General features: G+C 54.9%; 114 protein-coding genes, 1 tRNA gene, 1 other RNA gene and 1 pseudogene (1 of these 117 running past the window's edge). 57 read left to right on the top strand and 60 right to left on the bottom strand.

Going from position 1 to position 114,956, the window contains the following annotated elements:
• The 12 genes from ACW8F6_RS08125 to ACW8F6_RS08070 form a co-directional block, all read right to left on the bottom strand.
• A protein-coding gene (locus tag ACW8F6_RS08125; protein ID WP_491575352.1) for a type 1 glutamine amidotransferase domain-containing protein crosses the window boundary here: on the bottom strand, positions 1–348 show its start. Its footprint begins 705 nt before the window's first position; 348 of the gene's 1,053 nt are visible here — the first part of the coding sequence; its start codon is at positions 346–348; the stop codon falls past the left edge of the window.
• A gap of 106 nt (positions 349–454) precedes the next feature.
• Positions 455–1,753, bottom strand: a complete 1,299-nt coding sequence (locus tag ACW8F6_RS08120; protein WP_491575351.1) for a sensor histidine kinase — start codon at positions 1,751–1,753, stop codon at positions 455–457.
• The gene (locus tag ACW8F6_RS08115; RefSeq protein ID WP_491575350.1) at positions 1,746–2,435 is read right to left on the bottom strand and encodes a response regulator transcription factor; all 690 of its coding nucleotides are present in this window, start codon (positions 2,433–2,435) and stop codon (positions 1,746–1,748) included. Before ACW8F6_RS08115 ends, ACW8F6_RS08120 begins: the two co-directional genes overlap by 8 nt.
• Before the next feature lie 127 nt (positions 2,436–2,562).
• A complete protein-coding gene (locus tag ACW8F6_RS08110) occupies positions 2,563–2,817 on the bottom strand; it encodes a superinfection immunity protein (protein WP_491575349.1) in 255 nt (84 codons plus the stop codon).
• 34 nt (positions 2,818–2,851) lie between these two features.
• The gene (locus ACW8F6_RS08105; RefSeq protein WP_491575348.1) at positions 2,852–3,265 is read right to left on the bottom strand and encodes a helix-turn-helix domain-containing protein; all 414 of its coding nucleotides are present in this window, start codon (positions 3,263–3,265) and stop codon (positions 2,852–2,854) included.
• Between the two features lie 216 nt (positions 3,266–3,481).
• Positions 3,482–3,703 carry an RNA-binding S4 domain-containing protein gene (locus ACW8F6_RS08100; protein ID WP_491575347.1) on the bottom strand — a complete coding sequence of 74 codons (222 nt, stop codon included), beginning with the start codon at positions 3,701–3,703 and terminating at the stop codon, positions 3,482–3,484.
• A 44-nt stretch (positions 3,704–3,747) separates the two neighbouring features.
• On the bottom strand, positions 3,748–4,248 hold the full coding sequence (locus ACW8F6_RS08095) for a GNAT family N-acetyltransferase (RefSeq protein ID WP_491575346.1): 501 nt from the start codon (positions 4,246–4,248) through the stop codon (positions 3,748–3,750).
• Positions 4,245–4,772, bottom strand: coding sequence for a PliI family lysozyme inhibitor of I-type lysozyme (locus ACW8F6_RS08090; RefSeq protein WP_491575345.1), 528 nt, complete (start codon positions 4,770–4,772; stop codon positions 4,245–4,247). Before ACW8F6_RS08090 ends, ACW8F6_RS08095 begins: the two co-directional genes overlap by 4 nt.
• 14 nt (positions 4,773–4,786) lie before the next feature.
• Positions 4,787–6,034, bottom strand: a complete 1,248-nt coding sequence (locus ACW8F6_RS08085) for a UbiH/UbiF/VisC/COQ6 family ubiquinone biosynthesis hydroxylase (protein ID WP_491575344.1) — start codon at positions 6,032–6,034, stop codon at positions 4,787–4,789.
• Between the two features lie 4 nt (positions 6,035–6,038).
• On the bottom strand, positions 6,039–7,259 hold the full coding sequence (gene ubiH, locus ACW8F6_RS08080; protein ID WP_491575343.1) for a 2-octaprenyl-6-methoxyphenyl hydroxylase: 1,221 nt from the start codon (positions 7,257–7,259) through the stop codon (positions 6,039–6,041).
• Positions 7,260–7,266: 7 nt separating this feature from the next.
• Positions 7,267–8,616 (bottom strand): Xaa-Pro aminopeptidase, encoded by a 1,350-nt coding sequence (gene pepP, locus ACW8F6_RS08075; protein ID WP_491575342.1) that lies wholly within the window; start codon positions 8,614–8,616, stop codon positions 7,267–7,269.
• Between the two features lie 6 nt (positions 8,617–8,622).
• On the bottom strand, positions 8,623–9,183 hold the full coding sequence (locus ACW8F6_RS08070) for a UPF0149 family protein (RefSeq protein WP_491575341.1): 561 nt from the start codon (positions 9,181–9,183) through the stop codon (positions 8,623–8,625).
• A 228-nt stretch (positions 9,184–9,411) separates the two neighbouring features.
• Here ACW8F6_RS08070 and ACW8F6_RS08065 point away from each other — a divergent pair, with 228 nt between their 5' ends.
• The 5 genes from ACW8F6_RS08065 (at position 9,412) to ACW8F6_RS08045 (ending at position 12,449) form a co-directional block, all read left to right on the top strand.
• Complete coding sequence (locus ACW8F6_RS08065; RefSeq protein ID WP_491575340.1) at positions 9,412–9,621, top strand: TIGR02449 family protein; 210 nt, start codon at positions 9,412–9,414, stop codon at positions 9,619–9,621.
• A gap of 3 nt (positions 9,622–9,624) precedes the next feature.
• Complete coding sequence (locus ACW8F6_RS08060) at positions 9,625–9,921, top strand: cell division protein ZapA (protein ID WP_491575339.1); 297 nt, start codon at positions 9,625–9,627, stop codon at positions 9,919–9,921.
• Positions 9,922–9,959: 38 nt separating this feature from the next.
• A non-coding RNA gene (gene ssrS / locus ACW8F6_RS08055) (6S RNA) lies at positions 9,960–10,138 on the top strand.
• Between the two features lie 19 nt (positions 10,139–10,157).
• Positions 10,158–10,748: a 5-formyltetrahydrofolate cyclo-ligase gene (locus tag ACW8F6_RS08050; RefSeq protein ID WP_491575338.1), complete on the top strand. Its 591-nt coding sequence runs from the start codon at positions 10,158–10,160 to the stop codon at positions 10,746–10,748.
• A 57-nt stretch (positions 10,749–10,805) separates the two neighbouring features.
• Complete coding sequence (locus tag ACW8F6_RS08045; RefSeq protein WP_491575337.1) at positions 10,806–12,449, top strand: methyl-accepting chemotaxis protein; 1,644 nt, start codon at positions 10,806–10,808, stop codon at positions 12,447–12,449.
• 153 nt (positions 12,450–12,602) lie between these two features.
• Here the strand turns inward: ACW8F6_RS08045 and ACW8F6_RS08040 are convergent, their stop codons facing one another.
• Together ACW8F6_RS08040 and ilvA are read right to left on the bottom strand one after the other, a co-directional pair.
• Positions 12,603–12,740, bottom strand: coding sequence for a hypothetical protein (locus ACW8F6_RS08040; protein WP_491575336.1), 138 nt, complete (start codon positions 12,738–12,740; stop codon positions 12,603–12,605).
• A gap of 215 nt (positions 12,741–12,955) precedes the next feature.
• Positions 12,956–14,482: a threonine ammonia-lyase, biosynthetic gene (gene ilvA / locus ACW8F6_RS08035; RefSeq protein WP_491575335.1), complete on the bottom strand. Its 1,527-nt coding sequence runs from the start codon at positions 14,480–14,482 to the stop codon at positions 12,956–12,958.
• Between the two features lie 149 nt (positions 14,483–14,631).
• Here ilvA and rpiA point away from each other — a divergent pair, with 149 nt between their 5' ends.
• The 3 genes from rpiA to ACW8F6_RS08020 all read left to right on the top strand — a co-directional run bounded on the left by rpiA (position 14,632) and on the right by ACW8F6_RS08020 (position 16,846).
• Positions 14,632–15,321 carry a ribose-5-phosphate isomerase RpiA gene (gene rpiA, locus ACW8F6_RS08030; protein WP_491575334.1) on the top strand — a complete coding sequence of 230 codons (690 nt, stop codon included), beginning with the start codon at positions 14,632–14,634 and terminating at the stop codon, positions 15,319–15,321.
• Positions 15,321–16,361: an AraC family transcriptional regulator gene (locus tag ACW8F6_RS08025; protein ID WP_491575333.1), complete on the top strand. Its 1,041-nt coding sequence runs from the start codon at positions 15,321–15,323 to the stop codon at positions 16,359–16,361. Before rpiA ends, ACW8F6_RS08025 begins: the two co-directional genes overlap by 1 nt.
• A 68-nt stretch (positions 16,362–16,429) precedes the next feature.
• Complete coding sequence (locus ACW8F6_RS08020; protein ID WP_491575332.1) at positions 16,430–16,846, top strand: hypothetical protein; 417 nt, start codon at positions 16,430–16,432, stop codon at positions 16,844–16,846.
• 57 nt (positions 16,847–16,903) lie between these two features.
• On the opposite strand, the gene ACW8F6_RS08015 is transcribed toward ACW8F6_RS08020, so the two are convergent.
• From ACW8F6_RS08015 to hppD, 5 genes are all read right to left on the bottom strand, one after another.
• Positions 16,904–18,685: an ABCB family ABC transporter ATP-binding protein/permease gene (locus ACW8F6_RS08015; protein ID WP_491575331.1), complete on the bottom strand. Its 1,782-nt coding sequence runs from the start codon at positions 18,683–18,685 to the stop codon at positions 16,904–16,906.
• Between the two features lie 82 nt (positions 18,686–18,767).
• Entirely contained in the window at positions 18,768–19,160 is a 393-nt protein-coding gene (locus ACW8F6_RS08010; protein WP_491575330.1) for a hypothetical protein, read from the bottom strand.
• 20 nt (positions 19,161–19,180) lie between these two features.
• Entirely contained in the window at positions 19,181–20,365 is a 1,185-nt protein-coding gene (locus ACW8F6_RS08005) for a dipeptidase (protein ID WP_491575329.1), read from the bottom strand.
• Positions 20,366–20,419: 54 nt separating this feature from the next.
• Complete coding sequence (locus tag ACW8F6_RS08000) at positions 20,420–21,001, bottom strand: NADPH-dependent FMN reductase (protein WP_491575328.1); 582 nt, start codon at positions 20,999–21,001, stop codon at positions 20,420–20,422.
• Positions 21,002–21,124: 123 nt separating this feature from the next.
• Positions 21,125–22,207, bottom strand: a complete 1,083-nt coding sequence (hppD, locus tag ACW8F6_RS07995; RefSeq protein WP_491575327.1) for a 4-hydroxyphenylpyruvate dioxygenase — start codon at positions 22,205–22,207, stop codon at positions 21,125–21,127.
• 370 nt (positions 22,208–22,577) lie between these two features.
• Here hppD and ACW8F6_RS07990 point away from each other — a divergent pair, with 370 nt between their 5' ends.
• Positions 22,578–22,907, top strand: coding sequence for a hypothetical protein (locus ACW8F6_RS07990; protein WP_491575326.1), 330 nt, complete (start codon positions 22,578–22,580; stop codon positions 22,905–22,907).
• A gap of 43 nt (positions 22,908–22,950) precedes the next feature.
• On the opposite strand, the gene ACW8F6_RS07985 is transcribed toward ACW8F6_RS07990, so the two are convergent.
• From ACW8F6_RS07985 to ACW8F6_RS07970, 4 genes are all read right to left on the bottom strand, one after another.
• Positions 22,951–24,453 carry a type VI secretion system contractile sheath domain-containing protein gene (locus tag ACW8F6_RS07985; protein WP_491575325.1) on the bottom strand — a complete coding sequence of 501 codons (1,503 nt, stop codon included), beginning with the start codon at positions 24,451–24,453 and terminating at the stop codon, positions 22,951–22,953.
• A 217-nt stretch (positions 24,454–24,670) separates the two neighbouring features.
• On the bottom strand, positions 24,671–27,085 hold the full coding sequence (locus tag ACW8F6_RS07980; protein WP_491575324.1) for an ABC transporter permease: 2,415 nt from the start codon (positions 27,083–27,085) through the stop codon (positions 24,671–24,673).
• A gap of 22 nt (positions 27,086–27,107) precedes the next feature.
• Positions 27,108–27,821 carry an ABC transporter ATP-binding protein gene (locus ACW8F6_RS07975; RefSeq protein WP_491575364.1) on the bottom strand — a complete coding sequence of 238 codons (714 nt, stop codon included), beginning with the start codon at positions 27,819–27,821 and terminating at the stop codon, positions 27,108–27,110.
• 103 nt (positions 27,822–27,924) lie between these two features.
• Positions 27,925–28,749, bottom strand: coding sequence for a DUF2306 domain-containing protein (locus ACW8F6_RS07970; RefSeq protein WP_491575323.1), 825 nt, complete (start codon positions 28,747–28,749; stop codon positions 27,925–27,927).
• Positions 28,750–28,979: 230 nt separating this feature from the next.
• Between ACW8F6_RS07970 and ACW8F6_RS07965 the strand changes: the two genes are divergently transcribed.
• Together ACW8F6_RS07965 and ACW8F6_RS07960 are read left to right on the top strand one after the other, a co-directional pair.
• Complete coding sequence (locus ACW8F6_RS07965; RefSeq protein WP_491575322.1) at positions 28,980–30,359, top strand: sigma-54-dependent transcriptional regulator; 1,380 nt, start codon at positions 28,980–28,982, stop codon at positions 30,357–30,359.
• Positions 30,349–31,701 carry a sensor histidine kinase gene (locus tag ACW8F6_RS07960; RefSeq protein WP_491575321.1) on the top strand — a complete coding sequence of 451 codons (1,353 nt, stop codon included), beginning with the start codon at positions 30,349–30,351 and terminating at the stop codon, positions 31,699–31,701. Before ACW8F6_RS07965 ends, ACW8F6_RS07960 begins: the two co-directional genes overlap by 11 nt.
• A 48-nt stretch (positions 31,702–31,749) precedes the next feature.
• On the opposite strand, the gene ACW8F6_RS07955 is transcribed toward ACW8F6_RS07960, so the two are convergent.
• On the bottom strand, positions 31,750–32,397 hold the full coding sequence (locus tag ACW8F6_RS07955; RefSeq protein WP_491575320.1) for a flagellar brake protein: 648 nt from the start codon (positions 32,395–32,397) through the stop codon (positions 31,750–31,752).
• Between the two features lie 132 nt (positions 32,398–32,529).
• On the opposite strand from ACW8F6_RS07955, the gene ACW8F6_RS07950 reads away from it, so the two are divergent.
• The 3 genes from ACW8F6_RS07950 (at position 32,530) to murQ (ending at position 34,816) form a co-directional block, all read left to right on the top strand.
• Complete coding sequence (locus ACW8F6_RS07950; RefSeq protein WP_491575319.1) at positions 32,530–33,321, top strand: substrate-binding periplasmic protein; 792 nt, start codon at positions 32,530–32,532, stop codon at positions 33,319–33,321.
• Between the two features lie 101 nt (positions 33,322–33,422).
• Positions 33,423–33,860 carry a nucleoside deaminase gene (locus ACW8F6_RS07945; protein ID WP_491575318.1) on the top strand — a complete coding sequence of 146 codons (438 nt, stop codon included), beginning with the start codon at positions 33,423–33,425 and terminating at the stop codon, positions 33,858–33,860.
• 41 nt (positions 33,861–33,901) lie between these two features.
• Positions 33,902–34,816, top strand: a complete 915-nt coding sequence (murQ, locus tag ACW8F6_RS07940) for an N-acetylmuramic acid 6-phosphate etherase (RefSeq protein ID WP_491575317.1) — start codon at positions 33,902–33,904, stop codon at positions 34,814–34,816.
• A gap of 10 nt (positions 34,817–34,826) precedes the next feature.
• On the opposite strand, the gene ACW8F6_RS07935 is transcribed toward murQ, so the two are convergent.
• The 4 genes from ACW8F6_RS07935 to ACW8F6_RS07920 all read right to left on the bottom strand — a co-directional run bounded on the left by ACW8F6_RS07935 (position 34,827) and on the right by ACW8F6_RS07920 (position 39,339).
• Complete coding sequence (locus ACW8F6_RS07935) at positions 34,827–36,221, bottom strand: Na+/H+ antiporter NhaC family protein (RefSeq protein ID WP_491575316.1); 1,395 nt, start codon at positions 36,219–36,221, stop codon at positions 34,827–34,829.
• Positions 36,222–36,304: 83 nt separating this feature from the next.
• Entirely contained in the window at positions 36,305–37,330 is a 1,026-nt protein-coding gene (locus ACW8F6_RS07930) for a S66 peptidase family protein (protein ID WP_491575315.1), read from the bottom strand.
• 120 nt (positions 37,331–37,450) lie between these two features.
• Positions 37,451–38,440: a helix-turn-helix domain-containing protein gene (locus ACW8F6_RS07925; RefSeq protein WP_491575363.1), complete on the bottom strand. Its 990-nt coding sequence runs from the start codon at positions 38,438–38,440 to the stop codon at positions 37,451–37,453.
• Entirely contained in the window at positions 38,440–39,339 is a 900-nt protein-coding gene (locus tag ACW8F6_RS07920) for a GGDEF domain-containing protein (RefSeq protein WP_491575314.1), read from the bottom strand. The genes ACW8F6_RS07925 and ACW8F6_RS07920 overlap by 1 nt, the downstream gene beginning before the upstream one ends.
• 177 nt (positions 39,340–39,516) lie before the next feature.
• Between ACW8F6_RS07920 and ACW8F6_RS07915 the strand changes: the two genes are divergently transcribed.
• The 4 genes and pseudogenes from ACW8F6_RS07915 to egtD all read left to right on the top strand — a co-directional run bounded on the left by ACW8F6_RS07915 (position 39,517) and on the right by egtD (position 46,559).
• Entirely contained in the window at positions 39,517–42,081 is a 2,565-nt protein-coding gene (locus tag ACW8F6_RS07915; protein ID WP_491575313.1) for a TonB-dependent receptor, read from the top strand.
• Between the two features lie 30 nt (positions 42,082–42,111).
• Positions 42,112–43,965, top strand: a pseudogene (locus ACW8F6_RS07910) (phytase).
• A 372-nt stretch (positions 43,966–44,337) separates the two neighbouring features.
• The gene (gene egtB / locus ACW8F6_RS07905) at positions 44,338–45,570 is read left to right on the top strand and encodes an ergothioneine biosynthesis protein EgtB (protein ID WP_491575312.1); all 1,233 of its coding nucleotides are present in this window, start codon (positions 44,338–44,340) and stop codon (positions 45,568–45,570) included.
• On the top strand, positions 45,570–46,559 hold the full coding sequence (gene egtD, locus ACW8F6_RS07900) for an L-histidine N(alpha)-methyltransferase (protein WP_491575311.1): 990 nt from the start codon (positions 45,570–45,572) through the stop codon (positions 46,557–46,559). The genes egtB and egtD overlap by 1 nt, the downstream gene beginning before the upstream one ends.
• On the opposite strand, the gene ACW8F6_RS07895 is transcribed toward egtD, so the two are convergent.
• The 3 genes from ACW8F6_RS07895 to ACW8F6_RS07885 all read right to left on the bottom strand — a co-directional run bounded on the left by ACW8F6_RS07895 (position 46,547) and on the right by ACW8F6_RS07885 (position 48,435).
• Positions 46,547–46,969, bottom strand: a complete 423-nt coding sequence (locus tag ACW8F6_RS07895) for a Rossmann-fold NAD(P)-binding domain-containing protein (RefSeq protein WP_491575310.1) — start codon at positions 46,967–46,969, stop codon at positions 46,547–46,549. The genes egtD and ACW8F6_RS07895 overlap by 13 nt on opposite strands.
• A 79-nt stretch (positions 46,970–47,048) precedes the next feature.
• Positions 47,049–47,525: an EndoU domain-containing protein gene (locus ACW8F6_RS07890; protein ID WP_491575309.1), complete on the bottom strand. Its 477-nt coding sequence runs from the start codon at positions 47,523–47,525 to the stop codon at positions 47,049–47,051.
• 325 nt (positions 47,526–47,850) lie between these two features.
• Positions 47,851–48,435: an acyl-homoserine-lactone synthase gene (locus tag ACW8F6_RS07885; protein WP_491575308.1), complete on the bottom strand. Its 585-nt coding sequence runs from the start codon at positions 48,433–48,435 to the stop codon at positions 47,851–47,853.
• A gap of 428 nt (positions 48,436–48,863) precedes the next feature.
• Here ACW8F6_RS07885 and ACW8F6_RS07880 point away from each other — a divergent pair, with 428 nt between their 5' ends.
• Positions 48,864–49,829, top strand: coding sequence for a hypothetical protein (locus ACW8F6_RS07880; protein WP_491575307.1), 966 nt, complete (start codon positions 48,864–48,866; stop codon positions 49,827–49,829).
• Here ACW8F6_RS07880 and ACW8F6_RS07875 read toward each other — a convergent pair.
• From ACW8F6_RS07875 to ACW8F6_RS07800, 16 genes are all read right to left on the bottom strand, one after another.
• A complete protein-coding gene (locus ACW8F6_RS07875) occupies positions 49,809–50,543 on the bottom strand; it encodes a helix-turn-helix transcriptional regulator (protein WP_491575306.1) in 735 nt (244 codons plus the stop codon). The genes ACW8F6_RS07880 and ACW8F6_RS07875 overlap by 21 nt on opposite strands.
• Positions 50,544–50,734: 191 nt before the next feature.
• Positions 50,735–52,159, bottom strand: coding sequence for a molybdopterin-synthase adenylyltransferase MoeB (moeB, locus tag ACW8F6_RS07870; protein ID WP_491575305.1), 1,425 nt, complete (start codon positions 52,157–52,159; stop codon positions 50,735–50,737).
• 1 nt (position 52,160) lies between these two features.
• Entirely contained in the window at positions 52,161–52,592 is a 432-nt protein-coding gene (locus tag ACW8F6_RS07865) for a M67 family metallopeptidase (RefSeq protein ID WP_491575304.1), read from the bottom strand.
• A complete protein-coding gene (locus ACW8F6_RS07860) occupies positions 52,585–53,277 on the bottom strand; it encodes an ABC transporter ATP-binding protein (RefSeq protein ID WP_491575303.1) in 693 nt (230 codons plus the stop codon). The genes ACW8F6_RS07865 and ACW8F6_RS07860 overlap by 8 nt, the downstream gene beginning before the upstream one ends.
• Positions 53,278–53,307: 30 nt before the next feature.
• Positions 53,308–54,345: an efflux RND transporter periplasmic adaptor subunit gene (locus ACW8F6_RS07855; RefSeq protein WP_491575302.1), complete on the bottom strand. Its 1,038-nt coding sequence runs from the start codon at positions 54,343–54,345 to the stop codon at positions 53,308–53,310.
• 51 nt (positions 54,346–54,396) lie between these two features.
• On the bottom strand, positions 54,397–55,566 hold the full coding sequence (locus ACW8F6_RS07850) for an ABC transporter permease (RefSeq protein ID WP_491575301.1): 1,170 nt from the start codon (positions 55,564–55,566) through the stop codon (positions 54,397–54,399).
• 1 nt (position 55,567) lies between these two features.
• Positions 55,568–56,728: an ABC transporter permease gene (locus tag ACW8F6_RS07845; RefSeq protein ID WP_491575300.1), complete on the bottom strand. Its 1,161-nt coding sequence runs from the start codon at positions 56,726–56,728 to the stop codon at positions 55,568–55,570.
• Positions 56,725–57,687: a thiopeptide-type bacteriocin biosynthesis protein gene (locus ACW8F6_RS07840; protein WP_491575299.1), complete on the bottom strand. Its 963-nt coding sequence runs from the start codon at positions 57,685–57,687 to the stop codon at positions 56,725–56,727. The genes ACW8F6_RS07845 and ACW8F6_RS07840 overlap by 4 nt, the downstream gene beginning before the upstream one ends.
• Positions 57,684–59,174 (bottom strand): nitroreductase family protein, encoded by a 1,491-nt coding sequence (locus ACW8F6_RS07835; protein WP_491575298.1) that lies wholly within the window; start codon positions 59,172–59,174, stop codon positions 57,684–57,686. Before ACW8F6_RS07835 ends, ACW8F6_RS07840 begins: the two co-directional genes overlap by 4 nt.
• Before the next feature lie 8 nt (positions 59,175–59,182).
• Positions 59,183–61,162 (bottom strand): TOMM precursor leader peptide-binding protein, encoded by a 1,980-nt coding sequence (locus ACW8F6_RS07830; RefSeq protein WP_491575297.1) that lies wholly within the window; start codon positions 61,160–61,162, stop codon positions 59,183–59,185.
• Positions 61,162–63,030 carry a hypothetical protein gene (locus ACW8F6_RS07825; protein ID WP_491575296.1) on the bottom strand — a complete coding sequence of 623 codons (1,869 nt, stop codon included), beginning with the start codon at positions 63,028–63,030 and terminating at the stop codon, positions 61,162–61,164. Before ACW8F6_RS07825 ends, ACW8F6_RS07830 begins: the two co-directional genes overlap by 1 nt.
• Positions 63,027–64,163, bottom strand: coding sequence for a lantibiotic dehydratase C-terminal domain-containing protein (locus ACW8F6_RS07820; RefSeq protein ID WP_491575295.1), 1,137 nt, complete (start codon positions 64,161–64,163; stop codon positions 63,027–63,029). The genes ACW8F6_RS07825 and ACW8F6_RS07820 overlap by 4 nt, the downstream gene beginning before the upstream one ends.
• Positions 64,160–66,877 (bottom strand): lantibiotic dehydratase, encoded by a 2,718-nt coding sequence (locus tag ACW8F6_RS07815; protein WP_491575294.1) that lies wholly within the window; start codon positions 66,875–66,877, stop codon positions 64,160–64,162. The genes ACW8F6_RS07820 and ACW8F6_RS07815 overlap by 4 nt, the downstream gene beginning before the upstream one ends.
• A 16-nt stretch (positions 66,878–66,893) precedes the next feature.
• On the bottom strand, positions 66,894–67,643 hold the full coding sequence (locus tag ACW8F6_RS07810; RefSeq protein WP_491575293.1) for an ABC transporter permease: 750 nt from the start codon (positions 67,641–67,643) through the stop codon (positions 66,894–66,896).
• Positions 67,643–68,440 carry an ABC transporter ATP-binding protein gene (locus ACW8F6_RS07805; protein ID WP_491575292.1) on the bottom strand — a complete coding sequence of 266 codons (798 nt, stop codon included), beginning with the start codon at positions 68,438–68,440 and terminating at the stop codon, positions 67,643–67,645. The genes ACW8F6_RS07810 and ACW8F6_RS07805 overlap by 1 nt, the downstream gene beginning before the upstream one ends.
• A 68-nt stretch (positions 68,441–68,508) precedes the next feature.
• Positions 68,509–68,706 (bottom strand): thiazolylpeptide-type bacteriocin, encoded by a 198-nt coding sequence (locus ACW8F6_RS07800; protein ID WP_491575291.1) that lies wholly within the window; start codon positions 68,704–68,706, stop codon positions 68,509–68,511.
• A 663-nt stretch (positions 68,707–69,369) separates the two neighbouring features.
• On the opposite strand from ACW8F6_RS07800, the gene ACW8F6_RS07795 reads away from it, so the two are divergent.
• The 7 genes from ACW8F6_RS07795 to ACW8F6_RS07765 all read left to right on the top strand — a co-directional run bounded on the left by ACW8F6_RS07795 (position 69,370) and on the right by ACW8F6_RS07765 (position 77,966).
• Positions 69,370–69,828 carry a DUF2141 domain-containing protein gene (locus ACW8F6_RS07795; protein WP_491575290.1) on the top strand — a complete coding sequence of 153 codons (459 nt, stop codon included), beginning with the start codon at positions 69,370–69,372 and terminating at the stop codon, positions 69,826–69,828.
• Positions 69,829–69,854: 26 nt separating this feature from the next.
• Positions 69,855–71,165: a YcaO-like family protein gene (locus ACW8F6_RS07790; protein WP_491575289.1), complete on the top strand. Its 1,311-nt coding sequence runs from the start codon at positions 69,855–69,857 to the stop codon at positions 71,163–71,165.
• Complete coding sequence (locus tag ACW8F6_RS07785; protein ID WP_491575288.1) at positions 71,162–72,526, top strand: TfuA-like protein; 1,365 nt, start codon at positions 71,162–71,164, stop codon at positions 72,524–72,526. Before ACW8F6_RS07790 ends, ACW8F6_RS07785 begins: the two co-directional genes overlap by 4 nt.
• Before the next feature lie 397 nt (positions 72,527–72,923).
• Positions 72,924–75,020: a TonB-dependent receptor gene (locus ACW8F6_RS07780; protein WP_491575287.1), complete on the top strand. Its 2,097-nt coding sequence runs from the start codon at positions 72,924–72,926 to the stop codon at positions 75,018–75,020.
• A 12-nt stretch (positions 75,021–75,032) separates the two neighbouring features.
• Positions 75,033–76,268 (top strand): PepSY-associated TM helix domain-containing protein, encoded by a 1,236-nt coding sequence (locus ACW8F6_RS07775; RefSeq protein WP_491575286.1) that lies wholly within the window; start codon positions 75,033–75,035, stop codon positions 76,266–76,268.
• Positions 76,269–76,529: 261 nt separating this feature from the next.
• A complete protein-coding gene (locus ACW8F6_RS07770; protein WP_491575285.1) occupies positions 76,530–77,015 on the top strand; it encodes a hypothetical protein in 486 nt (161 codons plus the stop codon).
• Positions 77,016–77,132: 117 nt separating this feature from the next.
• Positions 77,133–77,966 (top strand): hypothetical protein, encoded by an 834-nt coding sequence (locus tag ACW8F6_RS07765; RefSeq protein ID WP_491575284.1) that lies wholly within the window; start codon positions 77,133–77,135, stop codon positions 77,964–77,966.
• Positions 77,967–78,205: 239 nt separating this feature from the next.
• On the opposite strand, the gene ACW8F6_RS07760 is transcribed toward ACW8F6_RS07765, so the two are convergent.
• Both ACW8F6_RS07760 and ACW8F6_RS07755 read right to left on the bottom strand, forming a co-directional pair.
• The gene (locus ACW8F6_RS07760; protein WP_491575283.1) at positions 78,206–78,472 is read right to left on the bottom strand and encodes a hypothetical protein; all 267 of its coding nucleotides are present in this window, start codon (positions 78,470–78,472) and stop codon (positions 78,206–78,208) included.
• A 181-nt stretch (positions 78,473–78,653) separates the two neighbouring features.
• A complete protein-coding gene (locus ACW8F6_RS07755; protein WP_491575282.1) occupies positions 78,654–79,769 on the bottom strand; it encodes a site-2 protease family protein in 1,116 nt (371 codons plus the stop codon).
• A gap of 154 nt (positions 79,770–79,923) precedes the next feature.
• Here ACW8F6_RS07755 and ACW8F6_RS07750 point away from each other — a divergent pair, with 154 nt between their 5' ends.
• From ACW8F6_RS07750 to ACW8F6_RS07685, 14 genes are all read left to right on the top strand, one after another.
• Positions 79,924–82,017, top strand: a complete 2,094-nt coding sequence (locus tag ACW8F6_RS07750; protein ID WP_491575281.1) for a TonB-dependent receptor — start codon at positions 79,924–79,926, stop codon at positions 82,015–82,017.
• A gap of 506 nt (positions 82,018–82,523) precedes the next feature.
• Positions 82,524–83,993, top strand: coding sequence for a metallophosphoesterase (locus ACW8F6_RS07745; RefSeq protein WP_491575280.1), 1,470 nt, complete (start codon positions 82,524–82,526; stop codon positions 83,991–83,993).
• Between the two features lies 1 nt (position 83,994).
• Entirely contained in the window at positions 83,995–84,285 is a 291-nt protein-coding gene (locus ACW8F6_RS07740) for a hypothetical protein (RefSeq protein ID WP_491575279.1), read from the top strand.
• Between the two features lie 57 nt (positions 84,286–84,342).
• The gene (locus tag ACW8F6_RS07735) at positions 84,343–84,846 is read left to right on the top strand and encodes a hypothetical protein (protein ID WP_491575278.1); all 504 of its coding nucleotides are present in this window, start codon (positions 84,343–84,345) and stop codon (positions 84,844–84,846) included.
• Positions 84,847–84,967: 121 nt separating this feature from the next.
• On the top strand, positions 84,968–85,315 hold the full coding sequence (locus tag ACW8F6_RS07730) for a hypothetical protein (RefSeq protein ID WP_491575277.1): 348 nt from the start codon (positions 84,968–84,970) through the stop codon (positions 85,313–85,315).
• Positions 85,316–85,386: 71 nt separating this feature from the next.
• Positions 85,387–85,953 carry a CBS domain-containing protein gene (locus tag ACW8F6_RS07725; protein WP_491575276.1) on the top strand — a complete coding sequence of 189 codons (567 nt, stop codon included), beginning with the start codon at positions 85,387–85,389 and terminating at the stop codon, positions 85,951–85,953.
• A 420-nt stretch (positions 85,954–86,373) separates the two neighbouring features.
• Complete coding sequence (locus ACW8F6_RS07720) at positions 86,374–86,946, top strand: hypothetical protein (RefSeq protein WP_491575275.1); 573 nt, start codon at positions 86,374–86,376, stop codon at positions 86,944–86,946.
• A 41-nt stretch (positions 86,947–86,987) separates the two neighbouring features.
• Entirely contained in the window at positions 86,988–87,461 is a 474-nt protein-coding gene (locus ACW8F6_RS07715) for a hypothetical protein (RefSeq protein ID WP_491575274.1), read from the top strand.
• Between the two features lie 3 nt (positions 87,462–87,464).
• Positions 87,465–87,887, top strand: a complete 423-nt coding sequence (locus tag ACW8F6_RS07710) for a hypothetical protein (protein ID WP_491575273.1) — start codon at positions 87,465–87,467, stop codon at positions 87,885–87,887.
• 569 nt (positions 87,888–88,456) lie between these two features.
• Positions 88,457–88,906, top strand: a complete 450-nt coding sequence (locus tag ACW8F6_RS07705) for a GNAT family N-acetyltransferase (RefSeq protein ID WP_491575272.1) — start codon at positions 88,457–88,459, stop codon at positions 88,904–88,906.
• Between the two features lie 673 nt (positions 88,907–89,579).
• Positions 89,580–89,867 (top strand): hypothetical protein, encoded by a 288-nt coding sequence (locus ACW8F6_RS07700; RefSeq protein WP_491575271.1) that lies wholly within the window; start codon positions 89,580–89,582, stop codon positions 89,865–89,867.
• Between the two features lie 65 nt (positions 89,868–89,932).
• Positions 89,933–90,484 (top strand): hypothetical protein, encoded by a 552-nt coding sequence (locus ACW8F6_RS07695; protein WP_491575270.1) that lies wholly within the window; start codon positions 89,933–89,935, stop codon positions 90,482–90,484.
• A gap of 1,556 nt (positions 90,485–92,040) precedes the next feature.
• On the top strand, positions 92,041–92,535 hold the full coding sequence (locus ACW8F6_RS07690; protein WP_491575269.1) for a hypothetical protein: 495 nt from the start codon (positions 92,041–92,043) through the stop codon (positions 92,533–92,535).
• Positions 92,536–93,290: 755 nt separating this feature from the next.
• Positions 93,291–93,899 (top strand): hypothetical protein, encoded by a 609-nt coding sequence (locus ACW8F6_RS07685; protein WP_491575268.1) that lies wholly within the window; start codon positions 93,291–93,293, stop codon positions 93,897–93,899.
• Positions 93,900–94,104: 205 nt separating this feature from the next.
• On the opposite strand, the gene ACW8F6_RS07680 is transcribed toward ACW8F6_RS07685, so the two are convergent.
• Together ACW8F6_RS07680 and ACW8F6_RS07675 are read right to left on the bottom strand one after the other, a co-directional pair.
• Positions 94,105–94,722: a hypothetical protein gene (locus tag ACW8F6_RS07680; protein ID WP_491575267.1), complete on the bottom strand. Its 618-nt coding sequence runs from the start codon at positions 94,720–94,722 to the stop codon at positions 94,105–94,107.
• Positions 94,712–95,236: an RNA polymerase sigma factor gene (locus ACW8F6_RS07675; RefSeq protein ID WP_491575266.1), complete on the bottom strand. Its 525-nt coding sequence runs from the start codon at positions 95,234–95,236 to the stop codon at positions 94,712–94,714. Before ACW8F6_RS07675 ends, ACW8F6_RS07680 begins: the two co-directional genes overlap by 11 nt.
• 192 nt (positions 95,237–95,428) lie before the next feature.
• On the opposite strand from ACW8F6_RS07675, the gene ACW8F6_RS07670 reads away from it, so the two are divergent.
• The 3 genes from ACW8F6_RS07670 to ACW8F6_RS07660 all read left to right on the top strand — a co-directional run bounded on the left by ACW8F6_RS07670 (position 95,429) and on the right by ACW8F6_RS07660 (position 98,751).
• The gene (locus tag ACW8F6_RS07670) at positions 95,429–96,874 is read left to right on the top strand and encodes an amidohydrolase family protein (RefSeq protein ID WP_491575265.1); all 1,446 of its coding nucleotides are present in this window, start codon (positions 95,429–95,431) and stop codon (positions 96,872–96,874) included.
• A gap of 57 nt (positions 96,875–96,931) precedes the next feature.
• The gene (locus ACW8F6_RS07665) at positions 96,932–97,198 is read left to right on the top strand and encodes a superinfection immunity protein (protein WP_491575264.1); all 267 of its coding nucleotides are present in this window, start codon (positions 96,932–96,934) and stop codon (positions 97,196–97,198) included.
• A gap of 329 nt (positions 97,199–97,527) precedes the next feature.
• Positions 97,528–98,751 carry a tyrosine-type recombinase/integrase gene (locus tag ACW8F6_RS07660; RefSeq protein ID WP_491575263.1) on the top strand — a complete coding sequence of 408 codons (1,224 nt, stop codon included), beginning with the start codon at positions 97,528–97,530 and terminating at the stop codon, positions 98,749–98,751.
• Between the two features lie 77 nt (positions 98,752–98,828).
• On the opposite strand, the gene ACW8F6_RS07655 is transcribed toward ACW8F6_RS07660, so the two are convergent.
• Together ACW8F6_RS07655 and ACW8F6_RS07650 are read right to left on the bottom strand one after the other, a co-directional pair.
• Positions 98,829–100,040 (bottom strand): helix-turn-helix domain-containing protein, encoded by a 1,212-nt coding sequence (locus ACW8F6_RS07655; RefSeq protein ID WP_491575262.1) that lies wholly within the window; start codon positions 100,038–100,040, stop codon positions 98,829–98,831.
• A gap of 4 nt (positions 100,041–100,044) precedes the next feature.
• Positions 100,045–100,710, bottom strand: coding sequence for a hypothetical protein (locus ACW8F6_RS07650; RefSeq protein ID WP_127973763.1), 666 nt, complete (start codon positions 100,708–100,710; stop codon positions 100,045–100,047).
• Between the two features lie 497 nt (positions 100,711–101,207).
• Between ACW8F6_RS07650 and ACW8F6_RS07645 the strand changes: the two genes are divergently transcribed.
• The 10 genes from ACW8F6_RS07645 to ACW8F6_RS07600 all read left to right on the top strand — a co-directional run bounded on the left by ACW8F6_RS07645 (position 101,208) and on the right by ACW8F6_RS07600 (position 106,786).
• Entirely contained in the window at positions 101,208–102,089 is an 882-nt protein-coding gene (locus ACW8F6_RS07645; RefSeq protein WP_491575261.1) for an Abi family protein, read from the top strand.
• A gap of 41 nt (positions 102,090–102,130) precedes the next feature.
• Positions 102,131–102,313, top strand: a complete 183-nt coding sequence (locus tag ACW8F6_RS07640) for a hypothetical protein (RefSeq protein WP_491575260.1) — start codon at positions 102,131–102,133, stop codon at positions 102,311–102,313.
• Positions 102,314–102,476: 163 nt separating this feature from the next.
• Complete coding sequence (locus tag ACW8F6_RS07635; protein ID WP_491575259.1) at positions 102,477–102,722, top strand: helix-turn-helix transcriptional regulator; 246 nt, start codon at positions 102,477–102,479, stop codon at positions 102,720–102,722.
• Between the two features lie 7 nt (positions 102,723–102,729).
• Positions 102,730–103,626: a helicase RepA family protein gene (locus tag ACW8F6_RS07630; RefSeq protein WP_491575258.1), complete on the top strand. Its 897-nt coding sequence runs from the start codon at positions 102,730–102,732 to the stop codon at positions 103,624–103,626.
• Positions 103,627–103,891: 265 nt separating this feature from the next.
• Positions 103,892–104,395, top strand: a complete 504-nt coding sequence (locus tag ACW8F6_RS07625) for a hypothetical protein (protein WP_491575257.1) — start codon at positions 103,892–103,894, stop codon at positions 104,393–104,395.
• A 531-nt stretch (positions 104,396–104,926) separates the two neighbouring features.
• Complete coding sequence (locus ACW8F6_RS07620; protein WP_491575256.1) at positions 104,927–105,535, top strand: DNA-binding protein; 609 nt, start codon at positions 104,927–104,929, stop codon at positions 105,533–105,535.
• A 71-nt stretch (positions 105,536–105,606) separates the two neighbouring features.
• On the top strand, positions 105,607–105,882 hold the full coding sequence (locus ACW8F6_RS07615) for a hypothetical protein (protein WP_491575255.1): 276 nt from the start codon (positions 105,607–105,609) through the stop codon (positions 105,880–105,882).
• Between the two features lie 3 nt (positions 105,883–105,885).
• Complete coding sequence (locus ACW8F6_RS07610) at positions 105,886–106,170, top strand: hypothetical protein (protein ID WP_491575254.1); 285 nt, start codon at positions 105,886–105,888, stop codon at positions 106,168–106,170.
• Complete coding sequence (locus ACW8F6_RS07605) at positions 106,167–106,394, top strand: hypothetical protein (protein WP_491575253.1); 228 nt, start codon at positions 106,167–106,169, stop codon at positions 106,392–106,394. The genes ACW8F6_RS07610 and ACW8F6_RS07605 overlap by 4 nt, the downstream gene beginning before the upstream one ends.
• A gap of 2 nt (positions 106,395–106,396) precedes the next feature.
• Positions 106,397–106,786, top strand: coding sequence for a hypothetical protein (locus ACW8F6_RS07600; RefSeq protein ID WP_491575252.1), 390 nt, complete (start codon positions 106,397–106,399; stop codon positions 106,784–106,786).
• Here the strand turns inward: ACW8F6_RS07600 and ACW8F6_RS07595 are convergent, their stop codons facing one another.
• Together ACW8F6_RS07595 and ACW8F6_RS07590 are read right to left on the bottom strand one after the other, a co-directional pair.
• A complete protein-coding gene (locus ACW8F6_RS07595) occupies positions 106,787–109,108 on the bottom strand; it encodes a DotA/TraY family protein (protein ID WP_491575251.1) in 2,322 nt (773 codons plus the stop codon). It abuts the gene before it with no gap.
• On the bottom strand, positions 109,053–109,409 hold the full coding sequence (locus ACW8F6_RS07590) for a hypothetical protein (RefSeq protein WP_491575250.1): 357 nt from the start codon (positions 109,407–109,409) through the stop codon (positions 109,053–109,055). Before ACW8F6_RS07590 ends, ACW8F6_RS07595 begins: the two co-directional genes overlap by 56 nt.
• A 216-nt stretch (positions 109,410–109,625) precedes the next feature.
• On the opposite strand from ACW8F6_RS07590, the gene ACW8F6_RS07585 reads away from it, so the two are divergent.
• From ACW8F6_RS07585 to ACW8F6_RS07575, 3 genes are read left to right on the top strand one after another with little or no spacing between them, the layout of a single operon-like run.
• The gene (locus ACW8F6_RS07585; protein ID WP_491575249.1) at positions 109,626–111,146 is read left to right on the top strand and encodes a MobA/MobL family protein; all 1,521 of its coding nucleotides are present in this window, start codon (positions 109,626–109,628) and stop codon (positions 111,144–111,146) included.
• An 18-nt stretch (positions 111,147–111,164) separates the two neighbouring features.
• The gene (locus tag ACW8F6_RS07580) at positions 111,165–111,461 is read left to right on the top strand and encodes a hypothetical protein (RefSeq protein ID WP_491575248.1); all 297 of its coding nucleotides are present in this window, start codon (positions 111,165–111,167) and stop codon (positions 111,459–111,461) included.
• A complete protein-coding gene (locus ACW8F6_RS07575) occupies positions 111,461–111,682 on the top strand; it encodes a hypothetical protein (protein ID WP_491575247.1) in 222 nt (73 codons plus the stop codon). Before ACW8F6_RS07580 ends, ACW8F6_RS07575 begins: the two co-directional genes overlap by 1 nt.
• A gap of 220 nt (positions 111,683–111,902) precedes the next feature.
• Here ACW8F6_RS07575 and ACW8F6_RS07570 read toward each other — a convergent pair whose 3' ends face one another.
• The 5 genes from ACW8F6_RS07570 to ACW8F6_RS07550 form a co-directional block, all read right to left on the bottom strand.
• A complete protein-coding gene (locus ACW8F6_RS07570; RefSeq protein ID WP_491575246.1) occupies positions 111,903–112,451 on the bottom strand; it encodes a YkgJ family cysteine cluster protein in 549 nt (182 codons plus the stop codon).
• A gap of 14 nt (positions 112,452–112,465) precedes the next feature.
• Complete coding sequence (locus ACW8F6_RS07565; RefSeq protein ID WP_491575245.1) at positions 112,466–112,876, bottom strand: type II toxin-antitoxin system YafO family toxin; 411 nt, start codon at positions 112,874–112,876, stop codon at positions 112,466–112,468.
• Positions 112,877–112,879: 3 nt separating this feature from the next.
• A complete protein-coding gene (locus ACW8F6_RS07560) occupies positions 112,880–113,062 on the bottom strand; it encodes a hypothetical protein (protein ID WP_491575244.1) in 183 nt (60 codons plus the stop codon).
• Entirely contained in the window at positions 113,053–113,367 is a 315-nt protein-coding gene (locus tag ACW8F6_RS07555) for a hypothetical protein (RefSeq protein ID WP_491575243.1), read from the bottom strand. The genes ACW8F6_RS07560 and ACW8F6_RS07555 overlap by 10 nt, the downstream gene beginning before the upstream one ends.
• Positions 113,368–113,655: 288 nt before the next feature.
• Positions 113,656–113,732, bottom strand: a tRNA-Ile gene (locus ACW8F6_RS07550).
• 199 nt (positions 113,733–113,931) lie between these two features.
• Here ACW8F6_RS07550 and ACW8F6_RS07545 point away from each other — a divergent pair.
• On the top strand, positions 113,932–114,956 hold a 1,025-nt coding region (locus ACW8F6_RS07545; RefSeq protein WP_491575242.1), incomplete at its 3' end, for an alpha/beta hydrolase.

Here is a 114,956-nt window from a genome sequence, read left to right as displayed (position 1 = left end):
GCCCATGTCGTCATCGTCGAGCACCATAGGCGCGTAGCCACCCTGCGGGCTGGCCACATCAACCTGATAACCATTGGCAGTAAATACGTAATAAGCGCGCGACAACTCTGTTAGCTCGTAGCCTGTGGTTTTATCGGTACCTGGGTAGTGATCCTGACTGGTAACCACAATCAGAATATTGCCGCGGGTTGGCGCGAGCGCATTGACTACATAGGCGAGCGATTCGGGCTGGGTATCGGGCAGTTGTTTTACGTCGACCTGACCGCTGAACAAACTGAAGAACCAATAGATGGCAACAAATACAGTGGCGCACAGCGCACCGATTGCCAGTAATAATTTTTTCCACATTGCATCGCACTCCGTGACAGGGTTAAAGGAACCTAATTAACCACTGCAGTGTCGCTTTGCACCCGTGAAGCGAAGGTGAAAATTCCGGAGAAATAAACGTGGCGGACTAGCGGATGTCGATCCGCACCGCAAATTGATTGTCGGTGTCCTCGTGGTGTAACTGCCAGCCCAAGGCCTGCGCCAAACGCGCAGATAAACTCAGGCCCTGCTGCATGCCGCTGCCGCGCCCCGTAGCCATTGCCACTGTCGCTGTCGCTTCTGTCGCTGCCGAGCAGGCGTTACTAAAACGGATGCCGGTGTCGGTCAACGCGATGCAAAGCCGCTGATCACTGCCGTGCAGGTGCGCGTTTTGAATCAGGTTTTTAAATAACAACAGCACCGGCCGAGCGTGCGCATTCACCTTCACGGCGCCGGCGTTTTCGGTGCACACCAGTTCAATGCACAGCGACGGCGCATACTCGGTCGCGTCCACCATGGCCTGCTCTACCAATGCCAGTAGTGCAATGGATTGCGTGGGCAGTGGTTCCTGGCGCGCCAACGCCAGCAACATATCCAAAAGGTGCACCGCCTCACCCACGGCGACTTGCATGCGCACCCAAGCCAGATTGGCGACCGGCTCGCCAGTTTCGCTACCTAAGCTTGACGCCGCCGTGGGCCTCTCATATTCACTGCCAAAGGGCGCCGCCTGTGCCTGCAGCGCCAATTGATTTTGCAGCACCGTTAAGGGTGTGCGCAGTTCGTGGCTGATATCGCGCGTAAACGCCTGCTCGCGCGCTAGCGCCGCCCGATAGGCCCTGTTAATGTCGGCTAACTGCTTGGCCAATTGGTGCAACTCATTGTTGGCCAGGTTGGGCGCCACGCAATTGCCGCGCACACTTGGCAATGGCTGGGCTTGGTAGTCCCGTAAAATGTCGCGCAGCGGTTGGGTCGCGCGCCGGGCCGACAAGTAGGCAAACCAGAGTGCAAGCGCTAGAGCCAACATCCAACAAAGACCCAATACCGCAAACCACACCCCCGAGAGTCGCGACACCACCAACAGCGCGCCGACTTCCGCCACCAGCCAGCCACGCCCATTGTCCAACCGGCGCACGTGGTAGTGACTGGTATCGGCAGTGTGCACCTCTGAAATATTGGGATTCAGACTGAGCTGTGCGACCACCGCGCCGGGCGCCTGCTCGATGCGTGTAATCCATTGCACGCCCGGTGCTACGGCCACCACCTGCCCATCGCCCGGCACAGGCGCGCGCGCCATGGCGGCGGCTTGCTGGGTTAGCATGGCATCGATAATGCCGTCCTCAACGATGTAGGCCAGCAGTAATGACAGTGCCGCAAAGAGCAGGCAGACGGCCGTGATAATAGCGGCAAACGAAAGAAAAATGGTGCGGTGCAGGGGCCGGTCAGCCATCGCTAACAGCCTCCAAACGATAGCCGACTTGGGTAACGGTGGTCAGCATGGGTGTGACAAAGGGTTTGTCCAACGCCTGGCGCAAAGCGTAGATGTGGCTGCGCAAGGCATCGCTGGCCGGCGGCTCATCGCCCCACAAAGCGTGGGTCAGAGTTGATCGCGTTACGGCTGCCGGGTGCGCCTTGGCCAGCTCCAGTAAAATGTTAAAGCCCAACTGGGTCAACTCCAGTAGCCGGCCCGCGCGGTATGCGCGGCGCTCGTGCACCTTCAAGAGTAAATCGCCAATTGCTATCTCGCCCTGCTGGTGCAGCGTGTGACGTCGACACAGCGCTTCACATCGCAGCGTTAGTTCGGGCAGCAGGAAGGGTTTGGTGAGGTAGTCATCCGCACCGGCGTGAAAACCCGCCGTCTTGTCATGTAGGCTGTCGCGCGCGGTGAGCATTAACACCGGCAGCGCCTTGGCCGATTGCGCCTTGAGCGCGCTGCAAACGGTCACGCCGTCGCAATCGGGCAGGCCCAAATCCAGCACCACCACATCGTAGTGATTGCGCGCAGCCAGTTGCAGCGCCAGCGCACCGGTGTCGGCAAAATCACAGTGCCAGCCGAGCGATTCCACATATTCGGCCAGCTGTTGGCGCAAGGTGGCATTGTCTTCCACAAATAACACCACAGGCTTGGGCATGACTGATCACTCCGGTTCAGACGACACAGGCGCGCAACGGCGCGCGCCGACCTAATCACACTAGTGCTAAGGCCGTGAAATGGCCGTGAAATTTACCGGCCATTGCACAGGCATCAGCAGAGCAGCCTTAAGGTTCAGCCTGTTCCATCGGCGAGCGGTAGCGCGCCACGACCTTCCCCGTTGTCGCCCAAGCCAGCAGCGCGCCCCAGGCGATAAAGGATAACCCTGCCGGGATACAGGCCAGCGCAATCCACTTTGCCTGCTTGCGATTAAACACCAGCGCTAACAAGGCCGGTAGAAACCACAGGGCCAAAAGCCCGACAACCACTGCAATGGCTGAGTGGCCATCAAAATTTGCCACCACTTGACTGAAATATTCCATGGATATTGCCTCGCGTAATAGTTAATGGGGCGCGCTACCAGTAGGCGCGCTCGTCGATATAGGCCATTAATTTGGCATCCAGATAGGCGCCAAAAAACGCCATGCCAACCACCAGCGCAGGCTTGTCCAATAGCAGCGCCACCACGCCCCCCGCCAGCATCAGGTACTCCAACACCAACATGTGGCTGCGCCGCCGAACGCCGAATAAGAATAAACGAATAAACCAGGGCTCAGCGCGCCAGCTGGCAGATGCTTTGTCGATCACAATAATTTCCTCCGTCAGAGTGTCGATACTCACTTCAAACACGGCGGCGAGACTCTTCAAGGTTTCCATGCTGGCATTGTTGCCGGCCTCCACCCGCTGCACGGTGCGCATGCTAAGACCGGCCATTTGGGCCAGCTGCTCTTGCGACCAATTGCGGCTTTCTCTGAGTTTTTTAACGATCATGAATGTCTTGCCTCCGTGGACAGCACTGTGGAGAATTTCGGCGCATGTCGGTGACGCCAGTTGGGCGACACAGCAACGACACCAACATAAGCTATTGAAATTATTGATGTTTTTATTTTTAGAAAATTTGGGCGTCGAGCCCCTAAAACACCGACGCGGCAGCGTAATTCACCGCAGAGCTGACCCGCAGGACCGCGTCAGCCGGGGAAGCAGCGCTTAATCCGCCTGCTGCAACACCATCTTTAAGGTCTCACCTTCGAACTCGATCACATCGCCACCTACTATCTGCCGGCGCTTGCGCAATTCCTGTTCGCCATTGACGGTGACCAGGCCCGCGGCCACGGCGTTTTTGGCTTCCGCGCCACTGGCGCACAGGCCTTCAAATTTTAGGATTTTGTAAAGCTCTACCGGCTCGCGGGTAATGATGACGTCTTGCATAGGATTCCAGACAGGTCTGATGAAAGTTCGATTGTGCTCGGCGGTTAGTCGAGCGGTTTTTGCATGAAGGTGGCCTTGCCCATGGCGGGGTCCAGCTCGTAGCCGGCAAAGCCCAATCGCTCATAGAGCGCCATGGCGCCGGTGTTGCCGGTCAGCACTTCGAGTGTCAGTTTGCAGCAGTTGCGCGCTCGCGCATGCTCGGCCAGCGCACCAATGAGCTGCTCGCCAATGCCTTGGCCGCGCGCAGCCGGCAGCACGGCCAAATCGTGAATGTTAATCAAGGGGCGCGCCGCAAAGGTGGACACGGTTTCGAAGCCGTTGATCAACCCCACAGGGGCGCCGTCCAGATAGGCAATAAAACTGATGGCATTGGGCGTTTGCGCGAGCAGCGGCAATAGCGATCTGCGTACATGGTTCGCCAGCGGTTCGCCACCGCCCATAGGGTCCTGCGCGTACTGGTCGAGCAACATGAGCAGGTCTTGGCCCTGCTGTGCATTGCCGTAATCAACGCGCGCGATGGTCAGCGCAGAGGGTGCCTGCGTCATGATTGCCCCACTGTCTTTTTATCCGCGCCAGCCGATTCGGGTTCAAGTGCATTCAACCCGCGGATTTGCGCCTTGATGGCTTCAATAATATCGACACCGGGCAAAAGGCTGTCGACACTGGCAATCACACTGAGATCGCCATCCAGGTAGTGCCACGCATGGGCCGTGACATAGCTGCCCGTGCCGGCGCTTTCGAACACCGCCACCAATTCTTCCAACTGATCGCCGTCCACATCGGCCAGCGACACCGAGTGTAGGAATCCGTCGCGAGCAAAGATTTCACCGCTCAAAAACACATCGCGCGCGCCGCCACCGTCGCCGTGCTGGTAGATGCGCACACTGTAACTGCCCATGCTTTTAGGCTCGGCCGCACCTTCGGCCACCACCGCATAAAGCGGTTGCGCCAGGCTGCTTTCACCCCAAACCGTGGTTAACTCGGTGGACTCGCCGCAATTGATATCCGCGCTAAATTTGCAGCCAGCCAAAACCGCGACGGCCGCCAGCAGCAGCCACCGGTAGCTCACACGTAACGCCATCTTCACTGTGACTTCACTCCCATCGCTTGATTAATTAGCAGGCGCTTTAACAGTGGCTGTTTATCCACCTGTCGCAGCCCCTCGTTGCGCAACCACCGCAGCCAATGGCTGTCGGCGCCAAATAAGTGTTTAAAGCCTTCCATGCCCGCCATGGTCAACAGGTTGTCGGCCTTGCGCGCGCGCTGGTAGCGGCGCAGTGTGGCCATACAACCCAGCGGTAAGCCGCGCGCCAACGCCCGTTCAATTTCAGCCACCAATGCGCCCACGTCTTTCAGGCCGATATTGACGCCCTGGCCGGCAAGCGGGTGGATGGCGTGCGCAGCATCGCCCACCAAGGCCAGCCCCGGCCGACAATAATGCAGCGCGTGGCGCTGCCAGAGCGGAAAGCTAAAACGCGGATCGACCGCGGTAATTTCACCCAGGCACGCTTCAGAGGCGCGAGTCAGGGCCGCGCAAAATTGGGCGTCGTCGAGCGCCATTAACTCTCGGGCCTTGTCGGTGTCGGCGGACCACACGATGGAGCACTGGTGACCCGGCTCTGCGCCGGTAGTTAGCGGCAACAGAGCCAAGGGCCCAGTGGCCATAAACCGCTGCCGCGCCACCTGATTGTGCGGCCGCTCGGTGGTGATGGTGGTGACAATACCCTGCTGCCCGTAGTCCCATTCCCGCACATCGATAGCTGCCAAATCGCGAATGCTGGAGCGCGCGCCATCGGCGGCAATCATTAACTGCGTGCGACAGCGCTCGCCATTGGCCAAGTGCAACTGTACCGAGCCAAACAGATCGTCGACGCCGCACTCGGGCAGCTGTAATTGGCTCACGCGCTGGCCAAAACGCAATTGCACATTGGGCTGGTAACTTAACGCCTGCTGGAGTTCGCTCACCAGCAAGGAATTTTCCACAATAAAACCCAATTGCGCGCGATCCACCAAAGCCGCATCAAAATGAATACGCCCGGTGCCCTCGCCATCCCACACGTCCATGTGCGTATAGGGGCTCACGCGGGCGGCGTTGAGTCGCTCCCACACCCCTACCGACTGCAACAGCGTTACGGAGTTTTCGGTGAGGGCCACCACGCGTGGGTCTACCTGGTCGGGCTGAAACTGTGTGGCGGCCGGGCTAGCTTCCAGCACCTGTATCGATACAGCCGGCAGCCGACGCGCCAAAGATAATCCCAGCAGGGCGCCCACCAGACCCGCCCCCACGATGGTGATATCGGATTGGTGCTGCTGATTACTTGTGCTATTCATGTCGTTATTTTGCTCCGCGCGCCCACAGGCCGCGCCCCATGGATTGCTCCGCCAACAGCTGCTTGATTGAAGGCAGCGCCTGCAGCGCCATCAATCCCAACTGGCGCGGCAGAAAACGCAGCCAATGACTGCTGCTGAACCAGCCCACCAATTGATGACTGTATTGCACCGTCAACCACTGATCGCGCGCGCGCGCGTCGGCGTAACGCTGCAATGAGGCCAACTGACCCAGCCGCTCGATGCCGTGCGCCTGCACGTCCGCCGCCAGTGTATCCACCAAAGCCGCAAGGTCGCGCACCGATAAATTAAACCCTTGCCCGGCCACTGGGTGCAAAAAGTGCGCGGCGTTACCCAACAACACCAGGTGCGCGCGCACCTGCTCGCAGGCTTCGTGCAACACCAACGGGTAGCTGTCGCGTTTACCCACGGCCAAAAAATTACCCAGCCGATCGCCAAAATGTGCCTGCGCCGCGCGGCAAAAATCCGCGTCGTTCAATTGTGCGCACTCGGCCTGTGATTTGGGCAGCGTCCACACCATGGCCAGTTGATGGGGGTCGGCCAAGGGTAGCAGCGCCATGGGCCCATCCTCGGTAAACCGCTCGAAGGCGCGCCCGCCGTGCGGCAGTGATACCTGCACATTGGCGATGGCGGCGCATTGCTGATAATCCGTTTGGCGCACGGCAATACCCAATTGTTTTTTTAAGGTGTCGTTGGCGCCGTCGGTCATGATTAGCAACCGCGTCGTGAAACTGCCGGTGTTAGTATCAATGCGATAGCCGCCCGCTTGCGCGTGCAATCGCTGCACAGATTCCGGCGCTCTAAGCTCGATTGCCGCATTTTGTGTCAATCGTTGCATCAGTGCCTGACCCAGTGCTTGATTGGGTACCACGCGCCCAAGGCATTCGAGTTGATGCTCTTCGGCGCGAATATGTGTGTGCCCCCAGTGGCCGCGATCGCTTACCTGCACCTCGGCAATGGTGCCACTCACCTGGGCCAGCTCGTCTTCCAAGTGCAAGCTGCGCAACAGATCCCAACTACCGGCGGCCACCGCCGTGGCGCGCTGATCAAAGCTCGGTTGAAGCGCGCGGGCCTGGGCAATGTCGAAACGCTCGAGCAGGCGGATGCGCAGTTGCGGCAGGCGCTGCGCCAACAGCAGCGCCGCCGTAGCCCCAACCATGCCGGCGCCAATGAGGGTTACATCTGTATCGAAATGGGGTTCGGTCATCGTCTATTCACAGTAGTTGTCGCTGTGGGCCACTGGCGCGCGCTTCGGCCATGAACTGTTCGATATCGGCGCAGGTTTTCGGCACGCCATCGCTCAATACGCGGGCGCCCGTGCGAGTAATTACCACATCGTCTTCGATGCGCACCGCCATGCCGCGCCACTTTTTAGGCACGCGCTCATCGTCGGGCCGAATGTACAAACCGGGCTCAACAGTCAGTGCCATTCCGGGTTCTAACACCCGCCATTGATCGCCAATACGGTAGTCGCCCACGTCGTGTACATCCATACCCAGCCAATGGCCGATGCGGTGCATGTAATAGGTTTTATAGGCGCCACTCTCGATTAACGTCGACACCTTGCCCTGCAAAATACCGAGCGCCACCAAGCCTTCCACCATAATTTGCACGGATATCTCGTGCGCTTGGTTCCAGTGGGCGCCCGGCTTCAATGCATCGATGGCAGCCATTTGCACCGCCAGCACCAGTTCGTACAACTGCTTTTGTGCCGGGCTAAAGGCGCCGCTCACGGGGAAGGTGCGGGTGATGTCGGCAGCGTAGCCGGCCCATTCGCAGCCCGCATCGATTAACACTAAGTCGCCCGCGCGCAGCGGTGCGCTGTTATCCACGTAGTGCAAAATACAGGCGTTGTGGCCACCGCCCACAATACTGGGGTAGGCCAGTTGACGCGCGCCCTGGCGGGTAAACTCGTACAGCAGCTCGGCCTCCAGCTGATATTCCATCATACCGGGCCGGCACTGCGCCATGGCCCGCCGGTGCCCCGCTGCGGAAATGTCGCATGCTTTTTGCAGCGCGCGTATTTCGGCGGCGCTCTTGTACAGGCGCATATCGTGCAACAGGTGATCTAAATCCAAAAACTCGCCCGTGGCGGAAGCTCCCGCCGATACGTTATCGCGAATGCGCTGCACCCAATTGACCACGCGCCTGTCGAACACCGGGTCTTTACCCATGGCGTAATAAACGCGATCGCGGCCCTCGATCAGACCGGGCAGAATGTCGTCGATGTCGTCGACAGGAAAGGCATCGTCTGCGCCGTGAAGGGCAATGACACCCTCCGGCCCCGCGCGCACGCCGTCCCAGATTTCTTTGGCGGGATTGCGCTCGCGACAAAATAAAACAAACTCGCCGTGAGCGCGGCCGGGCAACAATACCAACACCGCTTCCGGCTCAGCAAAGCCTGTCAGGTAGAAAAAATTGCTGTCGGGTCGAAAGGGAAAATCGGTATCGCGCGAGCGCACCTTAACGCTGGCCGTAGGGACAATGGCAATGCTGTTGGGCTCCATCATCCCCATCAGGTTATTTCGCCTGCGGGCAAACTCCGCTTTGCCAATCGCCGTCATTGATGGTCAGTGCAGCTTGGCTTTATGGGTAAATTCGAGGTACAGCGTCAGCACGGCCATGCGCAAATACTCGACAACTTCCATATAGTTGGCCTCGGCTTCTTGCTCGGGCGTTTCCTCATCCGCTTCCACCTGGGCCAGGGCAGCGATGTCGCGCAGCGCTTCGGCGGCCTCGGCAGAAAATTTTGCGTCGCCCTTTAACCCGGCGGTACCAAAGCCGTGCAAAAAGCTGCTACACCAGCCCGCCAGCGACTGAACGCGCATGTCGAGGCCAATGGCGTCATCCGGCAACAACAGCGCCAAACTGAAACCCTCGCCATTCAACTCGTCAATGGTGGCGCTTAGCAGGTCGTCCAGCGCCTGGGCCAGCAAGGGGTCTAACGCTTCAACATCCATCAACTGCTTAGCTAGCGCATGCCAATCGGCCTGCGTTAAGGTGGCCCCGGCGCTCAAACGGCCACACACCACGCCCTGCAAATCGGTGGGACTGGCAAGCGACTTTGCCTGCAACAGCAGGTCGGCAAAGTCATCAAATTGAGGCAGGGCGGAAGCGGAAGAATCGGTCATTGGGCCATCCTGTAAAAATAAGGCGCCATGCTACCATGTTTGCGCCGAAAACCGTGTCCTGAGCGCGCAAGATGCCGTGGCATTAACCATCACAAAGAATTAAAAAGTTCTTTAATTCCGGCAACCTAGAACACATTTACTAGAATTAACTTCAACAAAGATTGACCCTTCACCTAGGCATGCATATAGTTACCGCTACTGACACTGCCCCAACTGTATGAGTTACCCATGGCCGAATCACAGTTAGCCCAACTCGACGCCAAGCTCAACCAGCTCATCGAGCTGTGCCAGCGCCTGGATCGGGAAAACGCGGCCTTAAAAGCCCGTGAGGCCACTTGGCAGCAGGAAAAGTTGCGTCTGGTGGAGAAAAACGAGCTGGCCCGCTCGCGGGTTGAAGCCATGATTAAACGTCTGAAAAGCTTGGAGTCCGAGGGCTAAGCCATGAGCAAACCCGCCAGCAATGCCGTGATCGTTCGCATTCTTGACCGAGAATACCAAGTGGCCTGCCCCCCAGAGGAGCGCAACGCCCTGCAAGATGCCGCCAAGCAACTGGACCAGCGCATGCGCGACATTCGCGCATCGGGGCACGTCATTGGCCTGGAGCGCATCGCCGTCATGGCCGCGCTCAACTTGAGCCACGAACTGTTGCAGGCCAACAAACAATCCGAGGCCGCCAGCCTGCCAGATATTTCGCCGCTGCTCAGCCGCCTGGATAAAACCCTGGCACAATTTGAATAAGCCCTGTTTTATCGACCCCGCTTTGCGTTAAACTGTGCACCTCCCTGAGGTGTTCGTTTGTCCGGTAAGTCCTCGAGCCGATAAATTGATACCCGGCGGCGTCTCGCTGGTGTTGGTGTGCATGTCCGCGCGACGGAAAGCCTGATTCATCACAGATTCCGCCACCTTGAACCATCGGGTTCAAGGCCAAGCCGGCTACGGCATTCTCGGGGTCCTACCGCAAACGTGTACCCGTCATGGCCAACACAGACGAACGCCAACAGCTCCGCTCACAGATGCGCGCTCGCCGGCGGGCATTAAGTGCCGCCGCACAAACTCGCGCCGGCATCGCATTGGCCACCCACCTCAGCCAACACCTTTGGTTCCGACAGGCGCACCATATCGCATTTTATTTACCCAATGACGGCGAGATAGATACCCGTCCCCTGCTGCAACTCAGCTGGGCACTGGGCAAACAATGCTACCTGCCGGTAGTCACGGACCGCCGGCAATTGCATTTCCGCCAGGTACGCGAACACACGCGCTTGGTTAACAATCGCTACGGGATTGCCGAACCTCCTCAGGGCGCACCCTACCGCCCGCACTGGCTACTGAATTTAATTCTCCTGCCCTTGGTGGCCTTTGACCCCACTGGCAACCGGCTCGGTATGGGCGGCGGCTACTACGACCGCACCTTTGCCAGTCACCCCCACCGCCCACGCCCTAGCGGGCGCCGCTTGGGTCTCGCGCACAGCTGCCAACGCGTGTCAGCACTGACCCGCGCGCATTGGGACATCCCGCTGCACGCTATCGCCACAGAATCTAAGTTGCTGCCTGTATCCCGCTAATCCTTGCCTATACTTTTTTGGCGACGCCTTTATCTGCTGGCACTGTGGGGAAATTGTATGGCTTGGTTTCACAACCTGTCGTTTCGCTGGAAAATCAGCATCCCGGTGGGGATCATGCTGTTGCTGCTGTTGTTAGCGGGGCTCAACGGTTTGCTGATTCAAACCAAACTGGCCGATAACAGCCGCGCACTCGGCGAAGTGTATCTCAGGGCCATGGATCTACTGTTGCAGGCCGATCGCGATATGTACCAGGCGCAATCCGCCGAGCGCGGGTTAATTTTCCTGGACGCCAGTCACAGCGGATACAGCGCCCTGCGCGATGCGGTCGACGAAAATCAGACGCAGGCGTTAGAGCGCGCCTTGAAAGCTGCCAGCCTGTCCAGTGCCGTGGCCGACATTGCCCCGCCACAGCGTATGCGCCAACTGCACACGCGCTGGGTGGACGGCGTGGCCGCGACACTTAAACAACGCGCGCTCACCGATGCCAACGACACGCAATTGGTTGCACAGAGCTTCGGCGCCAACCAAGCTAATTTCACCGCCCTGCGCGATCTACTGGATCAAGCGGGCGAGGCGCACCAACGCGCGGCCGAGGAATTTATTCGCACCACAGAGGCAGACAATAGCGCCGCGGCACTGCGCGCCAACCTGCTGCTAGTGGGCGGCGGGGCGCTGGGGTTGGTTATTTTGTTATTTTTGCCGCCGCTGTTTACCAGGCCACTCGTGCAAATAAATGCCACCATGGCCAACATTGCCGAGGGCGAAGGCGACCTCACCAGCCGGACGCGCCTGAATACGGAAGATGAGCTGGGCAGCCTGTCGCGCAGCTTTAACCGGTTTATGGACAAGCTGCAAAATACCATTGGCACCGCCAAAACCGATGCGCAGTTGGTATTGGACTCAGCTACAGATATGAATGCGCTGGGCGAGGCCAATCTGGAAGCCATGTCGAATCAAAACCGCGCCATTCGCGCCGTGGTGGCCTCCGTTGCCGAGCTGTCGGCCACCGTGGCCGAAATCGCCGAAAATACCAACATCACCGCCGACCAGGCGCGCAAAGCCAATCAACTGACCCAGCAGGGCAGCGCCAAAGTCAGCAATACCATGGAGCAAATCGCCGAGCTCGCCAAAGAGGTGGACGCCACCTCCGAACTGATCGGCAATGTGCAGCAGCAGGCCAGCGAGGCCAATTCCGTATTGGACGTGATTCGCGGCATTGCCGAACAAACCAACCTATTGGCGTTGAACGCCGCCATCGAGGCCGCGCGCGCCGGCGAACAGGGCCGCGGCTTTGCCGTGGTGGCCGATGAGGTGCGCACGCTGGCGAGCAAAACACAGGACTCCACTCAGCACATCCAAAGCATGCTCAGCGCGCTGCAACAGGGGGTCGGAAGCGCAGTCAGCGCCATGCAGGGCGCCAGTCACAAGGCGCTGGAAACGGTGGACTCAGCCAATGCCGCCAACGACGCCCTGGCGGCCATCGCCGACGCCGTCGGCCAAATCACCCAGATGTCGATTCAAATTGCCACTTCTGCCGAAGAGCAAAGCGCGGTGATCAACGAGGTGAACAGCAATCTGGGCAATATTGATCAACAATCTAAAGACACCACAGGCCGCATTGGCCGGGCCGCGGAAGCCAGCCGGGAACTGGATTCGCTCGCCAAAAGTTTGCAAAAACTGATGGCCGGCTTTCAGTGCTAGACAGCCAAACTCAGGCCGCCAAAGTCAGGCCGCCAAAAACAGCAAAGGTGCACCCTAAGGCACACCTTTGTTGATACAACCTATTACCGCAATCTAAGCGATTACTGCTATTGATCGCCATACCACACCAGCCTGCGCTGGGGAGGCCTATCCTTAGCGAGTTGCCACACCTTGCATCAGCGCGGTGGGCACCTCAGGTTCCTGCTCAAACCAACTGCTATTAGTGAGACCGGTTACCAACACCCCAAGGGCAAAAACCAATGCAGTGATGGTCAGAACGTCAACTTTCATGACATCACCTTTCTTGTTTTTTGTTTACTGCGTTTTAAGACAAATGACTGATAATCAGTCACGGACGACTTTATACCGCAAACTAATAAAAACCCCAAGACCTTAACGCCAGATCTTTGAGATTTTATCTTACGCCCGTACAAACTCAGGCAAAAGTAGCAAAGCACGAAAGTGTGACATGGCTCACGAAGTAAGTAAGCACTCACACAAAATCGCTAAAAGCCGTTAGACCCCAAGAAAAAGGTATAAGCCGGGTTTTGCGTTTCATCCCAGTAGGGATAGCCCAACTCATCCAAAAAGCCCTTCATGGCTTCAAAGTCCGAGGGGGGGATCTCCATACCTACCAACACACGCCCATAGGCGGCGCCGTGATTGCGGTAGTGAAACAGGGTGATATTCCAGCGCCCTGCCACCTTGGTCAGGAAGTTGTAGAGGGCCCCCGGGCGCTCTGGGAACTCGAAGCGCAATACGCGCTCGTGCTCTACCTGAGGCGCCTTGCCCCCCACCATGTGGCGGATGTGCAGCTTGGCCATCTCGTTGTCGGTCATGTCCGCCACGGGATAACCCTGGGTGCGCAACTCCTCCACCAGGTCTGCACGATCTTTGGGGTCAGTGGTGACGGCTACGCCCACGAAAATCCGCGCCGCACTCTTGTCGCCGTAACGGTAGTTAAACTCGGTGATATTGCGCTTGCCGATGGCCTTGCAAAACTGCTTGTAGGCACCGGGTCGCTCGGGAATGGTCACGGCCAAAATGGCCTCGCGCTTTTCGCCAATTTCTGTGCGTTCGGATATGTAGCGCAACCGATCAAAGTTAGTGTTGGCACCGCTCACCACCGCCACCAGCGTTTGCCCCTGCACGCCTTGCTCGGCCACGTACTTTTTCATGCCCGCCAGCGCCAGCGCACCGGCGGGCTCGGCAATAGAGCGGGTGTCTTCAAAAATATCCTTAATGCCCGCGCAGATTTCGTCGGTGCTCACGGTCAGGCAGGCATCCACGGTTTTGCGCAGCACGCGGAAGGTTTCCTTGCCAATTTGCGCCACTGCCACACCGTCGGCAAACAGCCCCACCTGCGGCAGTACCACGCGCTTGCCCTTTTCCATGGCCGCTTTCAGACAGGCGGCGTCGTCGGGTTCAACGGCAATGATTTTTATATCGGGGCGCACGTATTTGATGTAGGCGGCCACGCCCGCACACAAACCGCCGCCGCCCACCGGCAAAAAGATGGCATCGATGGGACCGGTACACTGCCGCAGTATTTCGAGTCCTATGGTGCCCTGGCCTGCGATCACATCGGGATCATCGTAGGGCGGCACATAGGTCATGCCCTTTTCCTGCACCAGTTTCTGGGCAAACGCCGACGCCTCGTCAAAAGCATCGCCGTGCAGCACAACCTTGGCTCCGCGGGCGCGCACTGCGTCGACTTTAATGGCCGGCGTCGTGCGCGGCATAACGATGGTGGCCTTGACCCCCAGCTTCTGCGCACCCAACGCCAAGCCCTGGGCGTGATTACCGGCTGACGCCGCAACTACCCCCGCCTCGCGCTCGGCCTGCGACAGTTGCATCAGCTTGTTGTAGGCACCGCGAATCTTAAAGCTGAATACCGGCTGCAGGTCTTCGCGTTTAAACAGTACCCGATTGCCCAGGCGCGTACTCATAGCGCGCGCTTCATCCAGTGGCGTTTCAACGGCCACATCGTAGATACGCGCATTCAAAATGCGTTTGATATAAGTTTCGGGCATGGTGACTGCAGATTCTCGGAAATTTTTGATCGCTTTAAGGAAAACCGCGCAATAAATACGGGCGCAATCGCGCATGGTAAACAATTTCTTCCGCGCCATCACCCCCTTAACAACGGTATAATCGCCGCTTCATCATTGGGGAGCCCGTTATGAACCAGGATCAGCTCAAACAAGCTGTGGCCCGTGCGGCCGTTGACTACATCCGACCTAAACTCGAATCCAACAGCATCGTGGGCGTAGGCACTGGCTCTACCGCCAATTATTTCATCGACTACCTGGCCGAACTGAAAGGCCAGTTTGACGGCGCTGTGGCCAGCTCAGAGGCAACGGCCGAGCGCCTGCGCGGCCACGGTATCCCGGTGTACGACCTCAATGCGGTGGATTACATGGGTGTCTACGTGGACGGCGCCGATGAAACCAATGCCCAACTGCACCTGATTAAAGGCGGTGGCGCCGCGCTGACGCGGGAAAAAATCGTCGCGGCCGTAGCCGATGAGTTTGTGTGCATCGCCGACGGTTCGAAATGGGTTGATACCCTGGGCCAGTTTCCCCTGCCCGTGGAAGTCATCCCCATGGCCCGCTCGCACGTGGCGCGCGAGCTGGTGAAGTTGGGCGGCGACCCGGTCTACCGACAGGGTGTCACCACCGACAATGGCAATATCATCCTAGACGTGCACAACCTGGAAATTACCGATCCCGTGAGCATGGAGATGGCCATCAATCAAATTGTGGGCGTGGTCACCAACGGACTGTTTGCCAGTCGACCAGCCGATGTACTACTGCTGGGCCGCGCTGGTGCCGTCGACATACTTCATCGCCCTACGCCCCTGGGCGACTAGTGTCGCTCCACAGCCATACAGTGGCGGCCAGCTACGTGCGCGCACTGCTGGCGGGCGCGCAAGCGCAAGGCCACGATGTGGCACCCTGGTTGAGCACCGTGGGCCTGTCAATGGCCCAATTAGCGCGCTCGGACTGGCGCTTGCCCGTCAGCGATTACGTGGGGCTGTTACACGCCGTCTGGGCAGCCACACGGGACGAGTCCGGTGGCTACTGCACGCGGCCACTGCGACCCGGCAGCTTTGCCATGATGTGCCACGCCACCATTCACGCACCCAACCTACGGCGGGCGCTGCTGCGCGCGTTAAAATTTTTTCAGCTGCTCTCCGACGACCTCCAATTTACGCTAACTGAAAACGAGCGCGAGGCCTGCATCACCTTGCAGCACGCGGGGCGACCCGGGCTGGACGGGCAGTTTTTCATCGAGTCGATATCGCTTATGCTTATCCGCTGGTCCAGCTGGATGATCGACAAAAAGCTGCTTGTGTCACACTTAGATTTTTGCGCTGCGCCGCCCGATGACGCGGCAGAACGCAGTCACATATTCGGCTGCCGGCCCCAGTTTCAACAAGCCAGCAATCGCATCCGCTTTTCCACGCGCTTTTTGAATGAGCGCGTGCGGCAATCGCCACACACCTTAACGGAGTTCCTGGCCCAGGCACCGGCCAGCCTGCTCAGCCACTACCAGCGCGATACCAGCGTTTCGGCACAGGTACGCCACCTGCTGCAGGCGGCAGCAGACAACGATCACGCGGGCCTAGAAAACTGTGGTCTTGAACAGATTGCCGAGCAATTACACCTAACTAGCCAAACCTTACGCCGGCGTCTGAAGGAGGAAGGCAACAGTTTTCAGGAAATCAAAGACGCGGTGCGCTGCGCGCTGGCCACCCACTACCTGGTGCGCGACGATTTGCCGGTGCAAGACATTGCCGAGAGAATGGGATTTTCCGAGGCCAGCGTCTTTTTCAAGGCCTTTAAACGCTGGACCGGGCTCACACCCGGCGCCTACCGCGAGCGCGAAATTGCCAAACAGCTCCCCTAACAGCGGAGAACTTTTGCTAAACTCCATGGCCCATACCAATTGATACCCAGGTTCCAACGAGGAATATTATGAAAACGATCGCGCGCCTTGCCGCCCTTGTACTGCTGCTCAATACGGTTGCCTGTGGCTACTTTCTCTACCCCGAACGCGTGGGTCAGAAAGCCGGCAAGATTGACCCCACCGTGGTGATTCTGGATGCTGCGGGCCTGCTGTTTGGCATCTTGCCCGGGGTGGTTGCCTTTGCAGTAGACCTGTCCACTGGTGCGATTTACCTGCCCGCAGGTGGTACTTCTGCCGTCGAAAAACACACCAAAAAAATGAGCCAACTGGATTTAGAGGCCGTGGATGAGCGCGAACACGCCATCGATCGAGAAGCCGTTGCCGAGCAACTGAGCCTGTTAATAGGCCAGCGTGTAGCGGCCGACCAGCTCGCCTTCTACCGCAGCGACACTAGCCCAGTCTCGCTGGCCCTGGCGAGCCGATAGTCGACCAACCCACAAGGTCACTAGCTCCAATTTCACGCGCGGCATGTCCGCGCGTTTTTATTGCTGCGCCGAGCGCTGTTGCGCCTCCCACAGCCGCGCATAGTAGCCGCCCTGGGCTAACAATTGGGCGTGACTGCCCTGCTCGACCAAGCGCCCCTGATCCAAAACTAAAATCACATCGGCCTGTACCACGGTCGACAGCCGATGGGCAATCACCAATGCCGTGTGCTGCCGCGATACCTCGTCGATGGCTTGCAATATGGACTGCTCGGCGTGGCTGTCCAATGACGAGGTGGCCTCGTCAAAAATTAAAATTGGCGGTCGCTTCAAAATTGTCCGCGCAATTGCCACCCGCTGCTTTTCGCCACCGGACAATTTTAAGCCCCGCTCGCCCACCTGGGTATGCCAACCCTCAGGCAGTTGCGCAATAAACTGCGACAGGTGCGCTAGGCGCACGGCCTCTTGCACCTCGGTCTCGGTGGCGTCAATTCGGCCGTAGCGGATGTTGTCGTAAATTGAGCCGTTAAACAGCACCGCATCTTGCGGCACTACGCCAATGGCGGCCCGCAACGACGATTGCGTAACCTCGCTGATGTCCTGACCATCGATACAAATACGCCCGGCCGTACAGGTATAAAAACGAAACAGTAATTTGAATAATGTGGACTTGCCCGCGCCACTGGCGCCGACGATGGCCACTCGCTGTCGGGGGGCGATCGCAAAGCTCAGATCTTCAATGATAGGGCGCTCGGGTACGTAGGCAAAACTAACCCCTTCAAAGCGAATTGCGCCTTCAGTCACCTGCAATGCTGGTGCATTTGGCTTGTCCATCACCTTAGGCGTCAGCGCCAGTAAATTAAACATCCGCTCGATCCCCGCGAAGGCGCCTTTCATTTCGCGATAGATAAAACCCAAAAAATTCAGCGGCATAAAAATTTGCATCATGAAGGCGTTAACCAGCACAAAGTCGCCAATAGTCATGACATTGGCCTGAACTTGCTGCGCTGCCAGCACCATCATCGCCGTCATGGCACAGGCCACAATGAGCGACTGACCACCGTTGAGTGCGAACAGGCTCAATCGATTTTTACGGCGCGCTTTTTCCCAGGCGGCCAGTTCCCGGTCATAGCAACTGGCCTCGTACCCTTCATTGCCAAAATATTTGACGGTTTCGAAATTTAGCAAGCTGTCTACCGCGCGCGAACTGCTGGCAGACTCGGCCTGATTGGCTTGCCGTACAAATCCCGTGCGCCACTCGGTGGCCCAAACGGAGTAGCCCACATAGGCAACAACCGCCACCAGGGTTATCAGTGCAAAGCCCACGTCGTAATTGATGAGCAACAACACCACGACCATGCCCACCTCTAACAACGTGGGAATGATATTGAACACCATGAAGCGCAACAAAAAACTGATGCCACTGTTGCCGCGCTCAATGTCGCGCGACAAACCCCCGGTGCGGCGATCTAAATGAAATGCCAAATCTAACTGATGCAGGTGCTGAAACACCTTAAGCCCGATTCGGCGCATGGCGCCCTCGGTAACGCGGCCAAAAATTGTGTCGCGCAGCTCGGAAAAAATCACCGTAGCAAACCGCACCAGGCCGTAGGCCAGCAGCAAGCCAAGAGGTAACGCCACCAGCACCCCCTGCGCAGCAGACAGGGTATCTACCAAGTCTTTCAGGACGAAGGGCAAGCCCACACTGGCCACCTTGGCAGCGATCAGACAGCCTAACGCCAGCACCACGCGCACCCGATGCTCCAGTAAATAGGGCAACAATTGTTTCAATGTGGCCCAACTAATCTGGCCCTCGGCTTCGTCAAAACGGCGCGATCTCATACCCAGCGGCTCCCTATGTGAATGTTGCGCTCGCTATCGGCAAAGGCCAAACGCGCTCGGCGCAAGCGCATTATCCTGCCTGCTAACGTGCAAGGCGCAGGCTCAACAAGGTCACCAGGGCCCAGATCCAGTTGAACAGCAACACCAACACCGGTGTCATCTCGCCCAACTGGATGCCCGCCACACCCTTGCCCAAAAAATAGGGGAACACCACAAACAACTGAAACGCCGTCGGAAATAAACTGAGTAGTGCCGCCTTGGTCATAGGGCGACTATTGGACAGCGGCAGGGCAAACAAGAAACCCCACAAACCGCCCCAAACAATGCGCGGGTACAACCAAGCGGCTGTCAAAGTCGGTGCGATGGCCACCCCCATACTCTGGCTTACGCCAAAGTGACCGAATGCCCAAACCGCCACACTGTTAGCCAGCGCACCCAAGCCACCGGCGGCAAAACACAGCATCAACGTTTTCACAAAGCTTCTCCTTTAGAGACCTATTGTTTGGCCGCGTAAGCCTCTACCGCTTCCATCACGCGCAGCACATTGCCGCCCATAATCTTGGCGATATCGCGCTCTTTGTAACCGCGCGTCAGCAGTTCGGCTATGAGGTTGGGGTAACTGGCGGCGTCCTTCAAACCCACTGGCAGCGAGTCGCCCACGCCATCGTAGTCCGAGCCCAGCCCCACGTGCTCAACCCCAACCAGCTTAACCGCGCGATCTATGTGATCGGCAACGTCGGCCACCGTGGCATAGGGATAGGGAAAGCATTTTTTATATTCGCTTTTGAAATGCGCCTTGGCGGCATCGGTGAGATTGGCGCCCTGTAAGGCCACAAACGCCTGCTCGGCGGCGTCCTCGGCATCGCTCCAGGCCACAGCCTCTTTGGTCAGAAAATAGCTGCCAAAATTTATCATGATCACGCCGCCTTTTTTGGCCATGGCCTTGAGCATTTTATCGCTGACATTGCGCTCGAGTCCGGGCGTGAAGTGGCGCAGTGACGAGTGCGAGGCAATTACCGGCACGGCAGATAATTCAACCGCCTGAAAAAAAGCCGCATCCGATACGTGCGATACATCCACCATAATGCCCAGGCGATTCATTTCTTTGACCAGCTCGACACCAAAGGGGCTCAAGCCCTGCCAGACTTTGGTCTTGTCGTAGGAGGAGTCGGAAATGTGATTGGCCTTGGCGTGGGTCAAAGTAATGTAGCGCACACCGCGATCGTAGAAATGCTGAATGTTCGCAAGATCGCCTTCGATGGCAGCGCCGTTTTCAATACCCAGGGGCAGTGAAATTTTACCGGCTTTGTGGTTGTTGCGAATATCTGCCGCAGTGCGGGCAATGGCAAAGCTGTCTGGCGCGCGATAGACGATAGCCTCCACCTGATCAATCAAAATATCGGCCAGCGCTTTTGCCCCTTTGCCCTCAAACCGTGCGGGAATGTAGATGGACATAAAAGGCGCGTCCAGACCGCCGGCCTTGGCGCGCGGGTAATCGAAATCGCGTTCGGGCACGGCTTGGGTCACGTCGGCCCAGGCCTCTTGCAGTCGATAGGGAACGTCGATGTGACCATCGACCAGCGGGTATTTTTGCGCGATGGTCCGCGCTTGCTCGAGGGTGTCGGCGGCGGCGCTCAGGCACAAACCGCACAAAAATACAGCAAGTAGGCACGCTTTCATAATCTCTCCTTGGCAGATAGGGGCGGCCTAGGCTGCCACCCCTCAGGCCGGGGATTATGACATACCGTTGGTAAAGCGCCCCATAGTGTCTACCGCCAAGGCGCGCACCGGCACCATGGCCTCGGCATAGGCCCTCAGTAAATTCACGGCGTAGTGCGTGCGCTCGGCCAAAAAGCTATCGCTCTTGGTGGGTTCATCGGCGATCCACAGGTTGGCCACATCGCGGTACAGCAGGTGCTCGGGCAAGTACAGCAGGCGCGAGTTTTTGTAACTGCTGGTGCGCATTTCGTTAATCACGTATGCACCGCCCGTGCCGGCAGAGACCGCCACCAGCAGTGCGGGCTTGTGCGCCAGCTCCGCCACGCCGCACCACAGGAAAAAGTTTTTAATGGCCGAGGGCGCCATACCGTTCCACTCGGGCACCACCAACACCAACGCATCGGCATCGGCCACGCGCTGCTTAACGGCCTTTACATCTTCGCGATCAAAGCCCGTGCCGTCCCACTCGGGCAGCGGCTTGGTGGCCAGATCCAGCAGGTCGGCGGCGCCGTCAAAGTAGCGGCTGTTTAACAGCCCGGCAATGCGCAGGCTTTCCGATTCGGCGCGCTGGCTGGCGCTGATAATCATAGTTTTCATGGATACTCCTACAGGTATAACGAAATCTGAGTGGCTGCAATATTGCCCAGCAGCCTAGCGCGTTTTGCGCTCACAAAAAAGGCGGAGGGTTGCGCCCTCCGCCTTGTGCCATCACTTAACGGCTTAGGCTTTTTCTTCGGTCTTCAATACACCACGGCGGATTTGATCGCGCTCCATGGATTCAAACAAGGCTTTGAAGTTGCCCTCGCCAAAACCTTCGTCTTTTTTGCGCTGGATGAACTCAAAGAAAATTGGGCCCACTAGGTTTTCAGAGAAGATTTGCAACAACAGGCGCGGATCACCCGCTTCAGTTGAGCCATCCATCAAAATACCGCGCTTTTTAAGCTCGTCGACAGGCTCGCCGTGGCCGGGCAGTCGCTCTTCCAGCATTTCGTAGTAGGTTTCTGGCGGCGGTGTCATGAAGCGCATACCGCGCGCCTTTAAGCGATCCCAGCAGCCCAGCAGGTCGTCACAGGAGAAGGCGATGTGCTGAATGCCTTCGCCGTTGTAGGCCATCAGGAACTCTTCGATCTGGCCATTGCCGCCGGCTTCCTCGTTCAATGGAATGCGAATCTTCCCGTCGGGTGCGGTCATTGCTTTGGACGTTAAGCCGGTGTACTCGCCCTTGATATCGAAGTAGCGAATTTCGCGGAAGTTAAACAGCTTCTCGTAGTAGTCGGCCCAGTAGGCCATGCGCCCGCGATAGACGTTGTGGGTCAAATGATCAATGATCTGGAAACCACAGCCCTCTGGGTGGCGATCGACACCTTCGATAAATTCGAAATCGATATCGTAGATAGACGCGCCCTCTTCGTAGCGGTCAATCAAATACAAAATGGCGCCGCCAATGCCGCGAATGGCGGGCAGGCGCAACTGCATGGGGCCGGTGGGCACATCCACGGGTTGAGCTCCCAGTTCCAGCGCGCGGGCGTAGGCCTTGGGCGCATCCTTTACGCGAAAGCCCATGCCGCAGGCCGAGGGGCCATGCTCTTCGGCGTAGTAAGCGGAAGGGTGCTTCTTTTCGTAGTTCACAACAAAGTTAATGCCGCCCTGGCGCCACAGGGTGACATCTTTGGAGCGGTGGTTGGCAACGTGCGTGAAACCCAGAATATCCAGCACTGGCTCCAGAACACCTTTCTCTTTGGCGGCGAATTCGATGAACTCAAAGCCGTCCAGCCCCATGGGGTTTTCAAATAAATCGGCCATTTATCACTCCTCCTAAATCAGTGAGCGCACACACGGGCGCAGAGACAACACAGTATAGCCAGCACCAAGGGGGACTTTTTGCCTAATCGGGTCTGTTTTCGGGGTGTTTTAGGTGATTTCACTCTAAAAACCCGACAAACAAGGAATATTTCTACCAACAAGATATGCTGGTGGCAATATCCCGTCATTATCGCTTATCGCTACCGGGCTGGCACTGATGTACTTTTTATGTGGTTTAAGGCGCCAAATTACGGGGAGTTTTTATTCAACCCTTGGCGCAGGACCGGCCCTGAGTGAGAATGCCGGCGCCCCAAGGGAGAAGCCATCACGCGGGGCGGGAATTGTCTCAATCAAACACTAGAGGGATCTTATGAACCACACACTGTCTTTTAAACACCTATTATCCGGCGGACTGCTGGCCACTACCTTGCTACTGGGGGCCTGCGGCAAATCCGAAAATGTCACCAAGCTCGAGGGGATTCTAGCGACCGGCGAAAGCCAACTCACCCAATGTGAAGCCAAACAGGCCACGGAGCGCGTAGAGTGCATCTCTAAATTACTGACCGACACAGGCGCAGAGTGGGCCGCCAATGTGAACGCCGCTGCCAGCGACGATCCAGAGGCCACCGCTGAATTGGCCACGGCCTATACCACCTTTACCTCGAAAGCCAGCGACCTGGTACAACAAGCGTTCAACTAAGTTGTGCGTTAACACTGGCCGGGCACCAGGCCCGGCCAGATGTTCAGCTAGCGATCACATCCAACACCGAAACCCCCTTTGCCGCTAACGCTACCAAGTGCGGCACCAGCACACGGGTTTCCCCCTTGACCGAACGCAGTGGGCACAAACCCACCGCCCGCAAAGCGCTTGCCGTCGCATCGGTCATAAATATTTCTGCACAGGCTTTTACCTGTTGGTCGCCATCGTCGTCGCGATAAATGTGTAGAGGTAAATCCTGTACCCCCGTCACCAGGCCCGCACGCAAATCCCAGTGACTTTGAGCAAAACTCTGCCCGATTAACAACGCCACTAGGTAGGCGCCATTGCCCCACAAATAGTGGCGGTGTAAGCCTTGTTCAGACAATTCTTCAAAATCAAAACTGTCGATGGGCGAGGTGCGCTTGCCGTAGGGATTGCGCAGTAAAAAGCGCGGGGCAGCCACCAGTAAAGATTCGCTCTGAGGCGCCTCGCGCAGGGCCTGCCAAGCGCGGGCGAAGTCTTCGTTGACCGGCTGCTGCCAGTCTTCAACGTCCGGCGTCTGGGCAAGATTGTCGCAACCGGCCAAGGTTTCACTGCCGCTGGTCAGCGCAATACCATCGCCGTACACCGCCAGCGCAGAGAGCCCCGCCGCCAGCCGCACATCGTCCATTTCGGCACCCAGAGTGACATCGCTCACCAACACCGACCAGGGCGTGGCGCCCGGCACCTGAAAGCGCGTTATCAAACGCTGATACAGCGCCGTTTGGGTAATGTCGTCCGAGCCCGAAAAGTCCTTGCGCACCTCGGCCTCGCTCACATCCAGCAAAAACAACTTGAGGTGTTTGCCAGTTTCCAGCCGCCGTACCAGTAAATAGAGACTGCGCCAATTGGCTTCCAATTGCTGAAAATCCCGAGCGTGCATGAGATTGCGCAACGCATCTGCTGCTGCGGCATCGACAGTGGCAATTAACTCAGGCGCCCGAGGGTCTGGCTTAGGTTCCACAAAAGGGGCCACGATTTGTTGAATAAGCGCGTTCACGTCGTTCCCACTGGCGCCCTTGGCAACCGGCGAGTTGCGCTCAAACAATCCCTCGGGGATGGTTACTCCCGCCCGCTCTGTGGCAGCTTCGGCAACCGACCAGGACTGAATGTCGGCCGCCGCCTGATCAAAATGTGCGGGGTTATTTAACTGGCCACGCAAGTCGCGCAATCGAGCAAACAGCGGCAGCTGCCGGTAAAGTGTATCGGGATGTAAATCGTCCAATTCGCCAAAAGCCAAGGGGCTGTCGCACGAAGGCAATTGCAAGCGCACCTGTAAATCGGCAAATACATCGTCGAAATTATCGCGGTTCACTTCGCGCAGTGGCCGCGCTGCCAGCGACGCGAGATCCACATCATCGCGGCTAGCGCGCCCGCTAAAATCACCCATTAAAATAATGTGCATGGGCTGGCCACTGTCGGGCCGCCCCGCGCGGGCACCACCCTGTGCATCGGTGCGGCCTCCGCCAAATACTGCACTGCCGGTCGAAATTGTCGCACGTGACATCCTGTTCCCTCGCTGTTTAACTATCAAAGCTTTTGTACGGGCAGCGTTGTTATACCGTCGCCCCACGTGTGCAGCGAGTCTAATCAGGATGGGCCTATTAGAGAATAAGGGCACCCCAATAACAGCGAGATTGCCGTGGCGGGGCGGCATTCGGTCAGTCGAACACCGCATAAATGGCACGCGTGTGCCTTTTGCAGAGCGTAACCACTATGCCCAACTAGCCAGACACAAGGTTTTGCGCCGGCGATACGCGAGCCACCGACCAAGCTTGGCACACAAGTACCGCAACAGCGAATAGCCATGCTCCAGCCCCCGCAGCCAACACCGGCACCCAAACCAGCGCCAGCGGTTCGGGAAAAAAGCGCAAGTACAACTGCGCAGCGCCCCAGGCAGCGGGTAGCGCCAAACACAGTGCAGCCAGTAACGGCTTGGAAAATTGCCACACCAACAACCGCATGATATCGCGTACACGGGCGCCCAGCACTTTGCGCAGTGCCATCTCGCGAGCGCGTCGACGACTCACAAATACTGCCAAACCAAATACACCCACCAAGGCCAAGGACGCCGCCACCCAGGCAAACCAACCCATTACGCGCGCAATCATCGCGGGAATTTTGTAAAAACGTTGGAAGTAGAAATTCAGCGAGCGCATTTGCAGGGGCTGACTGGGAAACCACCGCAGCCAGAGATCGGTCACTGCCGCCTCTGTGGCCGCGCGCTGGGCCGACGCGATGCGCAAAGACAAATAATCAAAATGCTGCGCCTCTGGCGTAAAAATAATTGGGCGCAGGGCCATGTGCACTCCCAAAAAATACTGATCCGGCACCAAACCGACTACGCGCAGCTGACGGCGCGATGCACTGAGATCATCGCCGGCTCTGGCCCAGAAAATATGTCCGAGTCCCGCGCCCGGAGCCAGTAGCTGTAGTGCGCGCTGGTTTACAATTACGGGCAACGGCTGCACGCCCGGCCGCACATCGGACGGTGTAAATGCGCGTCCTGCCAACAGCGGTATGTCGTAAGTCGACAAAAAATGGCCGTCTATGGCACCCGCAAAAATCGCTTTGGACGACTGACCATCACTCGGTTGACGGGCACCGCCAATGTCGATGTCCAGCGAACTGCCTAACCGTAAAAACGGCACGGCGCCCGACAGGCTAGTCGCTTGCACTCCAGGTAATGCCGCCACTGCCTGGATAAACTGTTGGCGCGCATTTGCCGGCAACTGCGCCATGTGGCTCAACAGCCAAATCTGGTGGCGCGGAAAGCTGTCACTCAATTTCTCTATACGTTGATTTTGCAGGCTCACCACTGCGACCAGCGCCAAAATAAAAACCGCAATTGCAAACTGTACCGCCACAAGCGATTGGCGCAGCCGCAGTCCGCCACGCCAATAGCTGCGCCCGGGGTAAAGAGCATGTACCGGACGAAAACCGCTGGCCTGCCACGCGGGTATCAACCCCGCCAACAGTCCCACACACAACACCACGCCTGCCAGCAAAGGCAACAGCTGCCCGTAGTGCAGCTGTAGTTGCTTGCCACTCCATGCGTTAAACAGCGGCAGCGACAGCTCTACGCACACCATGGCCAACCATGTAGCCATGGCCACCAGCAGCAAACTCTCACTGATCAGCTGGCGCATTAACTGACCGGGCGTGGCGCCGAAAGTTTTGCGCAATCCCACTTCGCGCGCGCGGTCGGCGTATTGCACGGTGGCGATATTAATGTAATTGAGCACGGCGGCCAGCATCACCAGCACCCCCAGCAGCGCAATGCTTTCTACCACGGGAAAACGCAATGAGTCCCAGACCTGAGTGTTGTGCAGTCGCAGCGGGCGCACAAATAATCTCTCGATGTAGGCCCATTCCTCCGCCGGCGCATAGCGCAGCGCCACCGCATTCACCTCGCGCGCCAACTGGGCCAAGTCGTACCCAGGCGGCAACAGCAGATACGTTAGATCTGTTGGATTCAACGACGTCCACTCACCGGCCAGCGGTACGTCGGCAACATCGGCCAATACCGTCATCGAAGTGAAGGCTTTCAATTCCACTTCCGGCATTAACGACGAGTTAAAATGGCTGTCGGGCGCCACGTCTTCAATAACCGCCAGTACCGTCAATGGCAACCGGTGTTCCAGTGTCAGCGTTTGCCCAACCGCGGGAGTGCTGCCGAACAAACGGTTTGCCGCGCTCGCCGTGAGTACAATGCCGTGCGCAAGCGCGGCCTCGTCCATCTGGCCCGCCAGGTAATTAAAATCAAACAGCTCGGTAAAGCCAGGGTCCACAAAGCGTAGCCCCAGCATGGAAACACCGGTGGGTGTAGACACCGCGAGTCGCTCAAAGCGCGTGCGAACCACGCGTTCCAAAGCCGAAATTTCGCGCGCGAACAAGGGCCCGTATGCGGTGCGCACATTGGGAAACTGGCTGATAGGCTCGCCCGAGGTCGGCGCAAAATCACTACCCACCGTCACGATGCGATCGCGCAAGGCGAACATATGATCGTGATTGACCTCGTACTGCACCAAGAGCCCACAGAAAATAAAAATCGCCAATCCAATACTCAGCCCAAGTAAATTAATCGCACTAAAAAGTCGAAATTTACGCAGGTTTCGCCAAGCGAGTTGCAGGTTCAACCACACACCCAGGCCCTCGCTTTCACACTGCCCTCAAGGCAGTGCCCGAGGTTTGCGCCACTAACTGGCCGTCAAATAAATTCACTGTGCGCTCGGCGTAGTCGGCATGAGCTTGCGAGTGGGTGACCATCACAATGGTGGTGCCGCCATGGTGTAAATGCTGCAACAGGGACATCACTTCCTGCCCCTGCTGGCTGTCGAGATTACCGGTTGGTTCGTCAGCTAATATCAATTGCTGATTGCCCACCAACGCGCGTGCAATAGCCACTCGCTGTTGCTGGCCACCGGACAGCTGCCCGGGAAAATACTGTGCGCGGTGCGCCAGGGCTACCTGGTCTAGCGCTGCCTGCACGCGCGCCTGTCGCTCGCGGCCGGGCAGTGTGCGGTACAGTAACGCCAGCTCCACATTTTCGGCCACTGTCAGGTCGTCGATCAGATTAAAATTTTGAAAGATAAATCCAATGTGATTTTTGCGCATTTCACATAGCCGGGCTTCCGGGAGCGCAGAAACATCCTGTTCGCAAAATATCTGGCTACCGGCAGTGGGTCTGTCTATCAAGCCAAGTATATTCAACAGGGTGGTTTTTCCGCAGCCCGAAGGCCCCATTACCGCCACAAATTCGCCCGCGGTCACAGCAAGATCTACCTGTCGCAGCGCGTGAGTGTGGTTGGCGCCAGTCTGATATAACTTGGATACACCTTTAAGAAGAATCAGTGGTGTTGCGCAATTCGGCATCGGTTCTGGATCACTGTAGGGTTGATTCAAGTGCGGCACGGGGCCGCGTTCGAACGGTGTTGCGTCAGCTATCCGCCCAGGGGACACGCGCCGCACCGGTGGGCTAGCTGACCTTTGGCCACCACATGCCCAAGCTGGCGGCGGCAACGCCGGCTAAGGTCACCAGCGTGCACACCATCAAAACCGCGGCCATTGCCAGGCAGGCCTGCGGGCGCCCCCGCCGCGCGACCCAAAAGTAGCATTCGAGCAGCGCCAAAGGAACCAAGTATTGTGCAAATACCAGCGTATAGGGAAACGGGCCTGTGAAATCCTCAAAATTGATGCCCGCGCCACCGGTAAGCATCATCCACAGCATAAATACTATGCGGAAGAACCACACGGCGCTAACGGCCATAAACAAGCGCAACACCCAGCGCTGATGGTCGTCTATCCGACGCTGCATGGCGGCGCGCACGGCCAGCAGCGCAAAACCGATAATCAGTACGGCATCTATGCTGATACCCACGCGCATGACCATTCCGCCCACGGTGCCGCGCATCCAAATCACATACAAACCGGCGCAACTGGTGAGCAACACCGCAGCTATGTACAGGCGGCCGTTAAGGCGGTGCGCGCGCGGCCAGCGCCGGCGCACACTGGGTGCCAATTGGAGCGGCGCAGCCAGCAGAATATATACCGCCAGGCCAATGTGGCTGGCCATGGCCAGGTTGCCCAACCAGTCGCCCGCTCGATAGCTGTTATCGCTTTCGGCGGCCCAGGCCGCCAGTCCGCCCTCCAGCAACATACCGCCGTAGTGCAATACGATGTAAGCCACAAATACGGCTTGACCTGCGCAGGCAGTAATAAACCACAGCCGTCCAGCGCGGCTGAGCCACGAGCGCCCGTTCAGCTGCGCTACCGGCAGAGGTGAAGATAGATCCGAATACATAGTGGTGGCACTCCTCAATAAGATTCCGAAGATGACTGTGACTTACACAGGCTTTCTCGACCTAGAGCAATTGCGGTGCCAAGTGATCAAGCAATTGATTTTATTGAATTTTTTATGAGATTTAGCCAAATATCCAACCGCAGTGTCCGAAATTGAACACCTAGGCTGTACGCCAGCGCGCAAGCCTGTACGATATCGAACACCCACACAGGAACCCGAACCCGAACGCGATGCCCGATACCCCCCGCCTTTTGGTCGTCGATGACGACACCGACATTCTGATGGCCGCGCGCTTGCTCCTGAAACGCCACGTGGGCGACGTTGTTACCTGCGACAGGCCAGCTCAGATACCCGAGTTGTTGTCGACAAACCGCTTTGACGTAGTGCTGCTCGACATGAACTTTTCGCCCGGCGCCAGCGACGGCAAGCAGGGCTTTATCTGGCTCAAAAAAATCCTCGCCCAAGAACCAGAGGCAGTGGTGATAATGATCACCGCTCACGGCGATATTCACACGGCGGTACAAGCCATCAAACTCGGTGCCACCGACTTCATTGCCAAACCCTGGCAAAACGACAAGGTGCTCGCCACCGTCTCAGCGGCTTTGCAATTGCGACAAAGCCGTTCGGAAGCCAGCCAACTCAAGCGCAACCAGCGCGGCTTGGCACAGGCAACACTGCACACAGATTCGCCATTGTTAGGCTCATCCTCGGCATTGCAACGCGTGCAATCGCTCGTTGCACGGGCCGCCCCAACCGACGCGAACGTGTTGATACTGGGCGAAAATGGTACCGGCAAAGAATTGGTGGCGCGCGCGCTGCACCAGCAGAGCCTGCGCGCAGACCAAATTTTCATGGCCGTCGACTTAGGTGCGGTAGCCGAAAGCTTGTTTGAATCGGAACTATTTGGCCACAAAAAGGGGGCCTTTACCGGCGCCCACACAGACCGGGTTGGGCGCCTGGTCGCCGCGCAGGGAGGCACCTTATTCCTCGATGAAATTGGTAACTTACCGCTTCATCTGCAGGCAAAATTACTCACTGTATTAGCGCAGCGACAGGTAACCCCCCTGGGTGGACTCCAGGCCATAGACATCGACGTCAGGGTTATCGCCGCCACCAATTTGGCGCGCGCAGCCCTACAGGATGAGCAACAGTTTCGGCAGGATTTACTGTTTCGCCTGAACACGGTAGAAATTGAAGTGCCGCCCCTGCGCGAGCGCGTGGACGATATCGCACCGATTGCCGCCCACTACGCGGCTCACTATGCGCGCAAGTACCGCAAACCCCTGCGCACACTGTCGGCAGCGGCACTGGCCGCCGCACAGGCAGACCCCTGGCCGGGCAACGTGCGCGCCCTGCGTCACGCCATCGAGCGCGCGGTTATTTTGGCCGAAGGCGAACAACTGCAGGCAATCGATTTACAACTGAGCGGCCAGTCCCGCCCTAATTTTGCAGCCTGCGATGCAATAGAGGATTTTGATCTGGAGCGCATGGAGGCAAAGCTCGTGTCACAGGCGCTCTCAAAACACCACTTTAATGTCAGCCGGGCGGCCAAAGCCTTGGGTATTACCCGGGCAGCACTCTACCGCAGGATGGAAAAACATGGGCTTTAACACCTTGCGCACCCAGCTTATGGGGCGAGTGGGCGCGCTATGCTGCACCCTGCTACTGGCGTGTATTGCCGCGGTTCACGGGCAATTTTGGGCGCTGACAAGCTGCCTATTTGCGCTCGCACTGGCTCAAGTCGTCGACCTGTTTTACTGCGTCAACCGCGCCAATGCCCAATTTCATCAATTCGTCACGTCGCTTATCCACGACGACACCAGCCAGACCTTTGACGCGCAATTGGCCGCCGCCGGTGCGCACGAGTTAGCCGATGCGTTGCGCCACACGACGCACCAGCTCAACCAACAGCGTCAACAGCAGGCGAGTCAGCTGCGCTATTTAGAGGCGCTGGTGGCCAACAGTCCAGTGCCGTTGGTGTCTGTGCACGCCGATAAATACCTGACGCTTCACAACCAAGCCGCTCGCCGACTCTTGAAAAACGCCCGCCGAGTGCAAGACCTGACGCGTTTTGGCGACGACTTTGCCAATGCGCTCATCGCCTTGCCGCCGGGCACTCGCCAACTACTGCCGTTCTTCGACGGGGCAGAACAGCGCCAGCTGACGGTGCAAACGACGCAGTTTAGTCAAGGCCAGACCACCGAGCGACTCTACAGTCTGCTAGACATTCAGCGAGAACTCGACAGTGCCCAGCTGCAGGCTTGGCAGGATTTGGTGGCCGTGCTCACCCACGAAATGATGAACAGCCTGACCCCGGTAACGTCGCTGGCGCACACCGCACGCGATCTGGTGGCAAGCCTGGCCGCCACCCCCTCCGCCGCCGATCGCGACGACCTACAGCAGGCCATCGATACTGTAGCCAGGCGCGCCGAAGGGCTCACGCAATTTGTGCAACGCTACCGCAGCCTGAGCCTGACGCCCTCGCCCACCCCGCAGACAGTCGCATTGCAACCACTGGTCGAACGCTGCCGGGCAATGCTCGCCAATCCCGGTTGGGTCAACGTGCAATGCCTGCCCGCGAACCTGACGCTCTACGCCGACCCACATCTGTTAGAACAAGTGTTGATTAATTTGCTGCGCAATGCCGAACAGGCCGTTTTACAACAGGCCAATGCCCGTATTGAAGTGACAGCCACCGGCGAAGAGTCAGGCCAGGTCACACTGCAAATTGCCGACAATGGGCCCGGCATAGCCGCAGCGAATTACAAGGCCATTTTCCTGCCTTTTTACACCACTAAAACAGGCGGTGCAGGCATTGGCTTGGCATTGGCTCGGCAGGTGGTGAGCGCCCACGGCGGCTATATTCACGTGGGTAGGGCCGCGCTCGGCGGCGCGCTATTCACCTTGTCGCTGCCAGCCTTCAAGGGGCGCATGGCCGACGCGGCAGTGTGAACGGCAGCGTTCGCGCGAGGTTATTCGCGCCCGATTAGGACATCCCGGTTAGCGCGTAATACCGCCGGCCTGTTGTGCAATAAAATCCGTCAGAAAGGCTTTACCAGCGGCGTTCAATGCATCGAACGACAGGCCGTAGCTAAAGTAGTCGCTGTCGGCATCGGGCTGCCCCAATACACCGCGCACCGTCCCGGCCACCTGCACTTGTCGATCCCCACCCGCCATGGGAAAGCGGGTCACTAGCACGAGTGGCGTGCCCGGTCCGCCCAGCGCCTCGGCCGACTCGATGCGACAGCCGGACACACTGAGATCCACAATGTTTCCAGCCACCTCCGTGGTACCCGCCTTAATGGTGGCGGCCAGCTGCGTCGCAACGCGGGTCGCTTTACGGCTTTCGTCCTGCGCGATAAACGCTGGGTATCCGAGGCATAAAAGCGGCAGCGGTTGATCCACGGTCCGGGTAATCTGGGCCGTGAATAAAATGGCGCAATTGAGGTGTTCCGAGTATAGGTGAACCTCCACCAATCCCCGCTCGGGCAGTGGTGGCGCGCCCGCTGGCAGTACTGGCGGAGTGACCAGTATGCATTGACCCTGTACATAACCCACCAACCGACTGGCCTCGCGCCGCCCTGCGTGCACATTAAAATCCAACTCTAGGCGCGTGCCGGGCAACAGCTTTAATTCTTCAAAGGTCATGGCGGTCCTTAGGTGCAGCAATCAATACTAAACAAGTCCCAGTGTAGCCTACCGAACAGCGCGCCCTCGCACTTGTTCAACGGCCAGCAGCGACTATGCTTTAAGGCATTCGTACGAAACTCTGGAACGAGCATGTTGCGCTGGTTTGTCTTTGCGGCATTGGTTTTTAACGCGGCGGCAGGGCTGGCGCGCGCCGAGCCCATTCAAGTGCGCGTCGGCGGCTACCAGTTTGCGCCCTTTGTGGAATTCGGCACAGATGGTCTGGCTAGCGGCCTGACCTTGGATTTAATTGCCGCCATGAATCGGTTTCAACAGGAATACCATTTCGTTTTTGTGCCCACAGAACCCACCCTGCGCTACAAAGAATTTACCGCCAAGCGTTTTGACATGCTGCTATTTGAAAACAAAGCATGGGGCTGGCAGCACCTGCCCATTGACAGTTCTGATCCCTATTTAAGTGGCGGAGAACGCTACATTGCCCAGGCCCAACCGGGGCGCGATCAGTCGTATTTTGAATCGTTTACCAACAAGCGCCTGGTGGGCATACGCGGTTACCACTACCGCTTTGCCAATTATGAAAGCGACCCCGACCGGCTCCAGCGGCAGTTCACTATCGACCTGATCGACAGCAACGCCGGCAGCATTCGCATGGTGTTATCGGGTCGCGCAGACATTGCCATCGTGACTCAGTCCTACCTGATGCGCTATTTTCAGACCAATCCCAAACTGCGCAGCCAGCTGCTGGTGTCCGATCACTTTGATCAGCGCTACCAGCATACGGCACTGATTCGACAGGGGCTAAAACCCAGTGCTAGCGATATGAATACTCTGCTGGCCGCCATGCAACAAGCCGGCGCGCTGGCGCGACTGTGGGAAAAATACGGCGTGAATAAGCCGCTGTCCGACATGGGCGCGGCCGACTAAGCCAAGCCAGGGCGTGCCTAAAGCGGCGCCACTGCCTGCGCCGACGCCGCCAAGTTAGCGCCGCACAACGGCTCCCGCCGACACACCGAGAGGAAAGATCCGTGGATAAATTTATGCTCGCCGCCATTGCTGAAGCCCAAAAAAGTTTGGCATCTGGCGGCATTCCCATCGGTTCGGTACTGGTGCACGACGGCGAAATAATCGGGCGGGGCCACAACCAGCGCGTGCAAAAGGGCAGCGCGATTTTACACGGCGAAATGGACGCGCTGGAAAATGCCGGGCGCCAGCCGGCCAGTGTGTACCGCAACAGCGTGCTCTACACCACCCTTTCGCCCTGCCCCATGTGCTCCGGCGCCATCGCGCTCTACGGCATACCCAAGGTGGTAATTGGCGAAAACACAACCTTCACCGGCGCCGAAGCCCAGTTGGCCGAGCAAGGCGTTGAACTCATTGTGCTCAATCACCCCGATTGCATCGCCATGATGCAACAGTTTATCCAGGCACAACCCAAACTCTGGTACGAGGACATCGGCGAGTGAAGCCGCGCAGCCCGCGCGCTTCGGCCAGCCGATAAATTCCCATGACCGACGAGCAATTCGACCACCTCGCCTCGGAGGCGCGCAATCCCGAGACGCAAGATATCGACCAACTGCCCACGCGCGCGCTGCTGGAAAAAATTCACCGGGCCGATGCGAGCGTCGCCGCTGCCATCCAGCAGGTATTGCCCGACATCGCGCGCGCCGTCGACGCCCTTGTCCCAGCGTTACAGGCGGGCGGGCGATTGATCTATCTGGGTGCCGGCACCAGTGGGCGCCTGGGTGTACTAGACGCCGTCGAATGCCCGCCCACCTTTGGCACCGATCCGCAGCAAATTGTCGGGCTCATCGCCGGCGGCCCGGCGGCCATGTTCAGCGCACAGGAAAATGCCGAGGACGACCCCGCGCTGGGGCAGCGGGAGCTGGCGCAATTGTCACTCACCGCGCGCGATGTGGTGGTGGGCATCACAGCCAGCGGCCGCACCCCCTACGTGCTGGGCGGACTGACCTTTGCCAATGCTATCGGCTGCTGTACGCTGGCTATTACTGGCTCGCCAGCCGGCCCTGTTGCGCGCGCGGCGCAGATTGCCATAGCCCCCGCTGTGGGACCCGAAGTGATAGCGGGCTCCACGCGCATGAAGGCGGGCACCGCTCAGAAAATGATTCTCAACATGCTGAGCACAGCGACCATGATTCGGCTCGGCAAATGCTATTCAAACCTGATGGTGGACCTGCACGCCAGCAACGCCAAACTGGCCGCCCGCGCCCAGCGCATCGTAGTGCAGGCCACCGGCGCGACACCCGCCCAGGCGCAGGCACTGTTGGCGCAGTGCGACCAGGATGTCAAACTGGCCATCCTGGTTATGCTCTCCGGCGCGACACCTGACGCGGGGCGCAAAATGCTCACGGCCGCCGGCGGCCAGCTGCGACGCGCGCTGACCATTGCCCAGGGCAATTAAGTCTGGAGCCTTACCCAATCAACCCCAGCACCACAAACCCCACCACACTGATAGCACCGGCAAAAAGAGCGTAGGGCAACTGTGTGGCCACATGGTCCATATGCTCGGTGCCGGCGGCCAGGCTCGACACAATGGTAGTGTCTGAAATGGGCGACGCGTGATCGCCGAATATGCCGCCAGACAAAACCGCCGCCACAAACAGCGCCGGGTCTGTGTTCAGGGCCAGCGCAATGGGAATAGCGATAGGCATCATGATGGAAAAGGTGCCCCAGCTCGACCCCACGGAAAATGCAATTGCCGCCGCCACCAAGAAAATCGCCGCCGGCAGTAGCGACACGGGCAGCGTATCGCCCACCAGCCCCGCTACAAACACGCCGGTGCCCAGAGCCTTGGCCACGGCGCCCAAAGCCAGTGCCAAAACTAAAATAGTGGCGATAGGCAGCATGCGCCCGGCACCCTCCATCCAGGTATCAGTCAAGCGGGCCAGATTCAAGGTGCCCTTCGCCAGTACCAGCCCCGACACCACCGCCAAGCCCACCAGGCTCGCCCACAGCACGCTCTTTGACCCAGAGCCCGCCATCAGATCTCCGTCGCCCGTCAGGTAAAGGCCCAAGGGCATCACCAAAATCAACGCAAATACCGGTAGCAACATACCCGACGCACCGGCCGCCGGCGCACTGCCGTCAGAGTGGCCACCGGACCCAACATCCACGCCGCCCACCACGCCGCCACTGGTGCGTTGCTGCGCAGCCGCCATGGGGCCCACATCCGCGCCACGAGCGATGACCCAAGCGGTGGTGAGCACCGCAAAAATGGCGTACAAGTTGAGCGGAATACTGGCCACCAGCACGCGCAGCGGCTGCGCCACCGACAAACCCTCCAACAGCCCCAAATTGAAGGCACCCCAGGCATTGAGTGGAATCAATATGCAAATGGGCGCGGAAGTCGAATCGATAATGTAAGCCAACTTTTCGCGCGCCACGCGAAAGCGATCAAACAGCGGGCGCGCCACTGTGCCCGACACCAACACCGTTATATTGGACTCGATAAAAATGCCGATGCCAATGAAAAATGCCAGCCACTGGGAGCGCTTGCCGTTGTTTACCCAACGCGATCGCTCGAGCAAACGCACAAAGGCGGCGACGGCGCCACTGCGCTCCAGGGTCAAAATAAACGCCCCAATCACCAGCGTAAACACCACCACCCGCGCATCGCCCGGATTGGCCAACACCGCGATACTGCCCTCGATAGCGGCCCCGAGCGCAGCCACGACACCGGTATCGAGCAGCAGAAAAAAACCCAGCCAAATGCCGGCAAATAATGCGAGGTAGACCTGCCGCGTTAGCAGAGCCAAACCAATCGCCACCAGTGGTGGCAACAGCGATGTCCAATTCGGATCAATCATAGAAATTTCCACTTAGCCTTGAGAGCGGTTGCAACGCAGCGCGAGGACGCCGAGCTAATTATCCGTGACGAAAGCCACGCCCATTAGCGCAATACCGATTCCAACAACGTCAACGTTCCCGCGTCGCCGTCGAGTTCCGCCAAGCCACCCACCGGTATAATGCTTTGATCCTGCACGTGGCCAATCATCAGTCCGCGAATCACCGGCACCGACAGGCCTCCGCAACGTGCCCGGATAACGGCCTCCATACTGAAACTTGGGCCCGATGGCTCGGCCTCGGTGAATTTGCCAAACACCACACCCGCTACCTGTTCAAATACCCCCGCCAACCAGAGCTGAGTGAGCATGCGATCCACCCGATAAGGCACTTCGCCAACATCTTCCAAAAATAATATTTTGCCGCGAAAATCGGGCGCAAAAGGCGTGCCCATGAGCGAGCAAATTAAAGTCAGATTGCCTCCCACGAGGCGCCCGCGCGCCACGCCGCCCACGAATCGCGTGATGCGATTGGCCTGTTCGGCACGACCGCGCTTGGCGGGCAGCGCCGGCGGTGCGGCCAGGGGGGTGGGCACCTGGGCCCGCATTAAAATGCGATCAAATTCCCCCAGCGTATAGTCGCTGAACATTTGTCCCGCGGTCGGACCGTGAAAAGTTACCAGCCCGGTGCGCTGATAAATGGCGTTGTGCAATGCGGTGATATCGCTAAATCCGAGCAGTATTTTTGGATTGCGGGCAATGGTTGCGTAATCCAGCAGCGGTAGAATGCGCGGTGTGCCATAGCCCCCGCGGGTGCAAAAGATGGCGTCGACCCGAGGATCGCCAAACAGTGAATTCACATCCGCAGCGCGCTGTTGATCGGTACCCGCCAGGTACTGGTCGCGCCGGTACAGGTGTTTACCCGGCACCACCTCAAAACCCAGCGACTTGACAATGTCCACAGCAAAATCAATTTCCTGGTCTTCGCGGGCATTGCTGGCGGGCGCCACCAGGCCCACGCGCATGCCGGGCTGCAAGCGCTGCGGCCGCAGGGGCGCCGCTTGCACTGAGGCCGACACAGTGGCCAGCCAGGGCGCGAGCGCCAGACCTTTCAATAAATCGCGACGATGCATGACATTGCCCACCACTCAATACACCGGCGCAGTGTGGCACAGGGTGCCCGCTGCGCCAATACAGGCGGCGTGGTGGGCCTTCAGTTGGCAGCGCGGTGGGCCTGCGGGAAGCTCGGCAGACTAGCGCAATTCGCTCGGCCTGGCGCCGGTCCAGCGTTTAAACGCGCGGCGAAAATTATTGACATCGCTAATGGAAAAAAAATCGGCCAGGCGCTGATTGGTCCAGCCCCGATCCACAATTAAATGCAGCGCCTGCTGGCCGCGCAGGGCATCCTGCAAGTGTTGAAAATGGGTGTGTTCGCGCCTGAGCCGGCGCTTGAGCGTGGCCGGGCTCAAATCGAACTGAGCCGCCAGCGCCTGCTGCGACAGGTCGGGTTGCCGGCGCAAGGCCCTCACCAGGCTGCGTAAAAAATACGGGCCGGCCGGCACGCGCGCCAGTTGTTGTGCGCACTGATGCAGCCAGGGCTCGGCATCCGCTTCAGCCTCAGTTTCCGGCACCGGCGCGTGCAAGAGCGCCATTGGCACAGACAGACGCCACAGGGGCCGACGCCACTGCACCTCCGGCCCCAAAAATTCCACCCCAGCGGCACACAGCTGGTTGGCGGACAGCGGCAGTTGCCACTGGGCCTGCACCCCCAATAACTCGCGCAGCCACGCGTGTAAGAAACTACTGCTGGCAAGTAGAAAAAAGCGCGCTAAATCTGCGCGTGCCAACCAACAGTGCAAATCGATATGAAAAAAGCCGCCGCTTTGGCAAGTGCGCACAAACACCTGGGGCTGCCACAGCCGATGGTAGGCCGACAGCCAGCGCAACCCGGTGGCCAAGCTCGGTGCACACAGCAGCGCTCGCGCCAATGGCTCTTCGCAGTAGAGTAAGCGTTGGCCCAAATGGCCGGCCAAATCGCGCTCGCCGTTGCGCGCTACGCCATCGACCAATGCAAATAATTGGCTCGGCGCGATGGGCGCTGCCGACTGCGCAAAGCTCGAGGCAAACAATCCTGTGCCCACCAGAAATCGGCCAGGTTGCGAATAACGGCCGGCCAAAATTTCGTACAGCTTGGCCGCAATGATTGGCCGCATGATGTTATCGTCTGCCGTCCACATGGCCATCACGCAGCCACCTGCGGGCGCGCCGCGCGCCGTTGCTGCAATTGTGCCGAGGCCCTGGCAAGCAGTGCGGCACCCGTTTCCCCTGTCCGCCGGCAGACCGGCGCCACAGTCAGCGACAACCCCAATTGCCGCTCGACCCGCGCGATCATATGGGCGCAAGTTTGTTGCGCCAGCGCTTCGGGCAGCCCCCACAGCAACAGCGCAAATCGATCGCCACTGAGGCGGCACACACAATCACTGCCGGTGAGTTGGGCCAGTAGGGCCTCGGCCAGGTCGCGCAGCAATCGATCGCCCCGAAGCGGGCCCTCGGTGCGATTCACACGGCGAAAATTATCCACGTCTATCAGCATTAAATTGAGCGCTGCATCGCGCTCTTGAGCCAAGGTTAACTGGTGCTGAAGATAGTCGGCGTTATAGCAGTTGGTGAGCAGGTCCACCTGCCGGTACTCGCGGTGAAAGGCCTCGCGGCTTTGTAATTGCCGATTAATCTGGCGCTGCTCTTTTAGCCACTCCAGCAAGCCGTAAGTTAGCACCAACATTGCCACCGGCGCGGCAAAGGCCTCCAGGTTTTGCAGCAGGCGACTGCTGTCCGGGTAGCCAATAAACTCGTCGAGAAAATCCAGCCAAGTGTAACCCCAGTAGACCCAGGTACCCACGAACAGAATGTGCGTCACCCGCCCTGCCGGCCGCGCGCACAACAACAGCAATAGCCAGCACAACGCCAGTGCACAGGCCAGGCCCTCACCTAACACGTCGCCCATATGCAGCACTGTTTTCAGTTCGCCCACCTGCAGTGCCAGCAGCGATAACACCACCGCCAACACCGGCACCGCCAGCAAGCGCTGGCCGTGGTGGCTGAGCATAAAGCGGCCGTAATGACGTAAGTAATATCCCAACATGGCGCCAGCCTAGCGCGGGAAAGGTGACAATTTAGTGACCAAACCCGCGCTGAGGCGACTGCTCATTGAGCTCATCAGACCCGGTCACTTAAGCGCAGACTTGGCGTGCAGGTGCAACAATTCTGTCATTCCCACAGCCTAGGGTGAGCCGCACTGACCAACCACTGAGATACCGTCATGCAAGCTCGCACTTTGAAACTTTCACCCCTCGCGCTGGCCTGTGCACTGGCCCTGCCGCACACACTGGCTGCGCAAACCGAAGGCCTAATTTCAACGACAAGCACGGCGCCTAGCGCGGCGCCCAGTCACGCCGCCGATACTGAACTGGAACAAATTATCGTTCTGGGCCAGGCCGGCTCGGCCAGCAAGTCGCTGCGCGCGCAGCGCCACGCGGACAACTTGATCACCGTCGCTAGCGCCGATGCCATCGGCGACTTTCCCGATGCCAATGCCAGCGAATCGCTGCAGCGTTTAGTGGGCATCTCCATCGAGCGCGACCAGGGCGAGGGCCGCTTTGTGCGCGTGCGTGGACTGGCCCCCGACTACAACGCCGTCACCATTAACGGCCTGCGCGTGCCCGCGCCCGAGGCCGGCCGCCGCGCCGTTGCCCTGGATGTGGTGCCCTCGGATCTGGTGCAATCGCTCACCGTAACTAAAGCCTTAACCGCCGACATGGACGCCGACTCTTTGGGCGGCGCCATCGACATCAAAAGCGCCTCGGCCTTTGATCGCGAGAGTCGCTTTTATAAAGTCAGCTCCGATGCCAGCTACAACAGCCTGACACAGGAAACCAGCCCCAAACTCACGGCCGCCTGGTCCGATATTTTCGCCGACGAGACCCTTGGCATCGCCTTGTCGGGCAGCTGGTCGGAGCGCAACTTTGGCTCGGACAATACCGAAACCGGCGGCGCCTGGGATTTTGATGAAACGCCGGCACGGCTTACCGAAGCCGAGGCGCGCGACTATCAAATTACGCGCACGCGCCAGGGTCTGGCGGCCAATATCGACTGGCACCCAACGGGCCAACAGCACTGGTACCTGCGCGGTCTACACAGCGAATTTTCCGACGCCGAGCAGCGCAACGCATTGCGCGCCGAGTGGGACGACGGCGTGCTGCCCGATGGCGAGCCGGCCACAGCCGCTAGTGCGCGCGAGCTTAAACAACGCACGGAAACTCAACACATTCAGAGCCTGACACTGGGCGGCGAACATCAACTGTCGCTCTGGCAGGTGTCGCTAGCACTGGGCTGGAGTCGATCCGATGAGAAAACGCCTGACCACCTGGAATCGGTGTTCGAGTCGGTAGAGGACTTGCCAATTGCGGTTCGCCAGAGCGAGCAACCGCAATTGTACGGCGACCTGTATCACTACAACGACTTCGAACTCGACAGCATCGAAGTGGCCAACAGTCGGGCCACCGATACCGACCGCAGTCTGCGCCTAGACGCCTTGCGCGACTTCGACTGGGGCGATAGCACTGTGACGCTAAAGTTTGGCGCCAAAGCCCATCGCCGCGAGAAAAACAATGACGAGCAACTCTGGTCGCTGGAAGATTTAGCCGAGGCCGGTGTTACCGAATCCCAGTTACAATTGTCGGCTCACCTCGGCGGCCCATTGGATTACAGCCTGGGTGAATTTGGCAACGGCATCAACGGCGCCAGCATTCACCAGTTGGTAAGCACGGTGGGACGTGACGGCTACGAAGATGCCGTGGAATCGACCCTCAACGACTTTAGCATCGATGAAGATGTCGACGCTGCCTACGTCATGCTGACCGGTCGCAGCGCACAGTTAACGCTGATCGGCGGCCTGCGCTACGAGGCCACGCACACCCGCGCGCAGGGCTACAGCTACGATGACACCCAAGAGGTAGTAACCCCTCGCAATGTGGACAGCGACTATCACCACTGGTTGCCCTCGCTCATTGCACGCTACGAACTGTCCGACGACACCTTGGTGCGCGCCGCTTACACTCGCAGTTTAGTGCGCCCGACTTTTGAACAGTTGGCACCGGGCCAACTACTGGAAGAAGACGACGGCGAACTGGAAGCCAGTTTTGGCAATCCGCTCCTGCAGCCGCTCACCGCCAATAATATCGACGTCAGTCTCGAACACTACCTCGGCCGCTTGGGCGTGGTATCGGCCGGATTCTTTTACAAAGACATAGATAACGTCATCTTTGCCTCAGACATTGCCGGCAGCAACGGCTATGAAAATTACGCCAAAGCCGAAACCTACATCAATGGCGACAGCGCCGAGCTCACCGGCCTGGAGCTGGCGCTGGTGAAACAGTTCGACGCGCTAGCCGCGCCCTGGAACGGCTTGTTGCTCAGTGCCAACGCCACATTTACCGACGCCGAAGCCAGCATTTCCTATATCGACGACGGCCAATCCCAAGCGCGCGCCATTCCCTTTCCGAGCCAGTCGGACAGCACTGCCAATCTGGCGCTGGGTTACGAGTCAGACTGGCTCAACGTGCGCGTGTCGGCCGCCTATAAATCCAGCTACCTGGTGGAGGTAGGCGAACTGGATGACGCGCGCTACGACAGCTACGAGGACGATCATCTGCAACTGGATTTTATTGCCAAGGTGCACCTGACGCCCAACCTGATGGTGTACGGCAACGCGCTCAACCTGACGGACCAACCCTACTACGCCTACACCCAGCAAACGCGCTACAACGCGCAATACGAACGCTACGGCCGCACCTATCAGGTGGGCTTAAGTTACACCGGTTTTTAAGGAGCCACCGTGAAGTATTCTTTATGCAAAATGTTGTTGTGTGTGCCGCTGCTGGCCTGTGCTGGCGGCCCACAGCTGGCGACCTTAGCTGCCGAGCACGCAGATGCCGCCATCGAGCGCTGGCCGCTGGCCGCTGGCACCCTAAGCCTCACCCGCGAGGGCCTGCACTGGCACACCCACGACGAGCAATTTAATTTACCCGGCGCGTTTGAAAGCCTGGATGTACGCGCGCCTTTCGCCGCGGCACTGGCAGAGGGTGGCCACCAATTACTGTTGCTGGAACTCAACGAACAGGGGCTGCACCTGCGCACGCGAGTGGAACTGCCCGATCAACTCGGCGACGCGCAATGCCTTTACCTGAGTGCACAATCCAACCACCTCTACAGTTTTGTGCAGGACAGTCGGGGCGCCAGCCAACAATGGATATTGACGCAGGCACAGCAACCGCTCGACCAGGCGCGTTTGGTGCGGCAATTGCCTGTGCCCTACGGCGTCGATTTGTGTGCCGCCGATGACGCCCGCGGCTGGTTGTATCTGCACGAAGAAGACATAGGCCTTTGGCGTCTACCGGCAGAGCCCGAAGCCATGCCCGCGCGCGCGCCGGTGCTGATGCAGGCGCCGCTCGGCTCGCTGGCCGACAATTTAGAACACCTGCGCACCACGCCGGCCGGCGCTGTCATCGCCAGCACCGAACAACAGCTGTGGCACCTAGCGCCCAGCAACACGCAACTCGACGCCAGCGCGACCACCGCACACTGGCGCCTGCCCTTCGCGCCCACTGGCTTAGTCGTCGAGTCGGGCGCGGCGACCCTGTTTAGCGGTACTGAGCGCCACAGGCAGCCCCTGCCGAGCATCGCCAGTACGCTGCCCAGCGTCGACCTGCTGCCCGTTGTCACCGCTCGAGTAGAAACAGCACCGGCGGCGAAATCCGGCGATGCCATGGATGACCCTGCCATATGGGTCAACAGCGAGAACCCCGCCCAATCGCGGGTACTGGGCACCCACAAAAAAGCCGGCCTGTACGTGTACAACCTGGCCGGCGAGGTCTTGCAGTTTTTCCCCGACGGGCGCCTGAATAACGTGGACGTCAGTCCCGCCCATCACGCCCCCAACCACGCCCTTGCGGTGGCGAGCCGGCGCGACGACAACAGCCTGGTGGTGTACACCATCAACCCCCAGGGCGAGGTGCACAAAGCAACGCAACTGGGCACACCGCTGCGGGAAATCTACGGCCTGTGCAGCGCCTATTACGACCAACAAAACCACATTTTTGTGAACGACAAGAACGGCGAGGTGCTGCACTACACCCTGCGCTATCGCGCGCACGATACCAAGATGGCCGCACCCAATAACCAACAACCGAACCCGTGGCAACTACAGCTCGAGCGACGCTTTAAACTGGCCTCCCAGCCAGAGGGCTGCGCGGTGGATACCCAGCGCCGCATCCTGTTCATGGGCGAAGAGGAACGCGGTATCTGGGCCGCCGATGCGCGCCCCGAAGCAGCTACCCAATTAGAACTGATCGCCGAAGTGGGTCGGGAGCTACACGCGGACGTGGAGGGCCTATCGGTGGCCACCCGGCGCGGCGATGGCAGCAACTTGCTGGTGGTCTCCAGCCAGGGCAACGACAGCTGTCTGATTTATTAGACGGCACCGCCCTACTCCTAGCTGGGTCGCTTTCGCGTCGGCCTGGACGGGCGCACAGGCATCGACGGCAGCAGTGAAACCGATGGCCTAGATGTTACCAGCGCGGCTCTGGGCGATCGTTTTCCCGGTGGTTTGCTAGTGGTACAAGATGGCCGCAACCTTATGCCCAACGCGGGCCAGAACTTTAAGTTAGTGCACTGGCAAGACGTGTTGGACACATTACAGATCGCGCCCTGAAGCACTCCCACCACCCGCGCCACCCGGCGCGGGATTTGGACGAATGTCGCAAGCCCAATCATCCGCGTGCGAGCCGCACGGCAAAATTCGTACCTGCGAGGGATAGTTAGCCAGTCACCTTTGTGTAACATGGCCTGAGCAAAGTGCGATACAGAGAAGGCAACGGCCGATAAAACAGACATAGCCGTACCAAAACTGCGCGCACCGCGCTCAAGCCAGCTAAACTGAATTTCGTGCGCGTCATTGCGCGCCGTGCTTGCAATGCGCCTGGGTGCTATTTGCTGGAGACTGGGTACAACCAAGTTTGTACAGCACCCCAAAAAATTTTTCACGCGGCAACGGGCCGCCACAACGCACGCTGTAACTTTATTTATGCACAACGCTGACACGCAGTCGCTGTTAGATCAGTTCAATCGTGTAAGAACCGTCACAGAAACCCTGTGTGCGCCCTTGATCGTGGAAGACTACGGCTTGCAGGCCGCCCCCTTTACCAGCCCACCCAAGTGGCATTTGGCGCATACCAGCTGGTTTTTCGAAACGTTTTTACTGCAACCCTACCATCCAGGTTACAAGGTATTTCAGCGCGAGTTCGGCGTGCTATTTAACTCCTACTACCAATCGGTGGGGCCGCAATTTACCCGCGCAGAACGCGGGCTGCTCTCGCGCCCTAGCGTGCAAAAGGTCTACGACTATCGACGCTATGTTAACGAGGCCATGCAGGCGTTTATGGCCTCTCCCCACTGCAGCACAGAACACCTACAGCGCGTGCAATTGGGCTGCCAGCACGAAATGCAACACCAGGAATTACTGCTCACCGATCTTAAATACTGCTTTGCCAAAAACCCGCTCCTGCCCACCTACAGCGCAGCGCCCCTGCCGCGCTCAACGGCACTGTCGCCCCAGTGGCACAACTTATCGGCCGGCCTCTATACCCTGGGTCACGACGACAGCAGTTTTTGCTTCGACAATGAACTGCCCGCGCACCCGGTGTATTTGCAGGCCTGCCAGCTGCGCGACACGCTGGTCACCAATGGCGAATACCTAGCCTTTATCGACAGCGGCGGCTACGCCGAACCGCGGCACTGGCTGTCGGACGGTTTTGACAGCGTGCAAACACACCAGTGGCAGGCACCGCTCTATTGGCATAAACGCGACGATCAGTGGTGGCACTTTACCTTGCACGGGTTGCAACCACTCGACCTAAACGCGCCCGTGTGCCACGTCAGCTATTACGAAGCCGATGCCTACGCGCGCTTCGCCGGGCGCCGTCTGCCCACCGAAGCCGAATGGGAGGTCGCGGCCCGGCGCCAAGACCATAGCGGCCAGTTTATGGACCCGAATTGCTGCCATCCGGTGCAAACAGCGCCGCACTGGCTCGGCGGCGTCTGGAACTGGACTGCTAGCAGCTACAGCCCCTACCCGGGCTTTCAAGCTGCGGCCGGTAGCGTGGGCGAATACAACGGCAAATTTATGGCCAACCAATGCGTGCTGCGCGGCGGCTCCTGCGCCACGCCTAGCGCCCAGGCAAGGCCCGGCTACCGCAATTTTTTTTACCCCAGCGATCGCTGGCAATTCAGTGGCATCCGACTCGCAGAGGACCTGTAATGCAGACCCAGGAACAGTTACTCGATGTATCTCAGCCACCCAGCACCATGCTTTCGGACGTGCTGGCCGGCCTCAGCCAAACCCCGAAGGCCCTGCATCCCAAATATTTTTACGATGAATACGGCTCTGAATTATTCGAACAAATTTGCGAGCAGCCCGAGTACTATATCCCGCAAACAGAAATCGCATTGCTGCACGCGCAAAAATCCGACTTTGTTGCCCTGGCGCCACAGGTGGATACCCTCATAGAATTTGGCAGCGGCGCCAGCAAAAAAATTCGTACACTCTTGGAAGATTTGCGCCCAAAGAGCTACCTGGGCATCGACATCTCGCGGGACTTTCTCGAAACAGCCACCAGCCAGTTGGCCGCCGACTATCCCTGGTTAAACGTGTCGGGGGTTTGCGCGGATCTGTGCGAACCCCTCCAACTGCCCAAGCTGCCAGACTGCCATAAACTCGGTTTTTACCCAGGTTCTAGCATTGGCAACTTCGAGCCAGCCGACGCCATTGCTCTGCTGCAAAATATGGCCAGGGTGGTGGGCGCCGGCGGTTCGCTGTTGATAGGCGTCGATTTGAAAAAGGACTCGGAGGTTCTCAACCGAGCCTACAACGACCAGGCCGGCGTGACCGAGCGCTTCAATAAAAACCTGCTCACCCGGCTCAACAATGAACTGGCGGCCGATTTTACGCCCGATAAATTTCGTCACTTAGCATTTTACAATGCCAATTTGGGGCGCGTAGAAATGCACCTGGAGAGCCTGACCTCGCAGACCGTCGCCCTGGGCGACTGGCGCTTTTCACTGGCCAAAGGCGAGCGCATTCACACCGAAAGCTCCTATAAATACGCCCTGAACGAGTTTCAAGATCTGGCGCGCAGCGCCGGACTGACGCCCGTGCAACACTGGACCGACAGCGATGGCCTCTTCAGCCTGCACTGGCTGACCACACCGAACAGGGGCGCAATCGAGCCACTGCATCAAAAAATATAGCGATAGCGCTCTTCCACTAGGCTGGGGCTGGTGGAGCCGCCCCAAAAGCTTTTTTCAATGTCGGGCCGATTGCCAAACCAGTTTTTTACCCGACTAAACATATGCACCGTGCTGCCCGCAGGATTGAGCACGGTGATATGAAAATAATCCTCGCCGTCGAACCTTTCGCATTGGTGAAAACCCAGTTGCACCGTTACGTCGCTATCGGGGCTTTTAATGGTCGCCGCCAGATCCTTCAGTATTTGCGCGTGTTTCTCGCGCAATTCGCGATTGGCCCAGGTGATCAGCATAGCGCTCATTTGCTGCCAACTGGCGCAGCCCAACGTATCGTAATCATCGGCGTATTGCTCGCCGTGCTTGGCTTTCAAGCCGGCCTCGCAATTCCAATTTTCTGCAAATCGAATACCCATTTCCGTCCCTCTCCTTAATTTTTCTTGGGGGCAGTTTACCTCGCAACGCCCCCTGTGCCGCGGCAAGCCGAGCGAATGATTACACAATATTTGGGTAGATAGAGGCAATTTCACCGCCCTGATAGAGCACAATGCACGACACTTTATTGATCTTAATCCGCGCCAATTGCTGCCCCACAATACCGGTGGAACGCATGGACCTTGGCTCTGTGGTCCAAGCTTCGCGCGAGGGCCTCGCGGAGTCCCTGGGATCGGTAAGCGCCTGCTCTGCCCAGCGAATGATGTCGGCTTCGCGCCAGTTTTTTGGGAACATGGACTTTAATTCCGGTCCACGCAGTTGGCCGCCCACCTGAATAGACACATAGGCGCGGTAGGGCTTATTGGCATTGCGTTTGACGGCATCGTCGCCGCTGATTTGCGTAATCACCATGCGGCCATTTTGCTGATTTTTACGGGCCTCCGAATGAAAGCCCGAGAAACTGTTGTCGCTGACCTCGCCGTCAAAAACGTGCGTAATAACGCTTTGCGGCAGTGAATAGCGTTTTTTTAGTGGCATAATTTTTCCCTCAATTATGATTGCACACTGCAGAATAACGCGACGATTGCGGCCAGTGGCGCACAGCCGTCGAGCCCTGCAGCCGGGCCAAGTGGTACGCCAATTGACGCGCCGAACCCTCGCGCTGGACAGTAAAATAGACTTGCTGGGAAATGTCGACCACTGAGCGGTGCACGGGACGACACCTATCGAAGAGAAGTGCAGAGGATACCGGCGCAAAGCCGGTGTTCTTGGGGCGCAGACGCTGACCAGCAAAGCTTCCCGCCATGCGCCCGTGCGCCCAGCAAACCGGCGCAAGGGGTACGCCGGTACCGCTGCCAAAAACTCAGTGGCGGGTGATGTTCAGCTTGTCGTCCACTTCAATCCAAAGCGCAACAGAGCGCTCCACACCAATCTGCAGCGATTTACCCTCGCCCATACGGCGTAAATTTACGCCCAGCTGGCGCAGTAAGCGCTCGCAGGCAACGGTGGTTACCGTGACGTAGGACTTCACATTATTGCGCACGGCAAAGTCGTGAAACGATTTCACAAGATCCAATGTGACATTGCCGAAGTTACCCTTTTCCTTTTCAGACTGGCCCTTGCGCACAGCAAAGCGACTGATCTCCCAAACGTCGTCGCAAATGGGGGCGGGTTCGCCCTGCAGCAATTCGGGAAAAACAGATTTCAGCATATAGTCGTCCGAGGTGGGCAGTGCGCGCCAGCAACCACACACTTCCTGCTCTTCATCCACAACGGCAATGTAATGTGCCGACAATTCATCGAAGGCATCCTGCTCGCGCCCATTGGTAGACGGGATATCCCAGTGCAGGCGATTAATAAACGTATCGTGTCTTAGCTTAAGAATACCGTCGATTACTTTGGCATCTTGTTTCGCATTATTTTTATGTGTGAATACTGTGCTTTTCATATCGATCCCGCCTCTTGTTAGGTGCGAGATCGAATATATTTTTCGGCTGCGGCCGCCAGTAGCTGTCAGAACATACACCCGGCATGAGCCAGACTTTTTATTCTTATAAAACAACGACTTAAACACGCAAATCCTTAGCCTGACAGATCTTACAGGCGGTCAATTCACTAAGTTGCTGCTACATATTTGCGCTGCGGTTTCGACGGTTTAAAATTATTTCTATCTGTTATTAGCGCAATAATTTTTACAATTATTTTTTACCTTCGCGTTACCTTCCAGGTTGGGCCCTGTGTCACCCTGCTAGTTTTGACAGCTACCGCAATTGACCACTTCGGCCAACAATGGCACTCAACAGAGCACAAGCTGCCCTGCTCTATTGGCAGACGAGTCCGCCAATGGCAACGCAACGCTGATAACAGAGGTATTCGTTGAGAATTCATAGCAACACCCCACTGCCCGAGAAAGTTTTAACCCAGGCGATGGTGCTGGCCATTACCTGTGCCCAAAAACAATCTGGCCGCGCCAGCGTAGGCTGGGTTTTGCTGGATGCACAGGGGCGGCATCTGCACTCGGAAGCCATACTCGCCGGCACCAATGCCCTGCGCTTAGCGGCGTCTATCATTCGCTACGCGCGCCAGTTGCATACTTTGGTTGTGACACTGCCGCCGTCAAACCTGCTGTTTGACCAACCCAGTCTGCGTCAAGCGCTAGACCATTCGAATTGCGCCTGCGTTGTGTTGGACGCAGCCTACGACACAGCGGACGAACCCGCGGAGTGGCGTGCGTGGCTCGATCAGTGGCGCGACAGCATTCACTTTCTGCCCACTAATCGCAGCGCCCACAGTGTTTCATCCGGCCCTAAGTCGGTACTCACTGGCTTGCGCCCTTGGGTCACCAGTATTTCGGCGGCCGATATGAACGGACGCGCAGTACCTCTGGGCCAGTTTTCGGATGAATTCGGGTTTAACGCCCATTTAAGCATTTTGGCGCAACAGGCCAGGGCCATTTTCTACTCGGAATTGCAGGCTGAGTTTGTGAAAAGCCTGCCGCAAGATAATCTGGCCAACGAAGCCCAGGAATTTTTTGAAATCAGAAGCTGTGAAACCGCCGAGGTGATTTTTCGGTTTTGCGCGGCGGAGCGCCGCTGTAATGTGTTGGTGTTCACCGACCTGACCCTGCAATCGCAACTGATGTCGCGCGGCCTGACCGACGAGGTTATTCACCACCTATCACTCAGGCCCAACGACACAGGGCCACAACCGCAGGAAGTCGCGACACTGCCAACACAGGATTGGCAGCTCAGTGAAAGCGCAATAATCGGCAACTGCAGTCGCCTGCAGCTTACGCGGTCGCACACTTACTGCGCCCGTCCCCTAGGGCAACGGCTTAACTAGACCGTACATAATGGCCTTGGCCACCGCGTGTTGACGGTTAGCGGCGCCCAATTTCTTAGTGGCGCCGCTTAAATGAAAGATTGCCGTGCGCTCGGTGACACTCATGATTTGCGACATCTCCCACGCGGTTTTACCTTCGCAGGCCCAAAACAAACTTTCCTTTTCACGCGGCGTCAGCGAGACCACCGGCGCGTGCCCTAGGTTCATCTTCAAGTAGGTTTCAAACAGGGAGTAGCCAAAATACTGTGCAAAGGGCAGCACATTATTCAGGCGCTTCTTAATGTTTTTTTCCACCTTGGTAGACAGGCTAAGAATACAAATTTCGCCGCTGGGTGCCTTCACCGGTACCGACAAACCGTCAATCAGCCCCTTGGACTTAGCCTCACCCATTATCTGCACCGCAATTGGATCGCAGTACTGATCCATCTGCATCAGTTTATTCCAGGTAATAGGCACGCTGTTTTCGAAACAGTAGCGCACCACTGGGTCGCTCTTTTGCAGATTATTTTCGAAGTAGCCGTCAAACCACTCATTGGGGTAGTTGGTCAAGGTGAATATTTGTGGCGCGCTTAAGGAAGTGGCGTTGCACACGCCGAACAGATAGTACTCTAGGCCACACAGCTCGGAAAAATTCAGGCATACATCTTCTATTTCCTGAATAGTTTCCAACTCTGCGAGTGAGGCCACCAATGCATGAAGCTTTTCAGAGTTCATACCAATCCCTTGCTGTTACTAGCTTATTTTTTTGAAGGCCGACGCCTTAACGCGAAGGGCCTCGCGGGAATTACGGCGGATGAATATCCGGGAACGCTGAAAAGACTGCCATAGCCACCCGGCTATCACAAGATGATTTTTTCGCAGATTGCGCGAACTCGCGCAAAAGTATGAACGATAGCTGCAAAGTATTACGCAGAGCAGTAGTCAGCCGTCTCGCTCAGACCCAGCCCGGGCATGTGTCCCGTACAGCAGGGGCAGGATGTATCGCGATGAATATTTAAGGTGCGGGTGCCCGCGTCCAGTGCACTGTAGGACAGGAGCTTGCCGATTAATGGCGTGCCAATATCCAAAACAATTTTAAGCGCCTCGATGGCGCAAAAAATACCGATGGCGCCCGGCAGGACACCGAGCACGCCCGCCTCGCTGCACGAGGGTGCCAAGTCGGCCGCCGGGGGCGCCGGATACAGGCAGCGGTAGCAGGGTCCGCGACCCGGCCAAAACACACTCACCTGTCCTTCAAAGCGAAAGACGGAACCGTGCACCAGCGGCTTACCCAATTGCACGCAGGCGTCGTTCACCAAGTAGCGGGTCGGGAAATTATCGGTGCCATCGATAATGACATCGTAATCGTTAAATATTTCCAGCACATTATCCGGCGCCAAGCGCAATCGGTGTTCGATCACCTGCACATCGGGATTCAGCTGTGCGATAAACGCCCGTGCACTGCTGGCTTTAAATTCGCCCACGCGCTCCAGCGAGTGAATAATTTGTCGCTGTAAATTGGATTCGTCTACGCGATCGTCGTCCACCACGCCCAGGGTGCCCACGCCGGCCGCCGCCAGATAAGTCAACACGGGGCTGCCCAGTCCGCCCGCACCGATGCACAGCACCCGCGCCTTTAGCAGCTTCACTTGGCCCGCCACACCTACCTCCGGCAAGTTGAGATGGCGCAAATAGCGGCGCCGCTGAGCTTGATTTAGGCTGGCCTCCTGCTCAAAGGGCAAGCCTGCGGCCTTCCAACCCTCAAACCCCTGGGCCAGATTTACCACCCGGTCATACCCCAAACTGCGCAAGCTGGCCGCCGCCAACAACGAGCGCACACCGCTGGCGCAATAAACGACGATGTCGGCGGATTTATCGGGCAACTGCCGCTCCACTGTCATCTCGAGGTAGCCGCGATCGATATGCAACGAGCCCTTAATAAAACCCTGGGCGCGCTCCTCGTCGGTGCGCACGTCCAGTACCTGCGGGCCGCTGGCGCTGGCTAAAGTCTGCGCCAAGGTGGCGGCCGCCATGGCGGGAATCTCGGCGTTTAATTTGGCCTTGTAGTCGGCAAAATTATTGCCGCCGGCAATGGCCGGCAGTATTTCAATGGTGTCGCGTTCGCCCACGGGCGTGGCCAAGCCCTCGAACATGCGGATATCGTCATTGTTGAGAAAAATATTTACGAATTTGTGCAGCTCGCCGGCCTCGTTAAACAGCTGCCGGCCAAGCCCCTGAAACTGCGCCGACAGTGATTGCAGCGCCGCACCCACAGTAGCGCCCTGGGTACTGATCTCTGCCGCGCCTTGGGTGTGCAGTTTTAACGGACCGGGTATCACAATCGTTGCCATGTCATGCGTCCTCTATGGAATCTTGCCACCAACCCTCTGGCCGGTAGCGCCAGGCCGTCAGGCCGGTGTGTGAATGTTCGTCGAGCGCGGCAATCAGGTGTACATAGCCTGGCCAGGGATTGCTATCGAGCCAGTCCTGACGCGAGGGCCGAGCCACGCCGCGCGGGTGGCTGTGAAAAAAACCGACAATATCCCATCCGCTGGCACGCGCCTGCTGGCTCGCGCGGTGCATGTCGTAGGGCGATAACACAAATTGCAAATCGCGATCAACGCGCGCGCGGTTGCCCGCCGGGCAAAAGGCCCGCACCGCAATCTGCGCGCTGCGCGGCTCGCCCAACAACACGCCGCAGGCTTCCTCCGGAAAACTAGCGCGCGCCGCCGACAGCAGCGCCGAGCGCGCCGCCTGGCTGAGCGCCACCGATCCATTAACCATCGATTGCCGCCTCGATAAATTGGCCCTTGTCCAATTGGTAGGTGGTTTTGGCGAAGCCGAGCGCGTGGGCATCGTGGGTGACCATCACGATAGTTTTGCCCTGCTCGCGGTTGAGCAGGCTTAAAATATCTAGAATTTCGTTGGAAGTTTCGCGATCCAGATTGCCCGTCGGCTCATCGCACAGGAGCACCGGCAAATCGGCAACAATTGCGCGCGCGATAGCCACCCGCTGCTGCTGCCCGCCCGACAATTGATTGGGGCGGTGGCTTGCGCGCTCGGTCAATCCCACCAACGCCAATGCCGCGGCCACCTTGCGGGCGCGCTGCTTGGCATCCATGCGCGTCAACAGCAACGGCAATTCCACATTCTGCTGCGCCGTTAAAATGGAAATCAGATTGTACTGCTGGAAAATAAAACCGATATTTTGTGCACGCCAGGCAGTCAGCTGAGCCTCGTTAAGCCCGTCTATGCGCTGCTGACCAAACCACAATTGACCGCCGCTGATACTATCGATACCGCCCAAAATGTTTAGCAACGTGGTTTTGCCCGACCCCGAAGGGCCCACAATGGCGCAGAAATCGCCCTGCCGTATGTGCATATCCAGTTGATTGAATATATGCACGCGCGCCTCGCAACCGTCGTAGTACTTATCGACACCGGTTAGGGTAAATGCGTAGTCTGTCATCGCTCTATCCTTTTTTGAGTGGCGCAGGGCTCAACCCTGAGCGCCGTTAAATACGACCTTGACGCCCATTTGCGGCAGAATTTTCTCGTCCTGCTGCGCAATTTTTATGCGCACTTTAATGGTGGCTTTAGCGCGGTCGGCGGTGGGAATAATGCGCATCACCCGACCCTCAAACTGCCAGCCAGGATAGGCGTAAAGTTCGCCCACCACCTGCTGATCTTTGTAAATTCGATCGATGAAGGCCTCGTTCACATCCACCACAATTTCCAGGGAGTCCATATCCACAATGGTGCACAGCCCGGTGCGGGTAAAGCCACCGCCGGCGGTACTGGGCGAAATAATTTCGCCCAGTTGCGCGGCCTGCTCGGTGACGACGCCAGAAAACGGTGCGCGCACGACAAAATCTTCCAGTGCACGCTGCTGCCGTTTTACCCGCAGCAGTGCCGCGCGATGCTGGGTTTGGGCCAAAGCGATATTATTGGTGACACTGTTCACGCGGTTTTCCAATGCCGCGATGCGGGCATCGTTGGAGTAACCTTTATTCGCCAACGATTGCTCGCGGGTGAGTTCGTCCTTGGCGGCCACCAGTTCGTACTCGGCCGACTTAATCGACAGCGCCAGGGCCTCGGCCTCGGCCTTGAGTAAATCCAGATCCACTGTGGCCTGGCGATCATCCAGGGTGGCGATGATCTCGCCCGCCTCAATGTAGTTGCCCTCCTCCACGCGCACGTCGGTAATCAAGCCAAACATTTTGGTCGATACCGTGGCCTTGCGCTGCGCCACCACATAGCCCGAGGCCTCCAACACCGCCGCGCTGCGAGGCGCCACCGCCGCGCGCTCGGCTTGCGATGCTTCGGTGGCGTCCGCACTGGCGGCGTTGCGAGCCTCGTGCGCCGGAGCGGCAGGCGTTTTTTTATCGTCGCCGTAGTGAATGTACGCCAGCACAGGCACCGATGCGCTCAGGGCGATAGCCAGCAGCCACAGGCGCCCAAAGGTGCGACGCTCCACGGGCGCACTGTCTTGGGAATCGCGTTTCAGTGTTTCGAGTAATGCTTGCCGTTTATCCACAATTTGCTCCTCTGCGCAACCTGTGCGCTTGCACAACCGCTTTCGATACCTTTACAGCGCCAAGCGATAGCGCGCCGCCTGCGTGGCGGGCACGAGTACCGCTAGCACACCCACTGCCGCAGACAGTAAAAAGGCATAGCTTAAAATTTTTGTATTCACCGTCAGCGCATAAGACAGCGAATCGAAACTGCTGCCGACAGTGGCGGTCAATACGCCATCAAACAGCAGGTAGGCCAACACGCCACCCAGCGCGGCACCCAGCATTGAACACAGCAGTGATTCAAAAACTATGCTGCCAAAGAGTGCCAAACGACTGAAGCCCACTTGGCGCAGCACCACCAGTTCGCGTTTGCGTGCGCGCACTGAAATGTGCATCGCGTTGTAGATGCCGGTAAAGGTTCCCATCGACAACAAAATAGCCAGCGGCCAGGCCAGGTAGGACACTAGGTTCACCATGCCCTCCGACTGCTTGGCAAAATAATCTTTCTCGCTTTGAATTTTCAGATCCAGGCGCACGTCCGCCGCCATGTACAAGGCCAGATCCACCAGCGCATTGGCATCGGTCAATTTAACCCGCACCGATTGATGTTGATTTTCGCGCTGATAAGCGGCCTGCACACTGGCCAGATCGGTCCAAATTTCCGATTCAAACAGGTAGCCCGTCAGTTGGAAGATGCCCACCACCTGCCAGTCCACACCGCCCAGCCGAAGGGTTTGCCCCAAATCAAAACCCTGCGCTTCGCGCGCCAACTTCCGACCCACAATAATTTCATTGGTACCGCGCCGATACATGCGCCCGGCCACCAATGCAAACCCATCGCGAATGGCGGGGCCTTGAGCCTCCAGGCCGCGCAAATTGACATTCATTTTGTCGTGCGTGTGACGTTGCACGGCGCCCACCATGACACTGGTTTCAGCCGACACCAGGGGTTGCTCTGCCGATACGATACCCGGCCCCGCGCGCAACAAATTAACCTGCTCGCGAGTCAACTGGCTGTTGAGTTCAACCCGCGCCTGCGGGCTCATAATGAGTGCCACATCCTCGGCGCCGGTATTGTCGAGCGCCTTGGAAAATCCCTCCGACATAGACAGAAAACCCACTAGCACCACCACCACCAAAGCCGTGGACAACACGATGGTGCCCGACACCCAATGGCGCTTGCGAATATTTCCCAGCGCCAGTAGACACAAGCGCACCAGCGCCGCTAATCCCATGTTCATATCAGTGCTCGCTGCTCAATGCGTGGATCGGTTTCATCGCCAGTGCCTGCAGGGCGGGCAGGCTGCACACCAACACGCCCATGAGCGCGGCGATGGCCAATAATTCGGACCAAACGTGTACCGTTAAACTTAAATTCGGCAGCAAATCGGGCAATTGTGTCGATACCAGATGATTGACGCCGAGCGCGCCCGCAATGCCGAGTAACAGTCCGCAAACTATGAGAGCAATGCCTTCGCCCGCCACCAGCAGTAGCACCCGCGCCCGATTGAAGCCCACCACTTTAAAGATGCCGATGTCGCGATTCTTTTCCCGCACGGCCAGGGTCAGGCTGCTGCCTACCACCAATATCAGCGCGGTAAAACACACCGACACCACGGCCTTAATGAGCAGGGAAATATCGCCCAGCTGTTTGAAAAACGCCGTGTGAAATGCCTTGTCGGAGGCGCTGGCCGTGCGCTCGGGGTAGCCCGAAAAAGCGGCATCGATGGCGATGGCCAATTGCTCCACATCCACACCGGGCAGCGCCGACACCACATAGGTCCCCGCCGTATCCACCCAGCTAGTGCGCGCTTCGTTCAGGTATTTGTAGTGCATTAATATGTAGTTGCGACCGCCGGCCTCGGCGTCGTTTTCAAAACTCCCGGCAATGGTAAAGGGCCAGAAGCCGTCGCCATTGGATGGCTGAAACAGGATACTTTTCAAAGGCACCGAATCGCCCACGCGCCAGCCGTATTTATCCATCAACGCCCGGCTCACCAACATGCCATTGGCGGTGCTGTAGAAACGCGCGAGATCCTCCTCGCTGGCGTGCATTTCGCGATGCTGGCGCACCCAGGATTTGGCATCCACGGCAAAGGCCATCAACATGTTGTTGGTCGTTTGGTAGTAGGCGCCAAACCAGGTGGCCGGGCTGACGTCGGCCACGCCCGGTAACTTGGCCAGCCGCTGTTGGTAGGCGATGGGCAATGGCTGGGTCATGCCCGATTCGTGGGTAATAATGAGCCGCGACTCCGCGTAGCTGTCGTCGCCACCAAACATAGAGAAACGCAGCGCGCCTAAAACACCGTACACCATAAACGCGATGGCGATGGTAATGACCAACAGCACACTGCGGGTGCGATGGGCGCGCAGCGAGGCCAGCACTATCGAGCACAGATTCATGCCGCCACCGCCTGTGTCGCGCCCGCCAACAGGCGAGCCAGGTAGCACTCCTGCGCGGGAATCACGCCGAGTCGATTGTTCATCATGTGAACCTGCGAACTGACAATCAATTGCACGGCCACCTGAAAGTCCGCTTCACTTTCAACGCGCGCGCCACTCAAGGGCGAAATGAGTGCGCCGCGCTCAAAAATGGCCCGCCACTGCGCCAAAGCACGCCCGAGTGCCTGCCACCAAATTCGCTCGGGCGTCGCGGCGGCGGCCTGCGCCTGCAGCTGAGCCGACAGCGCCGCAACGCGCGCGCGCACAGGGGCAAGCGGCTGCTGCATGGCCTGGCGCTCGGCCAGCTTGGCGTCGTCGTTGTAGTCGCGCCAGAAACTGGCGTACTGCTCAAAGAAATTTCCCGCATCTGCAATGGCCGCCGACAGCGCTTGTGCGCTCGCAAACATCAGCCCCAGTGCCGAGGTCATGTGTTGCTCCAATGTGCGCTCAGTTTTGCTCGCCAGCGCCAAGGCAATTTCGCTCGACACCTGAAACAATTGCTCGCTCACCGCCATGGCATCAGCGCCACCGTAGCGCACCCATTCAGGTTGATAGGCGATTGCCGCGACTGTGCCTTCGTCGTACCAGCTGAGTGAATTTGCATCCAACGCCTGCCCATCGAAGGCGTGGGCGCTGTAATAGGCATCGCGGCTTATCGGTTCGGGGTTGAGGTACTGCTGAGCCGCTTGATAGATATCGGCCTGCAACCGGTCGGCGTAGGCGCTATCGTTGAGCTTAAAGCGCAACCGCAGGTGTGGGCCACCCTCCCAGTAGCGAATGAAGAACCAGGCCTGCAATAGCCCTTGAGCTTGCAATCGACGCGTCTCCCGACTCAACCACTCGTTGATAAAGCGCAGGCAACGCGCAGAGTCCGACAGAAACACGTGCAAACTTATCCATTGAGCGCTTTGATCTTTCATAGCAATCCAATTTTGTAGTTGGCGCGCCGACTGAACCCCATCAGCACCTGGTAAATTAATTGGCCCGGCAAATTCAGGCCCTGCTCAATAATGCGCTCGTGAAACATGCGCACCGGTCTGGCAAATACACCCAGCGAGGTTGCCGCCAGCGCCAAATCCTGCGCCAGGCAACCGGCCTCCAGATGCAAACGCCGCAACGTGTCGCCTTCAAACTCCCGCTCGGCGGCCGACACATCGACGGTCATTAACACCGACAAGGTCATCGCTGCCATGTTGAATTTGAGCAGCTGATTCGGCAGCGCCGCTTGCAGCACTTGATCAATCGACAGTTGCTGCTCCGTTCGGCTTTGGCGCTGCAACTGCCGATCGTAGAGGGCGATATCGCCCGAGCTTCGATCCAACCACACGAAGTGCACTTGCACCGCACCTTCGCTCTGGTGGGCTGGCCGCTTCGCGTTCAAGCCGTTAAACCGCTGCACCAGCGCGGGCAAAAAAGACTCGCTCGACGCGCCGCTGCGCGGTGCAAAACCGAAGCTGTCGTTGCCGGAGTTCCGCTTTCGAATTAACTGCAGTATATCCAGCGACAGGCCGGCCTCGTCACTGTCAGAAGTGACAAGCGACGGCGCCGACGGCGCGCCGGAAGATGCGGCTATCGACGGCTGCACCGGGCGCTTAAACAGGGCGGCAAGCGCCGGCAATTGCGGGAAGCGCTGGTTTAAATCCTCGCGCGCCTGCCAGCAGGCCAGGCGCTGGGTTTGCACGGGCAGCTGAGTCAGCCAACGCGAGGGATCTGTGTCGCCGGGTGTGCAGCTCACGCCAAAGGCACAGGACTCCAAGGGATGCAATACATCGAGCGCGTCCAACCCGCGCGCGTCCAGATCCGAGGCCATTTCGCGCCAGCCCAGCAAGCGCACCAAGTGCTCGAACTGCGCCTTCATGCCACCCAATTCCAGGGTCACGGGGAAGGGCGTAAACTCGCCGTACTTGTCCGCCAGCTTCCAGTATTTAGCCACGCCGAAGAGCGCAAATTGTGCGCCTTGTAACAGTGCGTCGGCGTCGGCGAGCGGTGCCAGCTTTTCGAGCCCGTGGTAGTTGGCGTGGTATTCGTACAGCGCCGGCTCGCGCCCGCCGAGGGCGATCAATAAGCGATAGGGAAACAAACACCGCACCGAGGGCACCGGGGTGTGAATCTTGTAGGCATTGAGCGGCTCAAAGGTTTGCGGCGCCGCCAGGTTGCGCAACAACAGCGACAACTGTAGCGGCCAATCCCAGCGTTGCGCAGCGCGCCGGTCAGTCAGATAATCGCCCAGCGACTGCCATTGCTCAGGCAGGTCTGTGGGCAAACGCACAATTTGAGTCCGGCGCTCGCGCATCAGCGGTTGATCAATGGCACCGGGCTGGGGCGGAAAAAAAGCCGGCGCTTTAAGCGCATCAAAGCGACGATAAGTGCCCAGGGCCCAGGCTTGTTTGATCCCTAAAGTTTGCACAGTGCCTCCTATGGAAAGTTGTGGGGCAGTGGGTTGAGGGTGTCGTAGGTCAACTGCCGCTCAATGCCCAAATGCTTCAAGGCACGGTTAATGCGCGCCAGGGAAGGCCGCTGGTACTGGTGGCCAAAGGTGACCGGCGACAACCCCGGCGCCAACACTTTCACGCAACTCAAGCCAGAGGAAGTCAGCTGTGGAAAACTTTGATCGGCCACAATGACGTCGTCGGCCACCGCCATGACCTTGTCGATGCAGCGGCGCAAATCGTCCGTTAGATCGAGCGACGCCGGCGCTTGCGTGTCGTACAGCTCATCCAGCGTGTAGCGACGTCCGTCTTCGGCGAATAAAAAGCTTAACCAGGGGTAGGTTTCGGGCAGGCTATAGAGCAACACGTGATCGTTCATCTCGATCACCTTTTGGTGGTCGGCAAACAGTTCGCGCGCCTTGTCTCGAAAGGCGGGTAGCGAGCGGCTGTACACGCCCATGGATGTGGTGACTTCCACCAGCGCGCCGAAAATCGCCTGCTCCGGATCGAAGTGCGCGCCGGCGGCGCAATAGGATTTCACCGGGGCATCCGCATTTGGATCGACGATCATGGCCCACACCACGGGAATATCAATTTCCAGGCGAATATCGAACACGTGCAGCTCATAACCCTGGGCGCGGCTGCGCGCAATAAGGGCGCGGCTGCGTGGATCGGCCAGGCAATTCAAATCGATTTCACGCGGCGTGATGCGCGCATACCAGGTGGTGAAGTAGGCGTCGCGCTCCACCACTTCCAGCAAACCATAGAGCGCCGCCTCTTCCGGCGAGCCGCCCAGCGCGCAACCGTTAGACGAATCGTACACAAAGCGATTGATGGGCAGTTCGGGCGAGTGGCGCTTAAGCCAGTAGTACACCAGCTGCTCGGGCACCAGTACCGGCTGCGCCTGGGCAAAGGAATAGGCCCACTTCCAATGGTATTCCAAGTCATCGCTGTAGGCTTGCATGTGAAACTCGGGATGCTCGCGCTGGCACTCGCGATGCAAAATAAATCGGCGCGGATCGATGGCATCCGCCTGCAATTGCCGGTAGGAACCGCGCACCAAATTTTTTACCCCGCGCGCCGACTGTCCCGCATAGCGCTCCAGCGCTTCGAGCATAGCCACCAGCTCCGAGCGCTCGCGACTCTCGGTGCGGCCGTAACCCACCTCCACATTGGGATCGTGCAAGATGGGCGTTTCGGCGGCGTAGAGCGGCATCAGATCGGAATTAATACTGTGAAAAACGTGTTTGATCAGACCCGTCCAACGATCCACATATTGGCGCCGCAGCTGCTTGACCGACAGGCCCGGATTTGCCGCCCGGTAGTCCGATGCCCGCCGCTTCATGCGCGGCGCCAATGTCCAGCGCGCACGCTCGGCGCTGTCGTCGTCGCGCACATCGCAGAGCCGGCAGCTGGTATCGGCTATGGTGGCATGCCGCGATACCGCCAAGTCGCGCAGCTGCAGCCGGATTGCCTGCGCCGCCTCCGGGCGTCGATCCAACAGATCGGCCAAACGACGGCGCAATAAGAGCGCCAATACGTCCAGTGCCGCTGCCGGTACAGGCTTAGTGGCCACCGCCAGGCGCAACGCCTGCTGGCCATCGTCTGCCGACCAGTGGTGCACTTCGCGCAGATTGTTGTGCGCCCAGGTTTTAAAGCACACATAGCAACCGGCCAACTCAGGTTGCATGGCCGGCGCCAGCCAAATAGCCGCCGGTTCCCACACCACCACCTGTGCCGTTTTGCGCGCTTCGCGCAGGCGCCGAAGATCTGCTTCTAACGGCGCCACTGCACGCGCATCGGCGAATAACACCACAATGGGCGCGCTCGGCAGCACGTCGGGCAAGCGACCGCACAGCATCACCTGCTGTGTATTAAAATCTGCCAGGCTGTTGCGACCGAACGCCAGCAGTTGCTGAACTGGGCTCGGTGTCGACTCGGCTGTCTGAATCGCTGGTGATTGCATTATTCGCTCCCTGCCTGTGTGTGTTCATCGATGGTCTCCGCCCGGTCAGCTTCGCCAACGGACACCCAGCCCACCACGTAGGCATCGGTATCAAACAGCGGCGCCAAGCGGTGCTCTTGTAAAGTGAAAGGTTGCGGCGGCGTTTGCGCCAGTTGCGCCTGTAGGCTCTGCACCGTTATCTGTGCAACGGGCGCCGCCAAATTGCGTAAGTGATCCACGGGCGACGCCTGCGACTCATCCGGAAACTGCTGTTGGCTGCAGCTGGCTCCCAGCGCCTCCACCGCGGCCTGCGCCAGCGAGTCGGCGTAGCCCACGCCCAACAACTGACCGTCGCTCACTACGCGCGCGCCCACTGCCGGCATTCCCGGCGTCCAGTAAACATCCAGGTGTACGTCTGCGGCGTTGTAGAGTTTCAGAATGCGCACCAACATGTGCACCGCATCGCTAGCGAGTTCATCGGGATTAATGCGTGCGCTGGCAAAGGCATCGCTGTCGGAGGACGTTAACAGCGCCAGTGCGGTTGCCTGAGCCCGCCAGATTTCGGCATCGACACCCGCCACAATGGGCTGTTGGGATTGCCCCTGCTCGCGCGCAGCCAGTAGTGCCAGCGCCCGCATCAAAGCGCGCACACCCGCATCCTCTGCGCTGGTACCCCAGGCCAACACCTGCTCGTCCGGCAACTGCAATCCTTGTGCGTAGCGCAGGCGCAGGGCATCGTGGTAGAGGGGCAACTGCGCCAGCGCCAATGCCGGCTGATTCGACAAGACACCCAGGTGCGGATCATACAAAGGCGCCAATACCATCAGTAGGTGCTCGTAATCCGACACCGGCCGCCCCTCTGGCTGCTCAAACGGCACGGCATAATTTACCGGCGCTAGCGGGTGCTCGCGATTTACGCAGGCACTGGGCAAAACCGCCCGATAATCGACCTCCAAATGGGGAGACACATAGGCGCAGTGATTGCGCAGGTAGCGCGTATCAATATCGAAGTAATGCTTAATGGCATTGAAAGCCGCCAATGCGCCCAGCAGTGCACAACTGGCGGGCGAGTGAAGTGTGTCCAGCGTGTCGGTGGCCACTAGGCGCTGATACACATCCAGAAAATTCGTGCATCCCGCTTCGTTTAGTGGACTTACCAAGCCATGGTCGGCCAGTGCGGTGGCCACCATATAGGGTTGAAGCACTAGGCGTGGGTAGTTGGGCTGGGTAAAAAAATCGGCCAGCGCACTGTAGCTATCGGCGGCGTAGAGCGTCAGCTTTTCAGTGTTGTCCGCCAGTCGGTCGAGCAACTGCGCGGGATCAATCAGTTCGTACTGAAAACGGTCGTCTTGTTCGGCCCGCGCATTCAGCGCCGCCAGCAGCTCATCTTTGCCGGGCAACACCGCATCGGCCGATACCGGGCCCACCACCAGTTTGCCCACGCCCGACTCCGCCAGGCATTTAATGGCGGCTTTGGCGCTGTAGCCATTGCCCACAACCCACACCTCATCGGATTGCCAACGCGCCAGTTCGGCCTCGTAGGACTCGCCTAAATTGTCCTGCAGAAATTTAACAAACTCGAACAGTCGATCCTGATTTGCGTAGCGCTCGGCAATGGCCTGTTCCGCAGTGCCGTCAATTAACATATCGTTGGCGGCCAGCTCCTCCAGTACCCGCACGGCAAATGGCGCCAGTTTGGGTGGCAACTTGGCCACAATATCGTCAATGCAATGACCGGCGTCCATGAAGTGAATAATCTTGGCGATCAGCGGGTAAATGCCTTTGCCCTGCAGCACAAAGTTTTTGTGCCCGGCCTCGAACAATACGCCGGATTCCACGGCCTTGAAGAAGACATAGTTCTTGGGTTTCATCCACCGTTGCGTATTCACAGTGCTGCCTCCTGTCGCGCTTGGTAGTGGCCTGGGATCATGAGGTCCTGCCAGGTAATATCCAGAATTTGTTCAACGGTCGTGGCCGTCATATTGCAAATGCAATATTTTTCTGCCGGCGAAATTCCCACAATAGGCAACAAAAAGTAGAAGAAATTGACCAGCGTTCGATAGGCCATAAATTCGCGCGAATTCAACATGGCCTGACCTGCATCCTGGGCAATGGCGCGGGCCATTGGCCCGGCCTTTTCCGACTGGTGCAACTCGGCAGGAATGTCTTTCGCGACGTCTTTTAACTTGTCCACAAAAACGCTTTCTTGGCGCAGAAATTCATAATTGTCATTGACGATGGTCTTGATGCGCGTGTCATAGCGCTCCACTAAGGTAAACCAACGAGCTAATAAATCGTCGGCTTCGGCGTCCGATTGAAACTGAGCCGGCGCCTCTATCAGAGTTTCCATGAGCGGGCGCAACTGCGCCTGATACTTGGCGGCAACCGCATCGAACTGCGTGCGCAAGCGATCGTTTTGATCGTACTGGACGTAAAAAAATTCGGCGTGCGAGCGGAAGGAATTGAACCCGCGCGATAGACCGGCGCCCTCAAAGCGCGTGCCACAAACCGCCAGCATATGACTCAAGGCCACGAAGAAAGCGCGCTTATCCGATTTTTTTAAGGCCAAGAGTTCGAACACCAGGGGTAGACTGTCGCTCACAAACTCCACTTTCAGATCTTTAAAGGCATCCAGCTTCAAGGTGTCATTAGCGCTGTACACATCGCGCGAGACGCTGTTGTTGGCCAGCAGTGGCAAAAAGGGCGGCGATTCAATTTCCACCAGTGCCAATTGCTGCGACAAGCGCTCGTATTGCGCCGGCTCCAATTCCGTACTGGAGGGATGCTCGGCCAGCCAGGGTAGCAGCACCGACTCACAGGCGGGATAGAACACCGCGTCAAAATAGGACTGTGCGCAATCCACTACCAAGTTCACGTGGGGGCCCCGCTTCCAATGGGGCAGAATGGCCAGAGCCTCGACGCCTGGCTCGGCACAAAATTGCTCCACCAACAGACGCAGCGGCCCTTCGATTAAGGGCGTTTTGTCGGATTCAAAATAGGCTATTCGGACAATGTGTTTCATAGATTGCTCCCCTGCAGTGGGTCAGAGACTCGCTTGGACAGTTCGATTTGCATTTCCGAGACATGGGCGCGACCGTCCACCTCGACATGTTGATCATCAATACGCGGCAACACTTCCGTGATCGTTAGATCAAAGGGACTGCGCTTAAGAATGCGCGCCAGCAATCGCACAAAGCGTGGATCGTCAAAGCGGACGTAAAAAGGTTTGGCGTCTTTAAAGGAGATAGTGCTCCAGTCAACCTCGCTATCCACGCCGGGCACCTTGCCGTCGCCGATGGGAAAGGCCCGGATAAATGCCTCTTCGGGTAAGTTGCACGCTGCCCGCCAGGCCTGAACCGCCTGATAAAACTCCACCGGCGGCAAGTCGGGCGAGGGTACAAAGGCGCGGGGCACCAGGTGCATGCGACGCGACAACACCAACTTGTCCACCGAAACCCTCGGCACCACGGTTACTTCATCTTTCTTAATCAGATTGCAGTTAAACAGGGTGCCAATGGTGAAGAAATTGAGGCCATGGGCGTTGTTGATGGCAATAAAACGCTGTACCTGGGGCATTAAACTGGGAATCAGAAAGCCCTGGTAGAAGACATCCAGAAAGCGGCCATCGGTGTCGACAAAACACACCTTGTGGGTGGCGGCATCGTAGCGAAACCGCAGGCGATTGATGTCGATCTTGTCGGTGTCTTCCCAATTTGGCGCGAAGGGCGGAATAACCACTTCTCGATCGGCCATGCGCGGATGCTTGTTGGCGTTAAAGCCAAACACGCCCGGCAGTTCGGCATAGTCGTCGTGGCGCGCACAGCGTTTTAAGTAAGTCTTAATTTCCTCCAGCTGCGGCTCGGGCAATATTTCTAAAAAGCGCGACAACAGGCCGGAGTTACCGCCAAACACCTGATTGATTACAAACTTTGCCTCGCCTTCTGACTGAAACAACTGCCCCACATAACTGTGTGACAGGCTGCGATTTTTAATAGCCTGTGGCAGCTGATCGGTGAGCGAGCGAATCCGCTCAGCAGTAATATCCACATCGTCTTTGGACTGTAAAAATGGTTTTAAAAATGCATCCCAGGAGTCGGCAATCTTGGAGTACTGTTTGTAAATGTCCGACGCCGGCGCGCGCTTTTCCACCAACTGCTGAAAACCAAACTGCGCCACACCGTAGATTTCGTCAAACTCGCGAATCAGTGCTAGCGGCTGATCACATACGTGATCTGGGCCAAACTTGTGCAAGTAAAAGTCGGCAAATTGCGCCTGCACCTTCTGGTTCATATCCAGCAGCGGCGCCAACTGCAGCACGGTTTCCAGGTTTTTTGTAATACCGGCCATGGCCGCTTCGGACAAGCCTTGGCGATTGCGGGTCAAGTAGGTATTTTCAAAAAACGCAGGGCGCGCCAGGTGGGCATCTACCGCCGAGCCCACAGCCTCGGCAAATGCCTGCACGCCTAGCTCAATGGCTTCCGTTAACTCGGCTCGGCGCCCGTGTGCAGCCTGGGGGAACTCCGCCACTTGCGCCGCCAATTGCTCAAGCGCGGCGATTCCGCCGCTAAAACGATCGCCAAAGCGCTGCAACAGCTGCTTGGTCCACACCAGTGCATCGGCCTGTTCCGCCATGGGCAAATCGGGCATCAACAGACCGGCGCCAATTAATTTTTCTACATACTCGCCCACGAACTCCGGTGTCAACTTGGGTGCCACCTGGCACACAGCAGCGATGAGCGCTGTCACCTGCATTGGGGGTCGTTGGTGCATGACGTGCAATATGCATTGCAGCAGCGGATTTAGTTTCAGATCGATGCGATCTTCGCCGGTTCCCCAGGTTTTCCCGCCCGCGGTATTGCCCTTGCTTATGCGGGTAAAACGCACGCCGCCCGCCACAAACTGCAAGCTGCTGTTCAACTGAACCGGAATGGTGTCGCGCCAAACCGCGCTGTCGGAAAATAGGCGATCGATCACTTGCTTGAGCAAGCCCGACTTTAACATCACCCGGTTTTCTGTTTGACCATCAAAAGCCAAGTTGACCGATTCACCGGCGCGCTCGGACCAGCGCCCTACATACACTGGCGTCAATGCCGACAAGGGGCTGGTTTTTGTGGCACAACGCGTGAGATATTGAAACAGCGTATCGTCCAGTTTGCGCTTTTTCTTGCCTGCCAATCTACCAGTCTGTTCGACGCCATACTCTGCCTCAAAATCCCGGAATAATTTTGGATTTGAGTAGCTAACACCCTGACGAATATTCGGCTGCTGCCAAACGGTTTGCAGGTGCGCATTACCCGCGGCAACTTCCTGCTCGTATACCTCGGCTATGTGTGTATCGGCTTCGGCCAATTCACACAGCGCGCGCTGTGCCTGGTTGATCGCGGCAAAGCTCTCAGGCGCCAGCGATTGCTCCAGGCGCGCCAAGGCAGCGGGCTTTATGTGTTTGCGATTAAACAGCGCGCGCTTGCTGTTAATCAGGTCCCGGGCCAATTGTTTATCCTGCTGACCGGCAATGAGCTGCTCTAGCGTGTCGCAAGCATCACTCACCCAGACATCCAGTTGCGACTCTAGCGCGTGCTTCGCTTCGATCGCGCGGGCCGTTTGGCCACGCCCTTCAAAGGCTAATAAGTCAATGGGTTCGCCCGCTACGCGCACAATGTAATTGGGGTGATAGAACACCGACGGCTCGCTAGCCTGCACCGGTGCTTGCTGTAAGTTTTTGGCCAGGGTTGGCATGGTGTTATTCTCCTTGTTACTTCGCCGACCAGCGGAATATTTTTGTTGAAATCGCAATGCAGACGAGCCCGGCAACCACTGAAACGATCATGGGTATCATGGCAGCCGCCGTGAATAGCTCACCCTGCCAGGCGATACGCAACAGATCCACTATGTGCTTAAAGAGCACAAGATTCGTAAGCTCTTGAACGACCGATGGGAATTGATCCAGCGGCATACCGGCACCAGACAGCATCAGCATCACCTGAAATAGCACAATGCTCGCACCAAACGCGGCACCCGACGTCTTGAACAGCGCGCCAAACATAAATCCAAAGGAGAACAACGAAAAAGCGCTGATTCCCAGGGCCAATAAAATCTGTGACACATGCAAGGGCGGCACCTTGTCAAACAGCAGCCAGCCAATCAGTACAATTTCTAACATGCCGCCGGCAAACAGCAGCAGTGAGCGCAGGGTCGTCGCGCTATACACCACGCTCATGTTCAATGGCGTCAATACCAAACGCCGAAAAAAACCCTGCTCCTTGTAAATGGCCAGACCGGGGCCGATATTAAATAACGCCGTATTGAGCAATATGATGCCCATAAAACTGGCAGTGTATTGATCGTAGTAACCCACACCGCCGTAGCTCATATCTTTAAACATGTAGCCGAACACCAAGTACATGAACGCGGGAAAGACAAACGCAAAAAACATGACCATGGGCTCGCGCATGAACAGCTTGCAATCAAGCAAGAGGTAGGACTTCAGTTGTTTGAAATACATTAGGTATTCTCCTGGGCCGCGTTTACATAGTGCTCGTAAGCTTCATCCAGCCCGCCGGCAAGCTGATCTGCGAGCGCCTTCACTTCAGCAGGCGCCCCCTTGAAGACCACCTCGCCGCCACTGATCAATACAATTTGATCGGCCAGGCTGACTGCCTCATCCATATAGTGGGTGTTAAAAATCAGTGTTTTTCCACGCTGTTTTAGCGTCTTTAGACACGACCAAAATTCGCGCCGTGAAATGGGATCTAGTCCAACGGTGGGCTCATCCAACAGCACGATATCGGGATCGTTTATCACCGCAACGGCCAGCGCTACACGCTGCGCCATGCCGCCGGATAAGTCTTTAATTTTTTTGTCCATGAAGTCGGTCAGGCCCAGCCATTCGACAACCTCGTTCACGGGCAAGGTTTTCTGATAGAGGCTGACAAACAGCGACAAATAATCGCGTGGTGTCGCCCGAGGAAACATACGAGTTTCCTGAAGTTGAATGCCGATCCGTTCGATATGTGATCGGGGATTTTTCACGACATCTTCGCCAAAGGCGCTGATCTGGCCACCTTTGTCCGGTGCTATCAACCCCGCCAACAGCTCCATAAAGGTTGATTTACCTGCACCATTGGGGCCCATGATGACCGTGGTCTGGCCGGTGACAAAATCCACCGACACGCCATTCAATGCCTTTTTCTGGCCATAGCTTTTGTGGAGATTGCGCGCCTGCATGATGTTTACACCCGCAACGGCGTCTATTTCCAGAAGTGACTCAGTGGCTCTGCTTTCTCGCACCGCTACATTCATTGTAAAAACCTCGAACAGACAAAAAACCTGCCGAAGGTGGCCATGCCACCTCCGACAGAACCAACCACTTACTGAATCTTCTCTGCGCTACCACAGCTGGTGCAGCTAGAAGAAGAACCGCAGCTTGAGCAAGAGTTGCAAGAAGATAGACCGCTTGACGCGCCAGTTTCTGGTAGGGCCATAGCATCTTTCATGCTAACTACTTCCATGCCTTCCAGGTCCAGGCTGTCTACGTCGATATCGTTGAAGTTGATGTTCTCAGACATTGATATTTCCTTTTATATTTAACATTAGTGACCGGTGAACAGAGTATTCTGATACACCGTGTTGGTTACGTAATTGCCTTCCGATCAATACGCAGCAAACCTAACAAGAGCGATGCGTATTGATCTTCGTGCACGCCGTTCTTTCGTTCGACGAAGATCAGACTACCAAAGTTTTCGATGCTGACAACGACAGAAAATCACCAAACAAAATCGAAATTAGTCGAACCATTTACACCGAGAAAAAAATTAAAAGTTGGAAAAAACACCTATTTTTTAGGCGCAATAATGTTTTTAGTTGAATTTGATAGCACACCAGAAAGACTGTCACTTATGACAGTAATCGCGGAATCTGAGACTGTTATTTTTTACAGGGTAAAAATACCCAATGACTGTCATTAGTGGCAGCTGACGATCTGTCGGTGGTAGACTGCCAAGTAAAATTGCCAACAAAATTTTCAAGAAGCATTCCAATCAACCGACCTAAAACACTGCCAAAAGACTTACCGACAAACCCTCCATAAGAGTCGGCGGGAAAAGGCAGCTTTTTCGACCTATAAGATCAGACAGTAGGCCGCTTTCACACCTTCTATTAGTCTGCACTTCTATAAGCACCAAGCCGGCCTGGCATATGCCGGCTTTCCTACCACAGACAGAGGCTTGACAATGAAAAACCTAAAACAACTTACACCTTGGTTGGGCTTAGTAATGATGTTTGGCGCCACCACCACCCTATCGGGAGAAGTGAACGATGGCTTAGCGCTAGACGTTGTCGTGCAGGGTGTGAGATCAGACGCGGGTGAGCTGATGACCGTTTTATGCACAAAGGAAGAGGCCTTTCCCGTCGACTGCAAGCGCAGGCAAACAGTAAAGGCCAACCAGGGCATAGTTACCGTTTCTTTCAATGACCTTCCCAAAGGCACTTACGCATTTGCACTGTTTCACGACGAAAACAGCAACACCCGCATCGATATGGCGCCCAACTATATACCCATAGAGGGATTGGCCTTTGGCAATGACGCCATGGGGCGCACTGGCTCGCCAAACTTCGAGCAAAGTGCCTTTCAACTCAGCACCGATGCAAAGAAATTGGTCACTATGCGCTACCTCACGCAACCTAAGTAATGCACGAAACTTACCGGAGAAAAAGGATGGCGCGCACCGCACAATCTGTGCAAGGCACAGGCGCATTACACCGCAAGGCCTTCACACAGGGGACACACAGACTTTGCAGTCCGAAAGAAACCTTCGAGCGCTATTGGCCGATTGGTAAACAATTGGGTGTTACGCGAATTGCCAATATTACCGGCCTCGACACCATCGGCATTCCGGTGTGCGTGTCTATGCGCCCCAATTCCCGAGGTCTATCGACGTCTCAGGGCAAGGGCTTGAATATCGATTGCGCAAAAACTTCTGCGCTCATGGAGTCTATTGAGTGTTGGCACGGCGAACACATCAACTTGCCAGCGCGCCACAATAGCTACGCAGGACTGCTGCAGGAAGGCGAAGCGGTTATCGATATCGAAGGTTTGAGCACCTATTCCGAGAGCCTGATCCAACCCCACACGCCGCTCTACTGGCTACAAGGTGAGGACCTGCAGCACAACACTCAGGTCTGGGTACCCTTTGATGCGGTTAGCACCAACTATGTTTGGCCTGGGCGCGGGGGCGTACAAAATAACTTTGTGATTTCCACCAATGGCCTGGCCTCGGGCAATAGCCTGCTTGAGGCCAGTTGTCATGCGCTCGCAGAAGTCATCGAGCGCGATGCCATAGAGCAAAAAAAATTGGCGATCCGCAGGGGCGATGCCGATATTAAAGTAGCACTCGACACCATTGACGATGCCGACTGTCAATCGGTATTGCGCAAACTGGCAGAAGCCGGCGTATTGGTGGGCGTTTACAACATCACCTCAGATCTCGGTGTGCCCGCCTTTGCCTGTACTATCGTAGATGGCGAGGACCAGGGCCGGTGGCGTTCGCTGCCTGCCTTTAGCGGCTACGGCTGCCACCCTGCGCCGGCCATTGCCCTCATGCGTGCATTGACAGAGGCGGTGCAAAGCCGATTGACACACATTTCCGGCAGCCGCGACGATATTTTCTGGAGCGACTACAACAAGCTCGGCAACAAAGACGACCTGGCGCAATATCGCAGTATCATTCGCAGCGAGCGCGGCCAGTGTGATTTCACCCGCATCCGCGACATCAGCACCCACAGTTTTGACGCAGACCTGGAACATATGGTGTCGCTCCTGCGCACGCGCGGCGCTCGCAATATTGTGCGTGTCGATTTAACGCGGCCAGAATTGCAAGTACCGGTGGTAAAAATGGTGGTCTCTGGCCTGGCAGCGCCCAGTGAAAAGGCGGGCACTCGGCAAGTGCGCAGCGTGCAGCGATCGACACAGACAGGCCCCCACTCATCGACCAAGCACCCATCACAGCCAGGGAGTAGTGCGTCATGACCACCTTTGTTTTTCTTGGCCCAAGCCTGGCGCGCACAGACGCCGAGCAAATTCTACCGGCCACTTATCTTCCGCCAGTAGCCATGGGCGACATCTATCAATTGGTGCGCGATTGCGCTGCGCCCGGCGATCACATTCTGATCATTGACGGTGTGTTCGAACAGGTGCCGGCGGTTTGGCACAAAGAAATACTATTTGCGCTGACTCGCGGCATACACGTCTATGGTGCCTCCAGCATGGGCGCCTTGCGCGCCGCCGAGCTTAGTCCCTTTGGCATGCAGGGCATTGGGAAGATCTTTGAGCTATATAACACTGGCGAGATAATTGACGACGACGAAGTCGCGGTATCGCACAGCTTTTCGGAGCGAGGTTTCACTGTCACCTCGGAGGCCATGGTCAATATCCGCTCAGCGCTGGCGGAAGCATTGGCACAGCAAGTCATTGGCGAGTCGTTGGCTAAAGCCCTCTTGGCGGCGGCCAAAGCCACTTTCTACCCAGACAGAGTCTGGCCAACACTGCTGGAAGCCATGGACGCACCCGCAACGGAGATTGCCGCCTTCAAAGACTTTCTACGCAGGCGCCGCCCAAACCAAAAGCGCGAAGATGCCATTGCCGCGCTGCAATACCTAGCCCGAGTGGAAGCAAATCCAGCCGGCCCACACACGCCAAACTTTCATTTTGAAGAAACCAGCTTTTGGGTGGGGCTCACGCGCACGGCGAGCGGCCCGCGGGCACATCAACAAGAAGCCGCTGCCGAAGATGTTTTGGCGACGGCCACTCGACGGCGCCTCAAGTCTCACACCAGCGCCTGGCAACAACACCGCCATCAAGCGCTGTTGCAAATCTGCGTAGAGGCCCTGGGCGAATCTTTAACAGTGAGCGCAGCGGAATACCAGGCGGCACTGGTACAGTTCTGCCGGCGCCACCAACTACAGTCTAATGCCGCGCTCACCCAATGGCTGGCTGCGCGCGATCTGTCGGCAACCGAATTCAAGAGCCTAATCACCACCGAGGCCAAACTGCAATTGTTAAGCCAAAGCCAGCCGGCGCGCATCGAGACGCTAGCACTTAGCCACAGTAAATGCACCGCGCGCTATCCCGAGCAAAAAGCGGCGGCACAGGCCGGCGTGAGGCTTTTGAAAACACTGGGCATTACCAAGCCCAGCCTGGAGGATACGCAGCTGACGGCCGCCCAATTACAAGACTGGTTTGAACACAAGACCCAGCAACAATTGAACTTTTCCGAGGCTGCATTGCAGGCTCTGGGCTACACATCGCCAAGAGAACTCATCGACGAAATGATTGTTCAATACCTGCTAGACAACCGCGGCTCAGCACCACAGCAATTGCCGGCTGCCTAATACGGCGAGCCGCGTGCCTTTGGCTCAGTTGCAAAAAGTGCGGGCCAATGGCGTAGGGAAATCACCGGTAATTGCCGGCCGCAGGTGATGGCTCGCGGCCGCCTGCCGATCAATCCGGCGGGCCTTCACGTCAGACACGCAAGATCCATCACCGCAATCCACCCGGACCCAGCCCCCCTGCCATTGGGCGACACACCGTTACCGCGCGCCCTCTCTGGCAGACTGGCCACAGGCTGGGGCTCAGCCTATGGCCACACCCCGTATTTCAGCTGCGTTCAGGGCCTAGGCTACCCCAAACATACAAATGATAACGATTTGCATTACGCTTAATGTTTATTTAACATGCGCGCACAATCATACCTAGCAGCAAATTCACATTTTTAGAGAAACATCCCCCATGAAACGCCAATTGCTCCCTTTGTCTCTCATGCTGCTCGCCAGCGCCGCCTCTGCCCAACAAACTGCCATGGAAGAAATGATCGTCACCGGCAGCCGCACCGCCGAGCGCCTGGACGAGTTGCCCGCCACTGTCACGGTCATCAATGCCGACGCTATCGAGGTGCAGCTGCAAACCAGCTCAGACCTGCAAAAGCTGTTGGCCCTGCAAGTACCCGGCATGGCGGCCGCCACCGGCACCTCCAGTAACTTTGGTCAAACCCTGCGCGGCCGCACTGCGCTGGTGCTGATCGACGGCGTGCCGCAATCCACGCCGCTGCGCAACGGCCAGCTGGATGTGCGCACCATAGACCCGGCTAGCCTGGAGCGCATTGAAGTGGTGAAAGGTGCTTCGTCTATCTACGGCAATGGCGCCGGCGGCGGTATCATCAACTACATCACCCGCAGCCCCAGCCCCGATCAAGCCCTGGGCGGCGCCGCCAGTGTATCCACTCAGTTCAGCGCCGCAGAGCCAGATGGCAGCCTGGGCTACCGCACCCAGGTGCGCGTAGACGGCACCCAAGGTGAGGTAAGTTACCTCTTTAACGGCGCCCTGGAGCAAACCGGTCTGCAGCGCGATGCCGAGGGCGACATCATCGGCCTGATTTACGGCCTGTCTGAAACCCGCACCGAAAACTACTTTGGCAAACTGGGTTACGCCTTTACCGACGAACGCCGCGCCACACTCACCTACGGCTACTTTGCCGGCCAGCAAGATGCCAACCTGGTCGACGTAACCAGCAACGTCAACGCCGGCGAAAAAACCTACGCCATCAAAACCGATGCCGACCTGCCCGGCGTGCCCCAGGGCCCGCGCGGCAACCACAATGTGATGCTGAACTACACAGACGATGCGCTGCTGCCCAACACCCAGATGGTGCTGGATGCCTTCGGCCAAAAGATTGAAAACGTGTTTTTCTTCTCCACCGCGCTCGCCAATCCAGACGCCGGCTTTGACGGCGGCCAGTCGATGATCAAATCGGAAAAAACCGGCGCGCGAGCCAATTTTGTGTCGCAATTTGACGGCGACACCCTGTCCACCACCTTGATCTACGGCATAGATGCCCTGAACGATACCACCTCGCAACCGCTGGTAGACGGCCGCATGTGGGTACCGGAAATGGACCTGAGCAGCATTGCCGGTTACTTGCAAAGTAAATTCCTGGTGGGCGACTGGGTTGTAAAAGCCGGCGTGCGCGAAGAAGCCATCGACATCGGCGTGGACGACTACCAAACCCTGCGCCTGTGTCGCAGCGCCGACACTTGCTCGGTGGCCATGGACGTCACCGGTGGCGATTTGGATTACCGCGCCACCACCTACAACCTGGGCGTGCGCTACAACCTGTCGGAGGCCTTCAGCCCCTTTGCCAACTACTCGCAAGGTTCAGACGTACCCGATTTGGGCCGACTGTTGCGCACGGCCACCGTGTCTGACATCGCACTGATTCGCACCGAGGCCTCGCTGGTGGATCACTACGAAATTGGCGCCGCCGGCGCCCTGGGCGACTGGGATTACGAACTGGCGATCTACCGCAGCAACTCAGAGTTAGGCACCAGCAATGTGTACGATGCCAACACCGGCGTTTACATGCCTGTGCGCGCGCCGCAAAAAATCTGGGGCTATGAAATTGCCGTCAACTACACCGTCAGCGATACCTTAACCGCCGGCGCCAACTACGCCTGGGTGGAAGGTAAAAATACCGATACCGACAACTGGCTAGACGGTACGCAAATCAATGCGCCGAAATTTGTGGGCCAACTGCGCTGGCAGGCCACCGACGATTTTAATCTAAACCTGGATTACCTTTGGGTGGGCAGCCGCGATCGCTTTGAACCCACCAGCAGTGGCTATGTGGGCGCCCAGGGCCCCATCGATAGTTACCAAGTGGTAAACCTCAGCGGCAACTACCGCTTTGGCCCGGTCCAGGCGCAGTTCGGTGTGGAAAACTTATTCAACGAGGATTATTACTCCGCGCGTTCGCAAATGCTGACCTACAACGGCTACAACACCAAAAGCTTGGGCACCACAGTGAACCTGGGTGTGAGTTATCAGTTCTAATGCACACACCGCATGTTTGCTAAAACGCTAAAACGCAGCCTCATGCTGTGGGGCCGGCGCCTGCATTTGGCGCTGGCCTTTTTTACGTTACTGCCCCTGGTAAGCCTGTCGCTCTCCGGGTTGGCGCTGGTATACGCCCTGCCAATCGAAAAATCCCTGTGGCCCGAACACTGGCGTGTATCCACCCACGCGCAGCAGCCCTCACTTAACCGTGCGGTACAGGCGGTGGAGCAACACACCCAACAAACCGTAAACGCCATTTACCTCAACGGCGACAGCGAAGCCTGGCAGATGGTCTTGGCCAACGGTCAACAGGCCAACGTCGATCCAAACACCGGCGCGGTATTACGCCTGGGCCAAGCCGACGACTTTTTATACGGCTGGCTCATGCACTGGCACCGCCGCCTACTGACAGGCCCAGACTTACAACCCTGGGCAACTAATTTACTGTCGGCCAGCAGTCTAATCCTGATGGCCAATGTCATTATCGGGTTAGTCTTGTGGTTAACGCCCGGTGCGCGCCGCAAGCGCTTGCGGCTACGCACAAACTTGAAACCGCGCGCCTTTAACTACCAGTGGCACAGCCTGCCGGCAATTGTCTTGGCCCTGCCACTGCTGTTGGTGGCCATCACCGGCGTCAGTTTTCACTGGCCCGCCACCCTGCGCGCGCCGCTCACAAGTGCCCTGAATCAGCCCGTGCAGGGCCCAAATTTTTCCATGGCCACAGCGATGACACCGACCGAGGCAAACACCACCTTCGACTGGGACAGCGCCCGAGCGCTTGCAAATCAAGCGCTGCCAACGGCGGCAGTAAAGCGTCTTTATCGCGCTACCCGTGCCGAACAGCCAGTCAAAGTACGCCTGCAAATGCCGAGCGAATCCCACCCCTACAGCTGGGTTTGGCTCGACCCCAGCGGCCGACAAACTCTGGGCGTGTTTAACGCAGCCAACGCCAACACCGCCACCCAGCTTTGGAACCTGCGCTACAACATTCACATCGGCAACTTTGCCGGGCCACTGGTATTGGCCAGCTGGCTGTTAGTGGCCGCCCTGCCGTTGGTGTTACTTTGGACAGGCAGCAGGCTCTGGTGGCTGCGCCGGCGCGCGGGAGCCAGAAACAACCCGCCGAAAAACCGCGCCGTACAGTTTTCCTCACGCACAACAGCCCCGCCTTTGCGCCGAGCGCACACCCAACCCCAGCGGGTCCGGGCCGCAGCGCCCGCCCCAGTCACCACCAATCACGCATAAATTGCCATCGCACGGCAAGGGCTAAGCTGTGTATTGCTCGGCCTAGCGGTAAGTGTCTGACTACGAATAGAATAGCGACAGCCTGTCGCTATTCTTGGCGTCTAGATCATCCAATACGGGTATCGGCTTGATTTTAAAGCGTTAACGCGAAGGCGCCTAAAGCACCTTAAGGTGGATATGCGACAAGGTGTCGCAGTTAAACTGCGACACCTTGTCGCATAATAAAACTGTTAGGCATGACGGTACTATCGAGAAAAGTATATGGTATTAAGTAAAGATAAAGCCGGTATGAGTGTCATAATAGCTATTTTTCTAACAATTGCTTTGTTTGTTCATAGCTATATTCTATACGAAGGTGGGTTGACATTACTGGGTTTAAAAATGCATTTATATGCATCACCAATTTCAGCAATGCTGATATTTTTTGCTTATAGGATATACCGATCAATAAGGAATAAGTTATATGTCACTGAGTCTGAGATTTTGATAGACGATTTCGGGCCAGTAGCATTTTCTCGAAGTATTGTCGTCAGAGCATCTGTAAAGGAGCAAGTCATGCCGATGTCTGGAGTTAATCAGTGGCTTATATTGCATACCAAAAATGATAATGCTTTTATGAATCCGAAGGTTAAAAAGCTAAACAAGTTCATTGGTATAGGCGGCGTTCCAGTTTGTAATCTTTCTTTTTACAAGTGTAGCGCAAGCGATGTTGTCGCTAGTATCAATGCGTGGGTAAAAAATGCCTAACAATGCTATCGTAGGGACTTTTGTTGCTACGCTTCTTTTTGGGTGGCTTCGCCACTTTACCCCAAAAATCCACCACACAACAAAAGCCCCACATAGCGGCATTATCAGGATTTTGAGATGACTACAAAAATAGAGGGTAAAGTGGCAACGATTATTTGGATTGTTTTCATTGTTTTTGGGCTGTTTTTTTTAACCTCTTGTGCATCTAGGTTTCATAACAAAGAAACATCACCCAAAGCCAAATTTGTAGTCCCAAAAGGCAATCACATTGAGAACTTAGCGGCTCACGAAGTTGTTACAATTGAACCAATTGGTTCTGTTGACGGACTTCGCTCTCTGCCATTATGGATTAATCACAGTATCAATGAGCCGAACCCCAGCATTTATGACGGTATATTTTGGGAAATCGAACCGTGGGGAGAATACTTATATTTTTTAGCCGGAGACTATAAGACGAATGAAAAGGGGCTTCTTAAGTTTACGTCACCAACCACAAGTATCAGGGTCGAAGTTAGTTTTGAAGATGATGTGATAAAAGTCGCCAAATTTGACGGGGCACGCGAGCAGGACAGGGCGGAAAGAAACCAATTGGAACCCGACAAAATAAAAGATTCACGGCTCATTAATATAGAAAAAGTATCTAAAAATGTCACTTCGATCGACGGCGCATATGTCGGCAATGTTTCTCTTGGAAGCATTTTGCCTAAAAGCGCCACTGGTAGCGGTCGCTTAAATTTTATAAAGCAATCTAATCGAGTCGAGATAACAATGATCTATGAAGAGTTTAGAGAGCCTAAACGAACAATCGAATTTGAACGATATCTAAAAATACTTGTTCAAAGTAAAGATCCTACTCTAAGTATTGAAGATACCCTAAAAACTTTTAGTGATTTGATAGCTAAGTATAGCGATATGCCCTATATCCATGTTTCAGGCTCAACTAGAATGTGATGTATTAAGCCATTTAAAATTCTCACAAGGCAAAGTAACAGGGACTCGCTAACGCTCGCCCCTTTTTTCGGCGTTAGACAGCCAAGCACCTACGGATAAATTGAAGGCAGCTATGACTGAGTTGATATCAGCAATGTTGCCTTTATAGGCCCAAGCTCCGTTAGTAGAGCGCCCACTTGGTATACCGTTATGGCCAGAGTCACCCTTAAGTGTGCCGGGCAGCAATAGTCCCTCTTCTGTTAAATAGCGGCCGCGTACCCGCACGGTAAAAAAGTATCTGGCGTGCTGTTGAGCACAATACCTAATCGCCCTTTTTCACCCGCTATGGTGCTATCCCACAGAAACACGTTGAGGTGGCGCTCTAATCGCTTGGAGCCCGCAGACATTTCATCTGCATAGCCGCTGGCCTCCGCAGTTAATAAGCCAATAACGCAGATCCGCTGTTTCAGTCGCTCAAAGCCAACATCTTTTTTATCGATCACAACATGGCTGTATTCTTTAGCCATTGTGAAAATCCCTCTGATATTTTATGTCTTTACAAAAATAACTTGAGCCGCCGGCAAAAGGCACGCTCCGCGCGCCGCTATTGCTTCTGACCTTTCAAACCCGATCATGCCCACCGAAAAACACGGCCGCAAGCCAACCGCCTATGTACTGTGACACAATCTTTACCCCCTGCCACCCACATCAACTCTGCAAAATCTTCAACGGCAGCCCCAGCATGTCATCACCGGTGCCCGCAAAATACCAGATGATGGCCACAAAGCTGCCCACGGTAAGAAAGTACCATACACTGGCAAAAACCTGGCCGTAGCGATCAAGGGGTAACAGGTGACTTTGATGGCGGGTGCGCCATTCGGCAAGAATTTCAATCGTGCCGATGAGCAGCAGAAATCCGAGCAGTGCCAGCCCCAGGGTGTAGCTCAGCCATATGCCAAAAGCCGCCGCCGCGATGCACGCCACCAGCCCCACCACGCTGTTCATGGAAAAGCTCACGCTCTTGAGAATGTGGCCGCCATCCAGCGGTAAGATGGGCAGCAGGTTAAACAGGTTTAACAGTGAATTGAAGGCCGCCAGGCCGGCAAAAAAAACACTGCCCGTCAGCCAATACATGACCAAGCACAAGAGCGACATAAACAACCCAAACACCGGCCCCATAATGGATATCACCACGTCCTGCCAGCGGGTGTTAATTTTGCCGTCGGTGAGTGCCGCACCGCCAAAAAACGGAATCAAATAAATTCCCTTAGTGGGCATATTGAAATATTTCATGGCGCGAATGTGGCCGTACTCGTGAATCACCAAACAGGCAATTAACGCCAGCGCAAACTCGAGCGAAAACAACCAGGAATAGGCCGCCAAACTGGCACCGGCCAGGGCCACCTTGATGACCTTAGCGCTCTTGAGTAATTTAAGCCCCAACAGCCCCAGGCTCACCAAACTAAACTTTTGCTTTTGATCGGGCTCGCGCACTGGGTGCTGCTGCTCAATGTCTTTGGTATTGCGGCTGCCCGCCACCGCTGGTGCACCGTTTACCGTCACCGCGTACTGCAAACTAAAGGGCTGCCAGCGCAGATCGACCGTTAAACAACACGCCAGCGTGATCGCTTCTGCGGTGCTTGCCTCGGCATCCGCGGGTGGCGCGGCCTGCAGCTCAAAGCGGTGCTCAAACTCGCCGTCGGCCCGGCCGCTGGCCGCCAACTCCGACACAAGCTGGCCACCCCAGTACAACTGCTGCCAGCCCGCCATAGAGCCTTCTAAACGCAGTGATTGGCCCAACAACGCGATATTCAATAACTCCACACACAACTCCCGCACTAATCAACTTCAATGGCGGGGATTATGCCCGCTCTGCTCCAGCGTTAACACACTTCTCACAGCTGCGGCGCAGCCTGTTACCATAGCGACTTTTCAGTCAGCCTCTATGACGAACAACACAGCGAGTGCGGAAAGCCCCATGCGTATGCGATGCCTTTTTCCTCTTCCCTCAACACTTGCCTGCGCCCTGCTGGCATCGGTTGCTACAGCCCCCATCGCAGCGGTAGCCCAGGAATTGGAAACCCTCACCGTCACGGCCAGCCGCTCCGCCCACTCCCTGGGCGAAGTGCCAGCCAGCCTGTCGGTTATCGACACCTCGGCACTGACGCTGGTATCGGCCACCCACATTAGCGAAGCCCTCGCCCGCGTGCCCGGCGTTTGGATTGCGCGCGGCAATGGCCAGGAACACCTCACCGCCATTCGTTCGCCGGTATTGACCGGTGCCGGCAGTTGCGGGGCCTTTGCCGTTACCGAGCACGGCATCCCCGTGCGCGCCACGGGATTTTGCAACGTTAACCAACTGTTTGATGTCAACACAGAACAAGCCGAGCGCATTGAGGTTTTGCGCGGGCCTGGCACGGTGCTTTTTGGCTCGGATGCCCAACACGGCGTGATTAACGTTTTAAGCCCGGCGCCCGCCGATGCGCGGGCCACGCAACTGGGGCTGGAAGCCGGGCCCAATGATTATGCCCGCCTGCGCGTCAGCCACAGCGAGCGCGCCGGGCAACATGGCCTGCGCGTAAATGTAAATGCCGCTCACGACGGCGGTTATAAGCACGACGCCGGTTTTGATCAACAAAAACTGACGGCCCGCCACGACTACCAAGGCCAATCGCTTAATACCCGCACCCTCATCAGCGTGAATAATCTCAACCAGGAAACTGCCGGCTACGTGGTGGGAACTCACGCCTATAAAGACCGCCAACGCAAGCGCGAAAATCCCAATCCCGAGGCTTATCGCGACAGTCAATCGGTCCGCATTCAAACACAGTTAGAAGTGCCAATGACCGATGGCGCCAGCTGGTTGATCACGCCCTATGCCCGCCATACAGACATGACCTTTATGATGCATTTTTTGCCGGGCACCCCGCTGGAACAAAACGGCCATCAAAGTGTGGGGGTACAAAGTGCGTATTTTGCGCCGCTCAGCCAGGCGCTGGATCTGACGGCGGGTATCGATGCCGAGGCCACGCGCGCCTGGCTAAAGCAAACACAAACCAGCGGCTTCGGCGCTTTTCCAGCCGGCAAACACTACGACTACCGCGTACAGGCCCTGCTGGCGGCGGCATTTACCTCTCTCGATCTGGCCGTGAGTGAGGCCACAAACCTGAATGCCGGCCTGCGTATCGAAACTTTGCAATACGACTACGACAACCTGATGATCAGTGGCAACACCGCCGAGGATGGCGGCCCTTGCGTCAACAATTTTACCGGCGCGGTGGGCTGCCGCTACACTCGCCCGGATGACAGCCGCGATCGTTTTAGCAACGCATCGGTCAACCTGGGCGGCCTGCATTCACTCAACGAACACACCACCGTTTTTACGCGCTGGGCACTGAGCCACCGCGCGCCCCAGGCCACCGAGCTGTACCGTTTACAAAATGGACAGATGCACGCCAACCTGAAACCCGAAGCTATTCACAGTCTAGAATTTGGCGCGCGCGGCCAGTGGGCAACACTCAGTTACAGCGCCACCGCCTTTCACATGTACAAAACCCAGGTAATTTTACAATCGGCAGACAGGCTTAACATCAACGGCGGCAAAACCGAACACACAGGCATTGAATACGAACTGCAGTGGCAACTTAGTACCGCCTGGCAGTTAGGGCTAACGGGCACGCTTGCCGACCACCACTACCGCGCCAATGTCAGCGCGCCGGGCAGCGCAGACACACTGGCCACTGACGGCAATCGCATAGTATCGGCACCCTACAGCCAACAAGCGCTGCGCCTGAGCTGGGCACCCACCCAAGCAACCCACGCCGAGCTGGAATGGCTGGCCCTGGGCCGCTACTACACAGACCTGGAAAACAGCCACAGCTACAAAGGCCACAAGCTGTTGAATCTGCGACTAGAACACCAGCTAAGCCAAAGCGTAACGCTGGGTGCGCAACTCAAAAACCTCACCAATGCAGACTATGCCGAGCGCGCAGACTATTCCGTTTTTGGCGGCGATCGCTATTTTATTGGCGAACCACGCGCGCTGTTTGTGAACGCTCAGTGGCAATTTTAATTAGCCCTGCGCATTCACTAGTAACTACATTGACCACGGCCCGGTAGCCACCCCAGCGCGGGATTGCGTTTAATCCCGCGAACTATCCAATTCAAACCAAACCAAACCAAACCAAACCAAACCAAAAAGATGCTCACAGCAGCGCCAAGCCTTTGGGGATAGTACTGCTGTATTGGTAAGGGTTGACGCTAGTTGGTACGGAATTTCTCCAGTATCTATTCGCCCCCAAGCCAAATTCATTAACACCGCGATAACCTGGGCCCAGCACTGGCGCACCAAACTGCCGGGGTATTAGAAACGCCAAATGTGTTATTACAGGCCAATTTCTACGCGCTGTGCGCAATAGTGCACAGGTTCATAAATCTGCCCTATGTTTGCAAAATTACTGCGCTAGTGTTCCCCCGTTGTTCGGGCCATCGCATGCCAAATGCGGCGGTCAACATCACATTTCAGGTGGGTGCACCGCGCCCACCGACGCTAACAATGACAAATTTATTGGGGGCAATATGAAACTCAGCAGCTTTACCGGCGCACTGGCGCTGGCCTGCACTTTGTGTAGCGGCGCCAGCCTGGCCGATACCGTTACCTTTTCAAAACGCATTAGCAGCGGCGCCGATGATGTAGAAGAGCGCGCCAGTGGCTCTATGTATACCACCAGTTCAGACATAGAGCTGGTGTATGACGGTGGCGGCAATCAAACCATCGGCCTGCGCTTTCGCGACATTGCAGTGCCCCAAGGCGCCACGATTACCAATGCCTATATTCAATTCACCGTGGATGAAACCCATTCAACGGCCACCAGTGTCACACTGCGCGCAGAGGCCACCGACAGTTCGCCGGCCTTTAGCTCGGCGTCGTACAATGTTTCTAGCCGCAATACCACCAGTGCCTTCGTCAACTGGCAACCGCCGGCCTGGACTCAAGTGGGCGCGGCAGGCGCAGACCAGCGCACGCCCAATCTGAAAAACGTTATACAGGAAGTGGTTAATCGCGCGGGCTGGCAAAGTGGCAACGAATTATCGGTGATCATCACCGGCAGCGGCGAGCGCGTGGCGGAGTCTTACAACGGCTCTAGCAGCAAAGCGCCGCAGCTCACTATCGAATACGAAGGCGAAGGCGGCGGCTCGCCCGATGGCGTAAAAATCGCCTTCTTGGGTGACACGGGTGCGGGCAGCAACTTTCAAAGCGTGCTGAATTTAATTTCTCAAGAGGGCGCAGACCTGACGCTGGTGGCGGGCGATACCTCCTACAGCAGCAGCAAAGACGACAACTGGGATTCCATGGTGCGCAGCACCCTGGGCAGTCAAGACCCGGCGCTCATTGCCGCCGGCAACCACGATTACGGCGACAGCAGTTTTAACACCGTGCGCGCCTTAGGCCTAAGCCGGCTGAACAATCAGTCCGCCGTGCAATGCAGTGGCAACTACGCTGAGATGATGACCTGCCATATCGACAATGTGTCTATCGTGCTTTCAGCCATTGGCTCTGGCGGCAGCCGCAGCAGCCACGAATCCTACATTAGCAACAGTCTGAACAGCCTGCCCAATGGCAACTGGCGCATTTGCGCCTGGCATAAAAACCAGCGCAACATGCAGGTGGGCGGCAAGGGCGACGAAGTGGGTTGGACCGCCTATGAAACTTGCCGGCAACAGGGCGCCATTATTTCCACCGGCCACGAACACTCCTACTCGCGCACCCATTTGCTGAGCAGCATGAGCAGCCAACAAGTGGCCAGCACGGCATCTACCTTTACCGTCACCGAAGGCAAAACCTTTGCGTTTGTCTCCGGCCTGGGTGGCATCGGCACCCGCGACCAGGAGCGCAGTGGCAACTGGTGGGCTAGCATATACACCTCTACCCAGGGTGCGCGCTACGGGGTGCTATTCGGCACCTTCTACGAAGACAGAGCCGAGTTTTACTTTAAAAATATTAACAACGAAATTATCGATCAGTTCACTGTGCTAAAGGGCTACTAATATGAAAATTTTAATGCTAATCGCCTTGCTGTTTTGCACCGCGCCGGCACTGGCCGAGTGCGAGGCCAGCCACCTGGAAGGCCAGCACACAGCGCTGCAAAAACAAACCGCCCTAGACGGCGCCTGGGAAGAGGCCGCCGATATCTGCTACCCCGGCAAGTCGGAAAAGCTAGGCAGCCATTGCACCACCGTTGCAGATAGCACCGGCAGAAAGCAGTTTCAATGCACGCAAACCGTCACCTGCACCCTGTGCGGCGACGATCTAAAGCGCAAGTACGAAGCTATAGAGTAACCCCTTGCAGCGCGCCGGCCCCGGTGGGCGCGCTGCATTCTTCACGAGTCTGCCCTTATGAATGCAATCAACCTCATTGTCTGTGTGGCAACCGCCCTGTGCCTGGCCAGCGCGGTAACGGCAACCCCCGACACCTCATCCAACCCGCACGACCTGTTCAACAATGATCACGCCGCGCCCGATGCACACCAGCTTAAAGAGCAGCAAACAGTGCGCGCGCGCATGGCGGCCCTGCGCGACGGCGAAATCTATTCCTGCCAACTGATGTCCTTTAGCCACCAATGCCGCGAGTACCCAATACTCAAGGCCGAGCAAGACAAACTGGCCGCCCTTAAAGCAAGCTGCGAATCGCTGCCCAAGGCGCAACTGGTGAAGGCCCACTGCCCACAGGCAAACCAACTGGCGCAGTGCCAAAATATTGTGCGCAACCACCACGACCCGAAAACCCTGGTGTACAGCAACATCTACTACAGCGGTGAAAACAGCCCCTGGAATGCCCAGGAAGTGCAGCGCATTTGCACCGATATGGAAGGCGAATTAGTGTCGCTGCAAACGCCGTAAAGCCCTAGTGAACGTACAACCACCGGCCGGTTAAGTTTTGTTGCTGCACTTGAAAAGCGCAGGCGTTGCGCCCATTATCGGAACAGGCGTTTAACCCAATGCAGAGGCAGGTAACGCGGCCGTGGCCCACCAAAACCCCACCCTAACGCAACACCCCCTGTGGCACGCGGCCAACCGCGCAGCCATCAGCGGGCTGTGCGTGTTAGCGCTGCTGCTGGCTACCGCATTTCTCAACACCCACCCTGCACCCAACAACTCCAAGTTCACCGCATCGGTTTATGCCGAGCTGCTGTATACCGCCAGCCCCATAAAACCCACGGCCGAGGAAGACCAACCCACAGTCCCCGGCGAGGGCTTTACCCTGGGCCACCGCCAGCCATCGGCAACGGCCAACGGCCGCTACCAAGCACCTATTATTGCGCCAACCGGCGGCAGTTTTTCCATTCGCGCACCACCCGCACTTACCTGATACCCGTTTTACCCAACAGTATTTTTTATTCTGTGCAGCCAATCAGGCCTGCACGCACTCAGGTATTGCCCATGAAAAACATTCAGCTTAAACCCTTAAACAACCCCTTAGATATCGCCTACCCAGCCAAGCGCGGCCTGAGCCTGCGCTCACCGGCCCTGTCGCTGGTTAATGAATTCAATACACACACGCCTTGCGTGCTGGAACACACAACGCTGGTGCGCGACGCGCTGGTAATACTCCAACGCGAACACGGCGACTTTAAATTTGTGATAGACGCGCAGTCGCGCCTAACCGGCACGCTCAGCCTGGAACAGGTCACACTACAAAATCAATTGATCAAATCGGCCGAAGGCTACGACCTCAACACCCTAAGCGTAGCCGACGTCATGCTGCCACTCACCGGCCTGAAGGCAATCAGCATGAGCCAATTGCAGGGCACCACCGTTGAAAAACTACTGTCCACGCTAAGCAGCGCCGGCATTGAAACCTGCCTAGTAGTAGACGACCAAGAATCGGCCCTTGGCTACGTCTCGACACAGAGCGCCGCCCAAGCGCTCAACCTCCCCGTCAAAGCCCGCGCCCCAAAAAACCTGTTGGACATGGTTAAAGCCACGCACTTGCAACCTGTGCTCTAAGGTTTAACCAGCACGAAAGCTACCCCCCCGGCTGCCGGTGAACAGCGACAGCCGGGGGTATGTAATTCCCCACCATTGTCATCAGTTCAGCGCCCGCAGGGAAATAGCATGACCGTTTACACGCCACAATGTTTATCTGACCCCGACTAATTAGACAGCAGGCCAAATCGGAACGGCTTTGCCAGACTGTACATCTGCACAATCTGGCGGGATGGTTCCGACTAACAATAAATTGGAGGCCGTTCAATCCGTTTTTTGGCGCCTAAATCATTAAAGGCGACTGCTTCTTGACATTGAACAAAAAGCGTAGTGAAGTCCAATACTTCGATTGGACGATATGCGAGATGTGTGCAGTAGTTAACCGCAGCACATAGCCACGCAAACGACGGCTATAACTGAAAAACAAAAAAGGAATTTAATATGAATATTAAGATAGTCACTATTATAGCCATCTTGCTTTCTGGCTGCGCCAACCTTCAAAGCCCAAAAGAAACAAATATCGCAGTAAGCACCCTATTAGATGAAATTCAGATAGCCATCAATGAGATCGATGCTAGAACGGCGGATGGATCTGGTTTGCCTCCATTCAAAAATGCTGAAGTAAAGTTAACCACTAAAGCAAAAGTTTCTACCGAAGGTAGCGCATCGCTGGTACTTTCTGGAGAGAAAAGCAAAACCTATACAGATTCTAATATTATTACATTAGAACTTGTACCAAACCCAAGAGCAGTAGCAGAATCAACAAGCAAGAGCGCAGGCCACCAAATTGCCGAGTATGTTATAGCGTCGGTTACGGCAGTTGATAGAAAGGGATTTCTCAAATTAAATTCATTAACAGTGGAGGCAGGGTTAGAAGTTATTCAAGTGGCAGGTGGAGGTATTGAGGTGGAGTTAATAGGGGTTACTGTGAAAGGTGGTCGCAAAGGTGAGGCTACTGAAAGCAACACCCTAAAACTTGTTTTTGCCTATCCTACAGAAAAAAATCCAAAGTAGGCTACAACTAGGTACCGCAGCAGACTAAAAGGAATTTGCATATGGCTGAGCACTATTCACTAAAAGCAGGTGTGACATTGGACCCTGAAATAGAAAAGAAGGTCAAAAAGATAGCGGATGCATACCACAAACTCTCCAACAAAGGCATTGTAGTCACAAGCGGTACACGCACTGCCAGTAGCCAAGCATCTGCCATGTACGGAAAACTTTCAGGCGGAGACAAGCTCTCTGTTTATAGAGATCAGAAGGCCGCCAAAGAATTGCTAGACACCTACAACAACGGTGTTACATCGAAAAAAACAGAAGCTCAGATTCTGCAAGATATACAAGACAAAATAGATGATCAAATAAAAAGCGGAAAGTATATCTCCAAACATCTGAAAAAAGGCGCTGTGGACATTCGAAGTAGAGATATGACTGACAAAGACAAATTCAACTTTAAGAAGGCGGCAGCAGGTGTTGCAGCTACAGTTATATTAGAGACTACCCCTCCACACTTCCACGTACAGTTCTAAACTATGAAAATCACCCTCTCATTAGCCTTTTTGTTCTTGTCCATTTTGGTCGCTTGTGGGCAATCTGCCACCAGCGATACTGGCAGCAATAAGCCAACACTCGAATTACAAGGCAAAAGTATTGTTGTCAATTTTAATGGGCAGACCATCCCTAAAGCATTCTCCATTCAGACACCAAGCAATAACTGGTTTTACGTCGTAGACTCAACAAGCGGAATCAACCATGTAGGATCAAATTATTCAACCGGGAGATTTCAGCTGGATATAGCAACATTTAGAGCCACGCATTGGATAGACGGAGACCAGCAAGTAGGTTTAGTCTTTAACCAACCCGGTGATTACCTACTCTATTTCGCAGATAACCTAGAAACAGAGCCAGAGAATACAATCCATTATCAGAAAACGATTGGCATTGATACACAGTAGACGCCAAGATTGGTAGGCAAGGGTCAGGCGCACTGACCCAGAAGTTTCGATCGGTTTCATGCTCCATGCCTACAGGGCCACTTCTGAACGCCGCTAGTTCAAAAACAAGTGCACCAGATAAATCACCAAACCAACATTTCCACCGAACACCAAAGCAACATATTTGAACTAATGCATGATCGCCTGAATATCATTCTTCCATTAGCCCTTATACTTGCTCCGGAAAAATAACACCCGACATACTAAAGGGAAGAGAGCTTTCATCCGACCCAAGTGATAAGAATCACAATCTACTTGCGGTTACAGAAAATACTAGAATTGAAGATTTAGTAAATAGATAGACTTAGGTTGCTGATCGGATGTCAGAAATTAGGAGGATGTCAGAAATTAGGAGGATACCAGACGCATTATGATTGAGTATTTATATTCAGAAGAGCGGGAAATTCTTGTACACTGCGACGAAAAATTACAGAATTAGGAAAATTTTAATAGAAACGATGACGACAAACAAGCCAAGATAGCGCTGATAAACCGACGAGCATGCAGCGATCACCAGGTAACAACCCTATATGAACATTGAACCCTACGATAAACAAATTACCGATTCTATGTTGTCGCTTCTGTTGACGGGCGACCCTGATGAACGCAGGGTTAAAGAGTACCTGACGAGCGCATCGATCCTAATTGCCAAAGATGAGAATGAAGTAATCGGAATTTCGGTACTAGTAAGTACTAACGAAAATTTCGAACTTATAAACATCGCAGTTGAAGAGCGCCACCAGGGAAAAGGCATTGCCAAACGCCTTATTATGGCAACAAAGTCTCTCGCAAAGAGCATGGGCGCTAAAGAACTGCTTGTAGGCACCGGAAATTCAAGTCTCTCCCAACTGGCGCTGTATCAAAAATGCGGATTTCGCATGAGCTACATCAAGACAGATTTTTTCGCGACTTATCCGGACCCTATTTATGAAAACGGGATACGCTGTCTAGATATGGTAATTCTGCGCTCCAAGCTTTGACCCTCCACCCATTAGCTGAATAAGATAAAAATTAACAAACGCAATCCAATCAGCCTCGAATCGCTACGCTCGCGTTTGTTGCGGGCATGAATACTCCGAACGTTTTTAGCTTACTCCTACTAATAGATAATGTACTTTGCTACGAAGCACCACTCCTGGGGCCCCTTGCGCAGCGGTGAGCGGACGTCGGCTTTTAGGAGGCAATTGGGCATGGACGCCCAATTGAGCGACGATCAGGCAGGAGCCTGTTTTCGCGCCCCCTAAAATCCGACTGGAGCGAACAAACCCGCTAGGGCGCGTAGCCGGGGTACGTTTCTTTTGGTTCGTTTTCTTTTCGTATAAAAAGAAAATGAACAAGCTCCCATCATCCATGAAATTCTTGCGGGAAATATTAATCCCGACCTGAATCCGCAGCCCTACCCCCATCGTACATAGCAATACTGTACATTTGCACAGTCTAGCGGTAAGCATCCTGCTAACAATAGAATACCGACAAGCTGCCGTATATCCTGGCATCTAAATCATCAAAGAAGGATATCTTGTTGATTTAATTAGAAAAGGCTTATCAGCAGAAATTTTTGATTAGAGGATATGCGACAGTGTGTCGCTTTTAAATGCGATATCTCGTCGCGGACTAAAATTGATAGAATTTTCAAGAATTTGAGGATTGAGAATGACAGAAAAAAATAAAATCCTTGGCGGCAACGCTCTCTTTGACGCCATGATGGAAGATCTATCTGAAGAGGCTGAGATCTATAAAAAAATTAAAATCGATAATGATCATCTTGTTTTGAATTTTAGCTATGAGTACGCAATACCTCTCAGCGAGCTGCAATCACATACCCAGGTCCTGAAATGGGTTTTGCACCTAAGTGAAAAAACCTGGATCGAGAAAGCTCATTTAATTGCGTTTATCAGGTCTGCCAACAAAGCGGCAGTGCTCCCTGAACTAAACCCATAATTCTAACAAGGTGCTGTAGTCACTGCGCTTCACTACGGCCCCTAAGCACTGCGTTTTTCTTATATATGACTAATAATCTCAGTAATTTTACAGAAATTGGTAACACACTTAAGAATGACCTAAGCATTGCGTCTACAAAAATTTCTGAGGCATACAAAAATGACTCAGACGTGGGTTTCTATGCTCGATCCTACTTGAGAGCTTTTGCTTCTTGGGTTGAAGGTATGGTTTGGTTGCTAAAGCATTTCGTCGGAAACTCTGAAAAAGAATTACATAAAAAGCTATCTATGGAGAGTCAGCTTTATATATTTGAATATGACTGGAAAATATCCAATTCTGGAAAGCCATGCTTGACATCCAAAAAAATTGGAACAAAGGACAATATCAAAGCAATATTTTACATATTTAACGAATTATTTCCTGAGTTCTCAGTGGACTTCAATGAATCAGGTTGGAGTGATTTAATGCACTTTTATAAGTTAAGAGACAAAATTATGCATCCAACAAATTTACAAATACTGACTGTCAGTAAAGAAGATATTTTGCGCTGTGAAAGCGGGCGAGAATGGCTTAACGGAAATTTTACTAAATTATCAGCACTGGCTATAAAGATATAAAAGCCTTGCAAGGTGCTCAATGGGCGACACGCGAAAAGCGCCCGCGCTCTAGCACGGCGTTAATGTGCTCTGTTTTTTAGTGCATCGCTAGAAATATGTACGTACTTTGCTACGAAGTTCCGCTCTTGGGGCCCCTTGCGCAGCGGTGAGCGGACGTCGGCTTTTAGGGGGCAATTGGGCATGGACGCCCAATTGAGCGACGATCAGGCAGGAGCCTGTTTTCGCGCCCCCCTAAAATCCGACTGGAGCGAACAAACCCGTTAGGGCGCGTAGCCGGGGTACGTTTCTTTTGGTTCGTTTTCTTTTCGTATAAAAAGAAAATGAACAAACTCCCATCATCCATGAAATTCTTGCGGGAAATATTAATTCCGATCTGGCTCCGCAGCCCTACCCGTATCGTACATAGCAAGACTGTACATTTTCACAGTCTAGCGGTAGGTATCCTGCTAACAATAGAATACCGACAAGCTGCCGTATATCCTGGCATCTAAATCATCAAAGAAGGATATCTTGTTGATTTAATTAGAAAAGGTTTATCAGCAGAAATTTTTGATTAGAGGATATGCGACAGTGTGTCGCTTGTAAAAGCGACATCTCGTCGCATAATAAGGCTGTTATATGGCATCTAGAATGAAGCACATTTATCTAATATTCGTATTTCTTTTAGTCTCCTGTTCGAAGGACACGAACGTAACGAAAGTTACAGTGTACTCTCCAGATTTTAAATTGATAAAGATCGTTGAGTCTGAAGTTGAGCTTGAGAGATTCGAGAGCCTAATCTATGGTTTTACGCCAATAACAGAACTTTCTGTTTCTTCTACAACGAACCGTGGACTCTATAAAATTGATATTGAATCATCGAATGAACGATTCTCTGGTCGGTGGCTATACCATAAAAGTGGTAGCCTGGCTCGGCTTGGCAAAACTCTAAAACCAAGGTACAAAGTGGGTAATATACAGGAATTCGAGAATGTCACTGGCATATAACAAAGCTGTCATAGGGACATTTTTTGCTTCGCTAGAAATATGTATGTACTTTGCTACAAAGCTCCACTCCTGGGGCCCCTTGCGCAGCGGTGAGCGGACGTCGGCTTTTAGGGGGCAATTGGGCATGGACGCCCAATTGAGCGACGATCAGGCAGGAGCCTGTTTTCGCGCCCCCTAAAATCCGACAAGAGCGAACAACCCCGTTAGGGCGCGTAGCCGGGGTACGTTTCTTTTGGTTCGTTTTCTTTTCGTATAAAAAGAAAATGAACGAGCTCCAATCAAGCGTGAAATTCTTGCGGGAAATATCAATCCCGATCTGGCTCCGCAGCCCTACCCGTATCGTACATAGCATAACTGTACATTTTCACAGTCTAGCGGTAAGCATCCTGCTAACAATAGAATACCGACAAGCTGCCGTATACCCCGGCATCTAAATCATCAAATCAGGTTATCTTGTTGATTTAACTAGAAAAAGCTTATTAGCAGAAATATTTAATTAGAAGATATGCGACAGTGTGTCGCTATTAAACGCGACATCTCGTCGAACAATAATGCTGTTAGGTGAAACAATGATCAAAGATCTTTACGAATCTCTATTGCAGCAATGTGAGAAAGAGGATGATTTAGGTGTGGTCATCCGCACTCATATTATTGTCGAAAAATACCTCAATCACTTGATAGATGGTCTTGTCTCAAACCAAAAGTACATAAGAGAAATGCATTTGGATTATCTTAGTACGGTTCGACTCGCGATAGCGTTAGGGCTAGATGACAGGTTCGAAAAGGTGCTCAGGTGTCTTGGTTCGCTTCGAAATGGATTTGCGCATAATATTCGCCCTGAAATATCTAAAGAAGATGTTAATAATCTGTACAAAGCTTTAAGTTCCGAAGAGAAAAAAATACTAAATCAGAGTGTGGATAGCACCAGAGAAAAGTTGCAAGAGGATTTTCCGAACCACAAAGGAATGAATGTACGGCAGCAGTATATAAATATTGTGATTCTTGTTTCGGCTGCACTTCAAACTGCGTGCAATCAAGTACTTAAAGCGTCACCTAACAAGTAAAAGCTAGCCGACGCGAAAAAATACGCGCGCGGCTGTTTTGGGCGTTAATGCGCTCTGTTTATTAGTGCTTCGCTAGATAAATGTACGTACTCTGCTACGAAGTTCCACTCTTGGGGCCCCTTGCGCAGCGGTGAGCGGACGTCGGATCTTAGGGGGCAATTGGGCATGGACGCCCAATTGAGCGACGATCAGGCAGGAGCCTGTTTTCGCGCCCCCTAAAATCCGACTGGAGCGAACAAGCCCGTTAGGGCGCGTAGCCGGGGTACGTTTCTTTTGGTTCGTTTTCTTTTCGTATAAAAAGAAAATGAACAAACTCCCATCATCCATGAAACTCTTGCGGGAAATATTAATTAAGTGTGGCATCGCTGGCGCTCAGCAACGTAATTCACAGCCTAAGCATGAGTCGCACTTTAACAAACGCAAGCACCCGACTCGCTGGCGCTCTCGGCTGTCATAAACGTCACCTTAAAGGGACATCCATCATAAATATTAATCCCGATCTGACTCCGCAGCCCTACCCCCATCGTACATAGCAATGCTGTACATTTGCACAGTCTAGCGGTAAGCATCCTGCTAACAATAGAATACCGACAAGCTGTCGTATATCTTGGCATCTAAATCATCAAAGAAGGATATCTTTTTGATTTAGCTAGAAAAGGTGTATTAGAAAAATTTTTGATAGAAGATATGCGACAGTGTGTCGCTTTTAAACGCGACATCTCGTCGCATAATAAGGCTGTTATGCCTAGGAAAGTATGAAACAGTTACTCGAACTCATTGGAAGCGAATTTTGCGATAGTGATGGTTGGTTTCGCATCATAGGCGCGGACTGGACTGCTGATGAATTGCGGCTGGACGTATCCGTCTGTTTATGTGAAGAAAAAGAAACCCAGCTATGGGAGATATCATGTGAGTCCGTATATGAGGAGAAATTATCTTCGGATTACTCGGAGATATTGACCCTAAAATCAGATCATTCGCTTCTTTTAAAATTCAAAGTACCTGAAGTGGATGTTGCTTTCTCACAAAATTCAATGTGTCCAGAAGAGTTGTTCGGCATTGTAGCTACAAGCTGCTTCAAATATCTTGGGGAGCAGCCGTTAACCAATTGGATTAATCAGCAACCATCAAGCAAGGGTATATGTTCTTCAAAGTACGGCATATTTGGCAGATTCCCTCTGTCTGTAGCTAATGAAATAACGGGCCTGCTTAATGGTAAGGATATATCTGTAAATCAATTAGAGCCTCGCCCACCAAAGTACTGGGATGGTGCGCAACAATGTGAGTACCCCGGCAATATCGAAGTTCTTATAATTGGTAATTCATATGTTGTTGGTACCAATTTCAATGCGGTGAGGGCATAACAAGGTGCTGCTAGGGACAAACCTACGCTGCGCTTCGGTTTGCCCCAGAGCACGGCGTTAATGTGCCAAATTACCCACAATTAATAGACACCCTCATAAAGCCGCCTACAAAAAGTTAACACACAGAAAGTTGAAACTTAGAATCAAGACAAAACCTTATTTTGATTCCCATTCACTCTAACAAACCGCACTCAATGTTCGCCCTTCATTCAACATCAAATTCCGCTCTGACTTTCTCCGCCTGCACTAATAATTCCTGTATCTTTTTTACACGGGTTTGAAAATAAAACACCAACGCCAGCGTTGGCACTACCAAATAACCAAATACGGCTAATAGCGTCGCCGGCACTGTGGCAAGATCAAACGCAGCCAATAGATAAAGCATAAGCGTAAACGCCAGTGTAATCAGGCAACCCAGCTGATTGATGCGCAAATGCCTGATGCTGGCGCGGTGGTTCATGCATCGAAATTTCAGTAAACCGCCCGCGGTCCAATCGCTGTAGTCCAACACCTGTCGATGAATACTGAATGCCTGCTGCCCTACCAACAAACCACTGGTGAACAACACCAGGCTGGCCATTAATGTAATTAACGATGCAGGCAATAGCACTAGAAACACCACACTGGCCACCAATAGCACCACGGCCTGGGCAATATCCAACGTAAACCATAGCCGGCGCCGGCGTTGCTGCCGGTAGGCCGCAGTGAAGTCTACCTCCACCTTGGGTGTCTGGCTGCGCCAGGCTGCACCCAGGGCTCCCAGATCCAGATCATCGCCCGCAGCATCGGGCGTTGTATTCACATCGTTGTGATCATTGGTCATTTTGTAACACGCTCCTCAATTCTGTTTTTGCGCGGTTAATGCGCACCCGCACCGCGCCAGCGCTGATCTGTAGCACCTCGGCAATCTCATTGGCCGTAAAGTCTTCCAGCAACAGCAAGATGACTTGGCGATAGGGTGCAGCCAGTGCCTGCACCGCGCGCAGCAAAGCGGCTTGCTGTTGATTTTGGTGAACCTGCTCCGCCGGGCAATCACGCGCGGCGTCTATGGATTGCTCCTGCAATTGCGCTAATTGCTCTGGCTCGTGCGGTTCTGCCTTGTCGCGCACCTGGCGCGCCACATGATCCACCGCCACATTGTGCGCAATGCGGTACACATAGGCGCGGGGGTTTTCGGCCACCAGAATACGCGACACAGACTGGGCTATGGCGCAAAAAATCTCCTGAGCCAGGTCCTCCCGCAATTGCGGGTCTAGCTCGTAACTGGCCAGTGTGCGCACTATGCCAGCCGCGTATTGCTGCCACAGCTGCTCGGCGTGATGTTGGTTAATTTTCAATCTAAGGCTTCCATGTACGGGCGCGGGTCGCTTATCTGTTTATCTATTTTTATCTATTAATCTGTGAACCTTATCGGTGAGTCTGCCTGAACCCAAAAAGTGTTACAAAAATTATTTTTGTAACAGCCAGGCTGGTAAGCCCGACTGTGATTAGCGAATGCACTTAATGCACCTATCACGGCTGGAGGCCACATGAAACTGATTCACCAAACACTGTCTACCTTGCTTGCCACTGTTCTACTTTGGGCATCGCACGCGGGGGCCGAACAATACCTGCTGGTCAACGCCACCTTGATCAACCCGGCCACTGAAACTGTCACACCTAACGCCTGGGTGCATATTGCGGACGGAAAAATTATCGCCACGGGCCGCCATGCAGCGCCCGAGTTGGCCGATCGCATCGACCTAGCCGGCGCCTATCTGCTGCCCGGTTTGATCGACGCCCATCTGCACTTAACGGCGGGCCCTTTAACCGTGGAAATGAACGATGGCGCACCGGCACTGAGCATGGTGAGCCGCGATGAAATCACCCACTTCCATGCCAAAGCGGCGCTGGCCAGCGGCGTTACCACTGCCTTTAGCCCGGCCGGCGATCCCATCGCCAACCAACGCTACGCCGAACAACAGCGCAACGGCAAGCTACTTGGCCCAGCCCTGCACTATGCCGGCCTGTTCTTTGATCCAATGCCCATTGCCGGCGGCAGTGTTTACCCCGCTGATATCGACGGCTGGCGCGCAGAAATTGAACGCCAAAAAGCGCTGGGCGCGAGTCACATCAAGTTTTACCACGGCCTGACAGAAGCTGAACTGCGCCAGGGCATTGCGCTGGCCAAAGACGCCGGCTTAAAAAGCATTGCCCATCTGGATCACGTGAGCTGGCAGTTCGCGGCCGATGCCGGCGTAGACGCCCTGACGCACGCCTTTATGCCTTCTACCGAGCTGCTGCCGGCCGCCGCGCGCGCCCAGTTTGAAGCCGAGCGCGCACCGGGCAGCAGCCAATATCTGTACCGCTGGTTCGAAGCCGTGGATTATGAGGCCGAACCCATGCAAACCCTGTTTCGCACACTGGCCAGCAAAAAAGTACGGGTTGATCTCACCTTACTTGCGAACGAAATGGCCTTCTTTCAACCGCAGCTAGACAGCCTGTACCCAGCCAGCGATTGGCAAATCCACCCAGCCGCCAACAACTGGCGCCAGAACATTGGCCTATCGGTATACAACTGGACAGCAGAGGATTTTAAACGCGCCGAGGCGGTGTTCCCGAAGGTGTTGGAGCTGGTACAGCGTATGCACGAGGCCGGCGTACCGCTGCTGATCGGTTCAGACAGCTATGGCGCGGGCGATTGGTTTTGGCGCGAACTGCAATTACATCAGCGCGCAGGCCTGGATAACTGGCGCATTTTGCAAATGGTTACCAGCGACGCCGCACGTCTGCTGCAACTTTCTGATATTGGCCATGTGCGTGCAGGCGCCAAGGCCGACCTGATTGTATTGAACCAAAATCCGCTCGAAGACATTGGCGCGCTTAAATCAATCGACCAGGTAATTCAGGGTGGCACACGCCACGCGGTGGCCACGCTTCGCACCGAGCTCACACAAGCAGCACAAGTAAACAGTGCCATGGCACAAGCGCAATAACCTTAAATCACGCTACAAAACAAACCGACCAGCAAATCAACAAACAGGACACATATCATGAACGATCTATTAACCCAATACACGTCACTCATCGAAGGCAGCAACCCCATTCAAATCGTTGCCGTGGTTTTCCTAATACTCGCCATTTACTTTTTGCCGGCAGTGCTAGCGGCATTTTTTAATCGCAAGCATCTGGTAAAAATTGCAGTACTCAATGTACCGGCGGGGTTTTCCATTTTGGTTTGGCTGGGATTAATCGTCTGGGCCGTCACCGGCAAACGGAGCGACAAACTGGAAAGACACGGTGCGAGTGAGAGGGCCTGATCGCACACACAGCCTGGGCGCTGCAAATGATCAAATGCGGATTGTCAAAATCGTATTTGTACAGCGCCAAAGACACCAAGCATCGCCCTGCTATAAACAAAAAAGCCACCCAAATTGGCGGCTTTTTTGTTGCTATATGGTGGGCCTTCCGGGACTCGAACCCAGGACCTGCCGATTATGAGTCTGCGTAAAACATATAATCCGGTATCACACAAAATCACAAAATATAACTAAGTTATTGTTTCTAAAGGTTTTTATGTACATATGGGTCACCCTATGTAATATGAAATCTTATTGTGATGTAACCCCAGTGTAACCCCGGAGCGAACTTGGAACGACAATTCAACTTCACCAAGCAGGCCATAGAAGACCTGCCCCTGCCTGAGACCCGGATCGAATACCGGGATGAGAAGATCTCTGAACTGCGCCTACGGGTAACCTCAACCGGCGTGAAGAGCTTCTCGGTGTTCAAGCGTGTCGCGGGTGGCAGCCCCGTGCGGATCACGCTTGGCAAGTATCCGAGCCTATCACCGGTCAGGGCTCGCACGCTGGCTCTGAAGCAGCTGGCCGACTTGAGTGACGGGGTGAACCCGAATGAACAGCGGCGCGTTGAGGCTATGTCCGCCGTGACATTGGGGGAAGCTTTTGAAGGCTACAAGCGCGCCCGCAAGCTTAAGGTGTCCACATTGAGGGGGTATGAAGGCGTGGTAAGCAACCACCTTAAAAAGCTCGTGGATAAACCACTCAAGGAGATTGACCGCAGGGTGATTGTCGACATCCATGCAGGCATTGCTTCCAAGGCCCAAGCGGATCTGACCATGCGAGTGCTGCGGGCGATATTCAACTTTGCCAAGTATGAGTATTGCCGCCAGGACGGCTCCTCGATCTTTCCTGAAAACCCGGTTGAGATCCTGTCCCACCGTAAGCAGTGGAACAACGTTCGGCGCAGGCAAACACATCTCCGCCCCGGTGAGCTGTCAGTTTTCTATAAGGCCCTGCAAGAGGTTAGACAGCTGGAGACGCCAACAGGCCAATCCATCTGTGATGCGATGTTGTTCGCCCTGCTAACCGGGCTAAGGCGTGGTGAGATCTTCAGTTTAAAGTGGGTTGACGTGAATCTGCGGGCGGCTATCTTCACGGTCTATGACACCAAAAACGGCTTGCCCCTAGAGCTGCCGATTACAATGCACATTGACGAGCTGTTCCGGAAACAAAAGGGCCGCATTCCTTCAGAGTTCGTTTTCGCCGCCGAGAATGAATATGGCCAGGTGCGGGAGCCCAAGAAGGTAGTGGCCAAGATAAAGGAGCTATCGGACACCTATTGCGACTTCCACGACCTGAGGCGAACATTTGCCACCACGGCAGAGCACCTGGACGTAGGCAGCTATAAACTCAAGCGTCTGATGAACCACTCCACGGGGCGGGACGATGTGACAGCTGGATACATCATTCTAACTGCGGAGACTCTGCGGCAGTCTGCTGAGAAGATACAAAATAATTTTCTCAAGCGGATGGCCAGCACAAATATCGTAGAGTTTACGAAGGTAGTCTGATCGTGAAGAAAACATCAAGTGGAAGGTGAGTGTCGAATTTCTCTTTCGGCACTCAACATTGTCAAAAATGGGAAAATTTACTTAGTTCTATTTCCGGGAAAGACGAGAACATTTCCTCCATTACTATTTTTCTGCTTGCTAGCACCTTCCTTCAATAGAGCTTTCAACTCCACTAAATTACTTTCGGCTGATTTGGGTGAGAAAAAACCCTTAGGTAATCCGCACAAAGACTCTACTAAATACTCTGACAGACCAAGCCTGTGAGAGAGTTCAGTTCGACTGAGTACGTTTTGATCAACAAGCATTCTGACTGCTCTGTTTAGCAATCTAGGTTCTTCAAATGGAAACTGATTGTCATATGGTTCGCCTTTTGTCCAGCCTCTTGCTGAACGTCCTTTGAATAATCTCAGTTTCTGGTCGTCATCTATGATGTCAAGCTGGTAGCATCTCATGATCATTGCTGCCACAGAGGTTTTCCAGCGTGGTTTTAACGATAATAATGTCTCTAGCGTTGGCCAACTAACTTCCGCAGAAAATGATTCAGCAGGTAATAAAAAACATCCTGCAAAAAGGTCTGCCTGTCGTTCGATTTCCTTATAGTGTTGCTTAAAAGTCGGTTCATCGACATTTCTGTGAAGTACCAAGTGGCCTAGTTCATGGGCTGCGTCAAATCTATTCCGAATTCCATTTGCTTTATCAGCCGTGACAAAAACATAAGGTCTACCGTCTAACTGGCTCCAATGAGAAACACCGTCCATTTTTAAATAGCCGATTTCATCGCGTGCGAATATTACACCTGCATTCTCCAGTGTAAGAACAACATCAGAAATTGGCCCCATGCCCAACTTCCAAGCCTTTCTACACTCGGCAGCCAAAGTTTCAATTTCACCATCGGTGATTTTGAGAAATACTTTTTCTGGTATAGAGGGAACACTAACTTCAGGCCAGTTTACCCATTGGCCCAAAGTATTTGCCATCTCCGCAACCCAATTTAATCGAACTCTCGCCATCTCTCTTGCAGTCTTGGTTGATGATGCGAGTGATCTGAAAAAATAGGGTTCGTTACCATGCTCTGGTGAATTTTTCAAAAACCAATTCATAGGGAACTTTACGGCTTCGCCCAGTGCGCGAAGTTTATCTTCCTCTGGGGACTGACTACCTTTCTCCCAATTTGAGATGGTTGCTGGTGAAACACCAACAAGGGTCGCTAATGCGACCCTTGTTATGCCTAATGATTCTCTAGCCTGGATTAATCTCGCAGGCTGGAATCCACTGACTCCAGTTCTCATAGCTTTACCCTGACTTTTTCTCGGACGTATGCTCTTCTTTTTGTAGATCGTCTCTTAATGTCGGCCAAGCCTCATCAATGAGGCTTGAATCACGTTCTACCTCATACTCTTGGAGAAGTTCTCGAATAGGAATTTCCAAATGATAACCGGCCCAATCTGTATAAGGTACCGAAATGAATATCTCGCTCGGCTCGGATTGATTCTGAGCTTGTGGGCGAGGATGTAATACAACCGCTACCACATGTAGTGCGTCATCAAGCTTAGGAGGAGCCGTTTCAAACAGATCGAGTGTCACTGGCTCCAATATCGCGTTTTTCTGGGCAAGAAAGCTTCTGTGCTTAGCGGGTCTTGCCCACGCGTTTTCATGTAGCTCAATGTGGCTTAAGGTGACGTTGCCAGAGCACACCACCACATACTGTTCACCTTTAGGAATGGTCTGTAACACAGACGGACTCCCCTCGGCCAAGGCCCCCGCGAGAGCATCATCTATCATATAGCGTCTCATTTGGGCTCGGGGGCGTGCAGGGTTGGTGTTCTTGAAATCTTCCAAGGCTCTGGCGTTTGCTTTGGCATAAGCTGCGCGTATAGAGTCATCCATAGAAAGGAATAGGCTCCTATCTACATTGGAGGTGATATAGCGCACCAGGCGAGATTTCAAGATTTCTGTCATGGGTGGCGGGCTCCTGCATTTAGTTAAGCGGAATTATCGTCTTAAAAATTTAGTTTTGCAAGCTGTTATGCTATTCTCAGCCAGTAGCTTGGTAAAGAAAGGGTATGGCAGTGGCTAGAAAGCGGGTTTCAGTGACTACAGAGTCAAAATCAGGGCGTAATCAGAAGTTCCATGACAACTATACAAATGAGGATATGACAAGAGCCCAAATTGTCAGGCAAATCAAGAATGGGATTTATTCTCAATACCACGTTCGGAATATCAATGGCGTGGATACACCGGTATCTAATCCAGATTCCAGTAAAAACAATAACTTAGAGTGATGGCTGTGTGGGCAATGGAATGGCCGAAAAGAGAAAAGCCCCGACACTTTCGCACCGGGGCTTCAAATCAGTCGCCAATCTGTGGGGGCATCACCACTCAACCTTACGGCTGGCGGGAGAGGAATCCCCACTGGCTATGGGACAAAAATACGATAACAAAAAGGCATTGTCAAGTTGAGAGATATTAATCACACAAGGCTAGCTCCCTATATTTCGGCAGCAAGACTGAGAACCTATAGTACATTTTTTAATCCAGCTGATCAGGTTGAGCTATTTGGGTGTTATCTATGGAGTAAGGAGGTGGCTGCAGCCTTCTTTCCCCTCTTGCAGGTGCTGGAAGTGACTCTGCGAAATGCAATCCACAATGAAGCGCACCAAAAACTCGGAGCTTATTGGTTTGACAATATCGCTACCAAGCCAAACTTAAATGGCAATCAACATAGGCTTGTGCGAAATCAAGCTCGTTCGGTTCGAGATGCGCGAAATAAAATTCGTGAAGATTTACATTTGTCTCAGTCTGCTACGGTTTCTGAAGATCGAATTATTGCCAAAATGACATTTGGGTTTTGGACAAACTTGTTTAGTGCTGCGTATGAAGTAAATCGTAACCCACAATCATTATGGCCAGCTCTACTCCGTCCGGTATTTCCTCATGCCCCTAAAGGAGCTCGTAACCGAGCGATCATTCAAGGCAAGTTGCTAACAATAAAAACCTTCAGAAACAAAGCTTTTCATCATGAACCTGTATGGAATATTGGTCGCCCTGCTCAACCTCAAGACGCGATAAACCGGCTCATAGATACGATGGACTTAATCTTGGAGCTAATCGGATGGATGTCATTGGATAGTGTTGAACTTATTGAAAAAGCCGGTTATGTGGTTGTGATTCGGAGAACCTGTTCTAATGAGCATTTGGAGTACTTAAGAAAACCTGGCACCAACGATTTACCGATTAGCCGAGCAAAGCGTGATTTACGTGGGATATTGCGCCGTCCAAACCATACTACGGATGTTACATTTAATGGCTCTCGTATAGGGAAAGTACTTGGTAAATAGAGTGGAAGCGTACTTTTGCCACTACGGCAGAACATCTGGACGTGGGCAGCTATAAACTCAAGCGCCTGATGAGTCACTCCACCGAGTGGGATGATGCGACAGCTGGGTATATCACCCTGACGGCTGAAACTCTTCACTCATCAGCAGAAAAAATACAAAATCTTCTTACTGGAATGATGCTCAAATCTAACGTTATCGACATAAAAACAGCGGGAACAAACTAAAAAATCAAGCCCTGTTTCCACTCAATTTTCTTTATCTGCCATTCAGAAACTCCCCATAGTGCAGCTCAAAAGCACAATGAAAAACACTCTTGGAATTATCTTCACTTTTCTGCAGTTTTTTGCTGAAAAGACTGTTGACAGTCACGCATTATAACCCTGAGCCATGCGACGAAACGCATCGTCACTCGATGGAGGGTATAGAGTGCAAACAAATTCTTCAAAGCGATATTTAACATACGAACAAGCAGCAGCTTTGCTCTGCATGTCTACAGGCGGACTTAGAAACAGAATGTGCAGAGGGGAGCCCATGCCGCCCTCTGTCAAAGTGGGGCGCCGTCGATTATTCCCGGAGCCTGAATTGCATAAGTGGCTGGCCGAGCAAGGTGGGCTAGCAGCTCAAGGGGAGTAGGTGGTTAGTGGCTATTGATATTATGGCGGCGTTTGAGAATGATCCGCCGCATCTTGATTTTATTTGGCCAGGTTTTTTGGCTGGAACGGTCGGGGCATTGATTGCACCAGGCGCAACGGGAAAAAGCTTCTGGGCCTTAGAGGCAGTCATGTCCATTGCGTGCAGTGTCGCCGGTGGTGATCTTTTACAGCTTGGGCCTCAACAAACCGGACGTGTGGTGTATTTGGCTGGAGAAGATCCTGAGCCTGCTCTAGTCGGTCGCATTCACTCTATCGGTCAGCATTTGAACCAGCAAGCCCGCCAAGCAATTGCTAGAAATCTTACGCTTGAGCCGATCATGGGGCGAGGCTTGAACGTCATGGCAAAGCCACATTGCGACTGGCTTATAGAGCAAGGCGCTGGCGCAAGGCTAATAGTTTTAGACACCCTCAGCCGCGTTCATTGTCTTGACGAAAACAGCAATGGTGATATGTCTCGGCTTGTTTCAACGCTTGAGCATATTGCGGTAGAAACAGGGGCTTCGATTCTCTATCTGCATCACGTCAATAAGGGCTCTGCCCGAGAGGGGCAGACGGATCAGCAACAGGCTGCACGGGGCGCATCAGCTCTAGTAGACAATGTTCGCTGGTGCGGGTTTGTTGCGAAAATGTCAGAGACGGAAGCCAAAAAGTTTAGCGACCGCGCTTATGATCGGCAGCCCATAGGCAATGATCGGAGAGGCTTTTTTGTACGGTTCGGAGTTAGCAAGCAAAACTATGCCACAGTTCAAGCTGATAAGTGGTATGAGCGCCGGGATGGCGGCGTACTTGTGCCCGTTGATTTATCAACGACCACCAATTGGGAGGGCAGTAGCAAAAAGGTCACGCCTTTTAGGGTTGGTGAGGTTGATGAAGAGCGCTGGTAATGCAGTCACCCCAACAAGCACCATCGCTCAAGCTAGGGTAATGCTGTACCAACCAAGTCAGCGGCCTCGCCACAGGGAAGGTGACTGGCAGGAAACCTCCTTTGGTCGCTGCCGAGTGGCAGGAAGGTTAGGCCAGCGTCACGCTGACGTTGTCGAGGCTATTCTTTACTGTGCGGAGAAAAGGCGCGACGTGTCAGATGGAGGCGTTGAATTGCTGGTAGACCCTGCACGGATTCGAAAGACTCTATCTGATAGTCGATACAGCATGAGCCAGATTCAAAAGCTCCTCTCTGAACTTCGCGCATCAACCATTGAAATTGAAACACCAGGTCTGGCAAAAACTGGCGACCGGATTATTGGTGGCCTGGTAGATCACGTTATCCCGTCTCCCATGATGCGCCGAGATCCACTTACAGGTGGTGAGCGGAGCTTGTGGCGAGTGCGCCTGGGGATAGCGCTGGTAATGCTCCTTGAGCGCGATCTGGCCCTGTACTACAACCCGGCACCAATTGCCCGCCTGCGGCATGGTATCGGTCAGGCTGTAGCGAGACACATTTTGAGCCATAAAAATGAACCAGCGGGTGGCTGGCATCTGGATACCGTCATACTGGCTGTGGCCCGACAGGCATCAGGAAAAGCACTTAGAGATGCCCGCTTTCGATTGAGAGAGGACGCTGAGCAGCTTGAGCATATTGGCCTTATCATCGATGGCGACAGAGTTCGAAAGGTGGGTGCAACCGCCAAAGACCGTCGCACACCCGCCCGATAGCGTCGCACACCCGCCCGGTAACGTCGCATACCCGCCCGAAGCGTCGCATACCCGCCCGAAGCTGGCAGGATATTCAGGATATTAAGAGCGGCACAGCCGCCGCTGAGTGCGGCGGCAGGCCGAAGACATGAAAAGGAAACGTTTGTAAGAAAAAACCATTTAGTGGAAGGGGCGCAGCCCCTTCAAGCATCCCCGCAAACAGCCGTGTTTGATCCTCGGGAGCAGGTCGCCGCTGCGCTTTGCCTGCCCCTCCGTGAGGCTGTGTGGCCTTCCGACCAGTCAAGGGTGCGCTGCGCCGCATGCTCACCCGTTCAGACTCGCTCCACTCGCTTAGCTGCGGCCTCCGCTTGCGCCCTTGACAGCTCTCCATACCAAGAATTGAAAGACAAGTACAATTGGGCGATAGCGTTATTTGTCGACATATTGTAAAAACATATTACGGTAATTATGTAATTACCGTAATTACACTTTACTTTTCTCCTAATCTAATAGATAATTAGGGTGAATCAAAATGGTGTGAGAATTTACGGTATGAGCAGGGTTACTTTTGAGGATATTTCTACTGCAGCCCGCAGGCTGGTCGAGAGTGGTGAGCGCCCAAGCGCTCCAAAAATTCGCAAGTTGTTGGGTGATCGTGGTGGGATGGCGACCATCCAAAAGCACTTGGATATGTGGCGTGAGTCAGAGGGGCAGGACGCTGAAGCATCATCAGTGCCTGAGATGCCGGAGCAGTTGGCGGCGGACGCCAAAATATTGATTCAGCAAATTTGGAGGCAAGCTAGAGCTGCAGCGGATGAAGAAATTCAGGCCGACCGCGAAAAGCTCGCCCAGGAACGCGCAAAGATGCAGGAAAAGCTAGATGAAACCATTGCGGTGAGTGAGCAGCAGGAACAACAAATAGACGATTTAAAAGCCCAGGTTAAAGATCTGGAGCAAAAGGTCGAGGAGTTGGATCAAGTGTCGCAGTCCGTCAAAGCAGAGCTAGCGGAATCTGGTACGCAGGCGGCCGTATTGGGTGAACGTTGTAGTCAATATGAATCGAGCTTAAAACGCTCCCAGGAGAGAGAAGAAAAACTCTTAGCCCAGCTCGAAAAGCTATCCGAAAGCATCAAGACAAATACTCCGAGTCAAAAAACATAACATAAGCGCCCCGGCTGAGTGCGGACACACCCAGCCAAGACTAACCACAACCACCTGAAAGGAGGTGATTTATGGCTGATTCCGATACTACACAAACAGTTGTCCATTCTCGACACTTCGCCCGAGCTTTACCCATCATTGTGGCTCTAGAGCGCATTGAGCGCCCTACGTTGGCGAACTTGGCGTCCGGTGTCGGATTGACAGAGCAAGAGCTTGAAGCGCGTTTTAAGTGCCTACAGCGCGACTACAAGGTTGTGATCGAGCGATCACCACAAGACGGATTCTTTGTAATCAAGAGTTGGGGGATAATTGCCCGCCGCCAGTTTTCCAGTAGTAAGGAGGTCTAAGACATGGCCGTTTATTCAGTCAAGCGTTGCAATCTGGATGACGAGCAAATCATCTTTGATGCTGATCATGGTTTAATCCGAATTTATGGGCGCCAGGCTTCTTTCTCCGCGCCATTGCATAATGCTGATTTGCAGCATGGAGAGAATAGCCGTCAAGAAGGGGGCGTGTTAAGCGTTCGTTCAGCTGGCTTTTGCGGAAATGTACAGTTAACTGTTGCTGAATATGTCCAGGCTGAGCACTATCTCTGGGTTATTAAACAATTAACGGAAGAGGTGACTTTACAATGACAAAGGGTCAGTTTATTGCAATTCTAATTCATTGCGCTGGCGTAGCGGTTGCTATGGCGATTGTCTTAGCGGTTGTTAAATTTATGTCAGGAACGATCGCAGATGATGTTTTAACTGGGGCCACAGTTTTCTATTTGGGAACTGTAGCATGGGTAACTGTACGGGTTTTGCGTGGGCATGATGCCCGAGCAAATGCAGCTGCGGCGCTTATTGATAGGAAGTAATCATGAGTGATTTATTGATGGATCAGAGCGAGGCCCTGAAATGGGCTCGCTTGACTACCGATGACTGGGGCAGCCAGATTTGGGAATCCCTAGCTCTTGGGGTTAGTTGCGGTGCTCTTTGGGCGCTTTGCCTATTTATCCTGATTGCCTGTTTGGTGCCTCCATTGCGGCGGCAGGTGCACCGCTGGACAAATATTTATTTGCCCTGGAACATGTCGGTAGGTATTTTTCTAATACAGGGGATCGTTGGGATTATGGGCTATCCAGCACTTTTTTCAGTCGGCGTGCTAGCGTACTGGATAAATAGCGCGGTTCCAGTATGGCTACTGGAACCTATTGCTGAGTTTTCAAATCGCTTAACGGTTATTGGCTGGCTTACTTGGGTATGGTAATTATTTCGGACTCAACATTTTACTGAGTTTCGACATTCCTGTTTTCGCCGCGCCCGCTGCGCCCTTTATCCCCTTTCCAGCAGAGCCGGCCATACTTTCAGTGGCTTCTGACGTTCTCCCCCTTGCTGCACGTCCACCACCACTTACTACTTTTGCGGCACCACCAACAAAAATAGATCGGCTTTGTTGCTCCTGAGATGCCTCGCCCAAGTTCTCCTGCCCGCCGCCAATGTAGCGAAGCACTTTATCTGGAATTTCATGAATTAAGCCAAAGCTACGGTGAGCAATTTGAATTAATACCATTGTAAAAATGGCGAGCATAGCGAAAGCTGTTACAACACCACTCAATGAATCGCCAAGCATTCCACTCATTGCCGGTATAAAAATTAACATCAAGACTTTGGCCATTACAATTACCAGGAGCATACTCGCCATGAATCCAAAGATGGCTAAAGTCGGGCGCAAAAATAGAGATAGTGCCACCATGTATCCTGCTTTTGCCCTCTCCCCAACAAATCCATTCCCCTCAGGAAACACGTGGCTGGCAGCCCATACCGGCGCTGCAATAACAGCCTCAATGAGTAGCACAAACCAACCTGCAACGCCCATTATCCATAGAATCATTGGCGTTGCAGGAATGTAAAACGCGAGCATGAGCGCGATAGGAATTAGTAGCATTCCAGCACCAACGAGCGCCCAGAGTGTCTTATTTGTCATTCGGCACAGCGTGCTGGTCACTGGCCGAGCTGCTCCACCGATAAGGCCCCCAACAGCCTCGCTGGTGTCATCGGCAACACAGGCCGCTAAATCTGTTAAGAAGGCTCCCGCCAAAGCAATCTCAAACGTTCCAATTATCATATGGCCTACGTTCGCCATTCCGTGAATAGGATCTGGCTCACTAAGCGCAAAATTCAGAACGCTTTCCGTTCGATTCATAACAAAGCTCAAGCTATCGCTATTTTCAGCATAACTGGAGCGTTCCATTGCGTTGACGGTTGCTCCGCTGCTATTAGTGACCAACATGTTCTGTCGATAGTTGCCGAAGGCATCGCGAAACATTGAGTAATCATCATGCTCTATGGCATCAGATGTGGGCCCCGTTAACTCCGCTTTTACATCTGTCATTTTTTGAGTTTCGGCGTTTATACGTTGAAAATCCCAATACCACGCCCCCACCGAGATCCAGCCAGCATCACGTGCGCCGACTTTCATTCCAGCGGTCTCTGGATTACCCCCTGCCCATTTATTTATTCTCAGAGTGGCAATTTCAGACATCGCCTCGTTGACAGTTTTTTCATAGTCAAATTGGAATTTTCTTACGGCGTCATTGTATGCAAGAGGGTCTGGATCTGGCGCGGAATCATCTACAGCTTTCAGTACAATTTGACGAGCCAAGGGGTCAAGATTGGCATCAAGGTCTGCGTAAATGCTCACCATTTTGGTTTGAAAGTTTATGATTGCTGGCTCTATTGAAGTTCCCTCATCAATTTCAGCAAATTCCAACTTTATAGATCCACATGGATTCGAGCCATAATAACGAGGCGCCCCAGCCGCAAAATTGGTAATAAAGGCTGCTGTATACGCACCTGCCGCACTCACCAAATTGTAATAGCTGTCATACCGTTGCATTACAATGTGTTGAGGCGCTATTTCGATTGAAGATGTCGCACCTGGTGTGCGTAGATCTGTGGCTGAAACCCCTTCGACTATTTCTATTGGCTCGTCCACGATATTAACGTGTCTGTCCGCGGTATTTATGCCGTGCATACAAACTCGTGAATTGAGCACGTTCATAGCTGTACCTTCAAAATCTGCATTGATTTGTGCAGGGTACAAAGTTCCTGTTGCACTCATGTGGTCAAGTGCTGCATTCCAGGTCGTATTAGCTAATCCTACCCCATGCCCAGCTAGCCATAAAACACCAATCTGCATTACTGAATATCCACCTGCAAATGGCATGACAAAAGCCATCGCCAGCACAACTCGGATTGGAACCCACATGGAGCTATATAGTTTCCCTAGAGGTATTCCCTCATGGGCAGAATTAAGTAACCCCGTTATAAATATATATCCAACAATAAGACCAGTAAAAACCAACATCCCAACGTTGAGAATTAGGCTCATAGCTCCGAGAATTGAATCAGGGCTCGACGGTCCGGTTTCACCAATAATAATTCCCACCGTATCACCGAATATGTAACGCATATATTCGATGCTTTTATCACTGGGATTTACGTCCGTGATGGATGTTGTCGCAAAAGCTGCACTACTCAGAAATAGCAGTGGGAGAAGTGGCAGCAGTATTGTTTTCAATTTTTTCATTTCCTAACTCCCAGCCGAATTTGGCCATCAGCTCTTTATCTCTAGTTGCGGTTAAATGCTTGGCTAGAACTTTCTCCAGGCGCTCTCTAAAAGCTGGGCTTTGATCGCATTCTGCGAGCATTGCCACGCCAATTAAAATTTTCTGCCGATTCATATCCTTTTTGGTCTGCTCACTCGCCTGCCGCATTAAATCGACGGCTTTGGCTTCTTCTTGCTGGATAGATTTTAAAATCTGAGCTGAGGCCGAATTGTTCTTAGCGTCCTCTTCAAGCCATCGTCTCTGTCTGGGTTTCAGCGTCATACGCAACCTCCACTTAATTTAAGAAATTACTACCTGCACAGCTTAGGCTGTGCTAAGTTCCAAAACAAGTAAAAACTCCTTATAAATCAATATGTTATACGTGCCATTTAACGGCGCGTTGGGCGAGCGGCAGCGAGTATTACACGGTGTTTAATCTTGGTACGGACAAAGCCCCCCTGGCATATGAAGGGCGCATATACGACTCACAAGTGAGTCATGCGTTTTTCGCTGCGCGAAAAAGAAAAAACCGAGGTTCTTTTTATGGCCATTTTTTATTGCCAAACGTCGCTCATTGCTCGTTCAAAAGGGCGAAGCGCAACGGCTGCGGCGAGTTATCGCGCAGCGGAAAAAATCATGGATGAACGGACTGGAATCGTGCATGACTTTGAGCGAAAAAAAGGCGTACTGGATAAGCACATTTTCAATAGCGCTGGTTTGTCTAGATCGGCGCTATGGAATCTGGCCGAAATGTCTGAGAGGCGTTCAGATTCCAGGGTGGCCAGAGAATGGATTTTGGCACTACCGCACGAACTAAGGCGGGACGCGCACCAGAGAATTATTGAGCGATTTTCTCAGGCGTTGATTGATCAATACCATGTCGCCATTGATGTTTGCGTACATGCACCAGGTCGAGGTGGAGACAACCGCAATTTACACGCGCATCTACTGATGACTACTCGCCCGATGCTGGAATCCAGAGAACTTGGAAAACAGAAAACGTTCCTCGAATGGAGCGATACCAAGTTGCGGAAAAACGGATTACCGACAGGGCGGCAACAAATAGATGCGATCAGGGAAAAATGGAGTTCCATCGTGAACTCCGAATTGGAGGCCGCAGGTCTCGATGAACGAATCTCCCACCTATCCCTAAAAGAACAGGGGCTTACCGACAAAATTCCTCAAATCCACGTTGGCCCGCTGAACACTCAGCTGGCCAGGATGGGCTACCACGAGCGGGCCTCTCGTTGGCAGCTAAACGACGCAATTAAAGCCCACAACAATGTTATTTCAATTCAAACTGCGAGGATTTCACGCATGCAAAACCATCAACAAACCACCGAAAACAACGACGCTCAGGCACCTCAAAAAATAGTCGCCCAGTTTGGCGGTCTCGCTGCCTCCCAAGAGACTGCTGAGGAAGCAGAAAAGCAGGCAATCATGCGTTTGGAGAAACGTTTCCAGGAAGACATTCAGAAACTGCAGAAACAGGCTCAAGAGCAAACGGAGGAAGAACGCTGGAAGCCAGCGCATATCGACCCAGCTAAAGGGGCTGTGATCAGTATGTTTCAGGCTGATACCCAAGGGGTCTACCGCTGGACGAAAGGCAAAAATGAGGGGGCAGAGGCCTTCCGTGATAACGGAAAAGCCATTCATAGCCAAACCACAAATTCCTGGGCTTTAGCGGCTGAGTTGGAGCTGGCTCAGCAGAAAGTGCAGAACGGAGAGTGGAAGACAGTTCACGCGTTCGGATCTGACGAATATCGCCGCGCCGTATGGATTCAAGGGCAGACGATGGGGATTCAGGTCGAGGGCTATAAACCTACGAAGGAAGAGCTGGCGAAATACAGTCAAGCGCCTGCCCAAGGGTTGGCTGGGGATCAAAAATCAGTAGCGGAAGCAACAAAAAACCGTTTCCAAACAGACCAGAAATTTCAGAACAAATTCGAGAAAAATACCGGCACACCCAACACGCCGGACAGCTCGAATTCCAGCCCTTCACGCAGTCCAAAAATGTAATTAATCAGGAGAAGTACTATGAGCAGTGTTGAATACATCCGTAAGCGAGTGGCCGAGTTGCAGAATGGCCTAGGTTGCCAGTTGCAGGTCACAATATATAACGGTTCCCTCAATGCAGGAGACGAGTTGAAACAAGCCGCGAAAGATGTGCGTATGTCTGTTGTCACCGAAGATGGTGGAGAGTGGACACCAGGTAAGAAAGGTGGCTCGGTCTACGCGGTTCGCGTCGTCGCGGAGGGTATCGGAGAGATCCCTTACGCCCTTATGGCAGAGGAAATCTACTTGCTAGGACGAAGCAGCCAGGAGGCCGACTGATGGAGCCTACAGGAACGATCCTAGACACGCTGAGGACTGCCTTGCGCAGCCCTCAGCAGACAATCCAGAGTCAGGCCCTGGAGGAGGGCCTGGAGCAATACAAACTCAAGCAGGTAGTAAAACGCGGGCAAGCGGTGAAACAAGCCGAAAACCGAAACAGTGCGGATTCCGGCACGTTACCCCTGGAACTGGAGGACCTATCCCGCATTTTTGAAGACTGAAACCGCAATCATGCGGTTTTCGTCATTTTCTTTCATTGAGTGGGCGGGATTTGGTGCGGTTTTCGGCACTTTCCCGCTCAGATTTTATTGTACAGCAGATAAGGTTAGGCAAGGGTATTGGCTCATCCGGCACCACAACATAGTTGTAACGGGATATTTCTGCTGGAGTGGCTGCGTCATACTCGGATTGGGTTACCAGAAAGTGAGGTCTATACATTTTTCACCTGTAGGGAAAGAAGTCTCTGATGTCCTTACAGTGGCCTCCACCGTGAACCGTTTGAAAATGCACCCAGGTTACCAAATTCTTATAAATTGGGTTGCCAAAGTTTGATTGAGGACTGCCATATTGGAGTTGGTCCTTACCGTCAGCGCAATTTTCTGGATCTCCGACCGCATGGAAGGTTCGGCAGACTATGGGCCTAATTGGATAGATGCCGCATTGGCCAACCGGCGCGAGAAATGGACACGGTTTTTCGTGATTGAATGTATGTGGAGCATCTAGGTTGTGTGGGAGGCCAGTTTTTATATATATGTATTCAGCCTCGAACGAAGTGATTTGCACATCGTAGTGACAGCAATAACTACATCCCTTTTGGCAGGTGGCGAATGTTGAAACATAATTATTGAAATCGTCCAGATACCGGTACACCCGTTCAAGTTTTTCAATAAGATTACTGCCAGGTGAATTCAGTTCAGCGTATAGCTTATTGGCTTGATTGATGAGCGGTTGCGGTATTTCGGGTAGTTCAATTGCCTCTATTCTTTCCATGATTTGGCTCGCTACTAGAATCTCTCGCGGAATCCTTCTGCAATATTCTCTAGCCCAGACATGAGGTTTGTATCTCTATCTGTACCGGCAATATCATTCGGCTTTTTATGATCCCAATGCTTTATGATTGCAATAAGTAGATAAGTGTTTTTATTAAAGAAGCCGGGGCAATAAACGAGTACATAACCACTTGTCCTTCTGAACTGTACCAGTTTCAACGGAAAGCCACTTGCATTAAAATGCAGATGTTGCAGTTCGAGGTAAGAACGATTGTGGGTAAAGTTGTAAGGAACATCTCGGCCAAAAGTAACCGGCAGCCCCTTTCCTTCTTTATAGGCCCTAAAATCATCAACCAAAGATTTTGTTTTGTGCTCGCCAAGAGAATCTTTTAAATCTTTGTGAGTGAATATTCTGGCATCTGCCACTGACTAACTCCTTTTATTGTTGGTCACAGATGTAGCCATTGTATCAGCAACTTTCTTTAATTCGGCATCCCCTGCATTGAAGTGGGCGCCAGGCGCAGGCTTTTTTTCTTCCTTCTCATGCTCACAAACTATCAAGGGCTTGGTCATTCCTTTCTTGGGGCCAAGATTCACATTTTTTACGGCCATTCTTCGAAGTCTCCAGAGGTTCCATTTTTGAGCTTTGCCGCCATACTATTGGCGACTTTATCTATATCTAACCCTTCACTAGTAAACTTGGCTGGGATGTTTTTTTGTTCTGTAGTTCCGCGTTGCGCAAATTCACAGAAGGCGGTCATCTCTTCAAATAGCGCTGCAGGAACCGCATAAAATTGAATTTCATTGTTTGATGAAACAGCAATCGCATCCCCTTGAGCCTCAGTCATTGCCGCGCTTGGGTTGGATTTGAACTTGCTGATAGGTGTGGTGTAGCCACACATTACTTTCTGCAACATAAGCCTTTCCTCCAATTAATACACAAATATAGATGGCCTATAATTTAGGCCTAAGTATAGCGCTAAACTTGGGTGGTCGCTAGTGCGAATTGATTTGCTGATAAGTGATTTTCTTCGGGCGGCTGTCGAACGCGTGTAGTTCTAGTGTAACCCCAGTGTAACCCCGGAAAAATCAGCGTTCGGCGCTTTAGTGGGCGAGGTGAGGTGGGGATCGGTTGGGGTTACGTCTTTTTGAACCCCAGAAGAAACTGGGGAAAATTGCTAATTTACTGATTTTAAAGGTTTAAATGGTGGGCCTGCTCGGACTTGAACCGAGGACCTAACGATTATGAGTCGTGTGCTCTAACCAACTGAGCTACAGGCCCATTTAAACTTTTTTGCCCCTGACCTATTGATTATGAGTCGGATGCTCTAACCAACTGAGCTAAAGGCCCAAAACATCAATTTTGCACTGGCAACCTTGGTAGGTGCTTCACAAAATTCAAGATTTGGCACGCGCAATACAAGCTTTGGCTCTTTTGCGGGGGCGCCATTATAGCCATGCGCGCCTAGTTTGACTACTCTATGCGTCACTTTAAGGATGGCAGGGTATTTATTGTGTCGCTAGGGCAATTACCGCGTCGGGTAGCGGCGCCGTTGGGTTGGGCGCTGCTGGGATTGTTGGTGGGCGCCTTGGCCATGGTGTACCTGTGGTCGCAAACGCGGCCGGCACTGTCGTTTTGGCACCAGGGCAGCCAGTATCACCCGGGACTGGCAGAACTGCCGACGCTTGAGCAGGCTCAATGGGCCGACTATGTTGCGCACGAACAGCAGCAGTTTGCCAGCCTGGACCGGCTGCTGGCCAAGCGCGCGGAACAGAATGCCGGACCCAGCGCACCCTGGCATCGGTTTAGTCCGGTGGGCGCCGCCAACCCCAATCGGCTGCCGCAAAACTGGAACCGGTCTTTTCAATTAGCACCCGTGGGGCCCCTGCGTTTTAGCGCGGTATTGATTCACGGCCTGTCGGATTCGCCCTACAGCATGCGCACCCTGGCCCAGGACTTGGCCAATCAAGGAGGCCAAATTTTCGCACCCCGCCTGCCCGGGCACGGACTCATGCCGGGCCAATTACTGAATGCGCGCTGGGAACAGCAGCGCAGGGTGGTGGCCATGGCGGTGGCCGAAGCGCACAAACACCAAGTGCCGTTATTGCTGGTGGGCTACTCCAATGGCGCCGCGCTGGCGGTGGATTACACCCTACAGGCACTGGCCGACGAGGGGCTGACCATGCCTGCGGGTATCGTGTTGATTTCGCCGGCGCTGAGGGTATCTAAACTGGCCGCCTTTGCGCAGCTGCAGCGGCTGCTGGGGCACTTGCCGGGGCTGTCTAATTTAGCCTGGGTGGATATTTTGCCCGAGTACGACCCCTTCAAATACAACTCCTTTCCGGTGCACGCAGGCCAGCAAATTTACGAGCTCACCGCCACGCTGCAACAGCGGCTGCGGCGCCTAAAGGGCGATCACTTAGCCCCGCGATTTCCGCGCCTGCTGGTGTTTCAATCGGTGGTGGATGCCACGGTGGCGGCCGATGCCGCACTGAATAACTTGTT

The organism is Simiduia sp. (assembly GCF_058345725.1).
The sequence above is the reverse complement of the archived record's forward strand: the minus strand, read 5'-3'. Positions and strand labels throughout refer to the sequence as shown.

Bases quoted from the DNA above. Each gene is read 5' to 3' on its own strand.
- ACW8F6_RS08120 (WP_491575351.1), bottom strand. From the start codon at position 1,753: ATGGCTGACCGGCCCCTGCACCGCACCATTTTTCTTTCGTTTGCCGCT.
- ACW8F6_RS08115 (WP_491575350.1), bottom strand. From the start codon at position 2,435: ATGCCCAAGCCTGTGGTGTTATTTGTGGAAGACAATGCCACCTTGCGC.
- ACW8F6_RS08110 (WP_491575349.1), bottom strand. From the start codon at position 2,817: ATGGAATATTTCAGTCAAGTGGTGGCAAATTTTGATGGCCACTCAGCC.
- ACW8F6_RS08105 (WP_491575348.1), bottom strand. From the start codon at position 3,265: ATGATCGTTAAAAAACTCAGAGAAAGCCGCAATTGGTCGCAAGAGCAG.
- ACW8F6_RS08100 (WP_491575347.1), bottom strand. From the start codon at position 3,703: ATGCAAGACGTCATCATTACCCGCGAGCCGGTAGAGCTTTACAAAATC.
- ACW8F6_RS08095 (WP_491575346.1), bottom strand. From the start codon at position 4,248: ATGACGCAGGCACCCTCTGCGCTGACCATCGCGCGCGTTGATTACGGC.
- ACW8F6_RS08085 (WP_491575344.1), bottom strand. From the start codon at position 6,034: ATGAATAGCACAAGTAATCAGCAGCACCAATCCGATATCACCATCGTG.
- ubiH (WP_491575343.1), bottom strand. From the start codon at position 7,259: ATGACCGAACCCCATTTCGATACAGATGTAACCCTCATTGGCGCCGGC.
- pepP (WP_491575342.1), bottom strand. From the start codon at position 8,616: ATGACGGCGATTGGCAAAGCGGAGTTTGCCCGCAGGCGAAATAACCTG.
- ACW8F6_RS08070 (WP_491575341.1), bottom strand. From the start codon at position 9,183: ATGACCGATTCTTCCGCTTCCGCCCTGCCTCAATTTGATGACTTTGCC.
- ACW8F6_RS08065 (WP_491575340.1), top strand. From the start codon at position 9,412: ATGGCCGAATCACAGTTAGCCCAACTCGACGCCAAGCTCAACCAGCTC.
- ACW8F6_RS08060 (WP_491575339.1), top strand. From the start codon at position 9,625: ATGAGCAAACCCGCCAGCAATGCCGTGATCGTTCGCATTCTTGACCGA.
- ACW8F6_RS08050 (WP_491575338.1), top strand. From the start codon at position 10,158: ATGGCCAACACAGACGAACGCCAACAGCTCCGCTCACAGATGCGCGCT.
- ACW8F6_RS08045 (WP_491575337.1), top strand. From the start codon at position 10,806: ATGGCTTGGTTTCACAACCTGTCGTTTCGCTGGAAAATCAGCATCCCG.
- ACW8F6_RS08040 (WP_491575336.1), bottom strand. From the start codon at position 12,740: ATGAAAGTTGACGTTCTGACCATCACTGCATTGGTTTTTGCCCTTGGG.
- ilvA (WP_491575335.1), bottom strand. From the start codon at position 14,482: ATGCCCGAAACTTATATCAAACGCATTTTGAATGCGCGTATCTACGAT.
- rpiA (WP_491575334.1), top strand. From the start codon at position 14,632: ATGAACCAGGATCAGCTCAAACAAGCTGTGGCCCGTGCGGCCGTTGAC.
- ACW8F6_RS08020 (WP_491575332.1), top strand. From the start codon at position 16,430: ATGAAAACGATCGCGCGCCTTGCCGCCCTTGTACTGCTGCTCAATACG.
- ACW8F6_RS08015 (WP_491575331.1), bottom strand. From the start codon at position 18,685: ATGAGATCGCGCCGTTTTGACGAAGCCGAGGGCCAGATTAGTTGGGCC.
- ACW8F6_RS08005 (WP_491575329.1), bottom strand. From the start codon at position 20,365: ATGAAAGCGTGCCTACTTGCTGTATTTTTGTGCGGTTTGTGCCTGAGC.
- ACW8F6_RS08000 (WP_491575328.1), bottom strand. From the start codon at position 21,001: ATGAAAACTATGATTATCAGCGCCAGCCAGCGCGCCGAATCGGAAAGC.
- hppD (WP_491575327.1), bottom strand. From the start codon at position 22,207: ATGGCCGATTTATTTGAAAACCCCATGGGGCTGGACGGCTTTGAGTTC.
- ACW8F6_RS07990 (WP_491575326.1), top strand. From the start codon at position 22,578: ATGAACCACACACTGTCTTTTAAACACCTATTATCCGGCGGACTGCTG.
- ACW8F6_RS07985 (WP_491575325.1), bottom strand. From the start codon at position 24,453: ATGTCACGTGCGACAATTTCGACCGGCAGTGCAGTATTTGGCGGAGGC.
- ACW8F6_RS07975 (WP_491575364.1), bottom strand. From the start codon at position 27,821: ATGCCGAATTGCGCAACACCACTGATTCTTCTTAAAGGTGTATCCAAG.
- ACW8F6_RS07970 (WP_491575323.1), bottom strand. From the start codon at position 28,749: ATGTATTCGGATCTATCTTCACCTCTGCCGGTAGCGCAGCTGAACGGG.
- ACW8F6_RS07965 (WP_491575322.1), top strand. From the start codon at position 28,980: ATGCCCGATACCCCCCGCCTTTTGGTCGTCGATGACGACACCGACATT.
- ACW8F6_RS07960 (WP_491575321.1), top strand. From the start codon at position 30,349: ATGGGCTTTAACACCTTGCGCACCCAGCTTATGGGGCGAGTGGGCGCG.
- ACW8F6_RS07955 (WP_491575320.1), bottom strand. From the start codon at position 32,397: ATGACCTTTGAAGAATTAAAGCTGTTGCCCGGCACGCGCCTAGAGTTG.
- ACW8F6_RS07950 (WP_491575319.1), top strand. From the start codon at position 32,530: ATGTTGCGCTGGTTTGTCTTTGCGGCATTGGTTTTTAACGCGGCGGCA.
- murQ (WP_491575317.1), top strand. From the start codon at position 33,902: ATGACCGACGAGCAATTCGACCACCTCGCCTCGGAGGCGCGCAATCCC.
- ACW8F6_RS07935 (WP_491575316.1), bottom strand. From the start codon at position 36,221: ATGATTGATCCGAATTGGACATCGCTGTTGCCACCACTGGTGGCGATT.
- ACW8F6_RS07930 (WP_491575315.1), bottom strand. From the start codon at position 37,330: ATGCATCGTCGCGATTTATTGAAAGGTCTGGCGCTCGCGCCCTGGCTG.
- ACW8F6_RS07925 (WP_491575363.1), bottom strand. From the start codon at position 38,440: ATGGCCATGTGGACGGCAGACGATAACATCATGCGGCCAATCATTGCG.
- ACW8F6_RS07920 (WP_491575314.1), bottom strand. From the start codon at position 39,339: ATGTTGGGATATTACTTACGTCATTACGGCCGCTTTATGCTCAGCCAC.
- ACW8F6_RS07915 (WP_491575313.1), top strand. From the start codon at position 39,517: ATGCAAGCTCGCACTTTGAAACTTTCACCCCTCGCGCTGGCCTGTGCA.
- egtB (WP_491575312.1), top strand. From the start codon at position 44,338: ATGCACAACGCTGACACGCAGTCGCTGTTAGATCAGTTCAATCGTGTA.
- egtD (WP_491575311.1), top strand. From the start codon at position 45,570: ATGCAGACCCAGGAACAGTTACTCGATGTATCTCAGCCACCCAGCACC.
- ACW8F6_RS07895 (WP_491575310.1), bottom strand. From the start codon at position 46,969: ATGGGTATTCGATTTGCAGAAAATTGGAATTGCGAGGCCGGCTTGAAA.
- ACW8F6_RS07890 (WP_491575309.1), bottom strand. From the start codon at position 47,525: ATGCCACTAAAAAAACGCTATTCACTGCCGCAAAGCGTTATTACGCAC.
- ACW8F6_RS07885 (WP_491575308.1), bottom strand. From the start codon at position 48,435: ATGAAAAGCACAGTATTCACACATAAAAATAATGCGAAACAAGATGCC.
- ACW8F6_RS07875 (WP_491575306.1), bottom strand. From the start codon at position 50,543: ATGAACTCTGAAAAGCTTCATGCATTGGTGGCCTCACTCGCAGAGTTG.
- moeB (WP_491575305.1), bottom strand. From the start codon at position 52,159: ATGGCAACGATTGTGATACCCGGTCCGTTAAAACTGCACACCCAAGGC.
- ACW8F6_RS07865 (WP_491575304.1), bottom strand. From the start codon at position 52,592: ATGGTTAATGGATCGGTGGCGCTCAGCCAGGCGGCGCGCTCGGCGCTG.
- ACW8F6_RS07860 (WP_491575303.1), bottom strand. From the start codon at position 53,277: ATGACAGACTACGCATTTACCCTAACCGGTGTCGATAAGTACTACGAC.
- ACW8F6_RS07850 (WP_491575301.1), bottom strand. From the start codon at position 55,566: ATGAACATGGGATTAGCGGCGCTGGTGCGCTTGTGTCTACTGGCGCTG.
- ACW8F6_RS07845 (WP_491575300.1), bottom strand. From the start codon at position 56,728: ATGAATCTGTGCTCGATAGTGCTGGCCTCGCTGCGCGCCCATCGCACC.
- ACW8F6_RS07840 (WP_491575299.1), bottom strand. From the start codon at position 57,687: ATGAAAGATCAAAGCGCTCAATGGATAAGTTTGCACGTGTTTCTGTCG.
- ACW8F6_RS07830 (WP_491575297.1), bottom strand. From the start codon at position 61,162: ATGCAATCACCAGCGATTCAGACAGCCGAGTCGACACCGAGCCCAGTT.
- ACW8F6_RS07820 (WP_491575295.1), bottom strand. From the start codon at position 64,163: ATGAAACACATTGTCCGAATAGCCTATTTTGAATCCGACAAAACGCCC.
- ACW8F6_RS07815 (WP_491575294.1), bottom strand. From the start codon at position 66,877: ATGCCAACCCTGGCCAAAAACTTACAGCAAGCACCGGTGCAGGCTAGC.
- ACW8F6_RS07810 (WP_491575293.1), bottom strand. From the start codon at position 67,643: ATGTATTTCAAACAACTGAAGTCCTACCTCTTGCTTGATTGCAAGCTG.
- ACW8F6_RS07805 (WP_491575292.1), bottom strand. From the start codon at position 68,440: ATGAATGTAGCGGTGCGAGAAAGCAGAGCCACTGAGTCACTTCTGGAA.
- ACW8F6_RS07800 (WP_491575291.1), bottom strand. From the start codon at position 68,706: ATGTCTGAGAACATCAACTTCAACGATATCGACGTAGACAGCCTGGAC.
- ACW8F6_RS07795 (WP_491575290.1), top strand. From the start codon at position 69,370: ATGAAAAACCTAAAACAACTTACACCTTGGTTGGGCTTAGTAATGATG.
- ACW8F6_RS07790 (WP_491575289.1), top strand. From the start codon at position 69,855: ATGGCGCGCACCGCACAATCTGTGCAAGGCACAGGCGCATTACACCGC.
- ACW8F6_RS07785 (WP_491575288.1), top strand. From the start codon at position 71,162: ATGACCACCTTTGTTTTTCTTGGCCCAAGCCTGGCGCGCACAGACGCC.
- ACW8F6_RS07780 (WP_491575287.1), top strand. From the start codon at position 72,924: ATGAAACGCCAATTGCTCCCTTTGTCTCTCATGCTGCTCGCCAGCGCC.
- ACW8F6_RS07775 (WP_491575286.1), top strand. From the start codon at position 75,033: ATGTTTGCTAAAACGCTAAAACGCAGCCTCATGCTGTGGGGCCGGCGC.
- ACW8F6_RS07770 (WP_491575285.1), top strand. From the start codon at position 76,530: ATGGTATTAAGTAAAGATAAAGCCGGTATGAGTGTCATAATAGCTATT.
- ACW8F6_RS07765 (WP_491575284.1), top strand. From the start codon at position 77,133: ATGACTACAAAAATAGAGGGTAAAGTGGCAACGATTATTTGGATTGTT.
- ACW8F6_RS07760 (WP_491575283.1), bottom strand. From the start codon at position 78,472: ATGGCTAAAGAATACAGCCATGTTGTGATCGATAAAAAAGATGTTGGC.
- ACW8F6_RS07750 (WP_491575281.1), top strand. From the start codon at position 79,924: ATGCGTATGCGATGCCTTTTTCCTCTTCCCTCAACACTTGCCTGCGCC.
- ACW8F6_RS07745 (WP_491575280.1), top strand. From the start codon at position 82,524: ATGAAACTCAGCAGCTTTACCGGCGCACTGGCGCTGGCCTGCACTTTG.
- ACW8F6_RS07740 (WP_491575279.1), top strand. From the start codon at position 83,995: ATGAAAATTTTAATGCTAATCGCCTTGCTGTTTTGCACCGCGCCGGCA.
- ACW8F6_RS07735 (WP_491575278.1), top strand. From the start codon at position 84,343: ATGAATGCAATCAACCTCATTGTCTGTGTGGCAACCGCCCTGTGCCTG.
- ACW8F6_RS07725 (WP_491575276.1), top strand. From the start codon at position 85,387: ATGAAAAACATTCAGCTTAAACCCTTAAACAACCCCTTAGATATCGCC.
- ACW8F6_RS07720 (WP_491575275.1), top strand. From the start codon at position 86,374: ATGAATATTAAGATAGTCACTATTATAGCCATCTTGCTTTCTGGCTGC.
- ACW8F6_RS07715 (WP_491575274.1), top strand. From the start codon at position 86,988: ATGGCTGAGCACTATTCACTAAAAGCAGGTGTGACATTGGACCCTGAA.
- ACW8F6_RS07710 (WP_491575273.1), top strand. From the start codon at position 87,465: ATGAAAATCACCCTCTCATTAGCCTTTTTGTTCTTGTCCATTTTGGTC.
- ACW8F6_RS07705 (WP_491575272.1), top strand. From the start codon at position 88,457: ATGAACATTGAACCCTACGATAAACAAATTACCGATTCTATGTTGTCG.
- ACW8F6_RS07700 (WP_491575271.1), top strand. From the start codon at position 89,580: ATGACAGAAAAAAATAAAATCCTTGGCGGCAACGCTCTCTTTGACGCC.
- ACW8F6_RS07695 (WP_491575270.1), top strand. From the start codon at position 89,933: ATGACTAATAATCTCAGTAATTTTACAGAAATTGGTAACACACTTAAG.
- ACW8F6_RS07690 (WP_491575269.1), top strand. From the start codon at position 92,041: ATGATCAAAGATCTTTACGAATCTCTATTGCAGCAATGTGAGAAAGAG.
- ACW8F6_RS07685 (WP_491575268.1), top strand. From the start codon at position 93,291: ATGAAACAGTTACTCGAACTCATTGGAAGCGAATTTTGCGATAGTGAT.
- ACW8F6_RS07680 (WP_491575267.1), bottom strand. From the start codon at position 94,722: ATGACCAATGATCACAACGATGTGAATACAACGCCCGATGCTGCGGGC.
- ACW8F6_RS07670 (WP_491575265.1), top strand. From the start codon at position 95,429: ATGAAACTGATTCACCAAACACTGTCTACCTTGCTTGCCACTGTTCTA.
- ACW8F6_RS07665 (WP_491575264.1), top strand. From the start codon at position 96,932: ATGAACGATCTATTAACCCAATACACGTCACTCATCGAAGGCAGCAAC.
- ACW8F6_RS07655 (WP_491575262.1), bottom strand. From the start codon at position 100,040: ATGAGAACTGGAGTCAGTGGATTCCAGCCTGCGAGATTAATCCAGGCT.
- ACW8F6_RS07650 (WP_127973763.1), bottom strand. From the start codon at position 100,710: ATGACAGAAATCTTGAAATCTCGCCTGGTGCGCTATATCACCTCCAAT.
- ACW8F6_RS07635 (WP_491575259.1), top strand. From the start codon at position 102,477: ATGCGACGAAACGCATCGTCACTCGATGGAGGGTATAGAGTGCAAACA.
- ACW8F6_RS07625 (WP_491575257.1), top strand. From the start codon at position 103,892: ATGAGCCAGATTCAAAAGCTCCTCTCTGAACTTCGCGCATCAACCATT.
- ACW8F6_RS07620 (WP_491575256.1), top strand. From the start codon at position 104,927: ATGAGCAGGGTTACTTTTGAGGATATTTCTACTGCAGCCCGCAGGCTG.
- ACW8F6_RS07615 (WP_491575255.1), top strand. From the start codon at position 105,607: ATGGCTGATTCCGATACTACACAAACAGTTGTCCATTCTCGACACTTC.
- ACW8F6_RS07610 (WP_491575254.1), top strand. From the start codon at position 105,886: ATGGCCGTTTATTCAGTCAAGCGTTGCAATCTGGATGACGAGCAAATC.
- ACW8F6_RS07605 (WP_491575253.1), top strand. From the start codon at position 106,167: ATGACAAAGGGTCAGTTTATTGCAATTCTAATTCATTGCGCTGGCGTA.
- ACW8F6_RS07600 (WP_491575252.1), top strand. From the start codon at position 106,397: ATGAGTGATTTATTGATGGATCAGAGCGAGGCCCTGAAATGGGCTCGC.
- ACW8F6_RS07595 (WP_491575251.1), bottom strand. From the start codon at position 109,108: ATGAAAAAATTGAAAACAATACTGCTGCCACTTCTCCCACTGCTATTT.
- ACW8F6_RS07590 (WP_491575250.1), bottom strand. From the start codon at position 109,409: ATGACGCTGAAACCCAGACAGAGACGATGGCTTGAAGAGGACGCTAAG.
- ACW8F6_RS07585 (WP_491575249.1), top strand. From the start codon at position 109,626: ATGCGTTTTTCGCTGCGCGAAAAAGAAAAAACCGAGGTTCTTTTTATG.
- ACW8F6_RS07580 (WP_491575248.1), top strand. From the start codon at position 111,165: ATGAGCAGTGTTGAATACATCCGTAAGCGAGTGGCCGAGTTGCAGAAT.
- ACW8F6_RS07575 (WP_491575247.1), top strand. From the start codon at position 111,461: ATGGAGCCTACAGGAACGATCCTAGACACGCTGAGGACTGCCTTGCGC.
- ACW8F6_RS07570 (WP_491575246.1), bottom strand. From the start codon at position 112,451: ATGGAAAGAATAGAGGCAATTGAACTACCCGAAATACCGCAACCGCTC.
- ACW8F6_RS07560 (WP_491575244.1), bottom strand. From the start codon at position 113,062: ATGGCCGTAAAAAATGTGAATCTTGGCCCCAAGAAAGGAATGACCAAG.
- ACW8F6_RS07555 (WP_491575243.1), bottom strand. From the start codon at position 113,367: ATGTTGCAGAAAGTAATGTGTGGCTACACCACACCTATCAGCAAGTTC.